Here is a 110,019-nt window from a genome sequence, read left to right as displayed (position 1 = left end):
AGATCGATCGGATCCAGCTGCCGGAGCGCGCTGCCTTTCACTCCGCCGCTGGGTTCTACGCCACCTGGGCCCAGGAGGTGATCCACTCCACGAGGCACGCCAGCTGCCTCCAGCGGGATCTGAGCGGGCGGTTTGGTTCTCGGGCCTATGCCCGAGAAGAACTGGTGGCGGAACTCGGTTCAGTCCTGCTGGGGGACCGGTTGGAGATCGGCAGTGCCCTTGAAAACCACGCGGCATACCTGGGGCACTGGCTGGACCTGCTCCGGGAAACTCCACAGGTGTTGTTCCAGGTGCTGGGTGAGGCCAGGCGAGCTGTGGAGCTGGTACTACCAGAGGCTGTAGAAAACGACCCTGGCTGATCGAGCAGGCAGCTTGGTCCGCGCTTGCATAAATGATCCACCAGCCGCTTCACTGGTAGTGGTGAGGAATAAAAAAGCTCTTCCATCCACAGTTGAAACCCCCATGATTAAATACTTTGACCACATCACAGTTGTGATCAGTGATGTTGAAGCGGCCAAGCACTTTTTCGGGCTCCTGGGCTTCAAGGAGAACAAGTCAGTAGTGATCAAGGGTCCCGTATTCTCCAGTTACATGGGGGTGGATGGCATTGAAGCAGAACACATCACACTTGCTTTGGAGAACATCTCACCGCGCATCGAAGTACAACTGCTGAAGTACCGTCAGCCTGTTCCACTGCCCGCTCCAACGACTGACAGCCTCACCAACCTGGGGTTCAACCATATCTGCTTTACGGTAGATAACCTGGATGCTGAAGTGGAGAGGCTGAAAGCTGCGGGCATCAAGCTACGGAACGAGGTCATGACCTTCCATAGCCGAAAGCTCGTTTTGCTCTGCGGACCAGATGGAATCACCGTGGAGCTGGCTGAATGGGTTTAATTCGGTGCGTCGTGCGGGGGGACAAGCGACTGTGAAACACCGAGTGACTGCCGCTTGCTCTGTTGCTAGGAGCTGGAATATTCATGGCATACTTCCAAATGATTACTACCAGCTGAACGATCAATCTCCTCCTAAGTCTCCAAGCACCTGATCACCTCAGGCTTCACTTTCTGGCCCTGCCTGCCGATGAAGTCGGGGGATGCTGCCGCAACTTAGAAACAATGAGGTCATACTGCAGCATCCTTTTGTTCAATGGTATCCATTCCACAATCCCAAGCCCCACGGCGACGACCGATAGCTCGCCCTACAACGGGCTCACGACTGGCTGATGCCATTGCCCAAGGTCTCACTGAGCTGCGTTCTTACCAACACGCAAAGAGGACGGCTTGGAAAACCAGTCAATGATGTTCACGTAGTTCCTCCACGCAGTGGGTGACACACTCTCCGTCGTCGAGGGAGCAGGTGGTGATGCATTCAAAATACGCTTCCACAGAATCCCATTTCTTCTCCTGGGAACTATCCATTTCTGGTACCTGCAGCCCATGAGCCATGCCGTTCCCGGCGGGGAGCTGATCAGCCGAATGGGAAACTGGGTAGGTCGAGCGAGCCATGGTCCTTTCTTCTGCGGATATCTCCACCATACGAACATGGTGTTTCAAACACCCATGAAATGAGTCTTCCTGCCTACTCAAGTGTTAAGTTGTTTGTGCTGTTTCCCTGCCAAGTACTCTTGCTTGGCTGATGCAGCTGAACTCAGCTCGCTTGGTGTGATGGTTCAACCCTGCAGCGATCGATCCCACCACCGACAGTGGCGCGGCATTCATGGACCAGCTGTTGTCGTACCAAGCCCTTTTGCTCTGGCTGGTGACTGGCAAAAAGTTAAATGATTCTGTTGTTTAAATTGCCCAAGGTCAATGTCTCGGCGGGGGTTCGGTGGTGGAACTTCTGTTACAGAGCAATCAGCCGGTGACCACCACCGACCAGATGCCTGCTCCAGGGCAGGACGCGATAGCGGTATCGCTCAGGTCATGCCATTCGGCTCGTCAACTAACGCCAATCCTTTGGCCAGGCAGCAGGTGTCCGTCTGGTGATCCCCTCCACCCGAACGTCTAACCCTGCTCCGATTGTTCACCAGCACCCCACCGGCCCGGTTGGGACCGGGGTGGCGGCGGCAACCGGCAAGGGCTGCGCGTTGGACCTGACGCTCCCCCTGCCTGAGTTGCAGCAGACGCTGGCTGGGGACGGTGTTCTACGCCGTTCCTTCCATTGAGCCGACTCCACTCCAACCTGCAACCACCGACCCTCAGACGGCCGCCACGATCGACGCCTGGCAGGTCGCTTGCGCTCAAGGCTGGCAGGAGCCTGAGCCGGAGTGCCTGCAGGCTGAGCTTTCACTACCGGCTACCGACCAGGGGCTGCTGGGTTCGGCCTGGGATAGCTGGTCGTCCAATCCCTATCTGGACCGCCAGCAGGTGGAGGAGCAGCCGGGCTTCTATCCCTTCGAGGAGCCCTGACGCGGCAGTTTCATGGCCGCTTCGCCAGACACCGCAGACCGTAACCCGGTGGGCAGGGTGTTCTTTGGCTGCGCCTCTGGGTCTGCGGCCTGGTCCGTCAAGGGCGTTGCAAGGGCCTGCGGCCCCCTTGACGAACCCGGCCCCGGGTTGCGGGAGCGGTGTTCTTTGGCGCCTCAGCCATGAAAAGCCGCTCGTTCAAGATCACCTGCTGGAAGTGGCTCTACCGCCACACGCGACAACTGCGCTGGTTGGCTGGACTGATCTGGCCCCTGCAGACCTTTCCTCGCCGGCTCGCGATCGAGCTGGAGCTAAGGCGCTGTGAACGCAGCTGGGAGCTGCACTAACGCCTGAGGGGCTGCGGCCCCTCTAACCCCCCTCAGGCGTGACGTGCTGCTCGTCAAGCAGCGCCTGGATGGGTAGTCACAACAGGTTGTTCAGCGGACAAGGGGGAGTGAGCTTGACGGGGTTGTGGTGATCTGCGGGGTCAGCCTTCGCAACTCACTGCCATTGCCCCGACCTGGCAGGGCATGGCCATTGACTCAGAGGGCGTAGCGCAGGATCGCGGCGACGCCAGCGTCATCGGGTAGATCCTCCTGCCGAACCGCCAGCACTTCACCACCCGAGAGCAGCACCCGCCGGGCGATCTCGTCGTACACGCCGTAGCTGTCTGCGCCGGCGATCTCCGCCTCGTCAATGCGGCCGTCGATTTCGTCGATCCGCCCGTTCATCACCCGGTCCATGTCCACCATCAGGCTCTGGACCGCTTCGAAGGTGGCGGCACGGGCGACTTGAGCCACATCGCTGCTGGCACGACCCTCGCTCCCGCGCACAGCGAACTGATCCCGCCAATCGGCGATCCACTGGCGGTTCATGTCGTCGAGCACGGCGCGGGAGGCCTCGGCGAGCTCCGCATCGGAAAGGCGCTCGGGGCTGCCCTCGATGCCGATGGGCGCCAGGTGGGGATAGGTGTTCACCGAGCGGTAGATCGCCCCGAGGCTGTCGACAGCGGCGAGGACCAGCGGGATCATCTGGCCGGCCAAACGCTCACGGAGCGCCTGATCCACCAGGCGGGCGTACTGGCGCAGCCGCACCTTCTTGCCTTCCGAGCCCGTGAGCCGGCCGCTGGGGGAACGGTCGTTGATGCTGGCCTTACCTGCCGCCGAGGCGGCATCGGTGGGCAGATCAGCCAGCCTCACGTTCGCGGCCGGCAGATCGGCGGAGACTTCGATCAGCCGGACCCCGCCCTCCGCTAGCGCCAGCACGTAGCAGGTGTTGCCGAAGGTGGTTGCGCGGAGAAGGGGTTTGAGGTGGAACCGGTCAGAGACCGCCACCAGCGGTTCGACGGTCGTCGGTAGGCGGTAGCTGATCAGATTCTCCGGCGTGGCGTAGACCACCACAGCGTGGGCCTGGAAGCGCCAGAACTCGTCGTCATCGATCAAATCATCGAAGGATTCGCTCAGGGCTTCCAATGCGGCCCGATCGGTGCCCGCGGCTTCCAGCTGGAGGATCGCCTCACCGGCCAGGGCGCGGAACTCAAGCCGGTCCACGTCCGTGTTCGGGGTGATCGGTGTGGTGGGCAGCACGATCGACACGCTGGGATCGTGGCGTCGCTTGGCCAGCGCAGCGAGATCGTCGCGTGTAGGGAGATCAAGATGAAGCATGCCGCGCCAGGGAAACTCCAGCTCCAATTGTGGCCTGAGATCGGTTTGCTGGCCGCTTGAATGCCGGCCACTTCGGTCGTGCGTGATGCGGATCCAAAACAGCTATGGGAGCCAAAAGACCCTGGGTGGTCTCATCCCCCAGCAGCGGCTCGCCCAGTTGGAAGCATGAACAACCTGGTGGGAAACCACACCTTGAGGTTCCCCAGCGCCTGCGGGCTCCGCTCCACCCGCTCGCTCCTGCTCGGGGTCAGGACATCACCGCCCGTGGCGCCGATGTCTTGACCACAGAACGGATGTTCCACAACTTCAGCATCTCCTTTTCCCAGTGGCTCAGCCTGATCGTCATACCGGGTAGTCGGCAGCAAGCCGAAAAAGGTCTTTGCGTCCATCAATGACCAACATGGTCAAACAGGCCTTGAACTCAGGGCAGCGAATTCTGCGGCTGAACATCGGCGAGAGACCGCGGGCCTGGCTACTGTCGAGGCTCAACTGATAACAATCGTCCCTGCTTGCAAATCTCGTCAAGATGACACCATTTTGGGCCCAACTTCTGGGCCTGCAAACCCTGTCCAGAGCCACACTCAGATATCCATCAAGCAAGTAGCGACTCCTACAACCTGCAGTTCCTGGATATAGCCGTGGCTGGGTCAAGCATGACAACTTTGGGCAAGCAGCTTCGTTGCCTTCAGATCTACTTGTCATCAGTCTTTAGAGCTTGGTGCCCGAGCCAGCTTTTGAGTTCCACATAGAACACAGGCACCACGAACAGTGACAACACAGTGGCGACGGCGAGGCCACCGAAAACAACCGTACCGAGGGAAATCTGGCTACGGGCACCAGCTCCGCTGGAGAAAACCAGGGGTAGGAATCCCAGCAGCGATGCGATGGCGGTCATCAGGATGGGACGCAGTCTCGATCGGGCCGACTCCCGGGCGGCTTCCAGCACAACAACGCCCCCAGCGAGTCGCTGATTCGCCAGATCGACGATCAGAATCCCGTTCTTGGCGGCCAGGCCAATCAGCATCACCAGACCCACCTGGGCATAGACATTCAGGACCTCACCCCGCAAGCTCAGAAACAGCATGGCCCCTAGCATGGCGGTAGGCACGGTCATCAGCACGATCAGCGGATCGCTGACGCTTTCATACTGGGCTGCCAGGACCAGGTAGACCACCAGGATGCCTAGAGCAAAGATCGCGAGTGCCAGAGAACCGGCTTTGATCTCCTCTCGGGAAATGCCAGTCCAGTCGTATCCGAGTCCGTTGATCTGCAAGCCGCGGAACAAGTTTTCCATCCTGTTGATGGCCTCACCTGAACTGCGGCCCGGCGCCGCCTTTCCTTCAATCTTGATGGCACGGTAGAGGTTGAAGTGGGGAATCACTGAAGGGCCGGTGGTGGGTTCCACACGGAAGAACTCCGAGAGGACAATCGATTTGCCAGCGCTGTTGTTCACGTACAGCGAGTTCAGCCGTTCTGGGGTGGCGCGGAAGCCTTGGTCGGCTTGCACGTAGACACGGCGAACCTTGCCGGACTGGAACGTATCGTTCACATAACTCCCACCCATGGTCACGCTGAAGGCCTGCATCGCCTTGCCGAAATCCACATCCAGAGCCGCCATGCGATCACGATCCACCTGAACCCGCAGCTTCGGTGAGACGGCCGAGAACTGGGTAAAAGCAACTTCAAAGGCGTCATTGGCATTGGCCTTTCCGATCAGCTCGTCAGCAGCTCCGGCAAACTTGGACAGATCCAGGGCGCCGGCGGTCTTATCCAGCAACTGGAATTCAAAGCCGCCCGAGTTGCCATAGCCGCGAATTGGCGGAGGCTCGATGACGATCATACGGGCGTCCTCTATCACCGACAGTTTTCCATTCAGGCGCCCCACAACCGCCGCAGCACTCTGATCGGCTCTACGGCGCTCCTCCCATGGTTTCAACCCGAAAAAGAAGAATCCTCGGTTGGGGGTGTTGCCTTCAAAGCCAGCTCCACTGAACAACGCCGCAGTGGCGATCTCCGGTTCTCCGCGCAGGATCTCAGCCACCCGTTGGTTGATGCGCTCGGTATTTGGAAGCGAGGTCCCTTCCGGAGCCTGCAGAATGCCAAGGGCATAGCCTTGATCCTCCACAGGCACGAAACCTGTGGGGATCGCCGTGAAGGCCACCCCAGTGAAAATAATGCCCCCCAGCAACAGGCCCATTACCAGATGCCGACGGTGGAGCACCCAGTCCAGGCCGATGTGATAACAACGCTCCATCAAGGCATAGATCAGGTTGAAGCGGTTGAAGATCTGGGGTGTGAACCAGCTCACCAGCAGGCCCAGTGCGGTGCAGAGCACCACGCTGAGAGGACGGTCCACCCCGCCGATCAGCATGCCGGTAAGGGCACCGGCTACGGCCAGTGGCAGCATCAGCGGCCACCCGGTGAGCTTGCTCAGGCCGTAGCCCAGGAGTGTTCCGATTACGAGGGCCCCCAGAATCGTGAGGACGCCGCCGCCGCTGAGCAACACCCCGAAGATGAAGGCCAGGGTGGTTCCGCCGATGGCGTAATTGGAACGGCCTGGAGCAGCGTCAAAGCGGTCTAGCAGCACGGCCGAGAGCATCGGTGAGAATGTAAGGGCGTTGAAGGTGGAGATGGTAATCGCTGCCATAATCGTGACCCCAAACTGTTTGTAGATCGTTCCAGTCGCACCAGGGAAAAACAGCACCGGCACGAATACGGCGATCAACACCAGCGAGGTGGCGAGGATTGCGCCGAAGAGCTCGCTCATAGCGGCCTGCGCAGCTGCGAGGGCGTTCAGGCCAGAACGCTCTTTACTCACGGTGTCTTCGATTACCACGATGGCGTCATCAACCACCAGCCCGGTCGCCAAAACCAGTCCGAACAGGGTCAGTTGGTTGAGTGACAAGCCGACCAGTTTGGCCACAGCGAAGGTGCCGATCAGCGATACAGGAATGGCGATTGTTGGCACCAACGTCGCCCTCCAATCCTGCAGGAACAGAAACAGGATCAGCACCACCAGCACGATGGCGTCCCGCAGGGCCGCCACCACGCCTTCAATGGACGCGTTGATGAAATCGCTGTTGTCATAGACTTTCTCCATCTTCACCCCTACGGGCAGGGTGCTGGCGAAACTCTCGAGTACCCTCTTGACGCCGGTGGAAACCTCAAGGGCGTTGCTGCCACTGAGCTGATAGACAGCCATACCCACCGACGGAACGCCTTGTAGATCGGTGCTGCTGACGTCATAGCTCTCGCCTCCCAAGGAGACCCGGCCAACATCTTTGAGGCGAACAAGACCGCCGCTTGGAGTCTTGCGAACGATCATGTTCTCGAACTCCGTTACAGAGGTGAGCCGTCCCTGCAGTTCCACGCTGAAGGTATATTCCTGCTCGGCAGCAGCTGGAGAGCTGCCGATCTGGCCAGCCGGCACCAGCCGGTTCTGGCTTGTCAAAGCATCCACCACGTCGTTGGCTGTCAAGCCATTCACAGCCAGGCTTACTGGGTTGAGCCAGAGGCGGATGGCGAGCTTGCGGGAGCCGAAGTAAGTCACATCACCGACTCCCGTCACCCGTTTGATCTCGTCGGTGAGGCCCTGGTCCAGTAAACCACTGATCGTCTCGACGCTATAGGGCTGCTTGGTATCGGTACTGCCGAAGATGTAGACGAGCAGAATTGAGGTGGAAGCCTTGTTAACCGTGACACCAGACTGGCGTACCTCATCAGGCAGCTGTGGCTCTGCCAAACCCACCCGGTTCTGCACGTTCACCTGGTTGATGTTCCTGTCGCTGCCGTTTTTGAAGGCAACAGTGATCGCGCTGCTTCCATCCGACGCGCTGCTGGAGGTGATGTACTCCATGCCCTCTACGCCGTTGATCTGCTGTTCCAGCACGGAGGTAACACCCTGCTCGACACTGATCGCATCGCCACCTGCATAGCTGGCGGACACGCGCACAGTGGGCGGTGCGATGTCTGGCAGGTTCTCTACGGGCAAGAGCGGAATCGAGATCAGCCCAGCAATCACAATCAACAAGCTGCAGACCGCCGTAAGCACCGGTCTCCGGATGAATTGGTTCGAGAGCGACATGCGGCAGGTGGCGGTTTAGGACCTGGGCTTGATCGGTACGCCGTGGCGGAGGTTGATGAGGTTTGAAGTGATCACGGCCTCTCCGGGGCTGATGCCGCTGAGCACAGGAAAGCGGTTGTTCTGGAGTGGCCCGAGCACCACAGGACGCTGCAGGGCTACAAGGGTGGTAGCCGGTAGCTTGGCGAGTGAGGCCAGATCGGCCCTGTCAGGGTTCGCGCGGAGCTGGGCAAGGGTTCCTGTGATGAACACAAAGTTCTGGCCGGGGAGCTGCTGCACCGCCTTGAAGGGAACCGAGAGTTGCTGGTTCTGCTCCAGTACCAATTTCGTACGTACCTTGACGCCGCTGCGTAAGCGGCCGCCACGATTGTCGAACTCGGCTTTCGCTAGCAGCGTCTGACTGCCATCGCCGACCACTGGATCGATCGATTGCACAAGGCCGTTGGCCAAGGGCTGGTCGGTGGCCGGATCGCTGAGGAGCACGGTCTGGCCGAGCCGCACCCGTTCGGCGTAGACCGTTGGCACCTCAATCCTGACCATCAACCGATCGTTGCTCACCAACTTGGTGAAGGGGTCACCGCTCGTGATCACATCACCCTGCTTCACTTGCAGGTCGGCAACGGTACCGCTGATCGGTGCACGCAGATTGCGGAATCGGCGGTCAGCTTCCCTGGCGATCAGGGCCTCCCGAGAGGCGATTGACTCCTGTCGAAACTGGTCCCGCTGGATCGGGCTGGCGGCCCCTTGGCGTACCAGCGACTCATAACGTTCATAGTTGAGCTGGTCACTGGCGGCCTTGGCCCGCAGGTTGATCACGTCGGCCTTCTGCTGCTCCTGATCCAGCACCAGCAGCAAATCACCCTTTTGAACCTGGCTACCCTGGCGCACCAAGATCCTCTCGATCCTGCCGTCCGCCTGGGCGGAAAGCTGCACCAGATCTGGCGCCTCCAGGCTGCTCACCGTTTCGACGCTGGTGCTGAAGGTTGCCAGCTGGGCAGGTTCTGTCTGCACCGGCAACGCGCCGCCTCTCGGCGGTCCTGACGGTTCAGAGCAGCTGGTGAGAGAAAGCGCTATGAGCCCCATCGCCAGGGGAAGACAAAACTGGCGCGGTGCCGGAACGCGCAAGAAAAATGCGCCCAGCGGCATAAAACAAGGGATATTTCTTCGCCACATCTTGGCGGAAAAGAGCCCACCCTGTTGAGAACCATTCTCAGGAGGCGGGAAGGCTTGTGATCCGCTCCTCTCCTTTCTCCACCCTTTTACCTACAGCTTGGAAGCGCGCCACTCTGAACACAGCTAGTGAAGCGGTAGTGCCTATGGGGCTGATGCCGCTTCTTCTGGCCAACCTTGCTGCTGCTCGCTCTGCTGTTGGTGGTTTCCAGCGACTGTGGGCTCCGCTCCACCTTCTCGCGCCTGCTCGGGGTTTCGCTGCGCCCGCTCGTGGCGCGGGTGGGGGATGCTGCTGGAGGTGTGCTGGAGCTGGTTGAAGCGTCGAGCAGGCCGTAGCTGCTGCGCACAGCGGTCGGGTCTTTGTCACTCCCCGGTGGGGTTCAGCGCCTTGGTTGCGCGGTAGCTGGGGCGGTGGTCGTTCAGGAGCACCTGTCGGGGTCTTGCTGGCACAGCACGCGGGTTGAGTGGGCGTCGTGGTGCTGGCTTGGTCTTCCCCCGATGGTCCCAACGCGGTGCTGCGGATGGGGGGGCGCGTCCTGCGCAAACTCACGATGCGCCCTCTCTCTCAACGCGATCGCCTTGTGCACCAATACCTTTCCCTGGCCGGTGCCCTGGCCCAATGGCTGCGGGATCGGGCTTTGATGGTGCCCCTGCTGATGAACGCTTGCGCGGAAACCCCCTGGACCCACCAGAGCCTGGATCAGGGCCGCCCTGAAGGCGGCGGCAGCTGGCTCGGTGGCCTGGCCGCCCCAGACTCCAGGTCTCCAGAAACGGAAAAAGCGCGGGACGTAGGGCTGGAGGCCATGGTCGATCAACTGCCCACCGAGAGGTGGACTGGTTTTTCTGGACAGCCCCCAACGTTAACCTCTGAGGTGGGGCATCGCCCCTGAAAGGGGGCTCACAGTGTTGAGCAAGCGCCGTACCTACAGCCCCGAGGTCAAGGCCAGGGTCGCCATGGTGGCGTTCAGTGGCCGCAAGACGATCCAGGAGATCGCCGCCCACCACGCTGTACACCCGATCCAGGTCAGCCAATGGAAGCGGCAGCTGCTCGACGGTGCCACGGAACGTTTCACCAGAAGCAAGAAGTCCAATGGCAAGGACGAGGAGCAGACCAAAGAGGCTGAGCTGGTCCAGCTGCACAGCCTTGCAGAAGCCTGACGGCTACGCGCAGCTGCAGATGGAGCTGGAGTTGCTCTGATGTTCGTGAACCACGCAAGCTGGTCGATCCGCTCTCTAAGGCAGTCGCTGCTCCCCAGATCGGCTGCGATGGCCGGGTCCTCTCGGTCGACGACATCACAGGCCACCACTTTATAGCTGCAGACGTCGATCACCAGGTAGAGAACCAGCCACACACCGCACACGGTGGTGATTAAGAGATTTGCCTGTAACTTTGATTAGTCCCATTCTTCGTCTTCTTCGTTCTCGGGGGTTGGCACCGGCTGACGGCTCTGGATTGCCGGTGCTCTGAGTGAGCGAGATTCGAATCCAGCTCGATCGATAGCTGCTGCCGTTTGACCGATGGAGTCAAGTAACGCCCCGCTGATTGGAGCTAGCTCCCGACAGAAGGTGGCAATCGTGGTCCAGATGTTGTGTTCGTAGGAAGTCATAGGGATGGTGCGCACCTCTGGGTGCTGATGTTCATGGGTTGGGCCGATTGGGGCTTGTCTCTGTTGTGGAGGGTCTCCTCCTGGGGGATTCAACGCTCACACGCGGTGGATGCCCAGGAACGCCCGCAGGCCTCCTCTGCTGACGTGCTCGGGGCAAAGGCCGCCGCCACCGCACCTCAGGTGGTTCACAGCTTCGTGAGCGCCAGGATCTACGGGCTCGGGGGAAAGCTCCAGCGCCTCCCGACGCAGCCAAAGTCCCCGCAAGCCATGGCAGCATCAAGCCACACCGGTGGTCGTCACAGCGCCGCTGGTGTGGACACCACCGGCAAGGAGGTCAGAGCCCTTGCCCTTTCCTCTTCTGGCTTTGCCCCGCCTCAGGCGGTAAGAACCTCCTCTTGACCGCAGGCCCTCAGCTGCGGGTCGCCGCCAGCGCCAGTTCATGGGCCTGGGTCAGGGTGGAGGCAGCTTTGCCGAACCACAGCCCCTCCAGCCGCTGGCGGGCGGCTTCGATTGGATCTCTCGAGCGGCCAGCGTCATGGGAGAGGTATTCGGTCACCGCCTGGTAGGCGCCCCACATCGATCCCTGCACGCCCGGGATGTCACTGCCGATGGCCTGGCCTTCGAACTTGGCGGACAGTCCCTCCCAGGCGGGGAGATCCTCCAGCCGCCTGGGCCGGCTGGTCGCCGCATCGCCCCGGCGGTCATTGATCGAGCCCCGCAGCTGATCGGCGAACAGGGTCTCGACATAGCTGCGGAACTGCGCAGCCGTGCAGGGGGCGGCGGCCATCGCCCGCAGTTCGGTCAGCCCTCCAGTGAATTGCTGCCTCTGCAGGTCGATCAGCTCAGGGAGCCGGCTGATCAAGGCATTGGCATTGCGGGTGTGGCGGATGCGGCAGCCCTGCTGGCGCCGGCTACTTGCTGAGGCAAGTCCCAGGGCAGCAGAGAGCGTGTTCTTGCAGACCACCCGGATGGGGGAGAAGAACACAGAGAAAGCGATCGTGCCGTCATGGCTCGTGCAGCCGACCAGGTACTGATTCACCGGATCACCGGGGAGCACCTCCCCTTCTGATTGGCGCACCCTTGCTGTAAAGGTCACCTTGCGGCCGCCGGCCAGGACGCAGACCGCATCCATGACCGCATCGCTATGGAGGGCCTCGGCGACCCGGATCAACTGCTCGTTTTGCACCACCTCATAGGTGGCGTTCATCACCGAGAGGGTGGTGCCGGTATCGGTCCTTGTAATTGCCTGGTAGCCATCGATGGGCTGCATGTCGGCGTCGTAGACGGGGCGGCCGGCGAGATGGAAGTCGGCGCCACCGAGGCGGAAGGCTTCCCGCGCCGGCAGGGTGCCGTCGAGCACAAGGCCCAGGCGGTGCCAGGCGGGCTGGCTGTTGAGGAAGACACCGGAGTGGAAATCGTGGGACATGGGGTTCACAGCTGCGGCTCGGAGGCCGCCAGAGAGGACAAAAAAGCCGGCCTCGGGGGAGAGACCGGCAACAGCTGGGGCGGGGCTCACACCCGCCTGCCCGTTTGAACGGATCAGCGACAGGAGGGGGATGTGTTGAGCATCTGGAGGCGATCGACCACCAGCCGCAGGCCGCAGTGGTTCCCGCATAGCCGTCCGGAGGCGGCCAGCCGCATGCCGGGGGTGGCGTTGTCACTGAGTTCCTGTGCCTGCTTCCCCCAGACCTCGATCAGCACTGAGAAGCCACCGGCGGACTCTTCGTGCCAGCGGGGGGTGACGCCGGGGACCAGCAGGAGCAGCTCGGCGCGGATGGCGCCGCAGTCAAAGCAGGTCAGCTGTACCGGCAGGGGGGCGGTGCCCGTCAGCACGGTGATATTCATGGCCGCTTGGCTCCATTGGGGCAGCAGGCAGGGGAATCGAGGAAGGAGAAGGCGTCATCCAGCTCCTTGTGGCTCGGTGGGGACAAACTGGCGGCTTCCCGGCTGCCGGTTCGGGCGCTTTCAGGCTGAGGGGCAGGGGTGACCTGGAGCTGGAGGCCGCTGAGCTCGCCATTGCGATGCCACGCCATCTGGCGGCCCATGCTCTGCAGGAACAGGATTCCGGAGAGGACGTCATCGTCTTCATGGAGTAGGCCGATCGGAGGGAAGAGGGAACCATCGGGGCGGCGGATGGTGATCTGGCTGTGGAAATGCATGAAAAAAGCCTGCGCAGCAGGCGGTGGAGGGAATTGAGAGGGAGGCAGGGGGTTAGCCAGCTCGAGGCGGTGGAGCGGCAGGAGGAAACCAGAGCGCTCACTGGTGTGCACACGCGTCAGCGCCCTGGCCCGTTCTCGGGGAAACAGAACCGCACGGCGTCAGCGGCCTCATCGAAGGGTGGTGAGACATCCAGCCAGGGAGAGCGAATGCGGGCAAAGGCACCGGCCGGGAAATAGCGCGAGAGGCTGGAGTAAGTGGCGCCTCGCAGGCGATCCACTGGCAAGACCAGTCCGGCGGTGGCGTTGCCGCTGCGGGCACAGCGGAAGCGGACCTTGCAGTAACCGCTCATGGCCTTGCAGCCAACGGGGGCGGCCCAGCAGTCGCCGGGGCCCCAACGGGGGAAGCCACAGCCGGCGCAGCCGGCACCGCTGCCGATAGGAGGAAGCGGTAGATGGTGCAGTCGGTGGCCAGGCAGTAGCCGGCAGCGTCGTGGAACGCCGTAAAGCCGTACTCCTCATCGGCATTGACGCAGTTGGCGAATCGAGAGCAAAAGGTTTCCTGCCACCAGGCATCGGCAGCAGCGATCTGGTCATCCTCCAGACCGGTGGGGTCAGCGTTGATGAAGTAGCAGGCCCAGTGGGTGGGTAGCAGATAGCTGACCAGGGAGGGTTGGCGCGTATCCCGTTCGCTTCTGCTGAGGAGGACGGGCTCAGGGGGGCACAGGGGTGGACCTGGCAGGTAGAGGCGGGAGGCAGGCATGAAAGTCACAGCGTCAGAGGGACACAAAAAAGCCCCGCACGCGGCGGGGCGAACCAATCCAGGCGGACTTGAACCGCCAAACAGCAAGACGCCCCCTGGCAGGGACACAGGGGGGCGCTCGCTGCGCCTTGCCTGCTACGCAGTGACCTCCAAAAGGTCTGGAAGGCATGCAGGTGGATTGGGGATGTGGATGGTGTTCGTCGGGTGTTCTTGCCCTTCTTTTCAGTCCCATCCGGAGACTGGAAGCCGGTTTTGCACCGCATCCCTGCTCAACCACCTTTGGGGAGATGGGAAGAGGGATGGAGATCGTGCTCGATCTCGCTGCGACGGCACCACCGGGCCCCAGTGGGCATAAGAAGGGCGTAGCGCGTCAGGGCCGCAAGGCCCCGCAGGAGGAAGACTTAGCGTCTATTGATACTGTCCTGCGCATGTATGGGCGCCTGTTGTGTGTTGGCGCAACGCTGGAGAGACTTAGTCACGGGAAGCCTGTTGACCCGCACAACGGTGCGCACCGGCTCGATCCGTCCTCGGGCATCTGCTGCCCTCGTCCTCCCGCTAAACCCCTCCGTCGTTTGGCCGAACGAGTGTCTCTACGGGGCCGCATGCCCTGCGCTGAACGGATTGGATACCGTCAGGCGTCTCGTTTGCACCTACCGGTTGACGGCACCACAACCAGTAAAGGTTGGATTTCGTACGACCTCGGGGGAGCGTTTCTATGTTGTAGCCGCAGCAAAGAATGCCGCTAGCAATGATACATAGGCTTGGTGCGCAAGTTGCGCTGTTGTTGAAAGAAGGATTAGACACTTTGGCTCCAAGCATCAAGGCTGTGAGCCTGACCGGCGAGAGTGAGCGACTGCGGCGCAGTCCTGTCTCATCGGTTGAAAGCAACATAAGGGCAAAGCGAGCAGATCGTCAAGCAATCCAGGAGAACTAGATGACTGCCGACTGGGCGGTAGTTGAGACCCTGAATGATGTCTAGAGGAGCAGACAAGACATATAATTACTTGCAAATGTATATGAGTAAAAGAGAGGAACTAGGGAGATAAGCGAGGGGAACTTCTTGATTACACAGCTGAATGAAGACTGACACGGATTGCACGAGCCCGTTTCGCCACTCCAGAATCAGCCATGCAAACGCTCAGACACGGAAGACTGGATCCAGCCATCCTGTGGATCAACAAGATCAGAAGGAAACTGAGCTAGTCATTGGCATGATGTCCTTAGGAACGTCATGTCTGCAATCTGAAGACCACTCAAAGGGGTAGTGTCCTGGCCATTCTCACGATCAGTTCCCGCAGATCGATACGATTGGGAATGTGGCCGCAAGCAGCTCTGCGCAATTTGCTTCTAACCCCGGTTGGCAATGCTGCGCGTTTGGATCGCCCGTTCGCCCAGGTCCACGTCGTGCGCCGAGGCCATGACCTCGCTGTGTGACAGACGCTTCTCTAAGGACTCAATCTGCTCCGATAGCTCTGCCCAGCGAGTAGCAGACTCACGACGCTCAACCACATGGTTCATGGTGTTAATAATCAGCTTTGCAGCCCCTAAAGCAATCGATTCGGATTGTGACTGCAGCAGCTCTCTGGCTTTCTGAACTGCATCTCCGTAGCCCTGCTGCAACTCCTTCGTTGCCTCGGATTCAATGTGCTGCAAGGCCTCATCAACCGCTCGTACATACGCAGGGTTCCGCCCCCATGACAGAAGGGTCGTGTAGCCAACGCCCAGCTGCTGCGCGATGTGACGCAGCTGCATCCCCTCCGCCGTCATCAAAACGGCCTTCCGTTGTCTGGGTTTCAGGGTGGCTGAGGCCATTGCAGCTTCTGTTCGAGTTGAATTTCGTCAGTTTTAGCGGGCCATCCAGCAGTGGCGACATCCCCTTCGGCCATCTCGTGCCTGCTGCGTCTGCTCACAGCTCCAGCTTTAGCCCACTGGTCTTCCTGGTTGATGGGCGGGTTGGAGGGTCAGATGCGGAATACGTGCCTTGGCTCCAGGCACTTACAGGCCAAAATGGAACACATAATCTGATACTCAAAGTTACCCCCTACCTGGCCTGTCGGAAAGGCTCTTCCTCGCGGGGAGTGGGCGGGAGTCAGGGTCTGTCGTTCTGTGGCTTGCTCTCCGCGTCGCTCTCGGGGGAGCGATCACACTGATAGTGCTGGGGCAGTTGGCAGCTGTAGTAGAGCAACGCTTGAAGCAGTGTTGATCAGGCCAATGTCATCAGTAGTCGAGTAGAGCAACACGGCTGAAGGGTTGAAGCAAAATGACCTCATCTGAATGGCGTTGTTGACGCTTTCGAGTTGTGTCTCAGTTAGTAGATTCTAACACGTATGAGTCTTGCGATCAACGTAGTTCATCACTCCTCATGGACTACACGAGCAAGGCAATGGCTAGGCAAGGGGAATACAGGATGTAGAAAGCAGTGTCATCTGAGCTACACCCCAAAGACTCCTTGATGTTATGGGGGTAGAGACTAGCTTGTAGTTGATGGATTTTCTGCCGGGGCTAGGTTTACCTGAGCAGTGATTCACCCGCCATGATTCCCGCCCAAAGACTACTCACCCACTCGATCGATGCGCGTTCTTCCTACTCCACTCCCTGTGGCCGTCGTCCGGTTCTCGGAGTCCGCCTAGGCAGAACTGAAATGCAGACACTGGAACGGCTTTGCGCCGATCTGGGCTGCAGCAAATCGCTTCTGGCCAGGAACCTGATCTGCTTCGGGTTGAAGCACATAGATGTCTTGATTCATCACCAAGATGTAGTCCAAGACTGATCACCGACTAAGTCCACTTCCGTCGTTCACCTACATCTCTGATCATGACGACTAGATCGCCGATCGACCCTTCACAAGATCCCCCCGAGGTCCCCATCATGCAGACGCCCCCCGCAGCAAGCGATATAGCCGCAGCTGCGTCTGATGTTGTAGCTGCAGCGGCTGAAGAGGACGTGCCGACATCCCAATGGGAGTCAGCCGTGAATGCGTCCCACGAGACGCAGGTAGAGACCAATGCCGAAGGTAAGCCGCTGCCGCATAACTGGCGGGGGCTGTTGGCTGTGCAGATGGCGAGGCTGGGTGTGTTCCCGAAGGAGTGGAACCTGATGGGGGTGCGGGGAAAGGATGCATTCAAGAAGGCGTGGAGCACGGAGCCGAAGAGGCAGGTCGATGCCATTGCCGATGTGCTGACGTACTACAAGGCCACCGGGATGGGGGTGGTTACGGGATCGTTCTCGGGGGGATTGGTGGCCATTGATATTGATGGTTTTCATGCGGATGATGCATTTAAGACGGCTGCGGGGGATGCGTATGAGCCGTATGGGGAGGAGAAGACGATGGCCTGGACGTCGGGTAAGCCAGGGAGGAGGCAGTTGCTGTATAGGGTTCCAGATCATCTGCTGCCGTTGTTTGCGCGGATTACTACGCTGACAGCAACTTGGAATGGAAAGTTCTTCAATGATACTAACTCCAAACAAGATCGAAGAAATGAGGGGAGACTGGGGGAGGACTTTGTTATCCGGTACAACAAGTGTATGAGCGTGCTGCCGGGGAGTATCCATCCGGATACAAGGAAGCGGTACAAGTTTTTGAGCTACAACGGAGGAATGCCTGCGGTAGCTCCGCAGTGGTTGATCAACGTGATGAAGTCGAAGGCGACTGGGGGGTCGAAGTTCCTAGATGAGGAGGATCTCAAAGCCATCAAGCATGATACGGGGAAGACGCAGGTTCCGCCCAAGCAGATCAGGGGCTGGTTCTTCAGCAATCAGGATGTGAGAGCAGCTCTCATCCCACGGCTGCAGGAGTTGGTTTTCAACCACAAGGAGTTTGAAAACTACAACTGGGTGGAGGGAAGTGGGGAGAATCCCCAGATGCAGAACGGATGCCCCTGGCATAAGAGCAGTTCAGGGACGTCGTTTCAGTATGCGAAAAACACCGGGGTGTGGGACTGCAAGGCTTGCAAAGTCTCGGGTGATGAACTGGACTTTATCCATAAGATCCGGACGGGGGACATGTATGCAGGTAGGCCGGATCCGGAGGCTCTTGAGACTTATGTGAGTGAGATAGCGGAGAAGCTGGGGTTCATGTATCCGGAGGCTCTGCGGGAGACGCAGAGGACGATGGAGGTGCCGAGGGATGAGATCAACTCTAGGGAGTTCCTCGATCGATGCAGAAAGATCATTAAAGAAGTGACGAACCCTGCTGAACAGTCGATTGAATTGATCGATCTTGCTGAACGATGTGGGAGGTACAAGTACAAGGCTTCGGAGATCAGGGCTCTGGTTGCTCGCGACAATGAGTTCCAGAGGAACAAGGGCAACACGCTGCTACGGCCGAAGAACTGGCAAACGACGGTGTCTGAGGAGGAGTACATCATCCCTGGATTCCTTAGGAAGCCTTCTCAGATCTTGATCCACTCCAGAGGGGGGGTGGGGAAGACGGAGTCGGTGATGGCTTTGGCGAAAGCCGTAGGCCGGGGGGAGGTGATGAACATCCGGGGGATCCCGGTGCAGTGCGTGAAGGGGAATGTGCTTTGGATCTCAGGGGACCAGAGTGAAATCCGCCTCAATGCTCAGTTGATGCGGATGGGGATTGAGTCTCATGGGTCAGACCCCTGGTTCCACCTTGTCAGCGACTGGCGCATCGATCTCCCGGATGAGTTCAACAAGATCGTCAAGGCAGTCCAGCCTTCTCTGATCGTGGTGGACTCTCTAGGGTCGGTTTCAGACCTCGGGGATCCGTCTGAGAATGAGGGGGCCTATGCGGCACCGCTCTACGACATCTCCAGGCGGAACGGGGCGGTGGACATGGAGGACGGCTTCCCCTCAGCAGCGATCATCTGGATCCACCACAACAAGAAGGATGGGACGGACTTCCGGGGGACGGACCGGCTGCTGAATGCGGTTGATGAGACCTGGGGGCTCAAGGAGCTCACGGAGGACGAGGAGGCTGAGCACGGGGTCAACAGCCGGATCCTGACCATTGGGAAGAGCCGGTTTGATCGCTCTCGGGACAGGCTGCTGGTTACCAGGGACCACAACCTGAACTACGAGATCAAGGACCTGACCCCGACGCTGTACCGGATGGGGGTGAACAGGAATGGGGACCTCGATCCGGCGGGGGTGGTGCTGGAGGTGCTGAGGGCGTCTCTGGAGCCGATGAGCAAGGAAGCTGTTCAAGCCGGGGTGAAGGAGTACCTCCAGGCCGAGGGGCACGACCGGATCCCGAAGGAGAAGGCCATCCGGAAGTACCTAGACGGGTGGGTCGTGGACGGGATGGTCCAGGTGCAGGAGATCAAGCTCTCGGGGAAGAAGGGGGGTCGGCCTACGAAGCACTTCAGCCTCGCGTGTGCGAGGGGAGGGGGAAGTACGACAGAAACTGACCTGGACGACCGAGACTCATGGCCCCCACTGGTTTCTAAGTTTCTGTCCGTAGGCGTGAGAATCGGCCAGAAACCTCCTACAGGACCCAATGGACAGAAACCTCCAGGTGAGTCCCCCGAGGGCGTTGAGAGTTTCTGTCCCGGCGAGGGGGGGGGAGGTTTCTGTCCGACGGAGACAGAAACTTGCGACCTGGATGCACCAATGGATCCCGCGGACGTTGAAGGTTTCTGTCCCGACTCCGCCGCACCCCACGCGAGGGAGGAGGGAGGCCCGGCGAGGAGGGGCAGAGCCGGGTTGGCCCCGAGAGCTAGGAGATGCTCACGGTCCAGGTCGACGGGATGATGCAGGGACCGCCCCTACCCCCCGAGGGCGTGAGACTCATGAGCGAGACGGATGAGGACCCATGGGCGAGGTTCGGCTGAGCCGGCGTGACATGTTCATGAATGGGTGGGTGCTCCAGCGGGGCAATCCACACCCTGCGCAGACTTCTGCCTCCTTTACCCCCCCTGCTCAACCGGTGCGGATCTGCCGGAGCAGCCGGGTCCCTGTCGTGTCAGCCATCCGCCAGGCCACATCGATAAACGCCGCCGCCGCAAATCAGACGCGCCGCTCACTGCTGGGAGTTGAATTGACTCCAGGCAGGGAACGCACGCCTTCTGGGGAGCTTGGGGTGATGGCGCGGGCAAACCGTCCACATCACCTGACGGCCTTGGTGGTGTCACTCGAAGCGAAAGCCGTAAGCCTCATGTCCGCTCCGCTAGAATGTCTTCCTTTGGCCCAGGAGGGCGGCCAGATCGGTGGTGTTGAGCACCAGCGTGTTATCGGCAGCCTCCGCCACCCCCCGAGCCCGGAGGAGGGATCTGATGCTGGTGCTGAGGCCGCCTCCCGGATCGCCGCCACCACAGCTGCCAGGTCGCTGCCAGGGAGCTTCACGATCGCCGAGGCGCCAAATGGTGTCACAGACTTCGCACTGCCATCACCCGCCGCCGGCCTTAGGCCAGGGAAGGTGCCTATGGGCTGTCCTGACTGGAGGTGGTCGTGGAGCCTCCCCCGAGCTCGATGAACGCTCCTGGCCAGGTGGTGAAGATTGAGGAGACGCGGATCAGCCCAACCCCGAGAGCACGGGCTCGGGACTTGAGGCCGTTGCGGCTGATTCCCCATCGCTTCTCCAGATCTCGGGTGGAGAGATCGGTGGGCACCACGTCAGAGAGTGTTGTCAAGGTGTCGCGGTGCCATCACGACAGCAGGAGAGGAGAAGGAGAAGATGGAGCGAATGAAGAGGGCTCGCGGGATGCGCCCAGCAAGAGGGTGCAATGCGATGAGCGATGGATGGGGAGCGGTTCTGAACTCAGCGCGGCCGCCCCGGATTTACGAAGGAGACCAGAAGGGCCTCTCCCGTCGTACAACCGTCGTACTCAGTTGTTGGCGAATCCCGGAAAAGTCAATCGGGGCGACAGGATTCGAACCTGCGACCTAGTGCTCCCAAACCTCTGTGGAACCGATCTGGGAGGTCGTTGTCGCTGACTGGGATCTTGGCTGAAAAGCCCTGTGCTCACTGTGTTTAGGGGTGCCGCCGGGTGCCTCATGTTGCCTCGCTGTGCCACGGCTTGAGCTAGTTTCTCTTGCACTTTCTCTTGCAAGGGGGGTCTTTTGCCCCGTGAGCACTGGGTCGCTGCCCTGCGTGCGGCTCTCCAATGTGACCTCGGCTCGCGGAGCGGCTGGAGCCTGTCGGAAATGCGCGGCCGTGCCCTGCTCAATCTCTCGGAGCGGGTGACGGGCGGCAAGCGTCTCCAGCGAGTCCTCCCTTTCCCCTGGGAAGCGGCTGCTCGGCAGGACATCCACACGGCGGTGCTGGCGATCCACGCCTCCTTCACGCGCGGGATTCCTCTGGATCAATGCATCGCTCTGGCCACAGGATCGGCCTCTCCAGCGGAGGACGACAGCACGCCAGAGGAGGTGGTTGAACCCACTCAGGCCACCGACTGGCAGGGGTTGGTTGCGCAGTACCGGGACCACAAGATCAGCAGCGGTCTGATCAAGCAGACGACCTGGGAGAGGACCTACGCCGCCCGCATGCAGCGGTTGGTGGAGGCCACCAAAGGGAAGACCAAGCCCGCCACACCGCGCCAACTGCTTGAGCTGCTGACCCAGCGACTCAAGGATCAGCCCGGATCCCGTGGGCGCCAAGTGGTGGTGCAGCAGGCTGCTGCCTTGCTGCGCTGGGCTGTTGACAATGAGCGGCTGCCGCAGGAGTGGGCGCCCCCGCTGGTGCTCTCCAGCTACACCGGCCGGCGCCGGGAGCCGAAATCGGTCACCACGCCGATAGGCGTCGACGACATCCTCCTGCTGGTGGAATCGATTCCCGATTCGCGCTGGCGCTATGCCGTCCAGCTGCTGGCCAGCTTTGGACTGAGGCCAGAAGAGCTGCAGCACCTGGAGCTGCGGGAAGGTCGCCTGTGGTGCAACTACGCCAAGGTGTCTTCCCGCGGCAGCACCAAACCCCGGCCGCTGCGGGTTCTTCCGTGCGATGCATGGGCCCAGAATTGGCGGCTGGAGGAGTCATTCAGCTCCACCCGGATGCCACCGATGCGGCCCGGCTTCGGGTCGCAGGACCTCAAGAACTACCTCCGTCGTCGCCCCCTCTGGGATCAGCTCCGCCATCGCTATGCGCTGGACGGGGAGAAATTGGTGCTCTACTCCTGCCGGCATGGCTATGCGCACCGCGCCCATGTGATCTGCGATCTACCACCCAAGGTGGTTGCTGCCGCCATGGGCCACACCGTGGAAACCCACCTGGCGGCCTACAGCAAGTGGTGCGGAGATGAAGTGGTGGATGACGCCTTCGACAAGGCGGCCCGTCTTCTGAATGATCGTCAGGCCTAGGCCCAAGGGCCTGCTACTTGATCGCTTCGAGGCGATCGAGGTATACATTCACCAATTTGTTGCGAGGCAGCAGCGCCTCAATTCGCGTCAATATCCTGGCAATAAACGTGTGAAACTCGCTGCGGTGCATGTTCCCTAAGCGCAGGCTCCGAAGAAGCGTGTCACGCTTCTCTCGTAACGCCCAAGGTTAGCGACGCCGAAGCTTGAGATGGCGAAGAGTGCCGACAAGGGTCTTGAAAATGCCTAAAGCATGGTTTTTATGTGCGTCCGCTTTGCCGACCAGTTAGGCGCTTTTCGGGGCACGTAACTTCTTCTCAAACAGTTGAGAGACCTTTCGCTCGTAGGTCCATTTGGCCAACTCAGCTTGTTTCTGTTCGAACTGAGTGAGGTGAAGCCAATAATCTCGGTGATGCGCTTTATTTGGTGACTCAATAATGTCTTCTACGATTGCTGCAAGCTTTTCTAGTGCGCTCTTTCTTCGATACAGCTCAATTACGGTGTGCTCTTCTATTTCTTGAGATATGTCCAGATTAACCGCTGAATTTTCTCTGTTTAGCGCAACACACCATTGTCCATGCGCAAGCTTATTCCTTAAGAGGCTAGGATCGTAGATATATTTTTCGATCATCGCGCGCAGCCTCTTTAAAACGTTTGGATGATGGTTGCTTTTACCGCCATCAACCCGCTTTACCGCAAGTTCTACGCATTTAATCCATCCATTTTTAATTCCTTGTGAGTTCGCTACAGCTTTCACCTGCACTATTTCCTGGAGTTCCAGGCCATGGGGCGTGTGAATCAGCTTGGAGAACAGCGCTTCAGCCAAGGCGCAGTAGATCATCGCCAGCACTTTGGTGTTGATGCCGACTGCAGTGTCGTTCTTTAGGAGGATGAGCGAATTGATTTGGCGGTTTATCTGAGACCAAGCCCGCTCTAGTTCTCTGACGTTTTGCGTTTGAGCTTGAAAAACTGTTGTGCGTTGATGTTCATCCATCATGGATTGTGGGTGGGGAAAGCGAACTGGCTCAAAGTGCGCTTTGCCCACCCGGAATCGAACCGGGATCTCCTCGCGGAGGTCTTGCCAAATTAGACGACAGGCCCAGTTTAGAATACCATGCTTACGCTTAGCTGCCAACCGTCAAGCGCCTTAGGCGTGGCGGAAGGTATGGCAACCAGCAGCTTTCGTCCCTCCAGTCTCGGAAAAGGACCGCTTCAAGGCTTGCTGTACCAGACTCGGTTCGAGGGGGCGAAGGTGCACCACCCACGGCAGTGGCGTGTTGAGCATGATGCGATTCGAGAAGTCAGCGTCTTTCGTCACGATCACCAGCTCCTGCAACCTGGCGTACTCCCAGATCTCACCATCACTCATGCCTCGGCCGAGTTCACCCACATGGGTGAAAGGAAGCGACGGCTGGAAGCGCAGCTGCCGTGGCACATTCTCGTCAAAGACGAAGCCCTTCAAGCGACGCTTTGCAGCGAGAACTGATGGCCCATCAGATCGGAGGAGAACCGGATGCACGCCAGGATGTCGTCTCGGGTCAGGGTCGGATACTCCTCAAGGACATCCTCGATGGCATCGCCAGCCGCAAGAAACTCCAGCACCGTCCGGGCCGTTACACGGGTGCCCTTGATGGTCGGCTGGCCATTGCAGATGTCTGGCTCAACGACGATTCGCTCCATGCTCCTGGCCTCCTGAAACGATGCTAGGTGCCACGGAGGGCCCAGACCACGGCGTCCATGCTGAGCGCTGAGGGCTCGGTGCATCCAGCTCAGAGCCGCAGGTTGCGGCGACTCCAGCTGGTGAGCGCGGTTTCGATGTTGCCGGCATGCCACTGAAGGGGACCCTTGCTGTCGGTGCAGCCCCAGCGGCGGAAGTCACGCCCCGGCTTGAGGATTCCCCGGAGCCGCAGACGGCGCAACGATTCACGGCTGACACCCAGCAGCTCACAGGCTTGTGCGGTGGTGATCCAGACCCGCCCTGGTGTGGCCTGGGTCATGGCATCAGAGGGCCAGAACTGTGGTTGGCGGTGCTGCCCGGCTGGCTTGGCAGGGGCCTGGGCGGCACCGGCCCGGCGATCACCAGCAGCACCGTGGTGAGCTGAAACAGCAGCAGCAGCCAGATCAGCCGGTGCAGATAGCGGAGGTTGGTGATCGTCACCAGGGTGTGACGCGGCTCTCGCTGGCAGAAGCGCGGCAGCTGGGGCCGGCGTGGCTCAGAGGTGCGGGCCATCAGAACGGCACCTCGTCGTCGTCGCCAAACTCATCGTCGAAGTCATCCCCATCGCCGAGGGGAATGGCGCGCTGCTGGCGTTCGCTGGCCTGATCGTCGCGGTAGGCCTGCTCGGCCGCCTCGATCCAGGCCGGGTCGCTGCCCTCGCTCAGGCTGATAGGCCCGTAGAACCCGATGGTGACGTTGCGCGGCACCGCATCGGCTTCCGCCTGGGTCTCGATCTTGTTGCCCTTGGGATTGCCGTCCTGGTCGTACTGCTGGGCCCAGCGGGTGGCCAGCGTCAGCAGGTCGCCGACGTTGAGCTTGCCCTTGCGGTGTCCCTTGCGCGCCTCGATCCAGTCCCCGAAGCCCTTGGCCTTGAGGATCACCCGCACCCGATCGCCCGGTGCCGGCACCGCGGCCTCGTCGCCGAGCTTGGCCTCCATTGAGGTGCCGGGCAGGGCGACGCAGTGGATGACGATCTCCTGCTTGACCTTGGCGTTCCCCTGGCGGTCCTTGCCGTTGGGGATCGGCTCCATCTCGCCGGTGGCGAGGTTCTTGCGCAGCCGGTCGCGCTGCTCAGTGCGCACGATCGCCAACGTCGCCACTTCCCCGAAGCGCTGCTGACGGATCACAGGGGCGCCGATGCGGGCGCCGTCGTTCAGTTCAATCGCCATGGCTCTGATGGGGGCTGGTGTTCAGGGGGGGTAGGGGTTCAAGGCCGGCGCCGAGCCGCATCAGGTGATGGGCGGCGCCGCTGATCGAGAGGCCGTGCTGCTGGCGCAGTTGCTGCAGTGCCTGCCAGACATCGCTGCGGACCTTGGACTGCAGGTAGTGGCCCCCATCCGGAGCCCTGGGCTGCTCGTGCTGGCGGTGGCCGTAGGCGATGCGGCGGGGACGTTGTTCAGCCATCGCCGCCCCAGCCATAGGAACCGCTGGCCTGGCAGCCGCAGCCTGGAACCTGCACCAGCTGCAGCTCGTCGATACCGGCCTGCAGCGCCGGGCACGACTGGACGAGGGCGGCGGCGCGGGGAGCCCAGAGGCAGGACCAGGCCCGCTCAGGCACCGGGGTCCAGATCGGCACCTGCTGGCGGATGGTCTTCAGCAGCAGGCCAGTGCTGCGGTGGCGAAGCCTCCAGCGCGGGCTCGCAGCAACTCTCGACGGCCCGCGCCAGCCAGCGCAGCAGGTGAATCTCGCTGGCCCGTCGCATGAGCGCGTGAATGCGGCCGTCCGGGACATCGCGGTAGTAGCGAAGGGCCAGCTCCCGCTGCCGCTGATCGGCCACGGCGGAGAGCAGGTGAGCGGCATGGCGCAGCTGCAGAGTCTGCTCATGACGGCACCCCCGCGAGTTCCCGCTCGAAGCGGTCGATGAAGTCGGCATGGCGGCGCTGGGTGACGCGGTCGGTGATGGTGCGGGCGGTGCTGGGCACCTGGAACTGGGAGCGGAAGGCGATGGTGAAGCGCTTCCAGATCTCCTTGTCGCTGCGGGCCATGGCCTTGAGCATCGCGGTGAGGGTGGCGATCTCCTGGGGCTCGAGGGGCTCAAGGCCCAGCGGGTCGTGCTCCGCCTCCTCAGCAGGGGAGGCGACCTGCTGGGGAGCGGGATCGCTGGGCCTGGGCTGTGGCTCACCTGCTTCTGCTGCCGCAGAGGACGGCGTAGCCGTTCCCTCCCCGGCCTTGCTGGGCTGAGCCTGTGGCAGCACAGGAATACCGAGCAGGCCCGCCAACAGGCGTGCGCTCAAGGCGAAGTCAGCGTCGTAGGCGCTGGTTTCAGCGCTCAACTGGGCGCCGTCCTTGTGCATCAGCACGACCACGGTGCCCTCCCCAGTGCTCTGCACCGAGAAGCTGAAGCCCATGGAGAAGGCCGGCTTGGCGGCGGTGACCACAGCGGCCAGCGACAACTCCGTGGCGGGCTGGAGATTGGCCTGGAAGGCAGAGAGCGCTTCTGCCAGAACGCATTCGGCCTGCCACTGGCGCTCGTGGGGACTGGTGTGCTCGCCGAGCAGCGGCGGACCGGTGGAGGGGGTGGTGTCCATGGAGCGTGGGGCGGGACCGTCGCCCGCATGGCCCGGATCTTAGGGGCTCGCTAATGCGGGGCGCAAGTCCTCCTCAGGATTCCGGGCCTGACGTGGGTTTGACCTTGCTCCTGCTCCCCGTGCTCTTGGTCTTGGCCTTGGTCTTGATCGCTTCAGGCTGGCCGCTCACCGGTTCGGCGGCGCCGGCTGGTGGTGACAGGGTTTCGAGCCAGGTCTGGATCCAGCGCTCGGGCAGCCATTCGCCATCCCACAGCTCCTTGAGCTGCTCGGGTTCGTAGTCGCCAAAGGAGGTGAGCACCGTGCGCAGCTGCTTGCGCAGGGGCAAGGGGGCCTGGCGCGCGATCTCCTGCACCGCCTCGAAGGCATCGAGGTCGCGCTCGTCCACGGCGCTGCTCACCAGCTCGCGCCAGGTCTGGCTCAGGGCCCTGGCATCCTGTAGCGCCACGGGCGGCGCCTCGGGCCTGGGCTTGGGCTGGAAGGCCGTCGGCACTGGCCGCAGGCCGACATAGCAACTCCACAGCTCGATCGGCCCCCACAGGCTGCCGTCGTCATCGACGATCGCCGTGGCGCCCTTGAGCTTGTCCTTGAGGGCCTGCGTTTTGAGCCGACCCCAGCTCTGCTCGGCGATGCGGCGGTTCACCTCGGCGAGCTGGAAGAACGCAGGCCGTCGCAATTCACCGGCCTTGCCCTGCTCGATCGCGCTGAGGTTGCCGTAGCTGATCGCGGAGAAGCCGGCTTCCTTGCCCCAGTCAGCGACGGTGTACTGGGTCCAGCCGTTGCGCTCCCGCCACAACCGCAGCATGCGCCCGAAGGCCAGGCGAGCCTCGGCCTGGCGCGCCTCGATCTGGGCGAAGGATTCGGCCATGCCTCACAAGGCTGAGGTTCGTTAGCGGCACGGTAAGACATGCCGTTGCAGCTGCCCAGCGTTTACAAGCCTTTGTTGCGCAAAAGCCCCTATTGGCCTTTTCTGTATCTTCCTCAGCCTTGCAAGGACGGGCCGAACGGGATACGGTTCGACTCCCCGCGCTCCCAAGCCGTGCGTCCCCTTGCCGTGCGTCTGCCCCCTGAGCTGATCCACTGGCTCGACGCGCATCGCGGCGGCGAGGCCCGCACCACCTTCCTGCGGGCGATCCTGCGCGATCACATTCGCCGCCAGAGCAGGAGCAAGACAAAGACCCATGCACGCCCTGCGCTGAGGGACAAAACCAGGGAGAACGTCATCGCCCCACAGCGGCAGCCACCGCTGCTCTGAGCCCTCACCTTCAGGCCCTGCGCTGATGCCCCTGCCTGCCCAGCTGATCGAGAGCCTGCAGGCGATCGATTCCGACTGGGCGCTGCTGCCGATCGATGGCCGCAAACGACCGGTCGACCCGCTCAGCGGTGAGCCACTGCTGGCCTGGGGCAACAGCGGCCTCGACCTCGAAGCGATCACCGCCCTTGCAGGTAACCCCTACGTTCATGCCGTTGGGGTGCTGCTTGGACCTGCTTCTGGTGTGCTGGCCCTCGATTTCGATGGACGCGGCGCCGCCGCCTGCTTTCGCCGCATCTACGGCCGCTCGCACCGTGACCTGCCACCCACCGTCGGCTGGTCATCGGGGCTGCCCCATCGCGGCCAGCTTGCCTTCCGGGTGCCGCGCGAGAGCTGGGACCTGCTGCGGGGCCGGCGCCGCTGGACCGGTGCTGCCCAGGGCGGCAAGGCCCGGACGGTCTTTGAGCTGCGCTGGGCGGGCCACCAATCGGTGATCGCCGGCGTCCACCCCGAAACGGGCCACTACCGCTGGATGCAGGGCCGCTCTCCCGATCAGGTGTCAGTGGCCGATGCACCGGAATGGCTGCTGGAGCCGCTCTACAAGCAGCCCGATGAACCGGTCTGCGGTGACTACGCCCCCAGAGCGGCGGATGTGCCCCGCGCCCTTGACCTGCTCCAGCACATCCCTCCGGTGGAGGACTACGAGGGCTGGCTCACGGTCGGCATGGCCCTCCACTCGGTCGATCCCGGCCTGCTGGCTGCCTGGGTGGAGTGGTCACGCGGCTGCGCCGGCTTCGATGAGGCCGAGTGCCTGGCGAAGTGGCGCTCCTTCAAGGGCCGTGGTGTCACCATCGGCAGCCTCCACCACCACGCCGCCGCGGCCGGCTACCACTACCCGTGGCCGGCCGGCGACGGGCCGCGGGGTGAAGCGCTGGCACGCGAGGCCCCTGCCGCTGGACCCCAGCCGCTTCCCGAACCCGCCCGCGATGCGGTGATCGCCGGGCTGCTTGAGCAACTGCTGGATCTACTGCTCGAAACCCGCGACACCTGGGCGCAGGAGCAGGCGATTCGCTCCGACCTCTGGAGCCTTGGGGTGACGGGCCAGGCGATCGACGAGCGCATCTACTACGCCCTGGCCCACCGCTGGGAGCTGCCACTGCAGAACTCCCACAACGGCGGCAGCCGAAACCGCCGCCTCAGCGATCCGATCACCTCGCCGGCTGAGGACCTGCTGCCGGGCTTTCTGCTTTGGCGCCGCGATCACCTCCTCTTTGGCGCCGGCGGCAGCGGCAAGACGATGGCAGCGGCCGCAATGGCGGTCTGCTGCATCAAGGGCCTCCCCTTCCTCGATCAGGAGATCCCGCCGTCGCGCCGCGGGCGGGTGCTGTGGATCGGCACCGATGGCGGCGAGGGCGCCCGGGCGATGGTGCGCGAATACCTGGAGGATCTCGGCTGCGCCGAGGACCCTTGCGTGGATGAGCAGCTGACGATCTGGGCCGCCGAGCCGGCCGATGGCCTGCCTTCCTGGTGCTGCAGCCCCTCCGGCCTGCAGGAGCTGCGCCTGGAGCTGGCCGGCGGCGACTACGCCCTGGTGGTGATTGATTCGCTCAAGGCGGTGCTGGAGCTCGCCGGCATCAACTTCGGCATCGGCCCGGTCGGCACCCTGCTGCGCCTGCTGCAAGCGCTGGTGTGTCGCCACTGCTCCCTGCTCTGGCTGCACCACCCGGCTGGGGGCAAGAGTGCCGGCAAAGGGCTGCAGGCCGCCGCCGGCAGCCAGAACATCAATCAGATCCCCTCGGCGGTGCACCAACTCACCCGCAAGCTCGAGGACCGGGGCCCTTGCAACGTCTGGAGCGTCCACAAGCTGCGCGGCAGCCCGCCGCGGGAGTTCAGCTATCGCCTCACAGAAGACGGCTTTGCGATCAGCGAGGGCCTGATCACACGCAACTGCCGCGTCGCGGTGCTCGATGCGATTGAGCTGCGGCAGGCGGGCGGTCTGCCGACCAGCACCGCCTACCTGTGCACCGATCTCGGAGGGTTCCAGGAGGGCTCGGTGCGCAACAACCTCACCTGGCTGCGGAAGCGGGGGCTGGTGCGCAAGGCGGGCCTGGCCTGGCGGCTGAGCCCGCAGGGGCAGAAGCTGCTGGAGCTGACGCGGCAGGGCGGCGCTGAACAGCAGGTCTGGATGACTTGAACAGGACTGCTCGCCGGTATGCCTTTCGTGGCCGCTGACGGGTGACTCAGTGGCTCCAATCCTTGAGACCTTTTGCTGGGCAGTGGATCTCAAGGAATCTTTCACGGCCTTGAGCGCATCGCTGGCTTTTCCCCTTCCCACGGGGCCATCGCCTGCATGGTCGCTCCAGCGACATCACCCGATCCAATCCTTGAAACCTGTTGCAGGGCAAGCGATCTCGCCGAATCCTCCACAACCTTGATCCCATCACCCGGTGTGTGTCCCCCTTCTATAAAATGAAAAAGTGATTTTTTCTCTCTAAAGCACTGCAGTGCAGTCGTTCTCAGCGATCAAAATGGATGAAAAAGCCGTGAAAAGCTGTGAAAACGTCGTGAAAACAGATCCGCAGCAGCTTTTTCACGGCCATTCCCGCTGTTTTCATCGATTTCATTCCTTGTAACCGCTTGCACGGCAATCGATCTGCCGGAATTTTTCACGACTTCACTCCCTGACGTGTACCCCCCCCCCTCCCCCCGCCGGCATGACGACCACCCGCTGGCTTGAACCGATCGCCGGCTTGCAACGCCTCGACCCACAGCACACCTACTGGCTGGACGATCACCTCTTCCCGGTCTCGATCACAGGCGTGCTGCAGGTGGCCAAGTCCAGCTATGCCCTGGGCCGCATCGAGGCCAGCCGCGCCGTGTGGGAGCCGCGCGGCAACACCTGCCACCAGGCCCTGGAGCTCTTCCTCAACGGCCGCTTCCGGCCCGCCGATCACTCCTGCGACGGACAGCAGGGCGAGTCGCCGAGCGGGGCGGAGGTTGACTTCGAGGCCTACCGGGAGTGGATCGAGCCGCTGATCGGCCACGAGCGCTGGCAGGCGGTGGAGGTGATCGCATCGGAGCGCCCCACCTGCTGCCTGGTGCGCAACGTGGCCGGCACCTACGACACCGCCTACATCGACCCACACCTCCCCGCCGCGGCTGAGCGCCCAGCTGGGGTGAGCGGCCCGGCGCGGGTGATGGCCGATCTCAAGAGCCTCACTGCCAGCGGCAGCACCTACTGCACCCGCGCCCAGATCGGCGGCTACCTGGCTCTGGAGTGGAGCCAGGGCAACTGGTTCGACTACGGCCAGACGATCTGGAGCCGGCCGGGCCGGACCCAGTTCTCGCCCCCCTACCCCCGGCGGGAATGCCTGGCGGCCTGGGCTGCGGTCTGGGCCCAGTACGTGGCGACCCACCGCCCCTTCTGAGCCCATTGGGCTCGCCATTACGAGGCGTCCACTTGCGGCTTGCGTTATCGGGCCGCTACGGTGGCTCGCAAGCCAGGGCGCGCCTGGTGTCGTTGTTCGCCATGCGAGCGCCATGGTCTCCCGCCCCGTTCTCGAGCCCACCGCCGCCACCGAGGCCGTCGCTCAGGCGGAGCCCCTTGATCTGGACGCCCTGCTTGATCGCGTCACCCAGCTCAAGGCTGCTCAGAAGGCGATCGAGAGCGAACTGACCCCGCTGCTGGATCAGCTCCATGCCGCCTTCGATGGCGGCGAGCTGGACGCCTCCTTCTCCCACAACGACTTCAGCTTCTGCTGGTCGCCCGGCCGCCTCTCCTACGCCTACCCCGAGACGCTGCGGTTGCAGGAGCAGAGCCTCAAGCAGGCCCAGAAGTCTGCGGTGGAATCAGGCACCGCCACCATCCAGCACGGCAACCCCTTCTGGACCATCAAGGCACCCAGGGCCGTCTGAGCCGGCCCCGATGGCAAACGCACAGAAGCGCAAGGGGGATGCAGCCGAGCGGGAGGCGGCCCAGCTGATCGCCGCCTTGCTGGCCCTGCCGGCACGGCGCAAGCTCGGGGCCGGCCGCACCAACGGCGCCGGCGGCGATACCGGTGACATCGAGGGCGTTCCCGGCCATGTGATTCAGGTCGCCAGCTGGGCGAACGTGGCCGCCGCCGCCCGGCTCAAACCGGCTGAGGCGCAGCTGCAGGCGTGCAATGCGGCCCTGCCGTTCGCGGCGAGCTGGGTGCGCTTCCGCGGCGGCACCTGGCGGATTGTGCTCACCCCGGAGCAGTGGGCGGCCTACGTCCGCTGCGCCCTGCTGGGCGGCCACGATGACGCCTGATACGGCCTGCGCCCGCACGGGGACACGAGCGCTGTGGGGGCAGAGCGAACCTGCTGCTGAGGGGGTTGAAGCCCTACGCGACGCGGCGCCCCACCAGGACGAGGACGGCAACCCCTGCTTTCTTTCGGATCGGCTCTCCCGGCGTGGTGTGGCCACCCGCTTTCCCCATCAGAAGCTGCCGCCGCGCGCCTCGGTGGCGGAGGTGGAGCGCCGCATCGCTGAGGCCCAGCTCTGGATCGCCCAGCGCCTGCCGCTGAGCCTGATGCGGGCAAATGCGGCCGACTCCTGGGGGGTGAGCAACACCCGCACGATCAACCGCTACCTCGATCTGGCCCGCAAGCGGATGGTGGCCGAGCTGATCAGCAACCGCCTGGAGCACCAGGCGCAGCACATCTACGCCCTCTACGACTGCGCGCGACGGGCAATGGATGCCGAGCAGTTCTCCGCTGCTGTCGGTGCCCTGCGGGTGATCGCCGAGATCGGCGGCCTGCTGCGGGCTCCGATCAAGCCCCCGGAGCCGAAGTAGGCCATGACTTCAATGTCCTCTGTGGTGGCGACGCGATCTCCCAGGCCTCCCAAGGCTGAGCTGCATGTGGATGCGCTGCCCAGTGGCGGCCTGCTGCACTCCCCGCAGCACGGCGACCCCTGGGGTGACCTCGGCCTCCTCGGTGTTCCTGATCCCACGCTCGCCCTGGCCAGCACGGCGCCGCTGAGCTTCCGGGCCTTCATTTCTGAGGCCTACCCCCGCTACGGCTTCCACCGCTGGGCGCTGGTGTTGATCGCGTTGCTGCAGGCGATCGCCGATGGCCAGCTCTCGCGCCTGATCGTCACCTGCCCGCCGCGGCTGGGCAAATCACTGCTGGTCTCCAAGCTCTTTCCCGCCTACTTCATCTACCGCCACCCGCATCTGTTCGCCGCCATCGCCAGCTACTCCGGTGAGCTGGCCTATGCCCACTCCCGTGAGGCGCGGCACTTCTACCGCGTCACCGGCAACCAGCTCTCCAAGGATTCAGCGGCAGTCGGCAACTGGCTCACCACCCAGCGCGGCGGCTGCATCGCCGCTGGTGTGGACGGACCGTTCACCGGTAAGGGCTACAGCCTCGGTGTGATCGATGACCCCTACAAGGGCCCTGCCGAAGCCGGCTCCGCCCGGGTGCGCTCACGGATTGAGGACTGGCTCAAGGCCGTCTGGTTCACCCGCGCCGAACCCCAGTTCACCTGTGCCGGTGATGGCGCCCTGCAGCACAACCTCTCGGCCCAGGTGATCGTGCTCACCCGCTGGGACCACGAGGACGTGGTCGGGTGGCTGATGGCCCAGGAAACGGGCGATGCCCCGCAGGAGTGGCACATCCTCAACCTGCCGGCGATCGCCGAGCACCCGGTGGACCGGCAGAGCTTCCCGGCCTCCTGCACGCTGGAGCCCGACTGGCGCGCGCCCGGCGAGGCGCTCTGCCCGGAGCGGTTCCCGCTGAGCGAGCTGCTCAAGATCCGCTCCCGCGTGGGCTCGTTCTGGTGGAACGCGCTCTACCAGCAGCGGCCCTCACCGGCCCAGGGGGCGATCTTCCAGCGGGCCTGGATCAAGGCGCCCTTCCCCCGCGAGCAGCCGCGCCGCTTTGCCCCGCTGGTGCTCTCGTGCGATCTGTCCTTCAAGGGGGAGGAGCAGAACGATCACTGTGGCTTTGTGCTGATGGGTCTGCTGCTGCCGGATGCGGCAGGGCCGCAACAGCTGGAGCTGGAGGTGATCTGGGCGGCGCGGCATCACTTCGATCTGCCCCAGACGATCCGCTTCCTGCTCTCCACCCTCGCGGCCCTCGACGCGCAGGGGCTCCGCCCCCAGGCGGTGCTGATCGAGGACGCGGCCAACGGCCCGGCCGTGCAGCAGACCCTCAAGCGCAAGGTGCCCGGCCTGCTGCCGATCCCCGCACGGGGCAGCAAGGAGTCGCGGGCCCATGCCGTCGCCCCCCTGCTGGAGGCGGGCCAGGTGCGCTTCCACCACCGCGCCGCACCGCTGGTGGAGGAACTGCCGCGCTTCCCCATGGGCACCAAGGATCTGGTGGATGCCTTTGGCCATGGGGCCCTGTGGTTGGAAACCCGCTACTGGCGGGGGCTGGGCATCAAGCGCGATCCGCTGCCGATGCTGCTGACGCGGTGAGCCGTGAGCCAGCTCTGCCTGCCGTTGCCGCTGGAGGAGCCCCGCTCGGATGTGGAGCGCTCGTTGCGAAAGCGCCCACGCCGGGAGCCGCCTACCCCGCGACACCAGCAGCTGGTCTTTGCCTTCCCCTACAGCCCCGAGCCACAGCGGCCCCGGATGCAGCACCGCCGTCAACGGCCCGTGCATCCCCATGCCGCCGCCCATGCCTTGGCGTTGGCGCACATGGATCTGGCGGAGAAGATCGCCGGTAACTTCGCCCGGCGCACCAACCATTCCTTCGATGATCTGCGCCAGCTCGCGGTGATCGGCCTGCTCAAGGCGGCGGCTCGCTTCGATGGGACGGGCGGGCGATCGTTTCGCCCCTATGCCCGCACCTACGCCAACGGCGAGATCACCCACTACCTGCGGGACCACGGCTTTGCGATCAAGGTGCCGCCCTCCTGGCGGGACCTCTACGCCAGTGGGCAGAAGTTGCTGCGCCAGGGTTGCCCACCTGCTGAGCTGGCAGAGCGGATCGGGGTCACGTCGGAGCGGTGGGCGGAGATCAGCGCCGCTTGCAGCGTGCGGGTCGTGGCGCTTCCGATGGAAACCTGAGTTATTTTTTAGCAACGCTCAAGATCAGCGGCGAGCCCAACCTGTTTGCATTTTTCAGGACTGAGTAAACCCTCCCGCTGCATCTTGATGTAATGCGGCCGTACCAATGCAATTGCTGGAGCAGTCATGTGGACTGGACCAACAATGCATTGAAAGCACTGAACACTTGTTCGAAGCGATCGAGTGTCGCTTCGACCTCTGGTGTATCTGCATCCAGAGCCGACGGGTTCTCCAAGAGCCAACGCGCCGCACCGAAGTGGTCGAACTCGGCAACTGCGGCGGGCATCAGCCTGAATAGGGCTTCCGCCTTCTTGATGATGCGTGGCGTGGGTGCCGCTGACATCAATGCGTCCCTAGTCACCACATTGGCTGCTGGGGGCTTGTAGGCACCGTTGAGCATCTCTACGAACAAGTCCGCATCGAACAAGTCCTCGACATCTGACTCGGCTTGGCTTGTGAAGTCTGCGCATGTGAAGAAATGCCCAGCCTTGAGGATGTCGGCCTTCTTTAAATTTTCGATCTTGGCCTTGTCGCCATTGGCGATGTCGGAGAGAACCGCCACATTGATCCTGTTGCCGCCGAACAGCCTCACGAACGGAGCGATCTTGTCGATGCCGCCTGAGGGGCACAGCGTCCACTTCAGATCAAGCCCAATGCGTCCGCGCTTGGTCAACGCCTGCGACAAAACCTGTAGGTAGATGATGTCCGATGGGCCTTCGACCAGCCACGTGTTGGCGCCGATGAATAACGACTGGGTTACTTCGTAGCCCAACGCTCCTTGGAGCGGGAAGAGCGTGTCGTCGTTGACTTCCAGCACGTCGGACTGAACCTTCGTGCCCTTGACCTCGGGCCGCTTGCCGGGCTTCTCGATTACCACATCCTCCACGATGCGCACATCGGCGAGGCGATCCATCGGAACCATGAAGGGCGAGTGGGTGGTGAAGATGACCTGGTGGTCCGGCAGCAGCCGCTCAACGATGTAGCCCAGCAAATCGCCTTGCGCCTTGCCATGCAGGGTCAGGCCCGGCTCATCTAACAAGATGACCGCATTGCCGTTGCCTGGAGTCTTTTTGAGTTGCTTGAACTGGGCGAGGAATGAGAAGAACCAGACAAAGCCCGCGCTGCGCTCGGACAAGGGCAGTGTCGCTTTGTGGTTGGTGTTCTTGATTCGGACCTCGGCGACCATGCCCGTGTTGAACGGAGCCGGGTCCTTGGGCTTGGCGTTGTCGATCTCGATGATGACTTCCAGCGACTTGTTCTGACTCCAGAACTGAAAAATTTCCTCCGTGATATCGTAGCTGGCAGCCTCGCACTTGGCCTTTAACTCCTCGCGGCGATCGACATTCTTCAAATCCTCCAGAGTGGTTCCCGCGTACTCGAGGAAGTCGAGAAAGATCTTGTCACCGACAGATACCATGTTGTTCTGCATGTCCTGTTGGAGCTTTTCAATCGAAACCATGCCCGACATGCGCTCGAAGTGAGAGGTGAAGAAGAATTTCGGTTGACGAGCGGCTAGCACCCCAATCACGCCCTTGGTGAAACTTGATCCCTTGTTCTTCTTGATGTCCTGCAGGAGCGCCTCTTGGTTGGGAGTCCTTTCCACAAGTCCCGTTAGCGCCTTGTCTGCCGATGGACCATCATGAATTCCGTGCAGGACGTTGCGCTCCGTGGCATCGAGGGCATGCCTGCTGACGAGATTTTCCAGAGCCTTGGATTCAGCGACTTCGATTGTCCAGAGGCGCACATTATCCTCATACCGGAATCCGAACTCTGACTGGAACACGTCTCCATTCAACACTCCAGCTCCGAAGCGTTCCTCGACAGCGGCTTTGTCTGCGTCTTCTAGGCGCCACCATGTCCGAATCACTTCGGCTTTCCCGTCCGGATGCCGCTCATCGAAGCGTGTTGAAAACCGTCGCGGGTAATCGATGACTTCGTCGAACTCGAACTGCTGCGAGGGCTTGAGGCCGCGCATGGCATTTAGCAACGCCGTCTTGCCCGCCTCGTTCTTGCCGACAAGGCAAGTCAGGTCGCCAATCTCGAACTCCCCGCTGTCTTCGATGGACCGATAGTTCTGGACGCGGACTCTTGTTAGCTTCATTTACCTTCCATTCCTTGGCTAAACGCTTTCGAAGGCGGTTGTTGTCTGCTGCCCGTCGATAAGGCTCCTGGACCTGTTCTTTGCGGTGCGGTCATGACCAGAGATTGCACCAACGCCGCATAATTTGTTCTTCGACAGTTCAGCAAACCACATTTGATCAGCCTTTTCTTTTCGCTGAACACGGTTTGTATCCCAGCCGGACACCCAAATATTAGCTCCCGCAGTAACTCAGACGTTCCAGCCCTGGCAGGCCCGCATGTCTGCGGGTCTGCAAACCACTGTTCGGCATGAACCGTTCCGCCTGCAGACCGGCTGACACCCAGGTTGCTTCAGATGAGCAGCCCCCACACCTCATGGTGTTGCTCATCTCCCAGTGACTCAAGATTTCCTTGTCCATGCCGTTGTCCTGTCTGCTCTGCAGAAGGTGGCTGCATGGCGGGTGGCGCCGTTGGATGCCGTCGGTCGCCATCCATAGGGCACCCCCCTCGTGTGGCAATAGCCCACAGCAGCACCAGGCGCTTGACCTCCAGGAGTCGCAACCGATCCCGCAACGAGTGGCTGCCGCTTTCTCCGCCTGAGGAGCGGGCCCTGGCGGCGGAAGGCACCGCCCTGTCGCTGCAGCCTTGGCGGGAGCACGCCACCCTCCGCTCCCTGCGGGAGCAGCTGCAGCTCTGCTTCGACTGCTGGAACCTGCTCGATGCGCCCGGCGGCGTCAGCCGCCGCTGCGTCTACCTGCCTCCTGGCGCCAAGGAGCCTGACGCCAACTACCGCAACCGGGTGGAGAACGCCCGCCCAAGCGGCTTCTTCCGCGATGCGCTGCGCACCTACGCCGGGATGCTGTCTTTCCTGGAGTACCTGGCCCTGCCGGCCTCGCTGCAGCGGGTGATCTCCGATGTCGACGGGCGCGGCACCGACCTGGGTGTGTTCCTGTTCATCGCCGATCTGCTGGTGCTGCGCGATGGCGGCTGCTTGATCCTGGTGCTGCCACCCCTGCGAGGTTGGCCATCAGAAGGTCACCGGCTCGATGCGATCCGCCGTGGTGATCGCCTTTCGCTGCCGCGTCTCTCTCTGGTGCCGCGCGGTGATCTGCTGGATTGGCACCTGCCCAGCCCCGACAGCCCGCCGCACCGGCTGAACTGGCGGCAGGACCGCAGGGCTCCCCGGCAGCCGCTCTATGACAGCGCCATCCCAGTGCATCATTTGTCGCCCGATGGGGCCGAGGCGCCGCGGCTCGAGGACTGGCTGTACCACCAGGCCACCCTCGGTGATGACGGCCTGGCAGTCGAAACCTTTGCCGCTGTGCCGAATGGCGCGGTCGCCAGCAGCAGTGCCGCCAGTGGATACGAGGCCCAGCGGCTTGGCCCACCGTTGCTGCTGCCCCGTCAGCACACCATGCCGGTGGTCTGGTACGCCGCTGATGGGGCGGCCTTCGGGGAAGGGGATCTGCCCCACCTGGGCCTGGCCAACCAGTACCTCACCCACTACCGGCTGAAGAGCGAATACGAGGACCTGCTCAGCCGCTGCGCCCTGCCGGTGGGTGTGCGCAGCGGCCTGGTGGATCAATACGGCTTCCAGCGCAGCGAGGACGGCGAAGCCCGCGCCCCCGAGCAGCTGGTGCTCTCCACCTCCACCTTCATGGACCTGCCGGAAGGGGCGGACTTCAACTGGAAGGAGATCCGCGCCCGCTCGCTTGCCGAACACCGCGCCTACCTGACCCTGCTGGATGAAACCATGCGCCGTGATGCGCTGGTGCCGACCCAGAACCGTGGCGCTGGCCGCAGTGAAACCGAGATTTCGCTCACCGCCGGCCAGGCCTACGCCCTGCTCCAGTCGCTGGCCACCCAGAAAACGTCGGTCTTCGCGACGGTGCTGGAGCACTGGTGCTCCCTGACTGGCGACAGCCTGGTGGCTGGTGCCGGCCTGGCGCTCACCGTGACGCCGCTCACCCCGCCGCTGCGGCCCCAGCCGAGCGTGGGCGAGTGGCTCACGCTGCATGAGCGTGGTGTGATCAGCACCGCTGAGCTGCGTCACCAGCTGTCGCTGGCTGCTGCCCCGGGTGTGGTGAACCCGATCAGCGGCTCGGCCACCGAATCGTTCGCTGTGCCCACTCCGGAGCTGAGCTGATGAGCGGCCCACCTGCTCATCCCAACGCCTGGCGCCCCTCGGATCTGGAAGCGATCCGGCGCGCCCTGCTGATCCCCGTCACCGCCCCTGCTCTGCGCGCCATCAATGACGCCATGGCCCAGCTGGAGCACAGCTACCCCGAGGCGATCCCTGGCGCCAAGGCATCTCTCGACGCGATCGCCGTGATTGACGCGGGTCTGGCATCTGGTGGCACGCCCGCCGAGCCGTTCGTGATCAAGACCACCCGCAAGGCTGCCGCTGGGCCGGTGCCAGCTGAGCTGCCCAAGAAGAAGCTCGATGTGATCGAGTACGCCACCGAGCTGCTGATGGAGGAGGTGTCGACGGAATACGCCGAACCCACCGCCAACAGCTACGGCCTCAGCTCCGGCGCCCAGCGGCGCGGCCATGTGGCCAACCTGCTGCTGATCCTGCCTGGCCTGGCCTCCTGGTGCCCCCCGGCGCCGACACCGTTCTCCGGCACCTTGATCCGCTCCTGATGGGCACCACACCGGCCACGGCGCTGCAGGAGGTCGCCAATGTGCGCCTGATGCTCCAGCAGCAGCAGCACCCGGGCGCCAAGAACCCGGTGACGGTCTGCCGTCAGGTGATCGACTGCTCGATCCAGCAAACCAAGCTGATCTCCAGCCGCGACAACGGCCCCGGCATCGACACCGGCGACATCCTCTGCGAGGGCTACCTCACCCGCGCCGCCCTGCTGCCGCCAGCGACCCCCCAGTCCAATCCCTGGGATTGGCTGGCGGCCGAGCAGGACTGGCAGACCCCGGGCCTACGGGCCACCTTCCAGCCGCTTCCGGTGCCGCCAGCCACCGAGCCACCGCGGCCGACCACCGTGCAGGTGCCCGCCGAGGGGGTGTGCTGGCTGGGTGATCTGGCCCTGCTGCAAACGCCTGGCGTGCTGCCGCTCAGCCCCCGGGCGGTGTTGGCTGGCGCCAGCCTGCTGATGATCGGCCAGGCCTATGGGCCCGGCGGGATCGGTCTGCAGGTGCAGCCGGAGCTGGGGGAGGCGATCAGCTTTGCCCTCAAGCCCAACCGCGTGCTGGTGATCGAGACCGGCGACAGCTTGAACCTGATCGCCGAGCGCTACGGCACCACGGTGCAGACCCTGCGGGTGGTCAACCCGGATCTGGCTCAGCAGGGGCCGATCACCACCGCCACCGGCGACACGCTGAACGTGTTGGCTGCCCGCTACGGCACCACCGTGGATTTCTTGCGCAAGCTCAGCCCTTCGCTGCTGCGCGCCGATGGCCACACCACCGTGAGCGGCGACACGCTCAAGCAGCTGGCGATCGACTACGACACGACTGTGGATTGGCTGCGGCTCTACAACCCGGACTACGACCGCTGGCCTCGCAGTGATCCGCTTCCGGTTGGTGTGCTGCTCGAGGTGCCGGCGATCCGGCCCTCTGATGAGCTGGACCCGGGCCAGGTGCTGCAGGTGCCGTTGATCAGGCCGGGCACCCTGCTGAGTGCCGGCGGCTGGATCTACCTGCCGCCCCTGCGGGGCGTTTCCGCTGCCGATGACCTCTGGGATCTGGACCTGCCGCCGGATCCACCGCCCGTCACTCCGTGATGGGGCAGTGGCAATAGGAAGCGTGAGCACAGCCCGGATGGGGCGCTCGCTTCAACCACAGCCGTGATGGGTGGACCGATGACCAAACGCCTTTCTCAGGACCTGCAACAGCAGGTCGTCAGCTACGCGCAACCGCAGCACTGGCCCAACCAGGAGCCGCCTGCTCAGCCGGAACCGGAAGACGACGACCTTGAGGACGACGACCTCGACCCGGATGAGCCCCTGGACGAGCCCGGCGAGGAGGTCGAGGCTTCCCGCTCCGAGCCGTCCGATGCGCTCAAGGCGGAGCGGCGCAAGACCAACCAGCTGGAGCGGGAGCTGCGCACGATCAAGCGCCAGCTCGCCCAGTTCTCCAAGATCAACCCCGACGAGTACGAGCGCCTCCAAGAGGCCGAACGGCAGAAGGAGCAGCTGGAGCGCGAGATCGCCAGCCGTGAACTCCAGCTCGAGGCCGCCGCCGCCCGCAAGGTGAAAGCGGCCGCCAAGGAACGGGACGAGGCGCTCCAGGACGTGCAGAACCTGCGCAAGGAGCGGCTGCTGGAGCGGTTGTTCGTCGACGCCGATGGCCGCGCCGGTGGGGACAACCGCGGCTCGTTCTTTGAGATCTTCAAGCACCAGGTCGGCGCCGAGTTCCGCCTCACCAAGGACGCTGCCGGCCGTGACCTACTGGAGCCGATCGATTCCAAGGGCAACGTGCTGCTCGGCGATCACGGCAACCTCGACGCCGCCGATCACATCGAGTCGCTCCGCACCCATCCGGTGCTGAGCTTCCTGTTCAACCAGCGTGGCGGCCTTGGCCCCGCCACGGTGATCGCTGAGTTCGATGGCAACGGCCAGCCGACCAACTTGCAGAGCATGAGCGCCAGCGAGCTCTACCTGGCCAGCTACGCCAAGAAGCCAGCCGGCGCCAGACGTTGATCCAACCGCGCTCCGTCAGTGGTGGCGGGGCGCACCATCCAAGCGCCTCGTGTCCGCAGCCAACTCGACCGAGCGGAGCGAGGGAGTTCCTCAACCAACCAAAGCGCGATTGTCAACCGCAATGACAACCAAGCACGCGACAGGGATCCAAACTCACGATCAATCAAATCAAGTGAAGTGCAAAAAAGGGGGATATACCCCCGAATACGAGAAACGCGCGCGTACTGCCTTGGAAATGTCGCAAAATCTGGAAATTCGTTGTTCCGATCACCTCAACGTCGTCTGACTTTCCTCCTGCATCGACTGGCCTGCTTGAGGCGGCCACGGGGCGCAGCGCAACACCCGAGCGGGAACGAGCGGTTGGAGCCGCCTGGCCGCCGTCTGGTGCTGCGCCGAGGCTGGCGCGGGAACCCCGAGCAGGCGCGAGCGGGTGGAGCGGTGGGCCGATGGAGCAGCGTGTGACCGTTAGCCTTGCTGACCTTTTCGCCGGCATTGCATTGCTGCCCTGCTTGCTGGCCTTCACCGGCGCCGGCCAGGAGGTAGGAAAGGGCCGCCAGCTGACGCCAGCCGCCCCGGTGGGCCGTTATCAGGCCCGGACGCCGAACTCCCGGCGATAGAGATGAGGGTGGTGGGCTTCGATCAGCTCCATTGCCAGGAAGGCCGGGAAGGGGACCAGGCCCGACAGAGTGACCTCCTGGGAGGACAGCCCACGCCAGGGACGCCCCGCAGGAACCGCCACAGGGCCAGGCTTCTGAAGCGGCTCGATCTGGCGCAGCTTCTGCTCCAGCAGTGACCAGAGATACTTCGGGATGCCGGAGGGCCGAGGGCAGCGCCACACCTTGCAGGTGGCATCCCAGGGCCGGGATTCTTCCAGCAGCAGCCCGTGCTTGCCGGCCTTGCTGATCTCGATCATCAGCAGGTGCTGGCTCACCGCTTGGCCGGTGACGGCCCTCCAGGTGATGCCGCTCATCGTGGACGCATAGATCGTGATGGGTGCCATGGCCGAACCAGGCGAAGGACCCCGAAGCGCTGTGCGGCGTGGGCAAGGGGCGCGTCAGCGCCTCGCGCAGCCCTTGCCCCGCCGCGCATGCTGAGGAGGGCCGCCGCCTCCCCCGCTGGTGTCCCCTAAAGCCGTCGGGACAATGGGGGCCGCAAGGCCCCCTGGGGCTGGCCCCTGTGGGGATCAGATCACCGAGACGGTGCAGCCCCGGGTGCCCTGCAGCTTGCGGGCGATCGCGAAGGCCTTTTCGGCCGGCACGAAGCGGATCTTCTTGACCGGCTTGCCGCGCTTTCCGAAGAACCGCTGCTCGCAGGGGTGTGCGCCGCCCTTGATCCCATCGGGATAGAAGTGGACGATGACGCGGCGGATTTCGCAGCTGGGGGCAGTGGGTGTGGCCATGGCCTTGAGGTGAGGGACCCGATCTGACAGCGCGGCCCGCGCAGGGAAGGCAGGGGGCGCGAAGCGCCTCGCGTCAGCCCTTGCCGAACCGAGCAGGCCAGCGCAGCCTTCGGGTGGTACTCACCGGGGCCGTGGCTGAACACCCCCCAGAGGTGCTGACCTATCCGCGTTCGACCTCGGCTGCCGCCGATCCGGGGTGGCGGTGATCGTGTCCTGCGGCCGGCGTCAAGGTGTGGTGCTTGCTTGGCCAAGGGCGCCGGGCCAACAAGCCTGCTCTCGCCGCGCCTTTGTCACCTGGGGCTCCACCCGAGGTCGCGCCTGTGCCGGCCAGGACCAGGCGGCTTCTGCTAGTACAGGTGTTCTCTGTGATGGTGTTGCTGTGGCTGCTTCCCCGCCTCGCTCCCGCGGCGCCCGGCCTTCGCCCAGCTCAGCGGCAGACGATGGCGGCTACGAGCAGTGGCCATATCTCGATGAGGAGGTGCTGGTGGCCAGCCGGAGCCACAAGGTATGCCTCACCTGCCACTTTTTCCGCCACCACGCGGGCGCGAACTGCATCCCGCTGCTCACGTGTCAGTTGCACCAGGGGCTGCTGGCCCATGGGGAGCACCTCACCCGCCGCTGCCAGGGTTGGACCGAGGACATGACGCGCCAGCGGGGCTGGGCGCCGGAAGGGGTATGACAATGACAGCTGCTGCCAGCCAGCGGCCGCCACCTTGATCGAAAGTGGGCAAGCTGATGGTGATTTTAAATCAGTGCAATGTCCACATGGCATTAGATACTGAAGTGAACATCCGGCACCACAGTGATGGCAGAATAATAGTGATTATCCTATAAGTTATAATGCGATCTTGGTTTGACTTTGCTGCCACATCATCCAGCCAGCCAATCGGTTCAGACCGCTACAAAAGCGAAGTGGCTTTGAGGTTAATATCTAATCGGCGATTATGTCGGCCGCTGACGAAGTAGGGATGCAAGTTCAGCTTCGAAGCGTATGAGCTCTGATTGCTGAGCAGCGAGAGCTTGCTTGGCTGGTAGGTGGATCTTTTCTTGCTGGTCGAGCCATTCACTAAAGGTCCCCGTCATCTCTCCCATGCCGGTCTTCGCCTCGTCCTCAACTTCGGCGGCAGCGCCGCGGAGTGCATCGCGGAGCTTCTGCCTCTGATGAGCCTTCTTCTCTGCCTCTATAGCCGAAAGTACGTCACTACCTATGTCATAGAGTAGTGGACCAAGTTGCTCCATGATTGGACCAACGCTGTCTAATGCCTCAGCCCACTTGACATATTTGCTGGCTTTTTTTGCCACTTCTTCAGTCGGAAAGTTCTTGACATTGTGTGCCTTCCGAAACTCATCCCATCCAAGACCCGACTGTTTCCATTCTCTAACGAACTTTGCTGCTTCATCAAGGGACATGCTTAGGTCCACACGGGCATATGCCTTGAAGCCATCTCGGAAGGCCCGAGAGAACTGGCTGGCGCGCTTCTTGGCCTTCCCTTCTCCACTGGTCTTTGTCGAATCGGATTCGGCCGCGCCCATCTCGAGTATCAGTTCTCTAAGCCGCCTCATAGCAGGACTTCGACCACGCTCGCTGGCCTCCTGGTCTGCTGACGCAGCAAGGTTCTCGAATTCTGCATAGGCTTGTTCGCTCCATTGATCCAACGCTTCAACCAGTCGAGTCTGTAACGCCTCTGCTGCAGATACCGTTCCTATTCTGATTGCGCTCAATAGCTCATCCTCCATGAGACGGTGGAGGTCTGCCTCGCACTTGCGCCGTAGCGCGTCGAGACTGGTGCGCAAAAGAGCAACGCGCTCGAGCTCGTTCTCGCACGTTGCTATGGCCTCCTCGCGCAATGCTTGCTCGACTTTCACCATCCGAGTGAAGCTGGTGATCGCATGAGATGCAAAGCGGTACCCGGACAGTGTCCGCAACTCGGGGACACTTAGCTGAGCTTGTGTAAGCGCTTCTCGAAGCTCCCCCACCCCGTCCCAGCCAGACCCCATTTCGTAGAGGCTGGCATCCGGCTGCTCGTTCCCAACACTCTGGTAGGGGTCAGCGCTAATAGGGTGAACACCCCATCGGGGGCTTGTTGAACCGATCGCGTCCAAGAGAGACTTGAACTCAGCCTGTTTGCGTGAGCAGAGACTCCGGAACCCCTCTGGGTTTTCAGAGGGGTCGATACCTGCTTCGTCGATGCGTGAGATGACGGCGAGGAGCGAGTCTGTGACGTGATCTCCCGTAACACCAAATCTTTCACCAGTCACGATCGCGTCGAAGGTTTCTTTGTTACTCGTGACGAGCTGTGGTGGAAGAACCCAAATAAGCAGGTCCGCGAGATCAAGGCTTTCAAGTGCCTTTATGTCGTGCTCATCATTGCCGCCTGCAAAGCCTGGACTGTCGCGGAATGTCCATGTGGATCCTGTGATCTCGTCAACTGAGAACGTTTCACGGCGACCGGACACCGTGATCTCAGATGGAACAGCTACTCCATCCTCAAACAGCAGGCGCTTGAGAAGAGAGGATTTACCAGCATCATAAGCGCCATAAATTGCGGCTACCGGTTTTTCCCTGGACTGATGGTCTCGCCAAGCAGACTCAAGCTTCTCAACTACATCGCCTGTGGGAATATCGCGAAGAGAAGTCCATACCAAATCGATCCATCCATCTCTGTCTAGATTCATCGTTCCTCCCATAGGTGTCCGCCGAGCGATTGCTCGGCGCTATCGCCGAGTACCGCATAGAGTTCTCTTTGCTTCTCAATCGAAGCAATCTCCTGCATTTTGGCAATCTTCTCTGTCTCAAGCTCTATCGAGTAGGAGTTGAGCAGCCCGATGTATTTACCAGCCGCCATGATCAGACCGCACTCTTCGGCGTCGCCATCAGCAATAGCTGCTACGACGCGGGGTACCGTCTGAGCTAGCCATTCCGCGAGCTTTTTCCGATCTTCTTCGCGCCTCTCATGGAGATGCTCCTCCCAGAAAATAAATGCGATATCTAATACTACTCCTACGACTGACATCACGGCTCCAAGTTTTCCGAGAGATCGAGCGACTTTTACTGCTCCCCACGGCTTGAACTTGAATCCAAGTCCTTTTCCAATGCCAAATACCACGTCTCTCGATGCTCCACCTGCGAAACGGCTCGTCTTGTCAAAGGCGTCGTGAAACCACGCCTTACCCTTCGAATCGCTGGGCGATGCTGGACCATCTCCGACTGTGGGATCAGGAAAGGCATGGGCAAACTCTGCTGAGGCGAAGCGTCGGTTAATGACTTCCTCTGTCTGGGTTCGCCAAGTTTCGAGTTCCTTCTGTGCGACTTTTCCCCACTGCTCCAATTCGACCGCTAGAGCCTTGTCCTCCCACCACTTTTGTAAGTTCGAGGCCTTCAGCTTGAGCCGCACTGGATCGGTCTCAGAGAGCACTTCATCCCGGAGAGACGCAGCCTGCTCTTCGACCCGCCGTTGCAACCTTGCGCGAAGGTCGTCTGCGAGGCGCTTTCCTTCTCCCTTCTGTTCTGTGACGAGGCTAAGGAGCCTCCCTATGGCATCAGCCTGAGCAACAAGCTGATTCATTACTGCGCCTTGTCGTGCGTCGAGACGAGCTAGTCGGGCCAACCCTCCTTCTAGCAGCGATCTGTCAACACCAGTTTGTAGTAACTCGGCCTCGATCTCTCGGTAGGCCCGCGTGAACTGATCGAAGCCATCCCATGAGCGGTTGGAGTCATATGACTCTGATGTTGCATCCCTTCGATCTCCGACTAGACCAAACGGATCGCTCGCCATGCAAAGAATCCGTTTAGGGGACATCGAGATGCCACGGCTCCCAAGCGCCTCGGACAACTCCCGTTGCTTACGCACTGCAAGCTCCCTGTAGCGTGTTGGGTTGTCCACAGGATCGACGCCAAGTTCATCTGAACGGTTCACGATGAAAAATGTTCTTGAAGCTTTCGGGACAAGAAGTTCATCTCGGCTTCCCTTCAAGACGAGTTGCATAGATGCATCGTCACCAGTCAGTAGATTAGGTTGGAAGAGGTAAAGGATCGCCGAGGCGTCAGGGAATGAGCGACGAGCCGCCTCTGTATGGCTCTCGTGCGAGCTCTGGAAACCTGGAGTGTCTACGAGATCGAGACTTCCCCACTCATAGATTATCTCTTTGTCCGTCGTGGGATTTGCACGGATGTGAAGGTCGCCTGGGACAGGCTGCCCGACGTCCAAGAGCAGCCGCTTAATGAAGCTTGACTTACCTGTGTTGTAGTCACCGACTAAGTGTAATCGTGGACGACCACGAACTGCGATGGCATTGAGTTCCGCGAATGCGGTCTTTGCCAAATCATCACCGATCAGAGCTTGATTAGCCTGGTCAAGCCACCTTCTACCTGAACCTGGCTTGACGTCGCTCGTCACGTGTGCCCAGACATCTCTGAAGGTGGAGAACAAGCTTTCAAGGACTCCTGGATCGCTGAATGTGCTTCGCTTATGCTCTCCAAGGTGAAAAGCCTGTTGGAGACCCTCGGGGTCATCGATCCACGAGTCACCGAGCCAGTACTTTGAAGGGACGTTGGGATCACCATCCTCCACCGACCGTTCACTGGCTTCCTTCGCTTCCCACAACAGACGTTGCGGATTTGTCTTCTCCGGCAACTCAGCTTTTATTGAATGCGCACGGAATGCGATCTTTTCGCCTGCAGATCCAAGACTTCGGAGATCAAGCGCTTGGTTGACAGCTGGTAGGACGACCCTTCCGGCAGAAGAGGAAGCAATTTTCTCCGCTTCTTGCGAGACACTATCTTTGAACTCGTCGTAGACGGTGTAAACGCTTTGGCGGACGTTCGCGAGTGCCTCCCGGCGGGCTTTGAGCTTCTGCGCCTCGGCACGCTTTCTGGACTCTCCTCCTAGCCATCCCAGTAACCATGCGGCTCCACTTCCCACTACGGCCACACCAGCCGCTGCTCCTGCAGCCCAACCGAGCGGATTCCAGAAGTTCGTGACCGCCATAGTCCCCAACGATGCCGCGATGCCCCCTAGGACGCCTGCTGCCTTCAGACTCCAGGACCCGTATTTCCATCCCGCACCGGCGTCCCCAGTCACATCTTTCGCATCAAGTAACCGTGCCTTCAGGTCTGCAATGCTGTCTTGGTACGCCAACCGCGTGCGGCGACTGATGAATTCATGGGCCTCAGCCAAGACACACTTAGCTGCCGTCTCCATCTCTGAGGTTGATAGGCATTTCTTCCGCACCTGCTCTCCGGTGATTCGTTCACCTCGATCGAAGGCACTTGCAACAGTTTCCTCGGCGGCGTCTAGAGACTTCGACCTCAGTGCTCCTAGCTCTGCTGTCAGGCGCTGTTGGACGAACACCTTGAACTCCCCGACGCTCGGCGCTTGGAATCGTCCTCGAAGTCTTTCCAGAGCATCGAGACGATCCACCCCTTCGCAGAAGTAAGCCATTCGGGCAGCATCTGTCACGGGGTAGCCCAGGAGACATAGCAGCGGTTCTATGGTCTGGGCCTCCAGGACACTGGACTCAGCGATGGCTTCTTTAGATGTCGCATCCATGTCTTCGCAAAGTGCGTTGAGAACACCGCGAAGTTGATCATGGAGTGCGCCCATGCGGAGCGCAACAGCGTTTTCTTCGATGCAACGAACGAGTAGCCCTTCGAGGGTGGGTAAGTTTGACCACAACTCAAGCTTCTTGGCACCATACTTCTGACGGTGCAATTCCAGTGTTTCGCGATCTGGCCCGTGATAGGGCAAAGTGGCCCGTGCAAAAAGTGCACGTTTTGATGCGACCGCCACCACTGGAACTCCAAGCATAGATACACTTGCCAGTTCGTCCTGAATATTGCCAGCGTGCTGAGCTACGGTTCTTGAAAGGCTTGCTCTGGCGCTACCGATTGGCACTCGTGGCGGTAGCCGCCATACCGAGTTGCGATTGTTCAAGACAGCGATTACAGGTTTGTTGAACTGATTTACCCACTCAGCTACTTTTGTGAACTCCGAAGCTTGTTGGCTTTGACTGTCAAAGCAAACAAGTACAAAGTCTGCCACCTCTACTGCGTAACGGGCACGCTGTTCAAGGTCGACTCGTTTGTTCATCCGACCCCATCCATTGACCCCCGGTGTGTCGTACACCTTGCACGATTCCCAGTCCTTAGGCTCCACATTGGTTGTCCAGTCGCTCTCACCATGCGAAACGGGTAGTCCGTTTCCTCTTGTGAGTGCTTCGATCAATGTGCTTTTGCCAGTACCTGTCCGTCCGAACAGAACGATGTTGAAGCTTTCGGCCACACCCGCCTGCTTGGCAAACAGCCGCTCAATCTCTGCTGTTCGCTCTTGAATATGACTTATAAATCGACCAGAAGCCTTATCAGGTGTTGAGGAGCTGAGCCGAACGATCTCTTCGTTCATGCTGCTGATCAACGACTGGGCCTCTTGCTGTGTTGACGCAAGTGCCTCCCGACTAGCTTTGACGGCCTCCCGAGTCGATTGTTCCAGGCTCTTCATCTTCATCTTACTCATGCACAATTCTGATGTGCAAATGCACTGGGGAAGATTTCTGCAGTTAGTTGTGGCAGGCATTCATAAATGGCCATCAGGATACTAACCCATCATTTTTAGGGTGAGGTGCCCATTGGCCACGGTGTTCCTCCCGTGTATTGCTTTTGGTGCGTATTGACTCACGGCAGAGTTGCTTGCGGCTCAAGTTGGAGTTGCTCTTGAGGGGCAGCTGGCCCGTATGCTGCCAGCAGTTGCGATTGTGGTTCACATGGTTGGCAACGTCACCGAAACACCAGACGAGCTGCCTGATGGGATTATCGTTGCGATCCAGACTGAGAATCTTATCGAGTACGAGGACCTGTGCGATCTTAGACTGGCCCTCATTAAACAGTAAGTATTGATAGTGACTGTCTGTAAGCAGATTGTGCGCCCGATGCAAGGAGTCGATTTTGGCCAGCCGAACAACACGGCAGCTCTCTTGATGGCTCACTGGTCTGCTCCTTCAGTTGGTTCATAAGGATTTTCAAGCGGCAGCGCCGTCAGGATTCCGCTCTCATACGCCCCGGTGTCGATCCCGATGCGGTGCGGCAGGTGGGTCACCTGGTAGTCGTTGCTGAAGGTATGCCCGTGCACCACGATGTAGGGCAATCCGTGGGGCTTGGAGAGAAAGGGCTGGCGGATCCAGATCAGATCCATGAAGTCCTGCTCCTCCAGCGGAACCCCGGGCCGCACCCCCGCATGCACGAACAGGTAGTTGCCGCGAATCGCGGTGACCGGCAGCTGCTCGAACCAGACCCTGCGCTCGGCCGCAAAGCAGACGAGCTCCCGATCGCCTCCACTCCATTCCCACAGATCCAAGCCCTCCTCGGGTGCGGGATGATCCATGGCGTCCAGCAGCATCTGCTCGTGGTTGCCCATCAGCACGGTTACCCCTGAAAGGCCATAGGCCGCCGGGTTGTCCTGCAGCTGCCACACCCGTTCCAGCACCTTGCGATCGCCATCGGGCTCAGGGGCCCGATCGATCAGATCCCCGAGGAAGATCAGCTCCGCGCCCGAATCCAGGTGCGGGGTGAGTTCCTGCTCCAGCAGTGAGGCGCAGCCGTGCACATCTCCGATCGCTACTACCTCAGTCCTGCTCATCGTTTTCCTCATAGACGTTGGCGCTGGAACGCATCGACTCACGGCTGAGGCGCTTGCGGCTGCGGTTGGGATCGCTTTCCAGCAACTCCAGCTTTTCGCTGAGCAGCTTTCGTTCGCGGCTCACGCTGGGGCTGCCAGGCATGGCCATGAAGCGGGCGTGCAGGGAGCGCAGGCTGGCACCAGCTGCCATGACATCGCCCCGATCGAGTTCCTCGATCACTCGCCTGCGTTCGCGGTTGGAGCGCAGCAGCTCCAGCTGCTCGGCCACGGCCGCATCGGGGTCCAGTGCCCTGAGCTCCTCGCTTTCCATCACGGGCAATTGAAGATGCTCGATCAGGGTCTGGCGTTCGCTGCTGCCGGGGGCATCCCAGGCCAGGCGCACGCTGAGGATCTCCTGATTGGGGATCCAGGCGGGCAGCTTGAGCTGCACACCCACATTGAGCTCTTGGCCGGCGCGCAGGTTGGGGAGCTGGTGATTGCCGGCGCCGGTGGGCTTGAGGTCGTTGAGCAGATCGACCACCTCGGCGCCGTGCTTGCCCCGTAGACCGATGCTGACTCGCCGCCCGATGGTGGTGGCCAGCCCCTGAAGCTCGGAGGCGTAGAGATCCGCCAGCTGGCTGGGGGTTTCGATGTGGGCCAGGGTGCCATCACCTGCAGCGGCCATGGCGCCCATCAGGTCCTCGTCAAAGTCATTCCCCAGGCCAAAGGCACTGGTGCTGATGCCCCGCTGGGTCAGGCCCGCCACCTTGTCGGCAATCTCCCCTTGATTGGTGAGGCCCTCGTTGGCCTGGCCATCGGAGAGCAGCAGCACCCGGTTGAGCTGGGTGGGATCGAGGTGCTCGGCCACCTGGGTGGCTCCGGCCAGCCAGCCATCGAAGAGGGCCGTGCAACCACCGCTGTGGATTGTGTTGATCGCGGCGATGAAGGGCTGGGGATCGGTGACGGGGGTGGAGGGCACGACCACCTTCACCTCGCCGTCGAAGGTGACGATGGCGAGGCGATCACGGCTGGTGAGCTCTCCTGCCAGGAAGCGGGCGGCCTTGCGGGCAAAGCTGAGCTTGGTTCCGCTCATCGAGCCGGAGCGGTCGATCACCAGGGCCAGGTTCAGGGGCGGTCGCTGCTGTCGCTGGGGTTCTGCTTCCGAGGCAGGGGGGGTGATGGTGATCAGCAGGTCGAGGGTGGAGGCGCCATCGGCCGCCACCGCCGGGCGAAGGGGCCGGAATCGCAGGGTGGGATTGGACATGGGGGTTCGTTGGCGGTTGGGTGCTTGGGAAAAGAATTCAGGGGGAGAGTTCGTCGAGCTGGTCGCTGAGGCGTTCGAGCAGGCGTTGCATCCAGATCCGGCGACGGGAGCCGGCGGGGGGGATGGAGACGGACTCGCGCAGGTGCAGTTCGATGCCGGGGGCGAGGGACAGGCGGTGCCAGCGGCTATTGGTATCGCTGGAGCGAGAGGAAGATCCCGAGCGGGAGCGGGAGGAGCGGGTGAGGGAAGAAAGGGGTGTACTGAGCATCCCGAGAACGGGGCTCATGGAGCTGTTTTTTCGTGCGAACAACGGGGGCTCGCTGGCTTGAACGTCGGCGTCGCCGGCTGGAGACGACAGATCCCTCAAGTAGTCGAGGGCCTCGTTGCCTGCTGGAGCGGAGGGGACGATGGCCGTCGCTCCCTCCCCGTCCAGCTGCTCCAGCTGCTGCTCCAACTCCGCATCGGCCAGAACGCAGAGGGGAGCAATCGCCGAGAGGCTCAGACCGCGCCGGGCCAGGGCGCGCACCAGCATCAGTTGCAGAAGATGGCGGTGGCTATAGACCGCACTGCGTCCCTCCTTGCCGGGGCGATCGATCAACCCCTGGGTGGCATAGAGACGCACGGTGCGGGGTGAGATCTCTTCCCCCAGCAGGTCGCCCGCGGCCGTGAGGAGATCCTCGAGGCCATAGCGGGCGTCAGCGGTAGCGGAGACCTTCACCATGATCCAAGTATGCACACTTGCAGTGCAGGTGTCAAGTAACTGTGCAAGTGTCTTTATCGCGTCACTGCTTTGCAAAAGTGCCTGGCCATGGAAGCGGGACGGCCCGCGGCCTCTGTGAAGAGGGGCCTCAGGGTGAAGCCCAGCCAGACTTTTGCGATGAATCGCTTTCCTCTGCTGCTCTTGGGTCTGACGCTGGCGACTTGGCTTAGTTGTGCTGCCAGCAGGGCACAATCCATCCGCGCCACGGTGCTCTCGATCGGCGATGGCGACACGATCCGGGTGCAGCAGGGCCAGCAGCGGATCACGGTGCGGCTGGCCTGTATCGATGCCCCCGAGATGGCCCAGGCACCCTATGGCGCCCAGTCCCGCGCCTATCTGCAAACGCGGCTGCGGATCGGCACTCCGGTGACGCTGCTTCCCCAGACGTTCGACCGCTATGGCCGCACCGTGGCGGAAGTGATCGGGGAGGTGAATCTGAACCTGGCGATGGTGGAGGACGGCCAGGCGTTTGCCTACCGCCAGTACCTGAGCCAGTGCAACGCCAGGGAGTATCTGGATGCCGAGTTCCGCGCTTCCCGCAGCCGCTACGGGGTGTGGAGGACGCCGGGCGGCATCACGAGGCCTTGGGAGTTTCGGCGGGCTCGGCGTACGGGTGGAAGCAGTCGTGCGGTCAGTTCAGGTGTGGCCCCTGCTGGGACAGCCCCAGCTGCGATTGCAGGCCAGCGTTACCGCTGCAAGCAGATCGGCAGTTTTGCAAAGGCCCAGGAGTTGCTGCGCCAGGGCCACACCTACCTCGATGGCAATGGTGATGAGGTGGCCTGCGAGAGCCTGCGTTGAGAGGACGGACAACCGCACCTTTTGGCTCTGGTCGTCATCGGCTTGCTCGTTACATTCAAGCTTTGAACGCCACGCCCATGGCCCTAACCGGAACTGACCTGCTCGCCAAAGTCAAGGAGCTGGGTGATGTCTCCAAGTCCGATCTGGTGCGAGCCGCCGGCTATGTGAGCACCAAGAAGGACGGCAACGAACGCCTGAACTTCACGGCGTTCTATGAGGCCCTGCTGGAAGCCAAGGGCGTCAGCCTGGGTGATGGAAACGGCAAAACCAAAGGGAAGGCTGGTCGTAGCTTGAGCTACGTGGCCACCGTCCAGGGCAACGGCAACCTCCTGATCGGTAAGGCCTACTCCGCGCTGTTGGATCTCAAGCCCGGCGATGAGTTTGAGATCAAGCTGGGTCGCAAGCAGATCCGCCTGGTGCCAGCTGGCTCAACGGAAGAGGAGGAGTGAGCCTTCCAGCAGCTGGCTCTTTGAGCTGACTCCAGCTCAGCTGCTCACACGACAGCAGAAAGCCGGTGACGTTGTCCGGCCACTTGGCCAGCACCAGCAGTTCCCTGGGGTCACGGGCAAAGCCTTTCTGGGAGAGAGCCGCGAATTCGGCCAGGTTGTCGTGGCTGACCAGCGCCCCACTGGCTTTGCTGGCCTCGATCGCAGCGGGGAACTCCTGACCTTGTTCCGCAAGGCAGCGTTGGTAGGCCTCCTCGAAGCTCACCCCCTGCTCCTGCAGCCTCACGAAGGCATCCAGCTCCGGTGGGAGGTGATCCAGCCATAGGGGAAGGCTCCTCACCGGACCAATCGTGATGCCCTGGGTCTGGGTGTGGATCAACGCCACCGTGGCCTCCAACGACCAGCTGGGTTGGGCGAGCAGCTTGCCGGCGGCGATCTGCAAATGCCAGCGGTAGTCCTCAGCGAGGGCCTGGTGGGTCCGGGCGAGGTCAGCCATGGAACAGGGGATCACGACAAAGCCCGGTGACGAGGCCACCGGGCTCTGAAGGAGTTTGGTTGATGGGGGCGGAGTGGCTGACGCTGGCACCTGGGGCCAGGGTTCCAGTGGGACTTCCCGATGGGTCCGGGGCACCTGGGCGAGGCCGTTAACGGTGCAGTGGACGGCGACGGCGTGACACGCCAGGGAAGCCAGAGATCCGATGAGAGTGTTGGAGCAGGGGCCGGATCGTCAGCGCGCTCCTGACGCCTGACCCGGGGGAGTGTCATCCATCGAAGGGCCTCCGAATCCGATTCAGGAACGATCGGACGACCTGCCTGCAGGCGCAATAGGCGTTAATGCCTGAGCGGGTGGGGCGGAAGTGCCGTGGTGCAGCTGGAGCTCCTCGGCACGAGCAACCAGGCCCGTCAGGCGAGAGACGCACAGGCCAGCGCCAAACCGTGAAGCGATCCAAGATCTGTTGATGACGAACAAGCCCCCCACCCACAGCGAGCGGTATGACGAGGCCCTGCTCTGGACCGCCCAGCTGCACCGCACCCAGATCCGCAAGGGCAAGCCGGTGCCCTACATCTCCCACCTGATCGCCGTGAGCGGCCTGGTGTGGGAAGACGGCGGCACGGAGGTTCAGGCGATCGCCGCCCTGCTACACGACTCCATCGAGGATGCGGGCCAGAGCCACGGCTCGATTGCCGAGCGCTTCGGGGAGGAGGTGGCCGCCATCGTGGTGGATTGCACCGACACCGCCGAGGGCCTGACCGGCCCAGGCAAAGAACCTTGGCTGGTGCGCAAGACCCGCTATGTGGCCTCGCTGGACCACAAGAGCGAGACCTCCCTGCTGGTGACGGCGGCCGACAAGGCCCACAACGCCCGGGATCAGGTGCTCGATGCCCGCCGTGACCCGCACGGCTGGGATCGTTTCACCGCCGGCATTGATGGCACCGCCTGGTACCTGCTGCGCATCCACCAGACCCTCAGCCACCGTCTGCCGGACAGCCGCTCCAATGTACTACTTGGGGAGTCGGTTAAGGAGATCCTGGCCAGTGAGCCCTACCGGCGGATCGTGCCCCACGGGATAGCACCGGCGGTGTGGGCGGCGGGGTACCTGGAGCGACCGGAAACGCACCGGAGCCGATCTGCTCATGACGGCTGAAGTTCTCGCCTCCGCTCCGCGGTTGATCGATGGTCCCGACGCCGCGCCGGCCACCGTGCTGCTGGCCCATGGGGCCGGTGCACCGATGGACAGCCCGTTCATGGCGGCCATCGCCAGTGGAATGGCCGAATTGGGCTGGCGGGTGGTGCGTTTTGAGTTTGCCTACATGGCCAGGATGCGCGAGACGGGTCGCCGCCAGGGACCTGACCGGATGCCGGTGTTGCAGGAGGCGTTCCGCCAGCAGGCACGGCTGGAGCAGACGGAGCAGCCGGGCCGGCCGGTGTTCATCGGTGGCAAGTCGATGGGCGGCCGGGTGGCCAGCCTGCTGATCGATGAGCTGGCCGCCAGCGACGGGGTGACCGGTTGCCTTTGCCTCGGCTACCCCTTCCACCCGCCCGGCAAGCTGCTGCAGCTGCGCACCGAGCACCTGGCTACCTTGAGCACTCCCACCCTGATCCTGCAGGGGGAGCGGGACAGCTTCGGGCGGCGGGAGGAGGTGGAGACCTACAGCCTTTCGCCGCAGGTACAGCTGCGCTGGATCGCCAGAGGTGACCACAGCTTCAAGCCCACCCGCAGCTCGGGACTGAGCGAGCCGGACAACTGGGCCACAGCGGTGGCCTTGAGCGATATGTTCCTGCGGGAGCTGCTCAGGGGCTGAGCCTCTCAGCTCCCCACAGAGACACCTTCATCTCGACAGTAAGTCCTGCGAACGCCTGAGGTTCACGCATGCCGTTAGTCAGGCGGGCAAGCTGCCAGCACAGGCGAATGGGAGTGGGATGCTTGCCTCGGCTACTGACAGGACCTCCTGGAAGCGATTTAGTGGAACGTCCTGGCCTCGTGACTGGGCTCAGGTGAGTGCCGAGTCTCCTATAAAGAAATCCTCCTCCTTCCCGTTCAATGTGGCCCCATCAGCCCAAGTCAAACCAATGCAGTGACCTGTGGCTCTGGATCGGATGAGATAAAAAGGATTCATTGAAGAACGGATAACCTCATACTCCCGGTTTTGCCAGTGCACCGTCAGCCCTTCATCGACCGCCCTGCGGATCTCGGCAAGCTTCATGGCGGGACAGGCCCCAGCACAGTAAACACGAAGTGCAGCCACCATCCCTGAGCATTGGTCATCCCGAAAGTGGCATGGGAGCAACCCAGCGGCAACATGCACGATCAGACCAGCCTACATCAGGACCTGATACGCTTGTACCAGCGACTGAGATTGCCTCATGACTGCGGTCACGCTGAGCCAGTTTCGGGCGACGCTCAGGCTCACCTGGGTCGATGCCGAGGGTCGCGGAGAGAGGGTCTTCAGCTACTGGAACAACGAATCCGTGACGCACGACCTGTGCAACAGGGAGGAGGTTCTGCACATTGTAAGACGTTCTGACGGCTCCTTCTATCTTCAGATCGCGAACCAGCTCCAGGAGGGAGGACTCGAGGAACTGGAAGCTGCCTTGTTCGAGTGGGCACTAGACGAAGGCTGGTTTGACTGATACTCAGCTGCTCAAGAGATCCCGTAGAGCAAACATGGAGAGACTGAGCAAGATTTAGGGCACCCCAGAGACGCTGCTCGGCGGCAGTGCTGCTCCCGAACCAATGGAAGAGTCGTTGCCGTCGGTGCGCTCAGGGATGGCGGTGAGGCCGAGGAGCCGGTTGGACTGCAGATTGGCCAGCCAGTGCACGTAGCTCGGGGCGGCGGCATGGTGGTACTCATCGATGATCACCACGGCGAAGATGACGGTTACAAGACCCGCCTGATCAAGCCCAGCGAAGGACTGCGCCGAGGCGAACATATGCCGCCACTAGCTGGGGCTCTGGCCATCCACCAGCAGCTCGCTAAAGGAGCCATCGCACGGCAGCTGCGGAAGGTGGCGAGGTTCTCCTGCAGGTTTTCGCGACGGTGGGCCATCAGCAGCAAAGGCGACGGATCCTGCGGGGGGAACCGCTGAGGAAAGTCGGCTTGGAGGCGGGCCACCTCGAAGCCGGATGGACCAGGCCTCAAGCCCGAAGAAGGCGGATGGTAACGGCACCCGCCCCTAGCGAACCCAACCAAACCCAACCGAACCGCGTTGACATCGAGCGGCGGACGATGGTAGAAGGGGGTCATTCCGCAAGCTAGGGCGTAGTTCGTCCTGCATCCTTCGATCACCTCGTCTAGTAAAACTCTGGATGGCCGAACGATGGCAGTCAGTCGAAGAGATCTCGGAGTACCTCGGGGTCAGCAAGGACACTGTGTACACGTGGGTCTCATCCAAGCGCATGCCAGGACATCGCGTCGGGCGCTTCTGGAAGTTCAAGAAGGAGGAGGTCGACGAGTGGGTGCGGGATGGTGGCGCTGCCACCCCAGGGGTCTAGGAGGCTGACAAGTGAGCCTGGTGATGACACAGGCCTGGGCTCGGCTAGACCCGCTGACGCCCACAGAGCGGAGCGAACGCATGTCGCGCGTGAAGTCGAGAGACTCGAAGGCAGAGATGGTGGTTCGTCGCGCGCTCTTCAGCCTCGGCTTTCGCTACCGTTTACACCGGAAAGACATAATAGGCACGCCGGATATTGCTTTCATCGGCCGCCGTAAGCTGGTTTTCGTGCACGGCTGCTTTTGGCATCGTCATCCAGGGTGCAAGAACGCGCGGACGCCGAAATCGAGGCTTGAGTTCTGGCAGACCAAGCTCGACAAGAACCGAGAAAGGGATTTGAGCGTGCAGAAGCAACTCTATGACGAGGGCTGGTCCTTTCTCGTGGTATGGGAATGCGAGACCAACAAAGTGCCTGCTCTGCTCGCACGACTCAGGGACTTCATGGAGCAACCGCTGTGAACTCAATCGAGCTCTTTGCAGGTGCCGGTGGGCTTGCGATGGGAATTGCACAGGCCGGCTTTCACCACATGGCCATCATCGAGCGCGACCGTTGGGCGTGCGACTCGGTACGTGAGAACAAAGCAAGATCGATCGCTTCTGCAGTCAAAAGTGACTTGTCATTTCTGCCTCACTGGCCCGAACCTTTCCAAGGTGATGTAAGGGAGTTTCGGTATAACCGCATCGGCGCGCCAATCCATCTCGTTTCTGGTGGCCCACCGTGCCAACCGTTTTCGGTGGGCGGCAAGCACAGGGGACATCAAGACTCCCGCGACATGTTTCCGGAGGCGGCTCGCGCCGTGCGGGAACTTCAACCCAAGGTGTTCATGTTCGAGAACGTTCGTGGGCTTCTTCGTGAGAAGTTCGCTGAGTACTTCGAGTACGTGTTTCTTCGCCTGACATACCCGGAGCTGGTCATGAAGGACGATGAGTTGTGGAACGAGCACCTAGCTCGCCTCGAACGGCACCATTCGAGCGGCTCGCAGAAGGGGCTTGTGTACAACGTGACCTTCAGGGCCCTCAATGCGGCCGACTATGGTGTGCCTCAGACGCGTGCGAGAGTGATCCTCGTTGGCTTTCGTAGTGACCTTGGGATCGACTGGAGCTTCCCAAAGCCGACCCACTCGAAAGAGCGCCTGTACTGGGAGCAATGGGTAACAGAGCAGTACTGGGACGAGCATCAGATCGCCAGGCCAAAGCGACCAAAGCTCAGCACCCAGGAGAAGCGCAAGCGTGATCGCCTTCGGGAATTGGCCACAGCGCCATCAGGTGCGCGCTGGCTGACCGTGCGCGACGCGCTGCAAGGCCTTCCCGACCCAGAGCAACAACCCCTCTTGGCTGCCACATATCACAACCACAAGTTCCAGCCTGGTGCCCGCTCCTACAGCGGGCACACGGGCAGCCTGCTGGACCTTCCCTCCAAGACGCTGAAGGCAGGTGTTCATGGCGTACCAGGGGGAGAGAACATGCTCGCCCGCCACGATGGATCCGTTCGGTACTTCAGCATCAGAGAAGCAGCGAGGCTTCAGACGTTTCCGGATGACTACGCACTCGAGGGCGCGTGGTCCGAAGCCATGCGGCAGCTAGGGAACGCCGTCCCAGTCCGCCTAGCGAAAGTCATTGCCGGCTCGATCGCGTCTCGTCTCGATGTTGGAGCCCATGAGAGGCAGCCGTGAGCGAAAACTCAGCAGCCGCACTTCTCACCCACCTAGATGAACTAACGACCAAACTCTCGGTTAGCTCTTCGGCGCTTTCGGCTAAGCATCGAAAACAACTGCGAACGCGCCTCATCAAGGCGATTGATGGACTTAGGGAGATGGAGGCTCGGCTTGACCCGATTCACGCGCCGCTGAACTTCTTTGATCCCTCTGATCCTAGAATCGTCGGAAAGTTTATTGGCGTTGCACTCGTTGCCCAGCCAAAGGTCCCTCTAGCGGACGTCGTCAGATTCTATGGCAGCGGGGTGTATGCCCTCTACTACGAGGGGGACTTTCCCCAATACGAACCTATCCGGGCAAGTGAAACACCAGTTTATGTCGGGAAGGCCGACCCTCAGGACGGCGCGGCGACCACACCGAAACAGCAGGGCACGCGACTTCATGCTCGGCTGCAGGATCACGCGCGTCGTAGTATCGGGAAGGCCAGCAACCTAAAGATCGAAGACTTTGCCTGCAGGTATCTGGTCGTCCAGAGCGGTTGGCAGACAGCCACTGAGAAGTATCTGATAGACGTATTTCGGCCGGTGTGGAACAACGAGGTCAAGCTCATCTTTGGCATCGGCAAGCACGGGGACGCAGCCACCACGCGGGCAAACAAACGTTCTCCCTGGGACACCATGCATCCCGGGCGAGCATGGGCCTACAGCGACTCCGATATGATGGACCAGGTTCCCTTATCTGATCTGAACGACATGCTCAAGGCGCATTTTACAAAGGTGCCGCCATTCGACGACATTGCCGGTATCCTTGAACACTTTTTCAAGAGTCTTCGGCAGGCTAACACGCAGGAGTAGCGCCAATGGACTCGCGCCCTTCGATTATAAACATCCGACCCTCTGCCCGGATCCTTCGAATCTTAGGAGACATCGAGTTTGAGCCCTGGCAGTGTCTAGCTGAACTCATTGACAACAGCTTCGACGATTTTCTCGAGCTTCAGCGAGGCGACGAGCATTGGCCAGACGGGTACAGGGTCAGCGTCAGTCTTCCCCGGGCAAATACTCTGTTCCGCGAAGCTGAGGTTGTGATCCAAGACAGCGGACGTGGCATGGATCTTGCGACCCTCAACAATGCTGTACGTGCTGGCTGGTCGAGTAACGATCGCTTCAGCAAGCTCGGCTTATTCGGAATGGGCTTCAACATCGCGACCGCCCGTCTTGGCCGGCGCGCTCGCGTCTTGACCACGCGCGCTGGCGACCCTGACTGGGTGGGCGTCGAGATCGATCTCGATGCCATCGGCGATGACTTTGAGGCACCAGTCATAACTCGCCCGAAGGCCACGCCGAACGAACATGGGTCGATAGTTGAGGTTGATCGACTGGATCCAGACCGTTCTGGGTGGCTGGGGCGCAACAACACAAAGATTCGCGCGACCCTTGGTGATGTCTATGCGTACCTGCTCGACAAGACCGCTTTTGAGCTTTTCGTGAACGGCGTGAAGGTCAATCCAAGGCGCCCTTGCATTTGGTCTAACCAACGAAGCGTCACTTATGGACGCGGCTCGACGGCTGAACAGATCCCCGCCATTATCCATATTGACGAAAAGCTGCCTGATGCCGATGCATGCCTTTCCTGCGGAAACTGGCAGCCACCCGGTGGAACCGAATGCACTGACTGCGGGTCCGTCAACATTGCGTTCCGCGAGCGTCGAATCTGGGGGTGGCTGGGAGTTCAGCGTTACCTACACAAGACTGAGTTCGGCATCGACTTTCTTCGAAACGGACGTAAGATACTCAGGTACGATAAAAGGATCTTCGAATGGGTTGACCATAACGACCCTCTGAGTACGCCAGAGTTGGAATACCCCATCGAGTTGGGGCAGGGCGGAAGACTCGTGGGTGAGATCCATCTCGACCACGTACCGGTTAACTACCAGAAGAACGCCTTCGAATGGAGCGACCGGAGCTGGATTTCTGCTGTTCGCTACCTTCGTGGCGAGGGGCCGCTATTGCCACAGCGAGCAAGGCAGCTCGGCTACCCGCCTAACGGGAGTTCTCTAGCACAGCTGCATCGTGGCTATCGTCGAAACGATCCTGGATACCGATGTCTTGTACCGGGAAACGGACAGGGCCCGATACACTCGACCACGCTTGAGTGGCGCGACAAGTTTCACCGGGGGGACTCCGAATTCCAGACAGACGAAAAGTGGTGGGAGGCCGTGGTGCTCCACGAGACCTCCCTCTCAGGAGAAAGCACCACCACCCCTGACACTGGTGATGTTCTCGTCCAGCTAGGACTCGCCGGACCGTCGATGACAACGGCTAACAGTCCGCCCTCCGAGTCTGGTGGGAGTGCTTCGACGATGCCCCGTCGCGAGACGGAGAGGGATCGTCTTGAGCGTTTGAAGGATGGCGCCGTTCCAATTCCCGAACTTTCTCGAGAGTACGGACTAGTCGAATTTGGAGCCACGATTGATGTTCAGACGTTGCTGGTGAACTCCCAAGAAGTGCGCGATTCGCGCGGCTTCAGGACTCCAGTTCTCTTCGTCCAGGATCGTGGTAGGCAGTTCTTCGCGTTTGTCGACGCTCTGCATCCCGTCTTTAGAGACTTTGCTGATGACCCTGCTGATTACCTGGCCTTAGAGCTCGTTCACCATCTACGCACACGAGCCGACCACGATATGCCGCTCGCCCAAGGGGTGGCGTTGCTGAAGGACCGCCAGCTAAGTGATTTGAAAGTGGATCCAGCGCTCCTCGCCGCGCAGGCTCGTGAGTTGCTTGGAGTTGTAAGAGAGGGCATGGTTAGTGCGGTTACCTCCGATCCGGAACGCGCTTGGCAGTTCCTCACATCTGATGAGAGAGCGGCCACGGAGACGAATTTAGTGTTGGAAACAACGGGAGTCACGCTCGACGTAGTGCAGCAATCGGGAGAGTTCATTATTTACACCCCAGCGATGTTCCTACCAAGGCTCGTAGAGGAGTGGCCGGAAGGGTTCATGGACGGAATTGTGTTCCGTGGCGGTTACACAACTGTCTCATCGGGTGTTGGCCGTCGCGTCACCGTCGGCCGCATTGTCAGCTACTTGTACGATGCTGCTTTGGCCGCCGAGGCCAAGGCCTCCGGCACGAACCAACTTGCGAGGTGCCGGCTGAGTCTTCAGCTGCTCCGTGGCGAGTTGGCTCGGGCCGGCGACGATTCAATCGGGGATTGACGATGGACGCCGCGCCTTTTCTAGACGTCCGAAGACTCCTAGCTGGTGGGCCCAGCCGGTTCAATTTGTCCGTTCAGCGCTTGTTGCTTCATTTAGGGTTCTCGGACGTTCGTGTGATTGATGGGAGCGGCGACGGCGGTGGAGACATTCTCGCGAGCCGTGAGGACCAGCTTTTCGTGTTCCAAAACAAGTGGACGACTGGCGCAAAAATTGGCCGAGACGCCGTTGACGAGGTCGAGAACGCTATCGCTCGATACGAAGCCGATCGGGCTGTTGTCGTAACTAACGCATTCCCAGATGAGGTCGCGACAAAACGTGCAAAGTCTCTGCAGGCTGTTGGGTTAAAGATCGACATCTGGACTAGGAGTCATCTCGAGAAACTCTATGAGGCAATCCCGGTCCAGGTGCCAGCGAAGATTGAACTTCGAGACTACCAGCGGCGCGCCGTGGAAGCAATCGAGAGAGATCTATCGCAGCGAAGTCGCGCCTTGGTCGTCTTGGCGACCGGGCTCGGCAAGACTGTTGTTGGAGGTGAGGTAATTGCCCGGCATCTTGGCAGAAGGCGGGACGACAACGTGCTTGTCCTGGCCCACATGAAGGACTTGGTTCAGCAACTGGAAACAGCGCTGTGGGCACATCTGCCGAAGGATATACCTACCCAAGTTCTTACAGGTGATTCGAAGCCACCAAGCCTGACTGGCGTCACCTGTGCGACAGTGGAATCCGCCTTGGGCGCCGTCTACGAAGGCTACCGTCCAGCCATTGTGATGGTTGACGAGACTCATCACCTCAGCGAAGACGGGCGTATGTCGCAACTCCTCGCATTACTTGACGAGATCCCTCAGTTTGGGGTCACGGCAACGCCTTGGCGTGGCGACCAGTTCGACATCACAACTCACTTTGGCGAACCGTCGTTCAAGATGGGGATAGCCGAGGGGATGTCCCAAGGATATTTGGCTCAGGTGAATTACCAGGTCTTCGTCGATGACCTCGACTGGGAGGTGGTTCGGCGCGCTTCGGAGGAGGGCTACTCGGTTAAACAGTTGAACACGAAGTTGTTTCTCCCCCAGCGAGACGAAGCTGTAGCGGAGCAACTACTTGATGCATGGAACAGCACGGTGAATCCACGATGTATCGTGTTCTGCCGCACGATAGAGCATGCTCAGCGAATGGCTGATTTGCTTTGCGGCTATTGCCCGGCGTGGCGATCGGCAACATGTCTGCACAGTAGACACTCAAGGCGCGATCGACAACATCTACTGCTCCAGTTTCGTCTAGGCCAAGTGCCGCTCCTGACTGCAGTTGATATTCTGAATGAAGGCGTAGATGTGCCTGACGTGAACATCATCTGCTTCCTGCGAGTCACCCATTCGCGACGGATCTTCATTCAGCAACTCGGCCGTGGGCTTCGGCTACGTGAGGGGAAAGAAGCCGTGAATGTTCTCGACTTCGTTACAGACATTCGACGCATCGCGGCGATCCTGGATCTCCGACGAGGAATGGAGGAGTCCGAGGGGAGGACGGAGACCTTGAAGCTCCGCCAAAAGTCATCGATCAAGTTCTCTAATCAAGATGTCGGTTCATTGATGGAAGCGTGGATTCGTGATGCCGCGAGCCTTGAGACCGCCATGGACGAGGCACAGCTGCAGTTTCCAGCCATTGGAGGAGACTAGATGGCCCGCAAGGTGAGCAACGATCGCCACGTGGCAGAAGTTGTCAGGAAGCTGTATGCGGATGCAGGGACGCTCGATTGGGAACAGCTCTCCGGCAATGACAAGACAGCTCAATATGCGACCTGGCTAGAGGACCGCGAGGTCGGCGGCTTGCTTGGTCAATGGATGAGCCCGGAAGAGGCGAGGGTCTGGCTCAAAGACGGCCCAATGAAAGAGTACGCCCGAGCACTTGCGGGTATCGGCCCGTTCGCCGAGTACCTAGAGGACCACCCTCATGGACCTCGAGCCTTGGTTTCGGCGGCTCTAGGAGAGAAGTGGTTAGTTGTTGCTGGGTCGACAGGAGTGAAGCCGCTTCACTGCGATGCGGAGAGCGATGGGGCGCTTGTCCGGCTAATTTGGGGACCAGAACGTGACTTCAAGCATCTGTTGTGGGCCGGGCTTGAGGCTAGTGACCGTCGCCGTAACGTCAAGGTTCGCATCGCGGTTTTCGATACGCTTGCTCACCCTGTCTCACGGGGAGCGAAGGCGAAGCAGCAGCGTTTTTGCGAACAGTGTGGGCTTGAGGTCTGCCACGTGCGTTTGTCGTCGTAGGCGCTTCGCTCCTGGCCTCGTCGAGGCCCTCGCCTCCAGAAGAGCAGGCAGGATATGGGCGCTCGCAAGCTCAGAGTTCCCTTCGCTCAGATTGAATCATCGCCCCTGTACTGCCCATGGATAGACAGAATCCAGCCAGAGCAGGTGCCATTCGATCACTTCTGCGACAGTAAGGAAATCAGTTCAGCCCCTTGATGAAAACAGGGATGTGGCTCCTGGCTGTTTTCTGGATCAGAATCTTCGGAGCCTAATCGAGACAGGGCAGGTAGCGCTTATGGCTGATACCGATGTCAGCGGTGCAGTTGTGCAGGTAAGCGTAGAGACGTAGGGCGAAAGCGTGTTCAAACACATAGGACTTGAACCAATCAGCAGTGCCTCACAGGTCATTTCAATTCACACTTCTGGATAGTGAGTTCCGGACAGATCAGATCCGCCGCCTGCCGGGCCTCGCTGAGCACCTGAAACAGCACCTTGGGCGATTCCTTGAGCAGCTCGATCCAATGACCCAGATAGGCGGCATGGCTCTCGATCTCGCTGCCGATCTCCAACCGATCACCCAGCAGCACCGCCCCCAGCTCGGCGACCAGCTCCTCACGGGCATAACGCGCCTTCCCGAAGGCACCACCCAGATCGCGCTTCAGGCGCGACTCGTGGCCGGTGGAGTGGATCTGCTCATGGGCCCAGGTGGCACAGAACGCCGCTGGTGAATGGAAGTTGGCGCGATCGGGCAGCTGGATCCGATCGATGCCCGGCAGATAACAAGCGCGATCCCCGCCAAAGCTGACAGGCACCGGCCAGGCAGCCAGCACGGCCTCGGCGGCTTCCAGGCGCTCCGGCTCCGGCCTGGGCTCGATGCCTTCTGCTGCTTGGCGGGCTTCCACCAGGCCGGCGAGCGCCGGGCCCTCGAGATCGGCGGCATTGAAGACCGCCACCGGCCGATAGCTGGCCCAGCTGCGCAGGGTGACTTCACCGCCCTCTCCGGGCTCCTCCCGGCTGTGCAGCTGGGGCCGCAGGATGTGAACCGCCTTGCTGCCCTTACGGGGGAAGATGCCGAGCTTCCTGGCCTCGGCGAAGCCACACCAGAACGGCAGGCTTGATCCCCGAATGTGCATGCCAAGGGTGAGCAAGATCGGATTGGCACCGCGGTAGCGATGACCCGAGAGCAGGTTCACGTGGTGGCCACCGCCGGTGCCATCCCAGGGCCTCCGCCAGGGGGCGGAGCCGGCCTCCATCAACTCGATCAACGAGGCGACGATCTTTTCTTCTGCTGTGGGGCCATCGAAGGATTTGCGTGAGCGGGACTTGGACGCGGCCATGAAAGGCAAAGCGCGGGACGCCCGAGTGGTGCCCCGCGACGGCAAGGGCGGCGACGGCGCCTGTCGCCGAGCCGCTTGCGTCAGCCCTTGCCCGTGGGGCGACCATGAGGCATCCCGCGCGACCCATCCCCATAGGGGTCAGTCCCGCAGCAGATCACCGCTGCTCCAACCACCAGTACGCCGTGCCCGTGACGGCCGCGACTGGGTGGTCTTGGTCATCTGCCGATCGAAGCTGCCCCGCGAGGGGGTCATGGCGACGGAGAAGGCAACACCCGGTGCGCCGACGACCTGCTGGGGCCAGACGCCGGTGCGGGGCTTGCCGTGAACCCGGGCGATCTGAGTCGGGGCCTTCATCGACCTGGCGCTGATCATGGTGGCGGGCATGGCTTGGCTCCTTGCGTTCAGGCTCCATTGCCAGGGCACGGTTGCCGCTGGCAAGGGGTGTTGACGTCCTGCTGCTGCGCTGATGCCTCCTGCCACTCGTGGCTCTGCCACTGGCGCTGCCGCCGGTGATCTGCTTGGGCCTGTAGTGCGTGAGAAGTCGATGCCGTCAGGCCCAGCAGGCCCTTGGCGCGTGACGGCCAGGATCAGTGGCGGCCTGCTGCAGATCAGCAACCACCACGAGTCGCGGGTGATCCGCAAAGCGGAAGTGGAGACGTACCTGCGCAAGGTCAAGCCCTGGTGACAGGCGGGGCCTGAGGGGGCCAAGCCCCGAGGGGCAGAGCCCCAAAGGGGCCGGTGCTGACTGGCCCCATGCGACCTCAGGCCGCAACCAGTGGCTCTGCTGCCTTGCCGGCCTGGACCCGCTCGATCTCTGCCTCATAGGCGGCCTCCAGCGCCGCATCGATCTCTTGGATGCGGGCCAGGAACTGCTCCATCGCGGGGATCAGCTCTTCCTCCAGCAGGGTGATCTCTTCCTCGCCATAGGGGTGATCGATCCAAAGGCGCCGGATTGGCTTGCCCCGGTGGGTGCGTAGCAGCTGGGTGAGCGCCATGTGGCTGGAGTGGACGAGGGCGACGGGATCCTCGCGGGAGAGGGAATCGAGCCAGAGGGACATGGGACCTGGCGCCGGAGCGCAGCGATGGGACGCCAGCAGCACCGCCGGAAAGGCAAGGGTCGGCCGCCAGGCCGACTCGCGCTGCCCTTGCCCCGGCGGATGATGTGCGATCCCACCGCCAGCCCCCATGGGCAGGCCCCCCAGGCCCTGAGCTCCCCGAACTGCTCCCCGAATTTGGCCTGGTGCTCCCTGAATTTGGGCCGCGACTCCCCGAATTTGACCCCTCTGGGGGCTTTGGGGCCGGCCTGAACCGGCCCGCTGGCCTCGGCCCTCTGGGCCTTCAGGCCAGCTCTGCCTTCAGGGCGGCCAGGCCCGCCTGCCGGCGCCGCTGCACCGACATCGCGCTGATGCCGAGCTTTGCGCCGATCTGGCGGAGGCTCTGGCCTTCCAGGACCGAGAGCCGGATGATCGCGGCCTGGGCAGCAGGGAGCCGATCCAGCAGGGCTTCCACGCTGGCGCCTTCCGGAGGCTGCTCCTGCTCGGGCGCCTCCAGCTGATCGATCCAGGTGGCGCCGCTGGGAAGGGGGGCATGCAGGCTCTGGTGGCTCCAGGGGTGGCCGCCCTTCTCGTGCTGACGCCGCGGGACGCGCACCAGGCGGCCGTGATCGCGGAGGTGGTGGAGCAGGGCGCCCCTGATGCAGCGCCTGAGATAGCCGGCGGCAGAGGCTGGATCGCTGACCTGCCTGCAGGAGAGCCAGAGCTGCATCTGCGCCACCTGGCGGGCATCCTCAAGCTCGATGACGCGGCTGCTGGAGGCCAGGCCGCGAGCGATGGATTCAGCAAGGGGCAGGAACTGCTGGAAGAGGGCATCGGCCTGGGATGGGGTGCGGGCCATGGCCTGATCGCGTAGAACGCGCGACCCCAGGCCTCGACGGAGGAGAAGGCCAAGCTGAGCAAGGCCAAGCAGCAGGCCAGCCGCCCACCGATCCGGCCGATGCTGGTCTCTGGTGGCAACAGGAAGCAGGGGCATCGCCTGCCCTTCCTGCCGCCCCGCTGATGGCTCCCGCTCCCGCCAGCAACACAGCGCCGATACTTGCCCTGGTCGGTGCCGAGATCCTGGCCTTGGGCGCCTTCGTCGCCGCCTGCGAGGTTCGGACTTCTGACGTTCAGCTCTGCGAGCACCGCTGGGCGCTGGCCTTGCCCGCCATCGCGCTGGCCGGCCAGTCGGCAGCGACCTACTTCATGGAGAGCCGTGCTGGAAGCCCTGCACCGGGCCGCTTGCCGATGCCAACTGCACGGAACAGCCGTGGGCAGTTCACCCGGCCACACCAGGAGGGAGACGATGCGCTGGTGGATTGATCGGCCGGCCGGACTGGGGGCCCTGCTCAGCGTCCGTTTTGGGTCAGCGCTGCCCCGCCCAGCAGGGCGATGAGCAGTTTCAAGGTGGCATCAAAGGCTGAGGTCACCTGATCGAGCACGCGGGGGCAAACCTCGACCACCTTCTGGCGCTGGGAGTAGGCCACATTTCCGCAGACTCCGGTCGCCACGGTGTACAAGCTGAGCTGGGTGATGATCACGACCGCCAGCAACTTGAAGATGAATCGCTCCCGATCGAAGGGTGGTTTCGAACCGCGCTTCCTCGCAGAGGCTGGCCGCTGACCCGAACCACCGCCAGCACCGCTCGGGTCGTTGCCTGCCACGGCTCACGAGAACAACCAGGCCCAGCCCGAGGCGGGGCCTTCCGGCAGCCAGCGGGGGTTGGTGTTCTTGAAGGAGTAGTGCAGGCCTTTCCCAGCCCCGCCGCCTTCTTTGGCCCAGGTGCCGCGGATCAGATCCAGATCCCCGTAGGGGTCATGCACCAGCCAGCCGTTGCTGTCGTAGCCCCGCAGCGCGATGTAATGGCCGCCGCCGCTGGGTGCTGAAACTGGACCCTTGTGCAGGATTCCGATCGCCAGGCCGTAGCCCTTGTCGATCTCGGCCTTGGCCCGCTCCACTGTGCAGTTGGTGAGGAACCGACCGGGTGCGTTCAGCTCGGCGAGGGCCTTGGCGTGTGCCGCCTGGCTGGTGGTGTCGCCGTAGCGCTCCACCACCCGCAGGTAGTCGAGGTCGTCGCGGATGCCGGGAACCTTCAAGAAGGCGAGGTTCATGGCGATGCTGGAGCTCTGGCAATGGCGCCAGCCCTCGGGCCCATCGTTGGTCTGATCGAAGAACGGCAAGGCCAGAGGATTGCCCCTCGCCGGCACAGGCGGGGTGGGTGGCTTCTCGCTGAACTTGAGTGCCCAGCTCGCGTGCTCATCGAGGATGTCGCCGCTGCCTTCCAGCTCGGCGATCGAGCGATAGAGGCCCCAGATGCCGGACACCTGCTGGGGTTCACCCTTGAACGCTTCCCAGCGGTCCTGGAACCGCTCTGGGGTCATCGGCGTGGCCATGGCGGCAAGGGGGTCTTGGATCCAACCCATTGCCAGGACCGCCAGCGGTACGCTTTGACGTACGTGCCTGACGCACTGCTCTGGTGGCCAGCATTTCCGCGACAGAAGCCCGCAAGCGGCTCTATGCCCTGATCGACGAGGTCGGCGACTCCCACGAGCCGGTGCAGATCACGGGCAAGCGCGGCAATGCCGTGCTGCTTTCCGAGGCCGACTGGAACGCCATCCAGGAGACCCTGCACCTGGTTTCGATCCCCGGGATGCGCGAGTCGATCCTCGAAGGCCTCGCCACACCGGCAGAAGAGCTCAGTGAGCAGCCCGGCTGGTGAGCTGGAGCGTTCGCTTCACCAAGCAGGCGCAGAAGGACGCCCGCAAGCTCGCCGCCGCCTCACCGGCCCTCAAGGCCAAGGCCGAGCAGCTGCTGCAACTCCTGGCAGAGGATCCCTTCCGGCAGCCGCCGCCCTATGAGGCGCTGGTGGGTGATCTACGCGGAGCCTTCTCCCGTCGGCTCAACATCCAGCACCGGCTCGTCTACCAGGTGCTCCACGAGGAAAGGATCGTGAAGGTGCTGAGGCTGTGGACGCACTACGAATGAGCCCGGCCGCAGCCGGGCGGGAGCTGCGCTCAATAGGGCAGCAGCGCCAGGATCTCTGGATCGAGTGCCCGCTCCGGCAGCGCCGCTTGGCGCTCCGTGAGGATCTGATCGGCCAGCTCTGCGAGCCGTGAGAGCGGCACCCAGGCCGAGTGGCAGATGGTGCTGATGCGATCGAGGGATTCGGAGCTGTGGCGCTCCAGTGCAGCGCGGCGGAAGGCGGAAGCCATGGGGAGCTGGAGAAGGACCCCAAAGCCGGGCGGGGTGGGGTCAAGGGCGGCTCCGCCGCTTGCGTCAGCCCTTGAGGCCACCCCGCACCATGACGGGGCCTGACCAGCGCCCAACCCTTTCGGTCGATGGCAATAGCTGGGTGACGTTGCTGGGTACACCCGGAGCAAGCATGGGCCTCTCCCTGATCGAGGCTGCCAAACACGAGACGCGGGTGGAGCGCCTGGCCGTGATCAAGACCTTCACCGAGGGTCAACTGATCAGCCGCCTCCCCTTCCGCAACCTGCTTGGTGGTGCTCTCAAGTTCGCCGTCGAGAAGAAAATGCCCCGCGTCGGCTTCCGGGCCGTCAACGAGGGCTACCGGCGTGATTACGGCGCCGTCGAGAACGACACCGAGTTCGTCCACCTGTTCGGGGGCGATCTCGATGTGGACCGCTCGATCGTGGACCTCAACGGCCCCGAGGCCAGGGCCAGCCAGACCGAGCAGAAGGTGCGCTCGATGCGGCTCACCCTGGAAGCAGCCGTGATCAATGGCGATGCCGCCTTTGACCCGCGCGCTTTCAACGGGCTCAGCAAGCGGCTCACCCCCGGCGGCCCCCAGACCGTCGACAACACCTCAGGCAGCGTCAAGCTGACCCGGCTGGAGGCCCTGGTGGACTCCGTCAATGCCTACGGCAGTGTGAAGGTGTTGCTGACCAGCAAGGCGGGCCGCCGCCAGATCAGCTCCGCCTGCCGCGCCGCTGGTGGTGATCTTTATCAGGTGATGGACGGCCGCCACTGGTTCGAGGACACCGAGATCCTCTGCCTGGAGGAGGACGCCAACGGCAACGAGGTGCTCGGTTTCGGCGAGGCGGGCGGCACCACCTCGATCTACTGCTGCGCCTTTGGCGATGAGCAGATGACCGGCCTTCAGGGCCCCTTCGAGGGGCGCTACGGCATCTCGGTGCGGGACTTCGGCGAAGTGCAGGACGCACCGGTGTTCCGCACCCGTGTCGATTGGTACGTGGGCTTTGCCGTCTGCGATCAGAAGGCGATCGGGCGGCTGTTCAACATCGGGCCCGCTCTGACCTGAGGCCCAGAAGGCCGCATCTCCCGATCTGTTTCCCCTGAGGACACGACCATGACCGCTTCCGGCAACAAGCTCATCGATGCCGTCACCACGCTGGTGGGCTCGATCAACTACAGCGCCACCGACCCGTTCGAGCGCACCCGGGTGAGCGCTGAGATCGTGCGCCTGAGCGTTCCGCTTGACACCGTCGAGCACTTCACCCTGCTGTTCTCCCACCCCGGTGCGGCGGCGGCGGTGACGGCCGTGCTGCAGGTGGCGCCGCTGCTCAGGGACGGCACCACCGGCACCTGGGTGACAGCCGCCACCGTGGCGATTCCTGCCGCTGGCGGGCAGATCGAGGCGACGATCAGCGGCGGTTCTCTGGTGCCTGCGGCTGGTGATCTGGCCAACGTGGTGGACCCGTGCTTCTTCTTTGCGCGGGCGACCCTGACGCCATCGACGCCAGCTGGTGCTCACGTCAGCCTCACCCACGGTTGAGCCGATGAGCGACTCCGTCCCCGGGGACCTCAATGGCTCCGTGATCGAGGCGACGGCACTCGCCAATCCCGTCGTGCGCCCCACGGTGCCCGGCTCCCCCTGGGCGCCGCCTCAACCCCTGACGCAGGGCTCGGATCCGACGGTGCCGACGGCGCCGCCGCTCGATCCGTTGCCCGATGAACCTTCTGATCGCGTCCGCCCCTCTGATCCGACGATGTCGATGGCACTCACCGATGCGATGCCGAGGCTGGATGTCCCCCCCGAGGGGATGATCCGGATCACCCTTGGCAGTGAGACCCGCTACTGCTTCCCCTGTCACATGGACGGTTGGCAGGCCCTGGGCTGGCAGGCGCACGCTCCCAGCCTTCCAGGTGCTGATGGGGAGGACGGTGGATCGCCGGTTGAACCACCGATCGATCCACCGGTTGATCCCAGCGAGGGGCTGGGTGTAATCACGGCGGTGAAAGGTGGTCCCTACACGATCGGAGTGGAGGCACCGGGTCAGGAGGTGCAACTTGTTGGCTCGAACTTTGAGCCCGGGAGCACGGTGGTGGTTCAGCCTCCCTCGCTCGCCACGGCTTCTGCTGTCAAGGTGTCCAGCCTCACGGAGCTGGTGTTCTCCCTGACCACCGGCAAGGTCGTGGCCGCTGAGGACTGCTTGATCGCCGTGGCCAACTCGGTGGGGACAGGACCCTGGTTCCCGATCACGCTCCACGAGAGGCCTGCGCCGTCCAGTCCTGAGTCGGCCCTGGCGGCGACGGCTGAGGACCTGCCCGATTACGCCGCGATGACCAAGGCGCAGATCATCGCTGAGGTGGAGCGCCGCTACGGCGTGGCGCTGGATCCGGGCATGACCAAGGGCGAGCTGGTGGCCGAGGCTGAGCTGCTGGCCACCAAGGGGCTGGCGACCAGCGGCCCTGCGAGCGCGGCCCCAAACGCCGGGCTCGATGAGCCTCTGGCCGATGACCAGGAGCCTGCCCTGCCGCTGGATCTGCTGGGCTGATCCCGCCGGAGCGCCATGCCGTACCCGCTGCCCAATGGCTCTGATCCCACCAACGGGCGGGTGCGGATCCTCCCGCCGGTGGGCTGCCCGGGCGGCGAGGAATGGGTGCTGGTGCATGAGGCGCCTCGCTGGCTGGAGCTGAGCTTCCGGCTGGGGCCGGTGCCGGCGCTGCCACTGGAGCTGTTCTGGATGCCGGCACCCAGCCGCTGGAACGATCCGCTCGGTTCCGCGCCGATCGAGCTGGCGGTGAACCCGCTGGGGCTGCCGGCCCAGGACTTTCAGGTGGATTGGGGTGACGGCTCCAGCGAAACCGTGCCCTGGACGCCCTACCGGCCGGATGTGCCCAAGGTGCGGCACGTCTATGGCCAGCGGCTGGACCTGAGCGTGACGGTGACGATGGGGGTGAACATCGCCACGTTGCCGGTGGCGCTGCTGGGCTGCCCGCTGCCGCCGAACATGATCCCGAGCTCCCCAACTGGTGGAGCGAGCAGCCTGGCCGGGGTGGAGCCTCTGGTGCCGAGCGACGGTCTCGACGGGCTCGCCTACAACGGCAGTCGCGCCGAGGTGTGGCGGCTGCGCCTGCACCCCCAGGGCGGCCTCGCCCTGCTGCCTTCCCCGGTGGATGGCAAACCGTCGCTGGTGGTGATGAACGGCTCCGGCGCTGCCAGCCGCGGCACCCGTTGGTATGCGGGCGATGGGCCACCACCGAGCGAGGGGCTTAACCCGCCGCCGGCGCCGGGGGATCTGTACCTCAACCGAACGAACGGCCAGGTCTTCGAGCTGATCGTCTGAGTTCGTCGCTTTGAGGTGCCGCTCTGCGGTTCGCCGCTTTGGGTCTCTGGCAATAGAAGGCGTGACCTGCTGGGGGAGTGGATGACGTCTTGGGGCGCCCTCGGGTTGTCGCTGCGGGGGCCGGAAGGTCCAGCGGGAGCTGCTGGCCCGGCGGGTAGCCAGGGCCCAGCCGGCGCCCAGGGCCCCCAAGGTGTGCCCGGCACCGCCGGCAGTACCGGACCCGCTGGCCCCACCGGAGCAACGGGTCCGACGGGGGCGACAGGTCCAGCTGGAGCCACCGGCAGCCAGGGGCCAACGGGCCCAGCCGGGCCGAGCCTCTGGGGTGGCATCACCGGCAGCTTGAGCGCGCAAGCCGACCTGCAGGAGGCGCTGAACCTCAAGCTCAACGCCTCAAGGCTGACGGTGGGACCAACGGCACCGGCCAGCCCCCAGGTCAACGACCTCTGGGTGGACACGAACTGATGGCGATCACGAGCCGCGACCAGCTGATTGCAGCCCTGACGCTCTCGCGCAATGCCTTGATCGACAAGGCGAGCCTCACCAACGCTGTGGCCGGGCGCTTCTATTCGCTCTGGCGAGCGACGGGTCAGCCAGGGCAGGGCGCCATCCCGACCACGGCGGCGGTCTGCACCAGGGCCACGACCGGAGCGTTGCCGCTGACCAACCAGACGCCGCCGGCAGCGAACTACCTGGCCTGGCTGGATCTGGTGACGGCCAACAGCGCCACCAACCTCAGCGTCCATGACCGCCTCGCTCACCAGGGCGGCCTCTCGGGCACCGTTGCTTCTCCCACGGTGCAGACCACCAACCTGCCCCTCACCCTCACCGGCGTTTCCGCCGATCGGATCGGCGCGGTGGATCTCTCTGAGCTTTGCTGGTGGCTGGAGTGGTACACGGACACCGGCGCCACCGGCGTCAACGCCACGGTGAACGTGACCTATGCCGATGACACCACAGGAGATGTGGTGATCGCCTTGGCGGCCACCAGCCGCGCCTCCGGCCTCTATCCGATCCTCCCCGCCGCGGGCAAGACGGGGATTAAGCAGGTCAACAGTGTTCTGCTGAGCGCCACCACCGGCACGGCTGGGGCCTTTGGGGTGACGGCCACTCGCTTTTTGACCGGCACCACGACGATGGTGGCCAACAAGAGCGAGATCCGTGATTGGGCCGGCCTGGGTCTGCCGGTGGTGCCCAATGACGCTTGCCTGGCGCTGCTGATGTTCTGCTCAACCACCACCACCGGCGCGGTGCGGGGCCTGCTCAAGCTGGCGGTGGGTTGAGCGATGCGCAGGCGCCAGGACCCGCTCCAGCCGTTCGACGGCGGCCAGGACAACTGGGACCAGGGACCGGCGGGGCGGATCGTCACCGAGGAGTTCTTCGGGGTGCGGACGGCCAGCCCTGGTGCTGCGATGACCTACCTCGGTATCGATCGGGGCTTCCAGCCGATCACCGCCAAGATCTGGACCGGCAGCGCCTGGATCCTGAGGCCGATTCGCTTCTGGAGTGGCGCTGCCTGGGTGCTGGCCTGAGGGGCCTGCTCGCATCAGTGGCAATAGATCGTGAGAACGGCCTGCTGAGCTGATGACCTCCTGGGCGAACACCGGCTCGATCCGCGGACCCCAGGGGGTGCCTGGACCCACAGGTCCTGCAGGCGGCACCGGACCGACCGGCCCACAAGGCAACAGCGGGCCGCAGGGCCCAGCCGGCCCCGCCGGCAGCCAGGGGCCAGCGGGAACCACAGGCCCAGCCGGCAGCACGGGCGCCGCAGGACCCCAGGGGCCGGCTGGACCCCAGGGCACCGCCGGCACCGGCATCAACCTCAAGGGCAGTGTCGCCACCTTCTCGGCGTTGCCGACGACCAACCGCCAGCAGGGGGACGCCTACATCGTTCAGGACGAGAACGACAGCCTCTACAGCTGGAACGCCGCCGGCAGCAACTGGGTGAACGCCGGGCCGATCTCAGGCCCCGCTGGCCCAGCTGGACCGACCGGCGCTGTGGGCCCAGCTGGCCCCACCGGACCCACCGGACCGGCAGGCAGCACCGGCGCCGCTGGACCACAGGGCATCCAGGGACCGATCGGCGCCACCGGCGGTGCTGGAGCCCAGGGTGTGCGTGGCACGGGCTGGTTCGTGGGCAGCGGTCCGCCGCCGGCCTCGATCCCCGGCCAGATCACCGGTGACCTCTACCTCGATCAGAGCAACGGCGACGTCTACAAGCTCAACGTCGCCGCCAGTGGCACGCCGGTGGCCAGCCTGCCGGCGATCGGTGCGGCGTATGAGGGCGGCTACTACGGCGGGCTGATCTCCCAGAGCATGAATGGCGTGGCCACCCACGCCCTGATCATTTCGCCCAAGGCCACAGGCCAGAGCATCCGGGCCTGCAAGACCAGCAATACGGCAACGACCGGGGCATCGAGCACCTTCGATGGCTGGGCGAACAGCAACGCCGCCAACGATGCCGCTCACCCGGCCACCCAGTGGGCGCGGGGGCTCTCGATCGCGACCTTCTCGGATTGGTACATCCCGGCGCTGTTCGAACTGGAGATCCTCTACCGGCGCTTCAAGCCGGATGGGAGTGAGGGCAACGTGACCACTCACGGCGCCAATCCCTATGCGGTGCCGGCCAGTGCCAACTACACCTTTTCGTCTCCGGCTCAGACCGCCTTTCCGCTGTTTGCGATCGGCGGCGCCCAGGAGTTCCTGGCGGGGGGGATGGGCACCTCCACCCAGGACTCGGCCACCACCCACCAGGTGCAGGACTGGTTCTATGGCAACTGGGAACCGCTGGGCAAGACGTTTCCCCAGACCGTGCGGGCGATCCGCAAGATCCCGGTGATCCCCTGATGGCCAGTTGGGTTCCGAGGATCGACACGCCCCGCCGGGCCCTTGAGCAGCAGACCAGTGGACCACTGAGCGGTCCGTCGGTGGTGGATCTGAGCTTTGCGGACTTCGGTGTCGATGGGATCTTCCTGGAGGTGAGCTGCTCGGTGGCGGCCTGGGTGAGCTTCTACGACTCCCCGGCGGCACGAACGGCCGATGCGGCCAGGCCGATCGAGGAGGACCCACCGCTCTCGGCCGGTGTGTTGCTCGATCTGCGCTTCTCGGCTGAAACTCCGCTGCTCAAACTCGCGCCGGGCAGCAGCTACAGCAATGGCGAAAGCCCCCTGCAGCAACGGCTCTGGGCACGGCTGCGCACCGAGGCGGCTGGCACCCACACGGCCACGTTGGGCGTGCTGGCGCTTGTGCTCAACGATTCGGTGGGGGGCTGATGGCGGCGACGATCTCTGATCTCAGCCGCCGCGGAGACCAGGGCTTTGCGCTGCCGGGCCTGTTTGGTGAGGCCCATGCCCTGCTGCTGGCCTGGCTCACCGCCGCCAACGGCCAGAACCCGAGCCAGCTGCTGAGCGTGCTCACCGGCCCCGCCGCTGCGCCGGGCTTCTGCGGCTGGACGATCAAGGCACGGCTCGCGGCGCTCAGCGGCGGCCAGCCGGTGGAGCTGATCAGCCAGTGGGTGGCAAATCTGACCACGGGCACGGTGACGACCCACGCCGGCCTGGCCTCGGGGTTCACCGCTGGCTCGGCTCTCGGCGGCCACGGCAGCCTCACCGGCGGGGTGGGGACCACCAGCTCCCTGATCACCCTGGCCAATCAACCGCTGCCGCTGGGGGCGGTGGTGGCCTCCTCCCTGGCGGCAGGCCAGGAGTTCTTCTGCTTTGCCTTCTCTCAGCACTCCTTCTCCAACCGCCAGGCGGTGGCCTTGCTGATCGCCAAGGACGTGGTCTCAGGCCAGTGGCACCTCTCGCTCACCGACATGGCCGGCGTGATCGCCACGGTGGCCTGGAACCTGGCGCGGCCCCAGGTGCAGCTCTCCACCGCCTTCCGCGCTGACTTCTTCTCATCAGCGACGCCACTGATGCTGGTGCGCCCGGCCCAGTGGCTGCCGATCACACCGACGGTCTTCTACCAGCAGCCACTGCCGCCGGTGCAGTGGTGGGACCCGGTGGCGTTGCCGGTGGACCTGGCGATCTACAACCGCACTTTCACGAGCCTTGGCTACATCAAGCCGGCCGATGGCAGCGAGTGGTTGCAGCTCGGCCCCTCACGCCTGGTGGTGCGGCTCAAGGACCCGGTGAGCTGACGCGATGACCCTCACCTGCTCCGCCCTGCAATGGCCGCTGTGGAACTGGACCAGCAAGCTGCCAACGGATCCGGGCCTCAAGCTCTCAGAAGCCTTCAGTGCCTTCTCGGCGGAGGTGAATGCGACGCCAGCCAATGCCCTGGTGCCGCTGTCGCTCATCAAGGATCACAGCGCCGCAACCGGGGCCATCACCTACGGCTACGTCTGGCGGCTGGGCCATCCGCAGACGCCGGTGCTCTTGAGCTTCTCCAACAGCTCCAAGGTTCAGGGCTACAACTCCAGCAGCAGCTCCGCGCGCCTGCAGCTGGGCCTCGAGAGCGCCTACACCAACGACAGCAGCAATGGCGGCTACGGCAGCTTCTCGACGACCCTCTTCAGCGTCAATGCCGGCCTATCGCACTACGCCTCGGATGGCACACCATCATGGGATCTGGCCGGCTTTCTGCTGATTCAGGCCGATACGACACCGGGCCGTGAGTTCTTCTGCTACACGATCGCGCCGATCGGCACTGACATCAACACGCAGAATCACACCCTGCTGTTGTTCCGCTCGCCGGCGGTGAGCGGCTGGAGTGTGGTGCTCAACCGCTCCAACTCCTACACCGGCATGTTCTATTCGCAGAACAGCTACACCTGGAGCAACAACGCCCTGGTGGCGGCCTCGATCATTCCGCTGCCGCCCACTGGCAGCGAGCAGCAGCTGATCCGCGGTTGCGGGTTGTATGCCAACACCAGCAGCGGTCTGTTTGCGCCGGGGATCCTCCAGCCACGCATCACGCTGCCGGACTGCTTCTGGCTGGGCAGCAACCAGCTCTCGGACCCGCGCCGCCTGGGCCGGGTCAGCAATCCCAGCGGAGCCGGCACCTTCTATCAGCTGGCCGCGGCCTACAGCGGCGCCACCGACCTCTGGTATCTGCACCCTCCCGGCACACAACCAAGGGCGGGCTGGGACACGGTCGGTTCCTTGCCCTGGAGCACGATCCCGGATCGGCTGAGCTTCTGCCCGCTGCTCACCCCAGGTCCGGTGGCGATGGGACCAGCCACCGGCCCGGATTTCCTGATCGACTGGTCAACGGCAGCCCTCGGTGCCCCGGGCGTGCGGCAGCACCCCTTCTATGCCAAGCAGCTCCAGGGGGGCGGAGGCAGTGGTGGCGGCAGCGGCCGGCCGAGCACCGGCGTGCTGTGGCCGCGGGGGGTGTGAGGGGCGGCCCTGCCCTCAAGACTCAGCCACCTCCAGCACCGATCCACGTCGGCCCGTCGCCCCTGCGGTCTGCCGCAGCCGCTTCGGCACCCGCTCTTTCTTGATTTCCCTTCTCCTGGGGTACGCCGCCAGGGCGGACTGGAGCCAGTGCCGGTGCTCTCGCTGCAGAGACAGCGGCGACTCGATCCGCACTCCGGCGCCCAGGGCATACAGCCAGCGACGCAGGTCCGAGTCACGCTCGAGGGTCCAGAGCGGCAGGTCGATCTCTACTGGATAGGGGTGGCTGGAGCGGCTACACGGCAGCAGCTCTGCCTGCTCGCCCAGCGAGCTGAGCACTCCATCACCAGGCAGGGGGCGCGACAGGCGCACCGCCGCCGCCGGGAAGCGCCGCACCTCCTCACGCAGCAGGGCAAAGGCGGCGGCATCACAGCTCAGCTGCAAGGTGCCCATGGCCTTGCTGCGCTGCTCCGATGGCGTCCCGCAGACCGCTTGCTGCGCCTGGAGGGCATCACCGAACTCAAGGCTGCCGCAGCAGTGCTGCAAGGTTTCGCCTCGCAGCAGCGCCGCCGCATGGGACGGCTGGCTGCGGCAGCTGCCGATTTCGATCCGGCGCAGCCCCAGCAGATCGATTCGCCGGCAGGCCAGCAACCCCTCCGTCTGGCCGATGTGGTCGTGCTCGAACAGCAGATACCAGGCGCTGGTGTGGAAGATCAACTGCAAGGGCCACCCCCGGATCTCCTCCAGTCCTGCATGGGAGGCGGCGATGGTGGTGAACACCACCCGCTGGTGCTGCTGAATGGCGCCGCGCAGCTGCTCGGCCTGCTCGGTGTTGAGCAGGGTGCCGTTTCTGCGCTGATCCCCCGCCAGCAGGGAGCGATTGAAGAACGTCCGCACCGGGGGGACGGTCTCGATGGCGATGCCGCTGCGTTGCAACCGCCTGCCCAGCTCCCGCGCAATCGCCTGCCCGCTCGGATCACCGAGGCGATCGGCATTGGCCTGCAGCAGCCCATGGATCTCTACCTGCAGCGGCAGGGGCAGCAGCGAGGCCCCGAGGGCATAGCCGTGGCGACCACTACCTGCCGCATCACGAAAGCCATAAGGCGTGAGGATCGCGGTGATGCTCTGGTGCAACTGGCGGGGAGTCCAGCAGTGACGGCCGCCGCTGAGCGTCTTGAGCCGAGCGGCGAGGTGATGGTCGATCGCCACTCCTTCCTGCCGATCAAAGGGGTGATGAAGGATGTGGCGCAGCAGGGTGAGCGCACGGCAAAAGGCCTCGCGATCGCCCAGCGCGGACCAGCCGCCCGCGCTGAGCGGTTGCGACGCCGGCCAGGGCGGCGGCTCGACCGCCCGCATCAGCGCGGGTTTCCCCTGCTCAGAGCTGACGCGCCAGGTGGCGGTGAATCCCTGTTGCCGCAACCAGTCCAGGTCGGCCGCGATCGCGTTCACGTCCGCATAGCAAGGCCCATGGGTCCGGGCGAGCAGGGCCGCCGCCCGCTCGGCCAGGCCTGCGGGCGCGTCCGCCGCCGGCTGGGTGTTGGTGGCGGTCAGTTCCGGCTCGCGGCTGAGCAGCTGGATCAGGTGGAGCAGCCGCTCGCACTCCAGCAGGCGCGAGTAGCCATGGGGGATCAGCCGGGCGTCCCGGTTGCGGGCGGCGCTGATCCGCCGCTCCAACTTCCCCAGCACCACCTGCAGGTGAGGCTCCAGTTGCTCATGGTGATGGGGTTCAACGCAGACCACCGCTGCGAAACCTTCCGAGCGGCTGGGCGAGAAGGGGGTCTGGCCCAGCAGGGAGACATGGTTGTCGATTACCTGCTCGGGGACGCTGTGATCACGGCCCTGGTTCCATTGCTGGCAGAGCTCGCGGGGGGTGCGCAGCCACCAGCCGATCCACTCCACCGGCACCGGCAACTCCAGCCTTTGCGTAATCGCCAGCCGCCAGGCCCGGCGTGAGAAGGTGGCTTCCACGATCACCGGAGCGCCTGAGCCGACAGCCTCCTGGATGCGTTGGTGCATCACTGCGGCGATGTCATCCCAGGGGCCGAAAACACCACGATCGCCAAAGATTTCGGCGCGAATGTCGCGGCTGCTGATGTAACAGGGTGGTGGCTCCTCGGGCCTGCTAAGCAGCGTGGCCAGGTGGCGGGCGAGGGTGGACTTACCGCTGGCCGGCGGGCCGATCAGCAGGTGGCAGCGCAGTGGACGTTCCGGCGTCGCCGAGCTGCTGCTGCGTTGCTCGGCCGTCGTCGATGAAGTGGATGAAGACATGGGTGTTGGAGCGAGGGGCATATCCCCAGCTCCATTGGGCAGCAATTGGCGGTGCCATTCCTGCTGCATTCATCACGATTCGGTAGCGCTGCTTGCCGTGCTGGTGGCGGTCAGTACCAAAGGCCGATTACGGCCGTGGTGGCAGGAGCATTCCGCCACCCGCCGACCAGCGCCAAATCCGCTGCCTGCTCCGATTCCTCCTCCTCTGCGCCATGCCACCGGCCTGCATGTGGTCACCGACCTGTTCCATCAGCACCTGCTCGATGGACTCGCCCATCTGCGCTCGACGCCTCTGCAGTGGCGGAGCCTGACCCAGTGGAGTGAGCTGCTGCGTGCAGGCGAACTGGAGGCGGTGCTGCTGGCGAGCGTCTGCCCGGCTCCGGTGGAGGGGATGGCCTGGCTGCCCCTGGGCCGCTGGAGGCTGCTCCTCGCCAGCCGGTTGAACGGCACCGATTCCTCCGCCGCGCCACCGTCCCGAACCTTCCGGTTCCTGGCACCGCCGGTGGCGGCTGCACCGGCGCTCCATCACGCCCTGGAGGAGCAGCAGCTGGCGGCCATCACCCCGCTCGAAGCTGTTGCCGCCATCGACTGGCTGGCGGCGTTGCAACGGGGTGATGCGCTGCTGCCGGTGCCGGCGTCCCTGCTGCAGACCAGCCCTTGGCGGCAGGCAGCGCTGACGGCGGTGCGGCCATGGGAGCCGCTCGTGGAGCGCCTCTGGCTGCTGGTGCCCCAGGAGCTCGCCAGCCATGCGGCTGTGCTGGCTGTGGCCGTCAGGCTGCGGGAGCGGATCGCGGCGGCCCCGGGTCCGGAAGGATCCAGGACGGGCACCAGTGGGCCGCCGTGAGTGGGCTGATCGTGATCAGCTCAGGCCGCCACCTGCTGGTGTTGCACCAGGAAAGCCTCGATCCAGTCGTGGTGTCGCTTCTGGCAAATCCGATCAGCGATGGAGGTGGCCTCCGCTGGCACCTGAAACCGCTTGCGGAAGGCCTTGGTGAACCCCTCCAGCTGGGGCTGGGGAAGGCTGCGGATGGTGGCGTGAATCCGCCGGATCGTGGTGCCATCGAGAGGCAGCAGGGCCGCGTCCTCGGGGGCTGCGTCGACGCCATCAGCCGCTGCAGCGTCGGAGTGCTGGCCTGCGGGTGGGTGGCTGCTGGGACGGTGACCGTTGCCAGCCGGTGAGCGCCGCAGCGAGCCTTTTCCGGCAGCGGCATTGGATGCGATCCCGTTGGGGGAGTGGGGCGGCATGTCGCCCCGAGAGGGGCGCTCGGTGATCTCCCCCCGTGAGGGGGCCCCGGTGACGCTTGAGGTGACCTCCCGTTGCTGCTTGTCGTACAACGCCAGCCCGAACGGGTTCCCGAAGGTCATCAGCGCCCGTTTCATGGCATCGGTTTCCGCCTCCTTGAGGGCGGATTCATGGGCCTGGCCCAGGTCGACATCGATGCCGTGGCCGGCACCGCTGCCCTCGCGCACGATCGCGCCGACGACCACCCGCACCCGGGCGATGTAGGTGACGCCCCAGCCGTCGCGTTGCGGTGCATCGGAGGGCTTGCTCGGCTCACGGCCGATGCGCCGTTCCGCCTGGGAGACGCACCGCAGCGCAACCGTCTCCCGCTGCCAGCCATCGAACCCGAAGATCCTGTTGGCTTCTGCGATCACTTGCCAGCCCTCGAGGTAACTGACCTTGCCGCGGCCCTGTTCGCGCTGGCGCACCTTGGCGCGATCGAGGGGGGCACAGAGGCAGGCGATCTGCTCGGCGGTGAACGTGCAGGTCATGGCATCAAGGGGATGGGTGGGAACAGGGTTCGGGATCAGTGGGCAGAGATGTTCGGCGGCAGCGGTTCGATCAGCACCCAGCAGGGCGGCTCGCTGCAGTGGATGTGATCGGGCGAGGGCCGGCGTCCTGGTTTGCGGGTGATCGGCACCACCCAGCTGGCCAGCCGTGTGGACCAGATGTGGCCGCTGGGCCGGGGCGTGGTCGGGATGGCGCCTGTGGTGAGGCTGCTGCTGTACGGGGTGAGCTCCATGGCTTCTGAGGATGTGGGACGTAATGGGGTGGGCCCGCCCCTGCAGCGGACCCCTATCGAGGGGGGCTCTGCACCCCTCAGGTGATCCGCCAGCTCCGGTGGGAGAGGAGCTGGGCTCCAGGGATCTGCTGGCCGGCCTTGAGGGCCTGCTTGATGGCGGCCTTGTCGGGCTGGGTGGTGGTCTTGACCGTCAGCCACTCGGGAGCCAGAGCCTGCTCGTCATCGATCTCAACGGCCTGGGATCTGCGGCTAGTGAGCTCGTGATTCGGGAAGGAGAAGCGGGTGGCCCCTGGCTGCAGCCTGGTGAGCACCAGCACAAGGGAGTCCTCCAGGGCAGCGGCCCGACCTGCATCGGAGCGGGCAAGGTCGGTGAGCCGCTTGGCCTGCTGTTGGCGGTAGGCGGCCTGGCCGCGTAGGTGCTCGATCACCCAGCAGGTGGCATCGGCCTTGGCCGCCAGGGCCGCCTTGTTGCCCTCCTCGGCCAGTAGGGCGGCCTCCAACTCAGCAAGGGCCTGACTGCGGGAGTCGTCGTCATCGGCCTCCAGCTGCTCGGCCAACTGGCCGATGGCGGTGGTGAGCTCCTGGGCCTCGATGCCCAGCTGCCACAGGGAGTCGGAGCGCTGCAAGGAACAGGCCGGACCAGAGGACTCTGGAGCAGCCGCTGCTGGGGTGGGGGTGAGAACAGGCATGACGGTGAAACGGGAATGGGGAATAGACGCGCCACCAGGCGCGGAAGGCTTCAGGGGCAAGGAGCAGCAGCGGGATCGGCCCAGCGAGCGGCGGATGGGCTGACCTCCACCACGGCGATCGGCACCGGGGAGCGGGAGGCCATGCGGCGGGCTTCTCTCACCAGCGAGGCCGTGCCGGACCCACCGGGGAAGGCCACCACCAGCACGGAGGTGGAGACACCAGGGGAGGCGTGGGCTTCGGCCCGGGCCACGGCCAGCTCGAGCAGCTCCCGGTTGCGGATCGGCCCGGCGGCCCGGCCATGGCGCCGCCATTCGGCGGGCATGACGAGAGCCGACCAGCCCAGCTGATGCGCCGCGCGGGCAATGGCGGCATCGGCTCCTCGGGCTCCGCCGTGGAGCAGCAGGTGGACCAGCCGACTGCCGCTGCGGGCCAGCAGCTCAGTGGCAATGCGCTGATGGGGCCAGGCCAGATCACGGCCGCCGCCGGCCGCAATCACAAGGGAGCGAGCGGGGCCCATTGCGGGCCTCGATGAGATACAAAGAGCCATGGAATCAGTTGCCGTGGGTGACAACTGATCGGGGCATCATTCCGCTGGCGAGAGTGCGGCGGTGATGGCGAGATCAGGGGATGACGTTGCCGCAGGCGATGGGCTCGGGGCCTTTGGCGCGACCCTTATTCTACCAGTACAAATGCACTTTAGGCACTGCAGAGCCACTGCTATTACTTGAATCTGAGGGGTTCTGGCACATGCTCACCGACCTCGACTGGGTGACAGCCAGCTGGCCATCTTTGCGGCCGGCCTAGGGCTCCAGGTCTGATGGACAGCCGCGCAGTCGCGCGAGGCAACCCCTGGCCCTCGGCGCCCTTCATCCATCACCTGCCGGCCGCGTAAGTGGCGGCACCGCAGCCGCGGAAGAGCCGCCCGGCAGCCGTGACCAGAGCACACCCATCCCGGCGGCGGCGAAGGGAGATCAGATTCACGCGAGCGCAAGGGTCGGCGAAGCCGACTTGCCCGCCCTTGCGCCGCGTGACACCCTGCATCCCCGCCGCCGGGTGGTCTCCGTCCTTCTGCGCTTGAGGCGCCTTCTTCTTGAGCGACGAACTGCAAGAGATGCAAGAGAAAGTCCTGGGCTGCCTCAGGAAGATCAGTGACCGGCTTCCGTGCCCAGCGACCACCCACAGGCTCCGCTGTCCAGCTCAAAACCCTTGAAAGGCCAGCAACAGGCGAGTTTCTCTTGCACTTTCTCTTGCAAGTCAAAAAACAAGGGTTCCCGGTTTCGCCGAGAACCCTTGCAGTGACTAGTCGGGGCGACAGGATTCGAACCTGCGACCTAGTGCTCCCAAAGCACCCGCGCTACCAAGCTGCGCCACGCCCCGTCGAGCCAACCCTACCGCACGCACCACCGGAAGCCTGCAACCCCTAAATCCCTGTGAGAGCAGCAGGTTTCAGCGCCCATTGATCACGCCACGCCCTTGCCTCAGTGCTTGCCAGCACGGCAAGCGAGAGCCTGGAAGGCTCAGCTGTGATCAGCACCAATCTGTTGGATCAACCTGGGATCCAAGGGAAGCGCGCTGGACTGCCCGAACGCAGCCAACGCATAGACCTCGCCCCATACCGAGGCGGCCGACCGGTTGGGGTGGGGAGATGTCTGCTGCCGCGCTCGGGTCCCCATTGCGGCACCTCAACCGAGCCGCGTGGGGATCCGCATCCACGATCAGGCTGTTCCCAGAGCCTGCACTCGCCGAAATGACGCAGAAGTAGTACGACCCGCTCAGAACTGCAACGCCTGCGTGGTCATGAATCAGGAGGAATGATGTCACAGCCGCCTTCTCGGCTTCTGGTGAATGGACACCCCATCGTGGTGTTGATGGACTCAGCCCATCCCTTCTGGCGGCAACCGATTTCCCTCCTCGCTCCGGGTAAGGCTCCGCGCCTGCAGCCGGGCCAACGGAGGCAGATGGTCCCAGCAAAGGGGAGAACGACACCGTCCCATCGCCCTGCTACGTCGCCGCACTCCATGTCCAGCTGCACCGACTCCCCCAGCTTCGACGTCTCCGCCTCTCGCACGTCGCTGCTGACCGTCACCCGCAGCCTCTCGGTGGTGTCCAAGGTGCTGTTCCTGGTGTTCACCACCGCCACCTTTGGCGCGCCAGGCCGTGAGTGGCGCGGGCAGCTCCGCCGAGCTCAACCAGCAGAGCCGGCAGAGGGGCTGAACCCTGCGCAAGAAGCGGCACCCACGCCTGAGGCGGCACCGCCACCTCAGGCCCTGCATCGCAGAGCACCCTTGGTGGTTGGCAATCCCCTCCGGCGGCATCAGCATCGCCAGGGAGCGCCTTTCTGCCACCGCGCCCGGTATCCATGGGATTCGCTTCACCTCGCACCTACACCCTGGTTTCGGTAGGGGCGGCCGTGGCCACGATCGTGCTCAAAACCGCCGCCTGGAAGCTCACCGGGTCGGTGGGGCTGCTCTCCGATGCGATCGAATCGGGGGTGAACCTGGTGGCGGCGCTCGGCGCCTTCTGGGCGCTCACGCTCGCCGCCAAGCCAGCCGACCGTTCTCACCCCTACGGCCACTTCAAGGCCGAGTACTTCTCCAGCGGGCTGGAGAGTGTGCTGATCGTGGTGGCGGCTTTGGCGATCATCACGGCGGCCGTGGGACGACTTCAGCACCCGGAGCCCCTGGAGCAACTCGGCATCGGCCTGGCGCTCTCCCTGGTGGCCACGGCCCTGAACGGCCTGGTGGCCTGGTTGCTGCTGCGGGCGGCGCGTCGCTTCCACTCGATCACGCTGCGGGCCGATGCCCACCACCTGCTCACCGACGTCTGGACCTCGTTCGGTGTGGTGCTGGGAATCGGACTGGTCAAGCTCACCGGTCTGACGATCCTCGACCCGCTGATCGCCATTGCTGTGGCGCTCAACATCCTGGTCACCGGCTGGAAGCTGCTGCACGAAACCGCCTCCGGACTGCTCGATCGGGCCTTGCCCGAGCCCGACCAGAAACAACTGGAAGACCTGCTCGCTGCCTACGCCACGCCGGAGCTGCATTTCCACGCCTTGCGCACACGCGTGGCTGGTTCACGCCGCTTCGTGGCCTTCCACGTGCTCGTGCCAGGCCACTGGACCGTGCAGGCCGGCCACGATCTCTGCGACCGGCTGGAGAGGGAGATCGCCCAGGCGCTGCCACGCACCCACGTGCTCACCCACCTGGAACCGCTCGAAGATCCGAAAGCCTGGGACGATCAGGGCTTCGGTTGGGACGAGGGGTGAGGATCGGACGTGATGCCTCTTAGGACACGCTCAGGAGGCTGCTGGAAATGGGGGAAGAGATACGGGAGTTCGCCTGTTGTGTGACCGTCGTTGGTGCCCAACAATCTGGTTGAGTGAGCGGTACGCAGGGGCTGGCCAGCGGCTTGACCAGGCCGAAATGAATGGTTCGGAACCTTCCTTCTGGTCTTCCTGGTTCCCTGTTGGCCTCACTCGTGCCATGTCAGTTAAAAGGTTCGCAAAGACCGATCAGCACCTGCCAGGCGGCACCTTCATCCTCTCCGCCATGACCTTTTGACGCTTGGAGCGCTGCCTGATCGTGCACGTGCTGGTAGGTACCAACCCAAGCCGCAGGACCCCCATGAATCCAGCCCTGCCCTGCGATAGCAGGGTCATGGCTCAGTTAATGCGATGCCCTTTGCTGAGTTTCCCTGGGAGGCTTCAGAAGGGCTTGATCATTTGTTTCGAAGCTTGCTTTGGATCTTAAGAATGGCAAGGGAAGCCTCTATCATCATCGAACTGCAACACGAAATAATCGTTCGACGATGATCATTAGGCACGATCTCAGATTGGTCTTTCTTCATATCCCGAAGTGCGCAGGCAAAGAGTTGCGTGCAGTTTTTTCTGCAGGCTCAAAACCTGAGGATATGGAAAGTTACTTCAACTTTGCCTACAGTCAAAAACTTAAACGGCACGTTGACTTGGCCCACCTGCCCATTGATGATTTATTCCATTTCCCTGCTTACCACTCTTTAAGAAACTACACCGTCATTGCTGCAGTGCGCAATCCCTATCAACGACTACGCTCTGCGATCAAGGAGTATTGCCGTCAATACTCCAAAGAAGACGAACGAATTGCAAATCAAAGTGGACCCACAATGTTATCCAGATCAAGTTACATGCGAGAAGTCCCGATCAGGCACGGTCTACGCGATCCTCGGTTCGTTCACTCAATGCCAATGCACTGGTTCTCTCACTATGGCCAAGAACCGTGGGTTGACCATATTGTACGCTGCGAAAGCCTACGAAACGACGTGTGCAATCTTGCGCAAAAACTGAATTTGCCGCCAGAAATCGAGGATCTGGCGAGCAAGACTCTTGCAGACCAAGATCCTGCCGGCAACACCGAGGAGGCCGTCACTCCGGAGGAAGTAAATCTCGCGAATACTCTGTATGCTGTGGACTTTGATGTTTTTGGCTACTCTCGGCTCCAGGCAGAAGGAACGAACCATGGCCTGATTGCCGAAACCATCTCTGCCCTAACTCCTGGTGAAAGGCATTCCCATAGCATTGGGCTTCTCGAGAGGGCACAAAGAGTGGAGTGGCACTGGGGGCCTGTGAGTGAAATCCCGAGCCATTCTAAAATGGCGCCAACAAGATAAGTCTTGAGTAGGGCCTCCTGAGATAGTGACGCATGGACTCACTCCACACAAAGGGAGCAGCAGCAACGGCGTGATAGCAAATTCTCTGGTTGCAGCAGTTCGATCACAGAAGAGCGTCCATGGGGAGCCTTTGGCCACCTCATTCCCCATGAGAAGCTGCAGCCAGTAGGTACAAGCACATAGAGGCTCCCAGAGCTATTCGGATCCATTACCAGCACATTCAGTGCATTGACTGAACTCTGGGTAACTGTGAATGTGTCGCGAATCAGACCCATCTCATCCTAATCGACCGATGATCGCTATAGAGTTTGCCGCCACGGGGACGGAAGAACTGTCTAACGCGAACTGATGACGATACTCGCGCTGTTACGTGCGGAGATCATAGGCCGGCTATTCGGCTTAGTGGAGCTGATCTGCGATCATTATCTGTGAGCGGTTCGTGCTTCTATCGCAAGCAAGAATGATGAAAACAGCGCCAAACTGTTATCCGAGTATGCTAGCCTACTTCGTAGAAAACTAAACTCTGATCATCTCGAGACGACTGTACTTGCTGAAAGACAGGAAGCTCATCATCAATGTATCCAGGAGTTTCCACCCTTACGTTTCCTGATTGCTCAACTTCATCCTGGCTGAGCCTGGCCACAACACTCCATGTCACACCACCATCAGAGCTGGAGCTGACCTCGGCTACTGTATTAAGACCTATTCTAGCGTTATAAGTAATATAGAGTGTGCCGTCATCTGCTATGCTCATTTGCATGTAGTCGCCGCTTCGGTAGTTAACAATCTCCTCTGGCTCGCTCCAAGTGTTAGCAGTAGAATCATAGCGAAGATAGACAACCTGTCCCTCTCCATTGTTGGTAGCAACATGGATGTTTCCTTCGGGATCAGTTACAGAGCTGAAATGGGTCGCATTTGGATCGCGCTGGTCGTTGCCAAGCTCAATCAATACTTGATTCGTAATCCGAGATCCAGTGCTGTCTGGATAGGCGAATTCAGCCCACTTCAATGTCAGCCCATCTTTATAGAGCAAGCCAACTCCCCTGTCAGTAACAATGACTTCCCCCGAAATTGGGCCATCACCAGTTGAGCTTGGGATGGTGCGGGGGGCCTGAACCCAACTTGCCCCACCATCCATGCTGTAGGAAACCATTAAGCTAACGTCACCGGTCAATCGGTTAGTTGCCGTATAGGAAACGAATAGAGTTCCATCATCAGATTTTGCAACGGACGGTCTCTCGTAGATCATTGTTCGATCTCGAGCAACATCGACGGTAGCTTCTATCTCCCAGGAAGCATCACTATCAGAGTAAGCAAGCTGAGAGAAGGCAATGGATCCAAAGTCAGTAGAAAATGCAACGTACAACTCGTCCCCAATCAACACACCATCGGACGTTGAGGAGGCATCTGAGCCTGGCAGGACTACCGAAGAATCCCAAGTCTCCCCTCCATTCACAGCTGTGTATAGTGTAAGCTCGCCAGTGTTGGGCAGAATATGAATGATGCCATCATCTATGATCCAAGAATGCTCCTGGAATCGAGCTGAAATCATACCTTCACCACCTTATATCGAGGTTGGCGTGCCCGTGATGGCGTCAATTTCGTCCTGAGTGAATGCAGCTTTAATAGAATAATAAGCCTCAAGAACCTGATCTTCTAGATTCGATCCAGCAACCTTCACTCCCGAGATAGATTGAAGAGTTGGGAGTGGGTCATTGGAGATCCTCGTAGTGTCGAGTAACCAATCTGTTCTTGCTGAATCAGTGTGATTCAAGAGTGCGCGATCGACCTCGCTGAAGAAGGGAGCCACTCCTGCTTCAAGGCTAATGGAGGCGGAAGGCCACCAAGGCTGGTTCCTAGTGAAGCTTTCAGAAAAATCCACGACGCTACACTTGAATCAAAACTTAACCATAGGGGTGTTGCATGGTTTTGCAATAGTCCTGTAACAATTAACTTCTAGTTAAGAATCCGGAACGCCTTGGTTTGAACACAGGCTTCGTTGCGGGAAAGGCAGTATGGTAATAAAATGCGTAAAGTAAAAATGATTTGAGTTAGTTGAAATGAGCATTAATCTCGCATTGTTAAGCTTCAATGAAAATTCGAACTTGTATGAATTTACTGAGGAAGAGCTTTTCATCCCTCTAGGAGAAGCCGTCACTACTCTGGCTGGAGACGATGTCATCAGAGTAACGGATTCGCTTGGAACGGGCCTGACGGTTGAAGGGTCGCTGGAAGCTGGAACAGGTAATGACAGATTTGCAGCAAGCGCGTCCGAAAACGGTATTTTCAATCTAGGTATCGTCAATACAGGTGATGGAAATGATGTGTTGGCTGGGCGAGGCGGCTCTGGCTTCGGTGTAACCAACTCTGGCTCCATTATCTTTGGAGGAGGGGAAGATGTATTGCTGGCCGAAGGCGTTACATCTGGTTTATTCAATGACTCCCTCATTAATATGGCCTCTGGGGCCGATGCGATCAGGGCGATCGGTCGAGATGGTGATGGAATCATCAACTCATCGGTGATCTTTCTAGGTGACAGTGATGACATCGTTAATGCAAGCAGCGAGGGTGATGATGGAATTGATAATCGTGGGTTGCTGGATGGTGGTACTGGTGATGACACAGTTAGAGGATCAAGTACTTCTGATGCTGGCATTGAAAACAACGGTGGAAATCTTTTCTTGGCAAGGGGTGATGACGCCATCATTGGCAAGGGCGGCCAATATGGAATCTTTAACTTGAATAGTGGGTTGATTGGCTCTGGCCCGGGTAACGACCTTGTTAAAGGTGAGGGCGCTGGCTATGGAATCTTTAACCAAGGTGGAATCAATACTGACGAAGGGTCTGATCAAGTTGTTGGAATAGGGGGGCTTGCGGCATCCAGAACGAATCACTGATTCAGACATCAGAAGGAAATGACTCTGTGGTTGGCAGTGGTGATAGCCTTGGTATCTCAATTGGTGAATCGGGCCGCATCTTCACTGGCTCCGAGGATGACACAATCGCGGGAGAAGCTGATAATGGAGATGGCGTTTCTAACGCCGGAATTATATTCACTGATGTAGGCGATGATCTCCTTATTGGCAATAGTGAGAATGGGATTGGGGTTGTTAATTCTAACCTGATTAACTTTGCTAATGGGTCCGATCGATTGATTGCACGTTCACTTGATGGAGACTCCTCGGGCTTGCTCAATGATGGCGGCTCAGTCTTTATGGGTCGAGACGGCGACGCTGTGGAGGGCGAGAGTCTTGGTGGGTATGGAATCTCTAACATCAACAATGGCATTCTAAACGCTGGGTCTGGTGCTGATCAGATTGTCGGCATAGGCGGCTCAGCTGGTGTTTTTAATCAGGGAACCATTGATGCTGGTGCAGATGATGATTCTCTTGTGGGTCGAGTGAGAGGAGCAGAAGGGGCGGCCATCTGGAACGAAGGGTTTATCAGTATGGGAGAAGGCAATGACACGGTTGACGCCATCTTGGGAGGTTTTACAGGTGGTGGCATCGTTGATTTAGGGAATGGAAACGATGCCATCTTGGGTTTTGGCGATGTCAACGTGAATGGCGGAGCAGGCACTGATCGACTGCTGCTTGACGCTGGGACTTACCAGATTTCGGAAGGCGTACTTACGCGCTCTGGCTCTAGTGCTGTATTGACGTTTCAAGGAATTGAACGGATCGGCAGTGCCACTTCTGGGGACAGCGTGAATCTTCTTAATCGCACTCTCGTCATTGGAGTGGATGGAGCTATTGCTTTTACCTAGATCCATTCTGCATGAATAGAACACAGCAATACTGGGTAGCCCCTTGGGCTATCTAGTGGTCGCTGAAGGCGGGCCATCAAGCTGACAATTCTCCTGCTGCTTCAGCAGCAGCGCACCCAATGGGCGGCTGCAGCGATCAGGGCTTTGGTGCCAGCAGCTCGGCCAGGAAGCTGGAGAGGCGGAATCCAGCCGGACTGGAATAGACGATGTCGGTGATCTTCCAGGTGCCTGCAGGCCCCGGCACCAGCTGATAGCGCAGCTGCTGCGGCATCTCAGAGGGGCGGTTGCGCAGGCCAGCCTGCACCGCCACCCGGGCTTCCAGCCCTCCGCCGGGGGCGGCGGTGCAGCCGAGCACCTTCGCGCCAAAGGTTGACACCTGGGTGCCGCTGAACAGATCGAAGTCAACGAATCGACCGCTGGCTGGATCGAGCGCGTAGGCACGCCGCAACTTCTGATACAGCCCGTCGGTGAATCGGCTTTGCTGGCTCGTGATCTCGATCGGCCCGCGCCGCTCCTGCCGAGCCACCTGCCAGCGGTAGAGGCCATCAAGCTGGGCCTTCGCGGAAGCAGGGCACGGGGTGATCGCCACAGCCAGAAACGCTTGCAACAGCAGGGGTAGTGGCATAACGTCGTGCTGGCGTTTGTTTCGATCCTGGCAGCCAGGACACGCTGCAGGGCGAGGCCATCCCAATTGCAACAGCATTCTGTGAATTGGCGATGCCCAGGCCGCTTCATGGTGCGGGGTGGCTTCCTTCTCGAGATCCCCCTCTGCCAGGAAAGATGACGTCTCGTGTTCCAGCCATTGAAGCTCTTGCCTCTCCGCACCTCTTGTTCGAGCAGTTCCCCAGGCCTAGCTGGCTGCGTGGTCACCCCCACCACAATGGCCATCTGCATCTGATCTGGGGCAGATTGGAGCGCTTGCGGAGGTAGCTGTGCTGATGGATGGTCGTGCACTTGCCCTGGCTTGTGGGCTGGGGCTGCTGGCGCAGGCGTCGCCTGCTCGTACGGACGAGGTGATCGGCCGTCCTGGCGACGGCGGGGTGATCACGGTGCGGCCGGCCACGCAGCTGGACAGCCGCCAGGGTCTGGGGCGCTTCGTGGGCATCTCCGGTGCCAACAGCGGGGCGCGCACGCTCTCGCTCAACCGCGTCGTGATCCCGCCCGGTGCCAAGGCCCGAGCCCATCTCCACCGCAACTACGAGACGGCGATCTACCTGCTGCAGGGAACGGTGGAAACCCGCTATGGCGCCGGCCTGCGCCAGCGGGTGGTGAACCGCGCCGGCGATTTCATCTTCATTCCCGCCGATCTTCCCCATCAACCGGTGAATCTCAGCGCCACCGAGCCAGCAATCGCCATCGTCACCCGCTCCGACCCCAATGAGCAGGAAAGCGTGGTTCTGCTCGACGATCAGGGTCAGCCCCTGCCGGCTCACCTCCAGCATGGTCACGCCCATCCCTGAGCGGGCGATCAACGCGAGCAAAGGGCAGCGGTTCTGCACGATCCGGACGAGGAGGCTATTGGCTCTTTAACCCATCGCTTTGATGGCACCAATCCAGGCCTTCAGGTCACTGCATGGGTTTGACTTGGGCTGATGGGGTCACGGTGAATTGAAAGGGGAAGGATGACTTCATCGGAGACTCGACACCCTCCTGAGCCCAGTCACGAGACGATCAATCGTGTTTGTGTGGGCAGCAGAGGAAAACCGCCGCTGGAGCAGCTCCCGCAGGCACTGATCGCTCAACGCCACCATCGTCAGTGTCGTTTAAACCGGCGGCCTCCAGTGCCTCTGCTTCTATCGGAGAGGGAACAACAACTGGTTTGCACCAGGGGCAACTCAGAAGGGCTGGAACGTGTGTGTGGTGACCTCAGCGAGGAGCAGCTCGCCTCAACCATCCCAGCTGGGAACCCACACGGCCGCCGAGGCTCCAGATGAAAAAGATCAGCAGGGCCGCCAGCAGGCCGAGGGAGGCATGGATGGCGATGTCTGACAGCCAGAGCAACTCTGGAGGAGGGGCAGCTGGCTGGTGGTGAGGCCGCTGGAGCCGCTGAAGGAGTTTTTCCGTGGGCCTGGGGCGGGTGGAGGCCGCCAGGCCACTGATTGTGAGGCCAGAGCCAACGATGGTGAGGGTTTTTCGGATGGTCTGCTCGCGTGCTTTCTCCGCTTCCTCCAGAGCGAGTTGCTGTTTCTGGGAATCCAGCGTCACGATTGTGCGGATCGCGCTGATCGCCTGGTCTGCGTAGCGACGTCCGGGGGAGAGAACCTTGAGGTCGTGTTCGATCTGCCTCTGATGGATGGGGCAGTCTTGATCGAGAAATCCGCCCATGAACGTGTCACCCTCCAGCAGCAGAAAGGGAATGCTGTTGCGGGCATTGGCCACGTTGTCGATCAGGGTGAGCAGATGGATGCCCATGTCCCGCTCAGAACGGGAGAGTTGATGCGCATGGTCTGGCAAAGCAGCCAGATGAGCTTCAAGAATCTGAATCCGTTCCTGCCGTGCCTGGTGAGTAGTCTCCCTGATCTTCAGCTCGGAGATCTGGGATAAGTGGCTTTCGATTGCTTCGTAGTGCCGTTTTCCCTCGGAAAAGCAGATGGCTGCTTGCTGAACCACAAACTCAATCTTGGCACGGCAAGAGAGCATGTTCAGGATGTGCTGAACCTCACGTCCATCGCTATCCTGCTTGTTCCTGATCCAGATGTAATGCGTCGTGTTTCTTTCGTCAACCTCCCGGATCGGTGAACCGCGCAGGATTTCAGTTTTGCTCAGATCAAGGTCGGTGATACCCAGGATCTCAGCGATCATGGCCGCGGCAAACGCCTCAGAGGGATCGTCAGAGATGATCGTGAGCAGAGTGCATTGCCCGAGCGAAGACTCCAGAGGATAACGGCACCCCCTGAGCAAAGAGGCGGGCTTGTTGGCAACGGTGGAAGAAAGATCAAGAATGAACGTGTCGTGCAGGAGGAATGGCTCCACCTTCTGCAAAACCTCAGCATGGCAATGCCCAGTAGTTTCTAAGGCGTAGAAACCATCGCCGGGGGCCAATGGTGTGAGGCCTGGGTGAAAGCGACTCGACGAATCGGAGGTACGGATTAACTCGCGGATGATGTCCTTGCGGTGCTGATCTGACAGCCCTGGCACAGCCGCCAAAAGCCTATCAATGCCATCATGGTCAACCGGTTTGCCCAGCCCATGGTGCAGCTGAAAGACAAGTTGATCGAGGCAGGCAAACTCAACGGGTTGGTTTGGGTTCACCATTCTTGTCAGATGCTCGCTGGGAATCCAATACGATGTTGCGAATGGAAGTCTTGAAGTCTTGGGGGTTGAGCTGGGGCCTCACTCCACCAAGACGTGTGTCCGTGTGCATTTCTGGCGAGGATGAAAGCGGAAAGAGCGTTGTGTTGATCGCTGCGTGTTGTGTCAGGAATTCGCTCAGCTTGCTTGTCAGCTCTTCGCTGCTGATGTCTGGATCCAGTTTGGAGGAAAAGTCAAGGATGGCGTTGCGATCTTCAGGCGTGAGGATCGAGTGATTGGCTTGGAAGGCGGCTTGAAACTTGCGGGCATCCGCTGGCATGTGAGAAGCCATGCAACGTCTTGACAACGATAGCGAGGTTTGCTGGGCGGCCTATTGCCCGACCGCGCAGAAGGCCGCCCAGTAAAACGGGCTGCTGTAGAGGCAATCGGTTGGCTGATGCCGCCGCTTCAGCTCCTGGATGTCGTAGGCGTAGTTGGGGCGCACCGCTTCAGGGAGGCTGGGCAGTGCATGCTCAATCCGTGCCACGGCCTGCTCACAGGTGAGGTGGCGCAGCCAGTGCTGGGCTTGCTTGAGGGCAACGGCCACATCGGTTTGCCTCTGGGTGTGCTCCTGCTGCTTGAGCAGGCGGTAGAACTCAGCCATCAGCAGGCCGGTGCTGATGTCGCTCACGGTCCAGAGAGTACCGATGACGCTGTTGCAGCCGGCAAAGAGAAAACCACTGCTGAGGCCCACAAACTCATCGCTCAGGCTGTTGATCTCGCTCAGGCCGGTTTCGCAGGCAGAGAGGGTGACAAGGCGTGCCTGGCGCAGGTCCAGCTGGAAGAGATCGAGCAGGGTGAGGCACCTGGAGAGGTCGAGGGCGCTGCCGTCCAGTTGCGGCAGGTAGCGGTCGGGATCGGCATCGTCTGGCTGAGACTCCACGTGGCTGTCCGCCAGGATGAGGGCCGAGAGCTGGGGTTGCGCGAAGTTGAACGTGCCGTGGCAGGAGAAGTGGAGGCAGGTGCTGCTGGCCAGGGTGGAGCTGCTCCTCTCCAGTGCGGCTTTGGTGGCTGCCTGTTGCCTGAGCACCGTGGGCTGGGGGCCAAACAGGGGATGGATGGCCTCGACTTCAAGATCGGTGTAGGGGAGATCCCGGGTGGGATTCTCGATGGCAAACAGAGAATCCAGGCCAGTCTGCGGCCGTTGCTGAACCAGCTGAAGCACCTGCAGGCTGGGGGAAAAGCGCACACCGCGGGAGAAGCGATCCAACAATGTGCCGTGGGATTCGTTCAGCGACAGGCAGTGGAGCGGCAGCAGGTGTAGAAAGCGGTGGGGTACAAGGATCAACTGATCCGCATCAGGGGCCATCTCTGAGATCTTCCTGGCCAGGGAATCAATCTCCAGCATCCCGGCGAATTCCACCAGCGCCTTTGGCAGGGATCTTGCCCATTCCTCTTTCTCCTGGAGGTAGGTTTGGACGTAACTGCTCAGGGCCTGGGTCAGATTCTTGAGAGTGTCTTCTGGGTACTCATGACAGGTTGGATGTGAGGTCTGTGCTGACACAAGAAAAGCCACCAGCCTGTCTCCTGCCATATACCAACTCACTAGGGCTGTGCGCCCATCAGGGAGGGCGGCTTGGAACTGCTCAAAGGTGAGGGGCTGCACCTTCTGGCTCAAGGAGAAGGTAGGGTCAATGGGTTGGATGTCTGCCTGGATCAGGTGTTCGAGTTCTTGTTTTTCCCGTAGTAGCCGATCAGTGGAGACCTGATAGGCCTGTTGTTTCGGCGGCCCTAAATTCAGCGTGCGAGTATTGCCTCTCGCAATCGATCCACCATCTGCGATGGGGCCTTGTGCTGCGTCTGTCTTGTTGAGCTGCCGTTCTGCCCGGGCTATGGAGCCGCGCAGGGCATCCAGGCGGCGAATCAATTCTGGCGGGATGTCTCCCTTGGGATAAAGGTCTTTGGTGGCTAACAGCTCGACGAGATTGCGGGCTTTGGAACGATCAGCCACCTCAAGTGCTTTGTCGTATTGCTCAGTATCCAAATACACTTGGACGAGGTTGGCGTACACCTCGATGGCCTGGGCCACAATCTCGGCCTTGCGGGCAGGGTCGATAGCTGTAGTGCGCAGGTTCTCCACAGCAGAAATGGCGAGCGTGTAGCCCGTGATAGCAATATCGAGCAGATTGTTCTTAAAGCCCAGATTACCAAGGTTCCTGGCTGTCGACAGGCAATCCGCGGAGCGGGTCACCGAATCCCGAATCCGCAAGGCATTGGTATAGGCCTCAATGGCTTTCTCGATCTGTTGTTTTGGATTCTCTGAGAACGGGGCAAGATCACCGTAGGCGGCGCCGAGATTGTTGTTTGTGGCGGCCCAGGAGTGAGGAAGCTCGGCTTCTGTCGAGACCCGCAAGGCATTGGTATAGGCCTCAATGGCTTTCTCGATCTGTTGTTTTGGATTCTCTGAGAACGGGGCAAGATCACCGTAGGCGGCGCCGAGATTGTTGTTTGTGGCGGCCCAGGAGTGAGGAAGCTCGGCTTCTGTCGAGACCCGCAAGGCATTGGTATAGGCCTCAATGGCTTTCTCGATCTGTTGTTTTGGATTCTCTGAGAACGGGGCAAGATTGCTGTAGGCGTTGCCGAGATTATTGTTTGTGTCGGCCCAGGAGTGAGGAAGCTCGGCTTCTGTTCTGACCCGCAAGGCATTGGTATAGGCCTCGATTGCTTTCTCGATCTGTTGCTTCGGATTCTTTGAGAACGGGGCAAAATCGCCGTAGGCGGCGCCGAGATTATTGCTTGTGTCGGCCCAGGCATGAGGAAGCTCGGCTTCTGTTCTGACCCGCAAGGCATTGGTATAGGCCTCGATGGCTTTCTCGATCTGTTGCTTCGGATTCTCCGAGAACGGGGAAAGATTGCCGAAGGAGACGCCGAGATTATTGTTTATGGTGGCCCAGTCTTGCGGTAGCTCGGCTTCTGTGTATACCCGCAAGGCATGGGTGTAGGCCTCGATGGCTTTCTCGATCTGTTGCTTCGGATTCTCTGAGTACGGGGCAAGATTGCCGTAGGCGATGCCGAGATTATTGTTTGTACCGGCCCAGGCTTGCGGTAGCTCGGCTTCTGTGTATACCCGCAAGGCATTGGTATAGGCCTCGATGGCTTTCTCGACCTGTTGCTTCGGATTCTCTGAGTAGGGGGCAAGATTGCGGTAGGCGAGGCCGATATCATTGTTTGTGGCGGCCCAGGCTTGCGGTAGCTCGGCTTCTGTGTTAACCCGCAAGGCATTGGTATGTGCCTCGATGGCTTTCTCGACCTGTTGTTTCGGATTCTCTGAGTAGGGGGCAAGATTGCAGTAGGCGAGGCCTAGATAATTGTTTGTGGCGGCCCAGTCTTGCGGCAACTCGGCTTCAGTGTAGACCCGCAAGGCATTGGTATGTGCCTCGATAGCTTTCTCGATCTGTTGTTTTGGATTCTCTGAAAACGGGGCTAGAGCACCGTAGCCGAGGCCGAGATTATTGTTTGTCATTGCATAGTCTTGCGGAAGCTCGGCTTTAATGTAGACCCGCAAGGACATAGTATAGGCCTCGATGGCTTTCTCGATCTGTTGTTTCGGATTCTCTGATAACGGGGCAAGATCGCCATAGGCGACGCCGAGATTATTGTTTGTCATCGCGTAGTCTTGAGGAAGCTCGGCTTCTGTGTAGACCCGCAAGGCATTGGTATAGGCCTCGATGGCTTTCTCGATCTGTTTTTTCGGATTCTCTGAGAACGGGGCAAGATTCCTGTAGGCGTTGCCGAGATTATTGTTTGTTGCGGCCCAGGCATGAGGAAGCTCGGCTTCTGTGGAGACCCGCAAGGCATTGGTATAGGCCTCGATGGCTTTCTTGATCTGTTGTTTCGGATTCTCTGAGAACGGGGCAAGAGCGCCGTAAGCGTTGCCGAGATTACTGTTTATGGCAGCCCAGTCTTGTGGAAGGTCGGCTTCTGTGTAGACCCGCAAGGCACTGGTAAAGGCCTCGATGGCGTTCTCGATCTGTTGTTTCGGATTCTCAGTCAAGTGGGCAAGACTTATAAAGGCGTTGCCGAGATTATTCTTAGTCCTCGCCCAGGCGTGCGGCAGCTCGGCTTCTGTCCTGACGCGCAAGGCATTGGTATAGGCATTAATGGCAATCAGCTGATTTGTTCGCTGCTCCCCAAGTGGAAACTCCTGTATGACTGTTCCAAGGTTGCTAAGCATGGTTGCCAGATCCTCTCGCATGTCTTGATCTATCCGTTCGACTGCGCCTGTAAACCAGTTATTTAGCAGGGTTATTAGCCCAGTGTTCAGTAGCGGTAAATGAGCGCTGAGCAGTGCGTACGCTGGATCGCCATTACTCTCCCCAACCGTCTGCAATAGCTGCATCAAAAATGCTTCTTGCTCATTCGAGTGGCTAACTTTTGCGGTGGATACACCATTCGCCAGTTGGGCGGCAAAGCTGCGCAGCCAGGCAGCATCTTGCTGGTTGTGCTGTTCCACCAGCCCCAGGGCCACCTGCTCACACATGCGCAAAAAACCCTGGTCCAGGAGTTCGCTGTGAGCCTCCAGGATCCGTTGCTCTTCTCCGACTTGGCACTCCAGCAACTGCTGGATCAGATCCGTATGGGCCTGCTGCCTCTCCGCTGATGGGGGCTCCTGCGGCGAATCGCCCTTCCGGATGAACTCCGCAATCTGTTGGCCAAGATTCTCAAGAAACGCGGCTGAATTGGAATTCCCCTGCTGCCTCAGAAGTTCCGAGTAGTGCTGCATCGCCGCTACCAATCCATCATCCAGCAGCTCTGGGTGGGCGTTGAGGATCGTGTTCTCCTCCCCGCTGGGGCACTCCAGCAGCTTGCTGATCAGTTCTGCGTAGACGCTCAGGCGTTGGTCGTCCATGGAACGGTTAGCGACGTGATCTTGGCGATCGGGCTTGCCGGGCACGGTCTTGAGGGTAATGGAGCTTTCTCAGTGCCCATCGATCTACCCCAACTCATGTCAGCCGGAATCCCAAACGAAGATCTCTTGCTGTTGTAGCCAGGGAACCATGGGGCTGGGCTTCAATCTCCCGCCGCAGCTTCCCACGACCCGGCGATCAGCAGCAGGTTGCCCAGGTTGAACAGGGAAATGCTGCTGCCCGACAGCCCCCAGTCCCAAGGCAATGGGGAGGGCGTTTTACCTCCTGCTAAAAGCGCAGGGCCGTGTACTTCTTAAGCTCCGCCTTAGACGAGAACACATTGCTGGGCAGGAGGTGGGCGTTGCCTCACTCGCTCTGGTTAACGAACAGCACATAGGGCTGATGCTCATCCGTCCCCGACGGGTCGTCCAAGGTGGTGATGCGGATCTCAGCCGTGGCAATGCTCAACTCAGCTCTCCACCCCAACTCCCTGCCCCCACTCGCACACCACCTCTTTTGTGACGCTGCGCATTGAGTCACCCACCAGCCTGACGCCGGATTGTCGGTTCAATCCCGCAGATCGGTCTCTGGTCGCACGAATTAGGTATTGGGCAATTCGGCTGTGAAGCTCAGCGGAACAACAGCTCCCGCAGGAACTGGTCGACCAACGCCACCGCCGTGGCCCAGTTCTCCGCTTCGCTGAGGCCCGAACTGCGGGTGGGCTTGAAGCTGTGGTCACCTCTGGGGATCCAGCGCACTTGCACCTGCGGCGAGAAGCTGTAGGTCTCGACCTCCTCCCGTCGCCCAAAGCTGTCCCGCTCCCCCTGCAGGATCAGGGTGGGAGTGCTCAAGGTAGCCAGGTGCTCGGTGCGCAGCTGCAGCAGCTTGCCGGGCGGGTGGAAGGGGTAGCCGAGGCAAAGGCAACCGGTCACCCCGTCGCTGGCGGCCAGCTCATCGATCAGCAGGCTGGCCACCCGGCCGCCCATCGACTTGCCACCGATGAACACCGGCCGGCCCGGCTGCTCCGTCTGCTCCAGCCGTGCCTGCTGGCGGAACGCCTCCTGCAACACCGGCATCCGGTCAGGTCCCTGGCGGCGACCCGTCTCGCGCATCCTGGCCATGTAGGCAAACTCAAAACGCACCACCCGCCAGCCCAATTCGGCCATTCCACTGGCGATGGCCGCCATGAACGGGCTGTCCATCGGGGCTCCGGCCCCGTGGGCTAGCAGCACGGTGGCCGGCGCAGCATCGGGACCACCGATCAACCGTGGCGCGGAGGTGGGGGCCTCGTTCTTCATCCGCAGATCTTGGATCGGTTCAGGGTGATGCGTGAGCCGGGCCACCATGGGCGGACCAATCCTGAGGGCTACGCCATGGATCCAGCCACGGCCCTCGCCTGGGCGCTGCTGTCCATGGGCGCCGCTGCCGCGCTTGGCCTGGTGATCCTGATCGCCGGCCTGGCGCGAGTGTTTGTGCGGGCGCCCAGGCTGGCGGCACGGCCGGATCCGGGATCGGACGCATCAGCGACCCTGGCCAACACCTCGCTCACGGTGGTGGTGCCGGCCTACAACGAAGCGACCAACATCGCTGCCTGCCTCACCAGCCTGCTGAGCAGCGAGGACCCCTGTGGTGACTGGAAGGTGCTGGTGGTGGACGATCGCTCCAGCGATGCCACGGTGGCGATCGCCCTGGAGGCGGCAGGGGCCTGCGGCGCCACGGAGCCGCGCTTCTCGCTGCTCGATGCCGGGGCCCGGCCGGTGGGCGAGCGCTGGGTGGGCAAGAACTGGGCCTGCAGCCGCGCCATGAAGCACGTTGTGAGCGAATGGGTGCTGTTCGTCGATGCCGATGTGCGCCTGCAGCCGGCCACCCTGCGGCGCGCACTGGCCCAGGCAATCGCAGACGGGGCCGACCTGTTCAGCCTGGCGCCGCGGCTGAGCTGCGGCTGCCTGGCGGAGTGGATGGTGCAGCCGATAATGGCCAGCCTGCTGGGGCTCGGCTTTCCGATCGAAGCCGCCAATGATCCCGCCAGTCCGGTGGCCTTCGCCGCCGGGCCGTTCATGCTGTTCCGCCGCAGCACCTACCTGGCGATCGGCGGCCACCGGGCCCTGGCGGCGGAGGTGGTGGAAGACCTGGCCCTGGCGTGGCAGATCAAGCAAGGCGGCCATCGCCTGCGCTACCTGCTGGGGCTGGATGCGCTGGAGCTGCGCATGTACAGCGATTTCGCCTCCCTCTGGGAGGGCTGGACGAAGAACTGGCTGCTGGGCCTCGATGGCGATGTGGCCAGGGCCCTGGCGGCCTCGTCGGTGGTGCTGCTGATGTTCAGCGGCCCCTGGTTGCTGACACCGGCCGCTGCGATTGCGGCCGCGCTGCTGCCCGGCCAGCGGCTGGTATCGCTGAGCGCCCTGGCCTTCGCCCTGGTGGGCATCGGCCTGCAACTGGTCCTGCGCCTGTGGACCCGCCGCCAGTTCCAGGTGCCGCTCACCCTCTGGTGGCTAATGGGAGCCGGTGGCCTGGTGGTGGCCGCGATCGGTCCGGTGTCGGTGTGGCGCACCCTCAGCGGCCGCGGTTGGACCTGGAAGGGGCGGCCGTTGGCGTGAACAGCGACCGGTTCATGAAGAGCCGTTGCCGGAGATCACAAGCGGTGTCCTCTTGACAGGAAAGTCTTGCCGCCTGCGGCCGGCGGATCGATGGTGAATGCATCACGAACCGGGAGGCTCCAGACCATGGATGACACCCCACCCGAGCAGGTGTGAGGAGCGCGCTTACGATCCGGCCCCTGCTCCAACACTCTCATCGGATCTCTGGCTTCCCTGGCGTGTTACGCCGTCGCCGTCCATTGCACCGCTATAGGTGCCCCGGACCAAATGGGAAGTCCCTCTAGTCACCTGGCCCCAGGTGCCAGCGTCAGCCACTCCGCCCGATTAACCAAACTCCTTCAGAGCCCGGTGACCTCGTCACCGGGCTTTGTCGTGCTCAGCCTTCCCATGCCTGACCCGGCCCAGCCAGGTGGTGCCGTCACCATCGAGCCGAGACCGGAATGACGTCTAACGTTGAAGCATCAGGCCATGAGGTTGGCGAAAGCCGCTGCCGTCATGACCCCTGCCGATCAAGCCAACCAAAAGCTCGACGCTCCCTTTTCCGTACGCCGCCGGCAACGTGGGGGGAGAAGCGTCCTGCAGGTGAGCAGTTCGCTGAGCGCCATGGAGGCTCTGCGAGCACGGATTCGGGCCCAGAGCAAAACCGTGGCCGAGCACATCGCGGCCGATCCGGACGCCAAGTCTTTCATCGGCAACTGGACCACACCTGAGCCCTTCGGCCGCTGAGCACAAGCGTGGAGCTGAAGGCGGGGCAAATCGTCACGGTCGATTGGCGCAAAGATCCAGGCGACCCCGATCGAGACCCACACCCCCCGGAGCCCAACAAGCTCAGACCGGCAGTGGTCGTGCAGGACTGCGCACTGTTTGACCTTGTCTATCCAACAGTCTTAGTCGTGCCGATGACGAGCGACGCCGAGCTGGCCATTCCAGACCTGACTGTGGTGCTGCAGCCCGGGGCGACCAACGGCTGCAAGAAGGTGAGCTATCTGCTCCCGCAGAATCTCACCTGCGTGGCCAAGACACGCATCACCACAGCCACCGACTCCTGCGTCACCTCCGCCGAGCTTCAGCAACTGCTAGCGGCTGTGGGGACGGCCAGTTTCCTGGCCTTGCAGGGCAGCGCGAAAGGCCGCCGAATTGAGGATCGGCGTGTTGTGGTCAAGGTCGGGAACCAGAATCAGCTCTGCCACGCCGGGCTGGAAGGCGCGGTGCAGGGCGACGGCGTGGCGAGTGGGCACCACCCGATCGACGGCCGCCGCCACGATCGTGGTGGGGGCGCGCACCAGGGGCGCCTCGGCGGCCGCATCCCAGCGATCGAGCAGCAGCAGATCCACCGGCAGCCACGGCATGGTGCCGCGGGCCACCGCCAGCAGGCTGTCGAAAGGCACCAGCAGCACCAGCCGCTGCACCGGGCGGGTGGCAGCCAGATGCACCGCGGGCCCGGTGCCAAGGCTGCGTCCCACCACCGTCACCGCGCTGTGGCGCTCGGCCACGTGGGCATAGAGGGCCCGGGCGTCGGCGCGCAGGGCCGCTTCGCTGGGTCTGCCCTCGCTGCCGCCGTAGCCGCGGTAATGAAGCAGGTAGAGGGCTGTGTCGGGCAGCAGAGCGGCCAGCTCGGCGCGGGTGAGGGACACATCCTCGGCGTTGCCCCCGAAGTAAATCAGCGCCCGAGGACCCGGATGGGGGCGATGGGCCACCAGCACGCGCTTGCCCTCCACCTGCAGCTTCAGCCGGCCGGATGGATCGGCGGCGGGCTGGGGGAAATAGATCAACGAGCGCTGGGACAGGAACACCAGCAGGGAGACACCGCCGTAGCCCAGCGCCAGCAAGCCGGCCCAGCCCAGCCACCTACCCACAGTCATCGGTGCTTTGCCCAGCGCCCTTCAACAGCCCAGGATGAACGGCGCCGCAGGCCGATCGACGATCACCGTCATGGTCAGACAGCCCGAACGGGCTCCATCGTGCAAGCAGCCGAGTCCTCGTTGAGACGGCTGTGTTCCCGCTGCTGGTGATTGTGCATGCCCTGGCCGCCACGGTCTGGACCGGCGGCCATCTGGTGCTGGATCTGGGCGTGCTGCCCCGCGCCCTGCGCGAGGGTCGGGCGGCGCCGATCCGCGCCTTCGAGGAGACGTTCGAGCCGCTGGGCCTCACCGCTCTCGCCATCCAGGTGGTCACCGGCCTGTGAATGGGCTGGATCTACCTTCCCCACTTCCAGGGGCTCTTCAACCCACAGAACCCGATCGGCCTGCAGGTGGGCACCAAGTTGCTGCTGCTGGTCGGTACCGCGGCACTGGCCGTGCATGCCCGCCTGCGGCTGATCCCCAACCTCAGAGACGACAACCTCAGTGGCTTGGCCTGGCACATCCGTGGCACCACTGCCCTGGCGATCGCCTTTGTGGTGGTGGGAGCGCTGATCCGCCTGGGCGGGCTGGGTTGAGAGGCTCGCTCCCCATCGGCCAGGCCTTCAAGCCGCCACTCCGATGGTCCAGATCTCCGCCTTGCTGACGCCGCAACGACGGGTGAGCTTGTAGCCGTTATCAGCGCAGGGGATCCAGCCCAGCGACCTTCACTCCTCGTCGTCAGCCCCACCAGCAGGAACCAGGCGGATCTGCTTGCGGCCCAGCTTGATTTCAAACTCATCGCCAGGCTTGAGGTCCAGCAGGGCGGAGTACGCCTTGCCGATCAGCAGGTTGCCGTTGCCCTACACAGTGGCGACATAGCTGAAGGTCCAGCCACCCTTGCCTTTGCTCTTGCTGTTGCCATCACCCAGGCTCACGCCCTTGGCTTCCAGCAACGCCTCAGAGAACGCCGTGAAGTTCAGGCGTTCACCCCCATCCTTCTTGGTGCTGACAGTACCCGCCTCCCGCAGCAGATCTGATTTGGAGACTTCAGCCAGTTCCTTGACCTTGGCGAGCAGTTCAGATCCGGTGGGCCATGGTGATGGAGCATCAATCGGCTGGACCACAACCATCAGGCTGTTGGTGGCCAGAGCAAGAAGGTGCGGGTCTCCGTCCCCTCAGCGGAGGCTTTCGCAGGCCACACCATCACCATTTCCATCCAGGTAGGTGTGGCCTTGGCGCAGCAATTCCTGTGCGCGTGCAAAGGACACGATTTCACTGCAGCGATACCTCCGGCCACCAGGAATCGACTCGGTGCCGCTGCCTGCTCGGCCCGACGTTCTGCCGCGCCGGAAATCCCAGGGACGGGTGATGCCGCCCGGCACCCTCCACACCCCGAAGCGGCTGCGGGACGCCCGGAACTCGGCATCCAGATACTCCTTGGCGTTGCATTGGGCCAGGTATGGGCGGTAAGCAAACGCCATGCCGTCTTCCACCAGCGCGAGGTTGAGGTTCACATCCCCGATCACCTCCGCCACCGTGCGGCCAAAGCGATCCACCGTCTGGGGCCTGAGGGTCACGCTGGAGCCCAGCCGCAGCCGGCTCTGCAGGTAACGGCGGGCGTTGACGCCATGGGGAGCCTGCGTCATCTCGGGGGCATCGATGCAGGCCAGCCGAATTGTGAGCCGCTGCTGGCCCTGCTGCACCCGGATCGTGTCACCGTCACCGATCGAGAGCACCGTGGCGCGAACCTCGGGTGCGGCCATGGTGGCCGGGGCCACCTGCACCGCCAGGAACAGACCCGAGAGCATGAGCTGAAGAAGGTTCATCGGGCTACTCAGGATCAACTGCGGCTTCCTGCAGAATCACCCGACAGTCATGCTGGATGCAGAGAATCGACGATCAAGTTCAACCGGGCTGATCATCTGAGCAGAACGAAGGGCCCAAGACGCGGAAGCTTGGGTTGATTGGAGCAGAATCCGCTCACCTCTTTCCCATGCACAACGTCTTGAAAGAAGCTCCAGGTCGTCAAACCAGGTTGTTTTCGTCATCTGGCCCCCATGCAACCGAATATGATAAACATGGGCATCAATCACCACCCCGGGTGCCATGCAGGTCACGGCCATCATCATGCCAAGATCTTCTCCTTGAGGTAAGCCCATCCAGCCACCAGCCCGCTTCAGAAGGTTGGCTTCCACGAGCAGCGTTGTTGGCCCCAAGGGGATACTGGCCTTCGGTGTTGGCCAGGCACGCCAGATGTCTCCGGGGGAGCTGGGGCCTGCTGGCACGATTCCTGGGTCGATCTTGGAATCATCCGTGCAGTATCCCGCAGACCAAAGTGCACCTTGATGACTGCGGATTGCATCCAGTCGTTTGTCAATCGACTGCGGATGAAGCCAGTCATCGTCATCGGCGCTGGTAATCCATTCGCCTTTTGCAACCACCAAGCCCAAATTGCGAGCGGCGGCTTGGCCGATGGACCGCCCTGTTGCAATGACAGTAGCCCATTCGCAGAGTTCAGGCGGAAGGTCTTCCCGGCTGGCACCATCAACAACAACAACGTGTTCGACCAAGCAATCGTTATTCCTCAGGCTCTCATTCAACTCCACCAACATGCTGAGCCGATCTGGCAGAAGCCTGGTTGGAGTGATAACGCTGACAGTCATCAAGTTTGCAAGCGCTATGCCGTTGTCTCTTCACTGTAGACACCGTGAATCTGGGAGCCCGGCCAGGCGCCAGGGTCCAAGCTCACTACGGAGCGGCCTGTGGGCCCAGGCTGGGGTCATCAGCTCAGTCTGAGGGGGGGGCCGGACGCCCTTCCATCTTCCCCACGCTCAGGGGCGCGGCTCCAGCCTCTCCAGCGCCGCCCCGAGCTCACCGATGAACTCCTCCGCCCACCGGGCCCCGGATCAGGGGGTGGGGGCGCTCCGGCTTGAGTCAGCCGCATTTCGTACGTGCCAAAGACCGATCACGATGATCCGATCCTGAACATCAGTTGCAGCATGGCGAATCCCGACAGACAGGTGGCGGCCAGCAGCGGGATGGTATGCAACACAATTGGGCTTCCTTGGCCTCCGGTCTACCCACGCTGACTCCCCAATTCCTGCAGATGAAGGGCAGAGTGTGGAGACCAACAGACAGATTCGCTGATGACGTTGTGTTGCTGATGGCCTGATCGCTTTCTCCAGTTGCTTTCAGAACACGACCCTCTGCTACAGTCAGCGCACCAAGCCACCCACCGCCGGCACCGGCGCGACGGTGTGGCCGACGCAATCGAATCAGTTGCGAAGGTCCACGAACGTTCCCTCACCATTGATGCGAGGCCGGCAGGTGCCGGAAGCGACCCAGCAGCCCAGCCGATGGCGGCCCAAGATGAATGTGATGCCTTTGCCGTTGGGCAGGCTCCACAGAGCCTCAGTGGACGAACCACAGTGGCCAGCAGCTCGTTGCTTGATTGGCAAAGAACTCCTGGAGCCTGGGCCTAAGCTTGCCGGCATACCCTTCAGGAGTGGTGGTTGTGGAAACTTGCCATTCCGATCTGGGAGTTCGTGCTTCGCGGAGCCGTCGTTTACATCTTTCTGCTCGTTCTGCTACGAGTAACGGGCAAACGACAGATCGATCAACGATGTGCACGTGGCCATTCTGGAGAACAACGGATCGATCACCGTGCTGCCGACCCATTCCAGACGATGAGGCCTGCATCAACCGTTAAGTCAACAAGAGACAAGCAGCCCGAGTGGCGGCACCCATGGCACTCAGCGAGTTCCTGTCTTGCACGCAGATCGGACCCAGCGATATCGAGCAGGCCGCAGCCAGGACATGCGCTTCAACCACCAATTCACCCGATCGGACGCCATCCCGAGCCGAACAGCCGAGTGCCTTGCAGATGCCAAGGGCCAGGCCCGGTTGCAGGGCCTCGGCTTAACGTGGTGATCAGCGATGCGTTGGATCCGAACAGCTCGGCGGCATGCAGGCCCACCGGAACTGGGAGATCATTCGAAGCGATCCTGGCGCTGCAGATGTTGCTCCCCCCAGGCACAGAGTGACTGAATCAATGGGATCAGGCTGCGGCCGTAAGCACTGAAGCGATAACTCACTTGCGGCGGTTTGGCAGGCATCACCTCCCGCTCCACCAACCCGCCGCGTTCCAGGTCGCGCAGGTGCTGGGTCAGCACCTTGTCGCTGATCTCTGGAATCGCGCGGCGCAGATCTCCGTAGCGCTGAGGGGTCTCCCGCAGCTGCCAGAGGATCGGCAAGGTCCACTTGCCCTGCAACACCTTGAGGGCAGCTCTCACGAAGGTGGTGCCTTCGATGGGATCAGTCCCCGTCGGCAGGGTTGCGCTCATTGGAGATGGCGAGCCTGGCCCGGCAACGCACCTGAAGGTAAGCCCTTCCTTTCCATGGCGGGCCGCCATAGGTTGCCGATCGATCCCCACCGTCCTCGAGCCACCACAACGACGATGACGCGATTGCAAGGCAAGGTGGCCCTGGTCACGGGCGAATCCCGCGGCATCGGCCGGGCCATCGCTGAGCGGCTGGGGCGTGATGGAGCCGATGTGGTGCTCACCTACGCCGGCAATCGCGAGAAGGCAGAGGCCGTGGCGGATGCGATTCGAGCAGGTGGGGTGCGGGCCCTGGCACACCAATCCGACCTCAGCCAGGTGAGCCAGACCCGGGCCCTGTTCGCTGCCGTGCTCGAGCAATTCGGTCATCTGGACATCGTCGTCAACAACGTCGGGGTATCCGTGTTCAAACCCACGACTGACATCGAGGAAGAGGACTATGACCACGTGATGGGCACCAATGCCCGCGGCACGTTCTTCGCCCTGCAGGAGGCGGCCCGCCACGTGGCCGACGGTGGCCGGATCATCAATCTGGCCAGCGGTGCCACCCGCCAGGCCCTGCCCGCCGCAGGTCTCTACGCCGCCAGCAAGGCGGCGGTGGAGCAGTTCGGCATGGCCCTCTCCAAGGAGCTCGGCCCCCGTGGCATCACCGTCAACCAGATCGGCCCCGGGGTCACCGACACCGACGGCCTGGTGATGCCAGCC

At 62.2% G+C, this 110,019-nt stretch carries 113 protein-coding genes, 1 tRNA gene and 2 pseudogenes (2 of these 116 running past the window's edge); 59 read left to right on the top strand and 57 right to left on the bottom strand.

From position 1 onward, the window contains the following. A protein-coding gene (locus ACWJI3_RS03400) for an ArdC family protein (protein ID WP_480202891.1) crosses the window boundary here: on the top strand, window positions 1-359 show its 3' portion. The gene continues 646 nt to the left of window position 1, outside the view; the window shows 359 of its 1,005 coding nt (coding positions 647-1,005); its start codon lies off the left edge, out of view; the stop codon is at window positions 357-359. A 103-nt stretch (window positions 360-462) separates the two neighbouring features. Beyond that, the gene (locus ACWJI3_RS03395; RefSeq protein WP_480202890.1) at window positions 463-897 is read left to right on the top strand and encodes a VOC family protein; all 435 of its coding nucleotides are present in this window, start codon (window positions 463-465) and stop codon (window positions 895-897) included. Between the two features lie 398 nt (window positions 898-1,295). Here the strand turns inward: ACWJI3_RS03395 and ACWJI3_RS03390 are convergent, their stop codons facing one another. After that, window positions 1,296-1,538: a hypothetical protein gene (locus ACWJI3_RS03390; protein ID WP_480202999.1), complete on the bottom strand. Its 243-nt coding sequence runs from the start codon at window positions 1,536-1,538 to the stop codon at window positions 1,296-1,298. A gap of 603 nt (window positions 1,539-2,141) precedes the next feature. Here ACWJI3_RS03390 and ACWJI3_RS03385 point away from each other — a divergent pair. Together ACWJI3_RS03385 and ACWJI3_RS03380 are read left to right on the top strand one after the other, a co-directional pair. Further along, complete coding sequence (locus ACWJI3_RS03385; RefSeq protein ID WP_480202889.1) at window positions 2,142-2,411, top strand: hypothetical protein; 270 nt, start codon at window positions 2,142-2,144, stop codon at window positions 2,409-2,411. Between the two features lie 179 nt (window positions 2,412-2,590). Further along, the gene (locus tag ACWJI3_RS03380; protein ID WP_255100957.1) at window positions 2,591-2,755 is read left to right on the top strand and encodes a hypothetical protein; all 165 of its coding nucleotides are present in this window, start codon (window positions 2,591-2,593) and stop codon (window positions 2,753-2,755) included. 195 nt (window positions 2,756-2,950) lie between these two features. On the opposite strand, the gene ACWJI3_RS03375 is transcribed toward ACWJI3_RS03380, so the two are convergent. The 3 genes from ACWJI3_RS03375 to ACWJI3_RS03365 form a co-directional block, all read right to left on the bottom strand. After that, window positions 2,951-4,099 (bottom strand): baeRF11 domain-containing protein, encoded by a 1,149-nt coding sequence (locus tag ACWJI3_RS03375; RefSeq protein ID WP_480202888.1) that lies wholly within the window; start codon window positions 4,097-4,099, stop codon window positions 2,951-2,953. A gap of 664 nt (window positions 4,100-4,763) precedes the next feature. After that, on the bottom strand, window positions 4,764-8,156 hold the full coding sequence (locus tag ACWJI3_RS03370; protein WP_480202887.1) for an efflux RND transporter permease subunit: 3,393 nt from the start codon (window positions 8,154-8,156) through the stop codon (window positions 4,764-4,766). A gap of 15 nt (window positions 8,157-8,171) precedes the next feature. After that, window positions 8,172-9,164, bottom strand: a complete 993-nt coding sequence (locus tag ACWJI3_RS03365) for an efflux RND transporter periplasmic adaptor subunit (RefSeq protein WP_255100960.1) — start codon at window positions 9,162-9,164, stop codon at window positions 8,172-8,174. Between the two features lie 336 nt (window positions 9,165-9,500). Here ACWJI3_RS03365 and ACWJI3_RS03360 point away from each other — a divergent pair, with 336 nt between their 5' ends. Next, a complete protein-coding gene (locus ACWJI3_RS03360; protein WP_255100961.1) occupies window positions 9,501-9,659 on the top strand; it encodes a hypothetical protein in 159 nt (52 codons plus the stop codon). 570 nt (window positions 9,660-10,229) lie between these two features. Next, window positions 10,230-10,481 carry a transposase gene (locus tag ACWJI3_RS03355; protein ID WP_480202886.1) on the top strand — a complete coding sequence of 84 codons (252 nt, stop codon included), beginning with the start codon at window positions 10,230-10,232 and terminating at the stop codon, window positions 10,479-10,481. An 858-nt stretch (window positions 10,482-11,339) separates the two neighbouring features. On the opposite strand, the gene ACWJI3_RS03350 is transcribed toward ACWJI3_RS03355, so the two are convergent. The 6 genes from ACWJI3_RS03350 to ACWJI3_RS03325 form a co-directional block, all read right to left on the bottom strand. Next, window positions 11,340-12,356 carry a DUF932 domain-containing protein gene (locus ACWJI3_RS03350; protein WP_480202885.1) on the bottom strand — a complete coding sequence of 339 codons (1,017 nt, stop codon included), beginning with the start codon at window positions 12,354-12,356 and terminating at the stop codon, window positions 11,340-11,342. A 113-nt stretch (window positions 12,357-12,469) separates the two neighbouring features. Continuing rightward, window positions 12,470-12,775 carry a single stranded DNA-binding domain-containing protein gene (locus ACWJI3_RS03345; RefSeq protein WP_480202884.1) on the bottom strand — a complete coding sequence of 102 codons (306 nt, stop codon included), beginning with the start codon at window positions 12,773-12,775 and terminating at the stop codon, window positions 12,470-12,472. After that, entirely contained in the window at window positions 12,772-13,089 is a 318-nt protein-coding gene (locus ACWJI3_RS03340; RefSeq protein WP_480202883.1) for a hypothetical protein, read from the bottom strand. The genes ACWJI3_RS03345 and ACWJI3_RS03340 overlap by 4 nt, the downstream gene beginning before the upstream one ends. Window positions 13,090-13,205: 116 nt before the next feature. Beyond that, window positions 13,206-13,439, bottom strand: a complete 234-nt coding sequence (locus ACWJI3_RS03335; protein WP_480202882.1) for a hypothetical protein — start codon at window positions 13,437-13,439, stop codon at window positions 13,206-13,208. Next, the gene (locus ACWJI3_RS03330) at window positions 13,436-13,849 is read right to left on the bottom strand and encodes a DUF6926 domain-containing protein (RefSeq protein WP_480202881.1); all 414 of its coding nucleotides are present in this window, start codon (window positions 13,847-13,849) and stop codon (window positions 13,436-13,438) included. The genes ACWJI3_RS03335 and ACWJI3_RS03330 overlap by 4 nt, the downstream gene beginning before the upstream one ends. A gap of 1,347 nt (window positions 13,850-15,196) precedes the next feature. Next, window positions 15,197-15,601: an RNA polymerase subunit sigma-70 gene (locus tag ACWJI3_RS03325; protein WP_480202880.1), complete on the bottom strand. Its 405-nt coding sequence runs from the start codon at window positions 15,599-15,601 to the stop codon at window positions 15,197-15,199. A gap of 1,116 nt (window positions 15,602-16,717) precedes the next feature. On the opposite strand from ACWJI3_RS03325, the gene ACWJI3_RS03320 reads away from it, so the two are divergent. Together ACWJI3_RS03320 and ACWJI3_RS03315 are read left to right on the top strand one after the other, a co-directional pair. Beyond that, entirely contained in the window at window positions 16,718-19,564 is a 2,847-nt protein-coding gene (locus tag ACWJI3_RS03320) for a bifunctional DNA primase/polymerase (RefSeq protein ID WP_480202879.1), read from the top strand. 1,392 nt (window positions 19,565-20,956) lie between these two features. Then, window positions 20,957-22,105 (top strand): site-specific integrase, encoded by a 1,149-nt coding sequence (locus ACWJI3_RS03315; protein ID WP_480202878.1) that lies wholly within the window; start codon window positions 20,957-20,959, stop codon window positions 22,103-22,105. 283 nt (window positions 22,106-22,388) lie between these two features. Here ACWJI3_RS03315 and ACWJI3_RS03310 read toward each other — a convergent pair whose 3' ends face one another. The 11 genes from ACWJI3_RS03310 to ACWJI3_RS03260 all read right to left on the bottom strand — a co-directional run bounded on the left by ACWJI3_RS03310 (window position 22,389) and on the right by ACWJI3_RS03260 (window position 27,213). Next, entirely contained in the window at window positions 22,389-23,237 is an 849-nt protein-coding gene (locus ACWJI3_RS03310; protein WP_480202877.1) for a hypothetical protein, read from the bottom strand. A 12-nt stretch (window positions 23,238-23,249) separates the two neighbouring features. Beyond that, window positions 23,250-23,564, bottom strand: coding sequence for a DUF5615 family PIN-like protein (locus ACWJI3_RS03305; protein ID WP_480202876.1), 315 nt, complete (start codon window positions 23,562-23,564; stop codon window positions 23,250-23,252). Further along, complete coding sequence (locus tag ACWJI3_RS03300) at window positions 23,561-23,782, bottom strand: DUF433 domain-containing protein (protein ID WP_255105109.1); 222 nt, start codon at window positions 23,780-23,782, stop codon at window positions 23,561-23,563. Before ACWJI3_RS03300 ends, ACWJI3_RS03305 begins: the two co-directional genes overlap by 4 nt. An 89-nt stretch (window positions 23,783-23,871) precedes the next feature. Continuing rightward, window positions 23,872-24,099: a helix-turn-helix domain-containing protein gene (locus ACWJI3_RS03295; protein ID WP_255105106.1), complete on the bottom strand. Its 228-nt coding sequence runs from the start codon at window positions 24,097-24,099 to the stop codon at window positions 23,872-23,874. Continuing rightward, the gene (locus tag ACWJI3_RS03290) at window positions 24,096-24,332 is read right to left on the bottom strand and encodes a hypothetical protein (protein WP_457766762.1); all 237 of its coding nucleotides are present in this window, start codon (window positions 24,330-24,332) and stop codon (window positions 24,096-24,098) included. Before ACWJI3_RS03290 ends, ACWJI3_RS03295 begins: the two co-directional genes overlap by 4 nt. Next, complete coding sequence (locus ACWJI3_RS03285) at window positions 24,332-24,988, bottom strand: hypothetical protein (RefSeq protein WP_480202875.1); 657 nt, start codon at window positions 24,986-24,988, stop codon at window positions 24,332-24,334. The genes ACWJI3_RS03290 and ACWJI3_RS03285 overlap by 1 nt, the downstream gene beginning before the upstream one ends. After that, window positions 24,978-25,223 carry a hypothetical protein gene (locus ACWJI3_RS03280; RefSeq protein ID WP_480202874.1) on the bottom strand — a complete coding sequence of 82 codons (246 nt, stop codon included), beginning with the start codon at window positions 25,221-25,223 and terminating at the stop codon, window positions 24,978-24,980. Before ACWJI3_RS03280 ends, ACWJI3_RS03285 begins: the two co-directional genes overlap by 11 nt. Then, window positions 25,216-25,395, bottom strand: a complete 180-nt coding sequence (locus ACWJI3_RS03275) for a hypothetical protein (protein ID WP_480202873.1) — start codon at window positions 25,393-25,395, stop codon at window positions 25,216-25,218. Before ACWJI3_RS03275 ends, ACWJI3_RS03280 begins: the two co-directional genes overlap by 8 nt. Continuing rightward, window positions 25,370-25,597, bottom strand: coding sequence for a hypothetical protein (locus tag ACWJI3_RS03270; RefSeq protein WP_480202872.1), 228 nt, complete (start codon window positions 25,595-25,597; stop codon window positions 25,370-25,372). Before ACWJI3_RS03270 ends, ACWJI3_RS03275 begins: the two co-directional genes overlap by 26 nt. A gap of 43 nt (window positions 25,598-25,640) precedes the next feature. Then, window positions 25,641-26,348: a hypothetical protein gene (locus ACWJI3_RS03265; protein WP_480202871.1), complete on the bottom strand. Its 708-nt coding sequence runs from the start codon at window positions 26,346-26,348 to the stop codon at window positions 25,641-25,643. A 73-nt stretch (window positions 26,349-26,421) separates the two neighbouring features. Then, window positions 26,422-27,213 (bottom strand): helix-turn-helix domain-containing protein, encoded by a 792-nt coding sequence (locus ACWJI3_RS03260; protein ID WP_480202870.1) that lies wholly within the window; start codon window positions 27,211-27,213, stop codon window positions 26,422-26,424. Window positions 27,214-27,252: 39 nt separating this feature from the next. Here ACWJI3_RS03260 and ACWJI3_RS03255 point away from each other — a divergent pair, with 39 nt between their 5' ends. Both ACWJI3_RS03255 and ACWJI3_RS03250 read left to right on the top strand, forming a co-directional pair. After that, window positions 27,253-27,600 carry a ribbon-helix-helix domain-containing protein gene (locus tag ACWJI3_RS03255; protein WP_480202869.1) on the top strand — a complete coding sequence of 116 codons (348 nt, stop codon included), beginning with the start codon at window positions 27,253-27,255 and terminating at the stop codon, window positions 27,598-27,600. 25 nt (window positions 27,601-27,625) lie between these two features. Continuing rightward, window positions 27,626-29,791, top strand: a complete 2,166-nt coding sequence (locus tag ACWJI3_RS03250) for a PriCT-2 domain-containing protein (RefSeq protein ID WP_480202868.1) — start codon at window positions 27,626-27,628, stop codon at window positions 29,789-29,791. Between the two features lie 329 nt (window positions 29,792-30,120). On the opposite strand, the gene ACWJI3_RS03245 is transcribed toward ACWJI3_RS03250, so the two are convergent. Next, complete coding sequence (locus tag ACWJI3_RS03245) at window positions 30,121-30,267, bottom strand: hypothetical protein (RefSeq protein ID WP_480202867.1); 147 nt, start codon at window positions 30,265-30,267, stop codon at window positions 30,121-30,123. Between the two features lie 44 nt (window positions 30,268-30,311). Here ACWJI3_RS03245 and ACWJI3_RS03240 point away from each other — a divergent pair, with 44 nt between their 5' ends. The 6 genes from ACWJI3_RS03240 to ACWJI3_RS03215 all read left to right on the top strand — a co-directional run bounded on the left by ACWJI3_RS03240 (window position 30,312) and on the right by ACWJI3_RS03215 (window position 34,634). After that, window positions 30,312-31,025, top strand: a complete 714-nt coding sequence (locus ACWJI3_RS03240; protein ID WP_480202866.1) for a hypothetical protein — start codon at window positions 30,312-30,314, stop codon at window positions 31,023-31,025. A 112-nt stretch (window positions 31,026-31,137) separates the two neighbouring features. After that, a complete protein-coding gene (locus ACWJI3_RS03235) occupies window positions 31,138-31,512 on the top strand; it encodes a hypothetical protein (RefSeq protein ID WP_480202865.1) in 375 nt (124 codons plus the stop codon). Between the two features lie 10 nt (window positions 31,513-31,522). Continuing rightward, the gene (locus ACWJI3_RS03230) at window positions 31,523-31,888 is read left to right on the top strand and encodes a hypothetical protein (RefSeq protein WP_480202864.1); all 366 of its coding nucleotides are present in this window, start codon (window positions 31,523-31,525) and stop codon (window positions 31,886-31,888) included. Next, window positions 31,878-32,414, top strand: coding sequence for a hypothetical protein (locus ACWJI3_RS03225; protein ID WP_480202863.1), 537 nt, complete (start codon window positions 31,878-31,880; stop codon window positions 32,412-32,414). Before ACWJI3_RS03230 ends, ACWJI3_RS03225 begins: the two co-directional genes overlap by 11 nt. A 66-nt stretch (window positions 32,415-32,480) precedes the next feature. Then, entirely contained in the window at window positions 32,481-34,040 is a 1,560-nt protein-coding gene (locus ACWJI3_RS03220; protein ID WP_480202862.1) for a phage terminase large subunit family protein, read from the top strand. 3 nt (window positions 34,041-34,043) lie between these two features. Continuing rightward, a complete protein-coding gene (locus ACWJI3_RS03215; RefSeq protein ID WP_480202861.1) occupies window positions 34,044-34,634 on the top strand; it encodes a sigma factor in 591 nt (196 codons plus the stop codon). A gap of 124 nt (window positions 34,635-34,758) precedes the next feature. On the opposite strand, the gene ACWJI3_RS03210 is transcribed toward ACWJI3_RS03215, so the two are convergent. Then, window positions 34,759-36,735 (bottom strand): ATP-dependent nuclease, encoded by a 1,977-nt coding sequence (locus ACWJI3_RS03210; protein ID WP_480202860.1) that lies wholly within the window; start codon window positions 36,733-36,735, stop codon window positions 34,759-34,761. Window positions 36,736-37,254: 519 nt separating this feature from the next. On the opposite strand from ACWJI3_RS03210, the gene ACWJI3_RS03205 reads away from it, so the two are divergent. The 4 genes from ACWJI3_RS03205 (at window position 37,255) to ACWJI3_RS03190 (ending at window position 41,368) form a co-directional block, all read left to right on the top strand. Next, window positions 37,255-38,859, top strand: coding sequence for a DUF4055 domain-containing protein (locus ACWJI3_RS03205; RefSeq protein WP_480202859.1), 1,605 nt, complete (start codon window positions 37,255-37,257; stop codon window positions 38,857-38,859). Further along, the gene (locus tag ACWJI3_RS03200) at window positions 38,859-39,356 is read left to right on the top strand and encodes a hypothetical protein (protein WP_480202858.1); all 498 of its coding nucleotides are present in this window, start codon (window positions 38,859-38,861) and stop codon (window positions 39,354-39,356) included. Before ACWJI3_RS03205 ends, ACWJI3_RS03200 begins: the two co-directional genes overlap by 1 nt. Continuing rightward, a complete protein-coding gene (locus tag ACWJI3_RS03195; RefSeq protein WP_480202857.1) occupies window positions 39,356-40,450 on the top strand; it encodes a LysM peptidoglycan-binding domain-containing protein in 1,095 nt (364 codons plus the stop codon). The genes ACWJI3_RS03200 and ACWJI3_RS03195 overlap by 1 nt, the downstream gene beginning before the upstream one ends. Before the next feature lie 78 nt (window positions 40,451-40,528). Beyond that, window positions 40,529-41,368, top strand: a complete 840-nt coding sequence (locus tag ACWJI3_RS03190) for a hypothetical protein (RefSeq protein ID WP_480202856.1) — start codon at window positions 40,529-40,531, stop codon at window positions 41,366-41,368. A gap of 586 nt (window positions 41,369-41,954) precedes the next feature. Here the strand turns inward: ACWJI3_RS03190 and ACWJI3_RS03185 are convergent. Both ACWJI3_RS03185 and ACWJI3_RS03180 read right to left on the bottom strand, forming a co-directional pair. After that, window positions 41,955-42,368 carry a hypothetical protein gene (locus ACWJI3_RS03185; protein WP_480202855.1) on the bottom strand — a complete coding sequence of 138 codons (414 nt, stop codon included), beginning with the start codon at window positions 42,366-42,368 and terminating at the stop codon, window positions 41,955-41,957. Between the two features lie 183 nt (window positions 42,369-42,551). Beyond that, window positions 42,552-42,767, bottom strand: a complete 216-nt coding sequence (locus tag ACWJI3_RS03180) for a hypothetical protein (RefSeq protein WP_480202854.1) — start codon at window positions 42,765-42,767, stop codon at window positions 42,552-42,554. Between the two features lie 379 nt (window positions 42,768-43,146). On the opposite strand from ACWJI3_RS03180, the gene ACWJI3_RS03175 reads away from it, so the two are divergent. Next, the gene (locus ACWJI3_RS03175; protein ID WP_480202853.1) at window positions 43,147-43,446 is read left to right on the top strand and encodes a galactose oxidase; all 300 of its coding nucleotides are present in this window, start codon (window positions 43,147-43,149) and stop codon (window positions 43,444-43,446) included. A gap of 263 nt (window positions 43,447-43,709) precedes the next feature. Here ACWJI3_RS03175 and ACWJI3_RS03170 read toward each other — a convergent pair whose 3' ends face one another. The 5 genes from ACWJI3_RS03170 to ACWJI3_RS03150 form a co-directional block, all read right to left on the bottom strand. Then, window positions 43,710-45,443 (bottom strand): GTPase, encoded by a 1,734-nt coding sequence (locus ACWJI3_RS03170; RefSeq protein ID WP_480202852.1) that lies wholly within the window; start codon window positions 45,441-45,443, stop codon window positions 43,710-43,712. Further along, a complete protein-coding gene (locus tag ACWJI3_RS03165; RefSeq protein ID WP_480202851.1) occupies window positions 45,440-49,264 on the bottom strand; it encodes a GTPase in 3,825 nt (1,274 codons plus the stop codon). Before ACWJI3_RS03165 ends, ACWJI3_RS03170 begins: the two co-directional genes overlap by 4 nt. A 480-nt stretch (window positions 49,265-49,744) precedes the next feature. Then, the gene (locus ACWJI3_RS03160; RefSeq protein WP_480202850.1) at window positions 49,745-50,398 is read right to left on the bottom strand and encodes a metallophosphoesterase family protein; all 654 of its coding nucleotides are present in this window, start codon (window positions 50,396-50,398) and stop codon (window positions 49,745-49,747) included. After that, on the bottom strand, window positions 50,385-51,641 hold the full coding sequence (locus ACWJI3_RS03155; RefSeq protein ID WP_480202849.1) for a vWA domain-containing protein: 1,257 nt from the start codon (window positions 51,639-51,641) through the stop codon (window positions 50,385-50,387). Before ACWJI3_RS03155 ends, ACWJI3_RS03160 begins: the two co-directional genes overlap by 14 nt. Before the next feature lie 37 nt (window positions 51,642-51,678). Then, entirely contained in the window at window positions 51,679-52,362 is a 684-nt protein-coding gene (locus tag ACWJI3_RS03150; protein WP_480202848.1) for a MerR family transcriptional regulator, read from the bottom strand. 156 nt (window positions 52,363-52,518) lie between these two features. On the opposite strand from ACWJI3_RS03150, the gene ACWJI3_RS03145 reads away from it, so the two are divergent. Both ACWJI3_RS03145 and ACWJI3_RS03140 read left to right on the top strand, forming a co-directional pair. Then, window positions 52,519-53,199, top strand: coding sequence for a thermonuclease family protein (locus ACWJI3_RS03145; protein WP_480202847.1), 681 nt, complete (start codon window positions 52,519-52,521; stop codon window positions 53,197-53,199). Window positions 53,200-53,276: 77 nt separating this feature from the next. Beyond that, on the top strand, window positions 53,277-53,648 hold the full coding sequence (locus tag ACWJI3_RS03140) for an AbrB family transcriptional regulator (protein ID WP_480202846.1): 372 nt from the start codon (window positions 53,277-53,279) through the stop codon (window positions 53,646-53,648). On the opposite strand, the gene ACWJI3_RS03135 is transcribed toward ACWJI3_RS03140, so the two are convergent. After that, the gene (locus ACWJI3_RS03135; RefSeq protein ID WP_480202845.1) at window positions 53,587-54,141 is read right to left on the bottom strand and encodes a hypothetical protein; all 555 of its coding nucleotides are present in this window, start codon (window positions 54,139-54,141) and stop codon (window positions 53,587-53,589) included. The genes ACWJI3_RS03140 and ACWJI3_RS03135 overlap by 62 nt on opposite strands. Window positions 54,142-54,604: 463 nt before the next feature. On the opposite strand from ACWJI3_RS03135, the gene ACWJI3_RS03130 reads away from it, so the two are divergent. Further along, window positions 54,605-55,291, top strand: coding sequence for an HD domain-containing protein (locus ACWJI3_RS03130; RefSeq protein WP_480202844.1), 687 nt, complete (start codon window positions 54,605-54,607; stop codon window positions 55,289-55,291). Beyond that, window positions 55,281-55,949: an alpha/beta family hydrolase gene (locus ACWJI3_RS03125; RefSeq protein WP_480202843.1), complete on the top strand. Its 669-nt coding sequence runs from the start codon at window positions 55,281-55,283 to the stop codon at window positions 55,947-55,949. Before ACWJI3_RS03130 ends, ACWJI3_RS03125 begins: the two co-directional genes overlap by 11 nt. 189 nt (window positions 55,950-56,138) lie before the next feature. Here ACWJI3_RS03125 and ACWJI3_RS03120 read toward each other — a convergent pair whose 3' ends face one another. Then, on the bottom strand, window positions 56,139-56,351 hold the full coding sequence (locus tag ACWJI3_RS03120; RefSeq protein WP_480202842.1) for a hypothetical protein: 213 nt from the start codon (window positions 56,349-56,351) through the stop codon (window positions 56,139-56,141). 160 nt (window positions 56,352-56,511) lie between these two features. Here ACWJI3_RS03120 and ACWJI3_RS03115 point away from each other — a divergent pair, with 160 nt between their 5' ends. Next, window positions 56,512-56,778, top strand: coding sequence for a hypothetical protein (locus ACWJI3_RS03115; RefSeq protein WP_480202841.1), 267 nt, complete (start codon window positions 56,512-56,514; stop codon window positions 56,776-56,778). Window positions 56,779-56,832: 54 nt separating this feature from the next. On the opposite strand, the gene ACWJI3_RS03110 is transcribed toward ACWJI3_RS03115, so the two are convergent. After that, window positions 56,833-57,078: a DEAD/DEAH box helicase family protein gene (locus tag ACWJI3_RS03110; protein ID WP_480202840.1), complete on the bottom strand. Its 246-nt coding sequence runs from the start codon at window positions 57,076-57,078 to the stop codon at window positions 56,833-56,835. Window positions 57,079-57,454: 376 nt separating this feature from the next. On the opposite strand from ACWJI3_RS03110, the gene mads1 reads away from it, so the two are divergent. The 7 genes from mads1 to ACWJI3_RS03075 are packed head-to-tail and all read left to right on the top strand — an operon-like array spanning window position 57,455 to window position 64,766. Continuing rightward, window positions 57,455-57,640, top strand: coding sequence for a methylation-associated defense system helix-turn-helix domain-containing protein MAD1 (gene mads1, locus ACWJI3_RS03105; RefSeq protein WP_480202839.1), 186 nt, complete (start codon window positions 57,455-57,457; stop codon window positions 57,638-57,640). A gap of 23 nt (window positions 57,641-57,663) precedes the next feature. Further along, the gene (locus ACWJI3_RS03100) at window positions 57,664-58,098 is read left to right on the top strand and encodes a very short patch repair endonuclease (protein WP_480202838.1); all 435 of its coding nucleotides are present in this window, start codon (window positions 57,664-57,666) and stop codon (window positions 58,096-58,098) included. Continuing rightward, window positions 58,095-59,312 (top strand): DNA cytosine methyltransferase, encoded by a 1,218-nt coding sequence (locus ACWJI3_RS03095; protein ID WP_480202837.1) that lies wholly within the window; start codon window positions 58,095-58,097, stop codon window positions 59,310-59,312. Before ACWJI3_RS03100 ends, ACWJI3_RS03095 begins: the two co-directional genes overlap by 4 nt. Further along, a complete protein-coding gene (locus ACWJI3_RS03090) occupies window positions 59,309-60,148 on the top strand; it encodes an Eco29kI family restriction endonuclease (RefSeq protein WP_480202836.1) in 840 nt (279 codons plus the stop codon). Before ACWJI3_RS03095 ends, ACWJI3_RS03090 begins: the two co-directional genes overlap by 4 nt. A gap of 5 nt (window positions 60,149-60,153) precedes the next feature. Beyond that, a complete protein-coding gene (locus ACWJI3_RS03085) occupies window positions 60,154-62,502 on the top strand; it encodes an ATP-binding protein (RefSeq protein WP_480202835.1) in 2,349 nt (782 codons plus the stop codon). 2 nt (window positions 62,503-62,504) lie between these two features. Continuing rightward, a complete protein-coding gene (locus ACWJI3_RS03080) occupies window positions 62,505-64,175 on the top strand; it encodes a DEAD/DEAH box helicase family protein (protein WP_480202834.1) in 1,671 nt (556 codons plus the stop codon). Then, window positions 64,176-64,766 carry a hypothetical protein gene (locus tag ACWJI3_RS03075; protein ID WP_480202833.1) on the top strand — a complete coding sequence of 197 codons (591 nt, stop codon included), beginning with the start codon at window positions 64,176-64,178 and terminating at the stop codon, window positions 64,764-64,766. It begins immediately after the preceding gene. 383 nt (window positions 64,767-65,149) lie between these two features. Here ACWJI3_RS03075 and ACWJI3_RS03070 read toward each other — a convergent pair whose 3' ends face one another. The 4 genes from ACWJI3_RS03070 to ACWJI3_RS03055 form a co-directional block, all read right to left on the bottom strand. After that, on the bottom strand, window positions 65,150-66,082 hold the full coding sequence (locus ACWJI3_RS03070; protein WP_480202832.1) for an ArdC family protein: 933 nt from the start codon (window positions 66,080-66,082) through the stop codon (window positions 65,150-65,152). 138 nt (window positions 66,083-66,220) lie between these two features. Further along, a complete protein-coding gene (locus ACWJI3_RS03065; RefSeq protein ID WP_480202831.1) occupies window positions 66,221-66,436 on the bottom strand; it encodes a hypothetical protein in 216 nt (71 codons plus the stop codon). A gap of 407 nt (window positions 66,437-66,843) precedes the next feature. Continuing rightward, window positions 66,844-67,140 (bottom strand): hypothetical protein, encoded by a 297-nt coding sequence (locus tag ACWJI3_RS03060; RefSeq protein ID WP_480202830.1) that lies wholly within the window; start codon window positions 67,138-67,140, stop codon window positions 66,844-66,846. 280 nt (window positions 67,141-67,420) lie between these two features. Beyond that, window positions 67,421-67,975: a sigma-70 family RNA polymerase sigma factor gene (locus ACWJI3_RS03055; RefSeq protein WP_480202829.1), complete on the bottom strand. Its 555-nt coding sequence runs from the start codon at window positions 67,973-67,975 to the stop codon at window positions 67,421-67,423. A gap of 161 nt (window positions 67,976-68,136) precedes the next feature. Here ACWJI3_RS03055 and ACWJI3_RS03050 point away from each other — a divergent pair, with 161 nt between their 5' ends. Continuing rightward, the gene (locus ACWJI3_RS03050; RefSeq protein WP_480202828.1) at window positions 68,137-68,439 is read left to right on the top strand and encodes a hypothetical protein; all 303 of its coding nucleotides are present in this window, start codon (window positions 68,137-68,139) and stop codon (window positions 68,437-68,439) included. A 26-nt stretch (window positions 68,440-68,465) separates the two neighbouring features. Here ACWJI3_RS03050 and ACWJI3_RS03045 read toward each other — a convergent pair whose 3' ends face one another. Beyond that, window positions 68,466-68,669 (bottom strand): hypothetical protein, encoded by a 204-nt coding sequence (locus ACWJI3_RS03045; RefSeq protein WP_457766804.1) that lies wholly within the window; start codon window positions 68,667-68,669, stop codon window positions 68,466-68,468. Window positions 68,670-68,783: 114 nt separating this feature from the next. Further along, on the bottom strand, window positions 68,784-69,509 hold the full coding sequence (locus ACWJI3_RS03040) for a C39 family peptidase (protein ID WP_480202827.1): 726 nt from the start codon (window positions 69,507-69,509) through the stop codon (window positions 68,784-68,786). 83 nt (window positions 69,510-69,592) lie between these two features. Between ACWJI3_RS03040 and ACWJI3_RS03035 the strand changes: the two genes are divergently transcribed. Beyond that, complete coding sequence (locus ACWJI3_RS03035; RefSeq protein WP_480202826.1) at window positions 69,593-69,835, top strand: type II toxin-antitoxin system Phd/YefM family antitoxin; 243 nt, start codon at window positions 69,593-69,595, stop codon at window positions 69,833-69,835. Beyond that, on the top strand, window positions 69,832-70,101 hold the full coding sequence (locus ACWJI3_RS03030; protein ID WP_255093371.1) for a Txe/YoeB family addiction module toxin: 270 nt from the start codon (window positions 69,832-69,834) through the stop codon (window positions 70,099-70,101). The genes ACWJI3_RS03035 and ACWJI3_RS03030 overlap by 4 nt, the downstream gene beginning before the upstream one ends. 29 nt (window positions 70,102-70,130) lie before the next feature. Here ACWJI3_RS03030 and ACWJI3_RS03025 read toward each other — a convergent pair whose 3' ends face one another. Continuing rightward, window positions 70,131-70,328, bottom strand: a complete 198-nt coding sequence (locus ACWJI3_RS03025) for a hypothetical protein (RefSeq protein WP_480202825.1) — start codon at window positions 70,326-70,328, stop codon at window positions 70,131-70,133. Between the two features lie 170 nt (window positions 70,329-70,498). Between ACWJI3_RS03025 and ACWJI3_RS03020 the strand changes: the two genes are divergently transcribed. The 11 genes from ACWJI3_RS03020 to ACWJI3_RS02970 all read left to right on the top strand — a co-directional run bounded on the left by ACWJI3_RS03020 (window position 70,499) and on the right by ACWJI3_RS02970 (window position 79,006). Further along, the gene (locus ACWJI3_RS03020) at window positions 70,499-71,398 is read left to right on the top strand and encodes a major capsid protein (protein WP_480202824.1); all 900 of its coding nucleotides are present in this window, start codon (window positions 70,499-70,501) and stop codon (window positions 71,396-71,398) included. 48 nt (window positions 71,399-71,446) lie between these two features. Next, on the top strand, window positions 71,447-71,872 hold the full coding sequence (locus ACWJI3_RS03015; RefSeq protein WP_480202823.1) for a hypothetical protein: 426 nt from the start codon (window positions 71,447-71,449) through the stop codon (window positions 71,870-71,872). Window positions 71,873-71,876: 4 nt separating this feature from the next. Next, entirely contained in the window at window positions 71,877-72,875 is a 999-nt protein-coding gene (locus ACWJI3_RS03010; RefSeq protein WP_480202822.1) for a hypothetical protein, read from the top strand. Between the two features lie 15 nt (window positions 72,876-72,890). Continuing rightward, entirely contained in the window at window positions 72,891-73,667 is a 777-nt protein-coding gene (locus ACWJI3_RS03005; protein ID WP_480202821.1) for a hypothetical protein, read from the top strand. A 339-nt stretch (window positions 73,668-74,006) separates the two neighbouring features. Then, complete coding sequence (locus ACWJI3_RS03000; protein ID WP_480202820.1) at window positions 74,007-74,129, top strand: hypothetical protein; 123 nt, start codon at window positions 74,007-74,009, stop codon at window positions 74,127-74,129. Then, window positions 74,129-74,947 (top strand): hypothetical protein, encoded by an 819-nt coding sequence (locus tag ACWJI3_RS02995; protein WP_480202819.1) that lies wholly within the window; start codon window positions 74,129-74,131, stop codon window positions 74,945-74,947. The genes ACWJI3_RS03000 and ACWJI3_RS02995 overlap by 1 nt, the downstream gene beginning before the upstream one ends. A gap of 3 nt (window positions 74,948-74,950) precedes the next feature. After that, a complete protein-coding gene (locus ACWJI3_RS02990) occupies window positions 74,951-75,196 on the top strand; it encodes a hypothetical protein (protein ID WP_480202818.1) in 246 nt (81 codons plus the stop codon). A gap of 52 nt (window positions 75,197-75,248) precedes the next feature. Continuing rightward, entirely contained in the window at window positions 75,249-76,511 is a 1,263-nt protein-coding gene (locus tag ACWJI3_RS02985; RefSeq protein ID WP_480202817.1) for a hypothetical protein, read from the top strand. Continuing rightward, window positions 76,511-76,936: a hypothetical protein gene (locus ACWJI3_RS02980; RefSeq protein ID WP_480202816.1), complete on the top strand. Its 426-nt coding sequence runs from the start codon at window positions 76,511-76,513 to the stop codon at window positions 76,934-76,936. The genes ACWJI3_RS02985 and ACWJI3_RS02980 overlap by 1 nt, the downstream gene beginning before the upstream one ends. Continuing rightward, window positions 76,936-77,805, top strand: a complete 870-nt coding sequence (locus ACWJI3_RS02975; protein ID WP_480202815.1) for a hypothetical protein — start codon at window positions 76,936-76,938, stop codon at window positions 77,803-77,805. Before ACWJI3_RS02980 ends, ACWJI3_RS02975 begins: the two co-directional genes overlap by 1 nt. Before the next feature lie 4 nt (window positions 77,806-77,809). Continuing rightward, window positions 77,810-79,006: a hypothetical protein gene (locus tag ACWJI3_RS02970; protein ID WP_480202814.1), complete on the top strand. Its 1,197-nt coding sequence runs from the start codon at window positions 77,810-77,812 to the stop codon at window positions 79,004-79,006. A gap of 15 nt (window positions 79,007-79,021) precedes the next feature. Here ACWJI3_RS02970 and ACWJI3_RS02965 read toward each other — a convergent pair whose 3' ends face one another. Then, window positions 79,022-81,271, bottom strand: coding sequence for an AAA family ATPase (locus ACWJI3_RS02965; RefSeq protein ID WP_480202813.1), 2,250 nt, complete (start codon window positions 81,269-81,271; stop codon window positions 79,022-79,024). 103 nt (window positions 81,272-81,374) lie between these two features. On the opposite strand from ACWJI3_RS02965, the gene ACWJI3_RS02960 reads away from it, so the two are divergent. Continuing rightward, window positions 81,375-82,115, top strand: coding sequence for a hypothetical protein (locus ACWJI3_RS02960; RefSeq protein ID WP_480202812.1), 741 nt, complete (start codon window positions 81,375-81,377; stop codon window positions 82,113-82,115). 20 nt (window positions 82,116-82,135) lie between these two features. Here ACWJI3_RS02960 and ACWJI3_RS02955 read toward each other — a convergent pair whose 3' ends face one another. The 5 genes from ACWJI3_RS02955 to ACWJI3_RS02935 form a co-directional block, all read right to left on the bottom strand. Next, entirely contained in the window at window positions 82,136-83,044 is a 909-nt protein-coding gene (locus ACWJI3_RS02955) for an RAD52 family DNA repair protein (RefSeq protein ID WP_480202811.1), read from the bottom strand. Between the two features lie 35 nt (window positions 83,045-83,079). After that, on the bottom strand, window positions 83,080-83,295 hold the full coding sequence (locus ACWJI3_RS02950) for a hypothetical protein (RefSeq protein ID WP_480202810.1): 216 nt from the start codon (window positions 83,293-83,295) through the stop codon (window positions 83,080-83,082). 77 nt (window positions 83,296-83,372) lie between these two features. Continuing rightward, window positions 83,373-83,921 (bottom strand): siphovirus Gp157 family protein, encoded by a 549-nt coding sequence (locus ACWJI3_RS02945; RefSeq protein ID WP_480202809.1) that lies wholly within the window; start codon window positions 83,919-83,921, stop codon window positions 83,373-83,375. A 113-nt stretch (window positions 83,922-84,034) separates the two neighbouring features. Then, window positions 84,035-84,502, bottom strand: coding sequence for an SLOG family protein (locus ACWJI3_RS02940; RefSeq protein WP_480202808.1), 468 nt, complete (start codon window positions 84,500-84,502; stop codon window positions 84,035-84,037). 786 nt (window positions 84,503-85,288) lie between these two features. After that, window positions 85,289-85,362, bottom strand: a tRNA-Pro gene (locus ACWJI3_RS02935). Window positions 85,363-86,344: 982 nt separating this feature from the next. Between ACWJI3_RS02935 and ACWJI3_RS02930 the strand changes: the two genes are divergently transcribed. Then, the gene (locus tag ACWJI3_RS02930) at window positions 86,345-87,253 is read left to right on the top strand and encodes a cation diffusion facilitator family transporter (RefSeq protein ID WP_094510563.1); all 909 of its coding nucleotides are present in this window, start codon (window positions 86,345-86,347) and stop codon (window positions 87,251-87,253) included. A gap of 542 nt (window positions 87,254-87,795) precedes the next feature. Beyond that, on the top strand, window positions 87,796-88,632 hold the full coding sequence (locus ACWJI3_RS02925) for a sulfotransferase family 2 domain-containing protein (RefSeq protein ID WP_480202993.1): 837 nt from the start codon (window positions 87,796-87,798) through the stop codon (window positions 88,630-88,632). 496 nt (window positions 88,633-89,128) lie between these two features. On the opposite strand, the gene ACWJI3_RS02920 is transcribed toward ACWJI3_RS02925, so the two are convergent. Next, the gene (locus ACWJI3_RS02920) at window positions 89,129-90,184 is read right to left on the bottom strand and encodes an exo-alpha-sialidase (RefSeq protein WP_480202807.1); all 1,056 of its coding nucleotides are present in this window, start codon (window positions 90,182-90,184) and stop codon (window positions 89,129-89,131) included. A gap of 508 nt (window positions 90,185-90,692) precedes the next feature. Here ACWJI3_RS02920 and ACWJI3_RS02915 point away from each other — a divergent pair. Beyond that, window positions 90,693-91,529: a hypothetical protein gene (locus ACWJI3_RS02915; RefSeq protein WP_480202806.1), complete on the top strand. Its 837-nt coding sequence runs from the start codon at window positions 90,693-90,695 to the stop codon at window positions 91,527-91,529. A 26-nt stretch (window positions 91,530-91,555) separates the two neighbouring features. Then, a complete protein-coding gene (locus ACWJI3_RS02910) occupies window positions 91,556-92,398 on the top strand; it encodes a hypothetical protein (protein ID WP_480202805.1) in 843 nt (280 codons plus the stop codon). Window positions 92,399-92,534: 136 nt separating this feature from the next. Here the strand turns inward: ACWJI3_RS02910 and ACWJI3_RS02905 are convergent, their stop codons facing one another. After that, window positions 92,535-93,023 (bottom strand): hypothetical protein, encoded by a 489-nt coding sequence (locus tag ACWJI3_RS02905; RefSeq protein ID WP_480202804.1) that lies wholly within the window; start codon window positions 93,021-93,023, stop codon window positions 92,535-92,537. Between the two features lie 313 nt (window positions 93,024-93,336). Here ACWJI3_RS02905 and ACWJI3_RS02900 point away from each other — a divergent pair, with 313 nt between their 5' ends. After that, window positions 93,337-93,858, top strand: coding sequence for a cupin domain-containing protein (locus ACWJI3_RS02900; RefSeq protein WP_480202803.1), 522 nt, complete (start codon window positions 93,337-93,339; stop codon window positions 93,856-93,858). 406 nt (window positions 93,859-94,264) lie between these two features. Here the strand turns inward: ACWJI3_RS02900 and ACWJI3_RS02895 are convergent, their stop codons facing one another. From ACWJI3_RS02895 to ACWJI3_RS02880, 4 genes are all read right to left on the bottom strand, one after another. Continuing rightward, window positions 94,265-95,653 carry a hypothetical protein gene (locus ACWJI3_RS02895; RefSeq protein WP_480202802.1) on the bottom strand — a complete coding sequence of 463 codons (1,389 nt, stop codon included), beginning with the start codon at window positions 95,651-95,653 and terminating at the stop codon, window positions 94,265-94,267. Continuing rightward, window positions 95,628-95,981 carry a hypothetical protein gene (locus tag ACWJI3_RS02890; protein ID WP_480202801.1) on the bottom strand — a complete coding sequence of 118 codons (354 nt, stop codon included), beginning with the start codon at window positions 95,979-95,981 and terminating at the stop codon, window positions 95,628-95,630. The genes ACWJI3_RS02895 and ACWJI3_RS02890 overlap by 26 nt, the downstream gene beginning before the upstream one ends. Window positions 95,982-96,020: 39 nt before the next feature. Further along, window positions 96,021-100,583 (bottom strand): CHAT domain-containing protein, encoded by a 4,563-nt coding sequence (locus tag ACWJI3_RS02885; RefSeq protein ID WP_480202800.1) that lies wholly within the window; start codon window positions 100,581-100,583, stop codon window positions 96,021-96,023. A gap of 582 nt (window positions 100,584-101,165) precedes the next feature. Further along, the gene (locus ACWJI3_RS02880; RefSeq protein ID WP_480202799.1) at window positions 101,166-101,834 is read right to left on the bottom strand and encodes an alpha/beta family hydrolase; all 669 of its coding nucleotides are present in this window, start codon (window positions 101,832-101,834) and stop codon (window positions 101,166-101,168) included. 75 nt (window positions 101,835-101,909) lie between these two features. Here ACWJI3_RS02880 and ACWJI3_RS02875 point away from each other — a divergent pair, with 75 nt between their 5' ends. The 3 genes and pseudogenes from ACWJI3_RS02875 to ACWJI3_RS02865 form a co-directional block, all read left to right on the top strand. Next, window positions 101,910-103,133, top strand: coding sequence for a glycosyltransferase family 2 protein (locus ACWJI3_RS02875; RefSeq protein ID WP_480202798.1), 1,224 nt, complete (start codon window positions 101,910-101,912; stop codon window positions 103,131-103,133). A gap of 495 nt (window positions 103,134-103,628) precedes the next feature. Next, the gene (locus ACWJI3_RS02870) at window positions 103,629-103,859 is read left to right on the top strand and encodes a hypothetical protein (RefSeq protein ID WP_480202797.1); all 231 of its coding nucleotides are present in this window, start codon (window positions 103,629-103,631) and stop codon (window positions 103,857-103,859) included. A gap of 8 nt (window positions 103,860-103,867) precedes the next feature. Beyond that, window positions 103,868-104,161, top strand: a pseudogene (locus ACWJI3_RS02865) (type II toxin-antitoxin system PemK/MazF family toxin); the annotation flags it as partial. A gap of 48 nt (window positions 104,162-104,209) precedes the next feature. Here the strand turns inward: ACWJI3_RS02865 and ACWJI3_RS02860 are convergent. Then, the gene (locus tag ACWJI3_RS02860) at window positions 104,210-104,995 is read right to left on the bottom strand and encodes an alpha/beta hydrolase (protein WP_480202998.1); all 786 of its coding nucleotides are present in this window, start codon (window positions 104,993-104,995) and stop codon (window positions 104,210-104,212) included. Window positions 104,996-105,126: 131 nt separating this feature from the next. Here ACWJI3_RS02860 and ACWJI3_RS02855 point away from each other — a divergent pair, with 131 nt between their 5' ends. Both ACWJI3_RS02855 and ACWJI3_RS02850 read left to right on the top strand, forming a co-directional pair. Next, complete coding sequence (locus ACWJI3_RS02855) at window positions 105,127-105,318, top strand: hypothetical protein (RefSeq protein WP_480202796.1); 192 nt, start codon at window positions 105,127-105,129, stop codon at window positions 105,316-105,318. Beyond that, complete coding sequence (locus ACWJI3_RS02850) at window positions 105,319-105,570, top strand: hypothetical protein (protein ID WP_480202795.1); 252 nt, start codon at window positions 105,319-105,321, stop codon at window positions 105,568-105,570. A gap of 129 nt (window positions 105,571-105,699) precedes the next feature. Here the strand turns inward: ACWJI3_RS02850 and ACWJI3_RS02845 are convergent. The 4 genes and pseudogenes from ACWJI3_RS02845 to ACWJI3_RS02830 all read right to left on the bottom strand — a co-directional run bounded on the left by ACWJI3_RS02845 (window position 105,700) and on the right by ACWJI3_RS02830 (window position 109,266). Further along, window positions 105,700-106,104, bottom strand: a pseudogene (locus ACWJI3_RS02845) (AbrB family transcriptional regulator). A 45-nt stretch (window positions 106,105-106,149) separates the two neighbouring features. After that, window positions 106,150-106,800 (bottom strand): thermonuclease family protein, encoded by a 651-nt coding sequence (locus tag ACWJI3_RS02840; RefSeq protein ID WP_480202794.1) that lies wholly within the window; start codon window positions 106,798-106,800, stop codon window positions 106,150-106,152. Between the two features lie 36 nt (window positions 106,801-106,836). Continuing rightward, window positions 106,837-107,637 carry a glycosyltransferase family 2 protein gene (locus ACWJI3_RS02835; RefSeq protein WP_480202793.1) on the bottom strand — a complete coding sequence of 267 codons (801 nt, stop codon included), beginning with the start codon at window positions 107,635-107,637 and terminating at the stop codon, window positions 106,837-106,839. A 1,326-nt stretch (window positions 107,638-108,963) separates the two neighbouring features. Continuing rightward, window positions 108,964-109,266, bottom strand: coding sequence for a winged helix-turn-helix transcriptional regulator (locus tag ACWJI3_RS02830; protein WP_480202792.1), 303 nt, complete (start codon window positions 109,264-109,266; stop codon window positions 108,964-108,966). Between the two features lie 165 nt (window positions 109,267-109,431). On the opposite strand from ACWJI3_RS02830, the gene ACWJI3_RS02825 reads away from it, so the two are divergent. Further along, window positions 109,432-110,019 carry the 5' portion of a glucose 1-dehydrogenase gene (locus tag ACWJI3_RS02825; RefSeq protein ID WP_480202791.1) on the top strand. Its footprint extends 147 nt past the window's final position, so 588 of the gene's 735 nt are visible here — the first part of the coding sequence; its start codon is at window positions 109,432-109,434; its stop codon lies beyond the right edge, outside the window.

The organism is Marcopretia estuarina LEGE 06307 (genome assembly GCF_056633115.1).
Note: the sequence above shows the minus strand (reverse complement) of the source record. Positions and strands in the feature narration are given on the sequence as shown.

Coding starts and splice junctions, on each gene's coding strand:
- ACWJI3_RS03395 (WP_480202890.1), top strand. CDS start 463: ATGATTAAATACTTTGACCACATCACAGTTGTGATCAGTGATGTTGAA.
- ACWJI3_RS03390 (WP_480202999.1), bottom strand. CDS start 1,538: ATGGTGGAGATATCCGCAGAAGAAAGGACCATGGCTCGCTCGACCTAC.
- ACWJI3_RS03380 (WP_255100957.1), top strand. CDS start 2,591: ATGAAAAGCCGCTCGTTCAAGATCACCTGCTGGAAGTGGCTCTACCGC.
- ACWJI3_RS03370 (WP_480202887.1), bottom strand. CDS start 8,156: ATGTCGCTCTCGAACCAATTCATCCGGAGACCGGTGCTTACGGCGGTC.
- ACWJI3_RS03350 (WP_480202885.1), bottom strand. CDS start 12,356: ATGTCCCACGATTTCCACTCCGGTGTCTTCCTCAACAGCCAGCCCGCC.
- ACWJI3_RS03345 (WP_480202884.1), bottom strand. CDS start 12,775: ATGAATATCACCGTGCTGACGGGCACCGCCCCCCTGCCGGTACAGCTG.
- ACWJI3_RS03340 (WP_480202883.1), bottom strand. CDS start 13,089: ATGCATTTCCACAGCCAGATCACCATCCGCCGCCCCGATGGTTCCCTC.
- ACWJI3_RS03335 (WP_480202882.1), bottom strand. CDS start 13,439: ATGAGCGGTTACTGCAAGGTCCGCTTCCGCTGTGCCCGCAGCGGCAAC.
- ACWJI3_RS03330 (WP_480202881.1), bottom strand. CDS start 13,849: ATGCCTGCCTCCCGCCTCTACCTGCCAGGTCCACCCCTGTGCCCCCCT.
- ACWJI3_RS03325 (WP_480202880.1), bottom strand. CDS start 15,601: ATGCAGCTGCGTCACATCGCGCAGCAGCTGGGCGTTGGCTACACGACC.
- ACWJI3_RS03320 (WP_480202879.1), top strand. CDS start 16,718: ATGCAGACGCCCCCCGCAGCAAGCGATATAGCCGCAGCTGCGTCTGAT.
- ACWJI3_RS03315 (WP_480202878.1), top strand. CDS start 20,957: ATGCGCGGCCGTGCCCTGCTCAATCTCTCGGAGCGGGTGACGGGCGGC.
- ACWJI3_RS03300 (WP_255105109.1), bottom strand. CDS start 23,782: ATGGAGCGAATCGTCGTTGAGCCAGACATCTGCAATGGCCAGCCGACC.
- ACWJI3_RS03295 (WP_255105106.1), bottom strand. CDS start 24,099: ATGACCCAGGCCACACCAGGGCGGGTCTGGATCACCACCGCACAAGCC.
- ACWJI3_RS03290 (WP_457766762.1), bottom strand. CDS start 24,332: ATGGCCCGCACCTCTGAGCCACGCCGGCCCCAGCTGCCGCGCTTCTGC.
- ACWJI3_RS03285 (WP_480202875.1), bottom strand. CDS start 24,988: ATGGCGATTGAACTGAACGACGGCGCCCGCATCGGCGCCCCTGTGATC.
- ACWJI3_RS03280 (WP_480202874.1), bottom strand. CDS start 25,223: ATGGCTGAACAACGTCCCCGCCGCATCGCCTACGGCCACCGCCAGCAC.
- ACWJI3_RS03265 (WP_480202871.1), bottom strand. CDS start 26,348: ATGGACACCACCCCCTCCACCGGTCCGCCGCTGCTCGGCGAGCACACC.
- ACWJI3_RS03260 (WP_480202870.1), bottom strand. CDS start 27,213: ATGGCCGAATCCTTCGCCCAGATCGAGGCGCGCCAGGCCGAGGCTCGC.
- ACWJI3_RS03255 (WP_480202869.1), top strand. CDS start 27,253: ATGCCGTTGCAGCTGCCCAGCGTTTACAAGCCTTTGTTGCGCAAAAGC.
- ACWJI3_RS03250 (WP_480202868.1), top strand. CDS start 27,626: ATGCCCCTGCCTGCCCAGCTGATCGAGAGCCTGCAGGCGATCGATTCC.
- ACWJI3_RS03240 (WP_480202866.1), top strand. CDS start 30,312: ATGACGACCACCCGCTGGCTTGAACCGATCGCCGGCTTGCAACGCCTC.
- ACWJI3_RS03235 (WP_480202865.1), top strand. CDS start 31,138: ATGGTCTCCCGCCCCGTTCTCGAGCCCACCGCCGCCACCGAGGCCGTC.
- ACWJI3_RS03230 (WP_480202864.1), top strand. CDS start 31,523: ATGGCAAACGCACAGAAGCGCAAGGGGGATGCAGCCGAGCGGGAGGCG.
- ACWJI3_RS03225 (WP_480202863.1), top strand. CDS start 31,878: ATGACGCCTGATACGGCCTGCGCCCGCACGGGGACACGAGCGCTGTGG.
- ACWJI3_RS03210 (WP_480202860.1), bottom strand. CDS start 36,735: ATGAAGCTAACAAGAGTCCGCGTCCAGAACTATCGGTCCATCGAAGAC.
- ACWJI3_RS03200 (WP_480202858.1), top strand. CDS start 38,859: ATGAGCGGCCCACCTGCTCATCCCAACGCCTGGCGCCCCTCGGATCTG.
- ACWJI3_RS03195 (WP_480202857.1), top strand. CDS start 39,356: ATGGGCACCACACCGGCCACGGCGCTGCAGGAGGTCGCCAATGTGCGC.
- ACWJI3_RS03190 (WP_480202856.1), top strand. CDS start 40,529: ATGACCAAACGCCTTTCTCAGGACCTGCAACAGCAGGTCGTCAGCTAC.
- ACWJI3_RS03185 (WP_480202855.1), bottom strand. CDS start 42,368: ATGGCACCCATCACGATCTATGCGTCCACGATGAGCGGCATCACCTGG.
- ACWJI3_RS03180 (WP_480202854.1), bottom strand. CDS start 42,767: ATGGCCACACCCACTGCCCCCAGCTGCGAAATCCGCCGCGTCATCGTC.
- ACWJI3_RS03170 (WP_480202852.1), bottom strand. CDS start 45,443: ATGAATCTAGACAGAGATGGATGGATCGATTTGGTATGGACTTCTCTT.
- ACWJI3_RS03165 (WP_480202851.1), bottom strand. CDS start 49,264: ATGAAGAGCCTGGAACAATCGACTCGGGAGGCCGTCAAAGCTAGTCGG.
- ACWJI3_RS03160 (WP_480202850.1), bottom strand. CDS start 50,398: ATGAGCAGGACTGAGGTAGTAGCGATCGGAGATGTGCACGGCTGCGCC.
- ACWJI3_RS03155 (WP_480202849.1), bottom strand. CDS start 51,641: ATGTCCAATCCCACCCTGCGATTCCGGCCCCTTCGCCCGGCGGTGGCG.
- ACWJI3_RS03150 (WP_480202848.1), bottom strand. CDS start 52,362: ATGGTGAAGGTCTCCGCTACCGCTGACGCCCGCTATGGCCTCGAGGAT.
- ACWJI3_RS03145 (WP_480202847.1), top strand. CDS start 52,519: ATGAATCGCTTTCCTCTGCTGCTCTTGGGTCTGACGCTGGCGACTTGG.
- ACWJI3_RS03140 (WP_480202846.1), top strand. CDS start 53,277: ATGGCCCTAACCGGAACTGACCTGCTCGCCAAAGTCAAGGAGCTGGGT.
- ACWJI3_RS03135 (WP_480202845.1), bottom strand. CDS start 54,141: ATGGCTGACCTCGCCCGGACCCACCAGGCCCTCGCTGAGGACTACCGC.
- ACWJI3_RS03130 (WP_480202844.1), top strand. CDS start 54,605: ATGACGAACAAGCCCCCCACCCACAGCGAGCGGTATGACGAGGCCCTG.
- ACWJI3_RS03125 (WP_480202843.1), top strand. CDS start 55,281: ATGACGGCTGAAGTTCTCGCCTCCGCTCCGCGGTTGATCGATGGTCCC.
- ACWJI3_RS03120 (WP_480202842.1), bottom strand. CDS start 56,351: ATGAAGCTTGCCGAGATCCGCAGGGCGGTCGATGAAGGGCTGACGGTG.
- ACWJI3_RS03115 (WP_480202841.1), top strand. CDS start 56,512: ATGACTGCGGTCACGCTGAGCCAGTTTCGGGCGACGCTCAGGCTCACC.
- ACWJI3_RS03110 (WP_480202840.1), bottom strand. CDS start 57,078: ATGTTCGCCTCGGCGCAGTCCTTCGCTGGGCTTGATCAGGCGGGTCTT.
- mads1 (WP_480202839.1), top strand. CDS start 57,455: ATGGCCGAACGATGGCAGTCAGTCGAAGAGATCTCGGAGTACCTCGGG.
- ACWJI3_RS03100 (WP_480202838.1), top strand. CDS start 57,664: ATGACACAGGCCTGGGCTCGGCTAGACCCGCTGACGCCCACAGAGCGG.
- ACWJI3_RS03085 (WP_480202835.1), top strand. CDS start 60,154: ATGGACTCGCGCCCTTCGATTATAAACATCCGACCCTCTGCCCGGATC.
- ACWJI3_RS03080 (WP_480202834.1), top strand. CDS start 62,505: ATGGACGCCGCGCCTTTTCTAGACGTCCGAAGACTCCTAGCTGGTGGG.
- ACWJI3_RS03075 (WP_480202833.1), top strand. CDS start 64,176: ATGGCCCGCAAGGTGAGCAACGATCGCCACGTGGCAGAAGTTGTCAGG.
- ACWJI3_RS03070 (WP_480202832.1), bottom strand. CDS start 66,082: ATGGCCGCGTCCAAGTCCCGCTCACGCAAATCCTTCGATGGCCCCACA.
- ACWJI3_RS03065 (WP_480202831.1), bottom strand. CDS start 66,436: ATGAAGGCCCCGACTCAGATCGCCCGGGTTCACGGCAAGCCCCGCACC.
- ACWJI3_RS03060 (WP_480202830.1), bottom strand. CDS start 67,140: ATGTCCCTCTGGCTCGATTCCCTCTCCCGCGAGGATCCCGTCGCCCTC.
- ACWJI3_RS03055 (WP_480202829.1), bottom strand. CDS start 67,975: ATGGCCCGCACCCCATCCCAGGCCGATGCCCTCTTCCAGCAGTTCCTG.
- ACWJI3_RS03050 (WP_480202828.1), top strand. CDS start 68,137: ATGGCTCCCGCTCCCGCCAGCAACACAGCGCCGATACTTGCCCTGGTC.
- ACWJI3_RS03040 (WP_480202827.1), bottom strand. CDS start 69,509: ATGGCCACGCCGATGACCCCAGAGCGGTTCCAGGACCGCTGGGAAGCG.
- ACWJI3_RS03025 (WP_480202825.1), bottom strand. CDS start 70,328: ATGGCTTCCGCCTTCCGCCGCGCTGCACTGGAGCGCCACAGCTCCGAA.
- ACWJI3_RS03020 (WP_480202824.1), top strand. CDS start 70,499: ATGGGCCTCTCCCTGATCGAGGCTGCCAAACACGAGACGCGGGTGGAG.
- ACWJI3_RS03015 (WP_480202823.1), top strand. CDS start 71,447: ATGACCGCTTCCGGCAACAAGCTCATCGATGCCGTCACCACGCTGGTG.
- ACWJI3_RS03010 (WP_480202822.1), top strand. CDS start 71,877: ATGAGCGACTCCGTCCCCGGGGACCTCAATGGCTCCGTGATCGAGGCG.
- ACWJI3_RS03005 (WP_480202821.1), top strand. CDS start 72,891: ATGCCGTACCCGCTGCCCAATGGCTCTGATCCCACCAACGGGCGGGTG.
- ACWJI3_RS02995 (WP_480202819.1), top strand. CDS start 74,129: ATGGCGATCACGAGCCGCGACCAGCTGATTGCAGCCCTGACGCTCTCG.
- ACWJI3_RS02990 (WP_480202818.1), top strand. CDS start 74,951: ATGCGCAGGCGCCAGGACCCGCTCCAGCCGTTCGACGGCGGCCAGGAC.
- ACWJI3_RS02985 (WP_480202817.1), top strand. CDS start 75,249: ATGACCTCCTGGGCGAACACCGGCTCGATCCGCGGACCCCAGGGGGTG.
- ACWJI3_RS02980 (WP_480202816.1), top strand. CDS start 76,511: ATGGCCAGTTGGGTTCCGAGGATCGACACGCCCCGCCGGGCCCTTGAG.
- ACWJI3_RS02975 (WP_480202815.1), top strand. CDS start 76,936: ATGGCGGCGACGATCTCTGATCTCAGCCGCCGCGGAGACCAGGGCTTT.
- ACWJI3_RS02970 (WP_480202814.1), top strand. CDS start 77,810: ATGACCCTCACCTGCTCCGCCCTGCAATGGCCGCTGTGGAACTGGACC.
- ACWJI3_RS02965 (WP_480202813.1), bottom strand. CDS start 81,271: ATGTCTTCATCCACTTCATCGACGACGGCCGAGCAACGCAGCAGCAGC.
- ACWJI3_RS02955 (WP_480202811.1), bottom strand. CDS start 83,044: ATGACCTGCACGTTCACCGCCGAGCAGATCGCCTGCCTCTGTGCCCCC.
- ACWJI3_RS02950 (WP_480202810.1), bottom strand. CDS start 83,295: ATGGAGCTCACCCCGTACAGCAGCAGCCTCACCACAGGCGCCATCCCG.
- ACWJI3_RS02940 (WP_480202808.1), bottom strand. CDS start 84,502: ATGGGCCCCGCTCGCTCCCTTGTGATTGCGGCCGGCGGCGGCCGTGAT.
- ACWJI3_RS02930 (WP_094510563.1), top strand. CDS start 86,345: ATGGGATTCGCTTCACCTCGCACCTACACCCTGGTTTCGGTAGGGGCG.
- ACWJI3_RS02925 (WP_480202993.1), top strand. CDS start 87,796: ATGATCATTAGGCACGATCTCAGATTGGTCTTTCTTCATATCCCGAAG.
- ACWJI3_RS02920 (WP_480202807.1), bottom strand. CDS start 90,184: ATGATTTCAGCTCGATTCCAGGAGCATTCTTGGATCATAGATGATGGC.
- ACWJI3_RS02915 (WP_480202806.1), top strand. CDS start 90,693: ATGAGCATTAATCTCGCATTGTTAAGCTTCAATGAAAATTCGAACTTG.
- ACWJI3_RS02905 (WP_480202804.1), bottom strand. CDS start 93,023: ATGCCACTACCCCTGCTGTTGCAAGCGTTTCTGGCTGTGGCGATCACC.
- ACWJI3_RS02900 (WP_480202803.1), top strand. CDS start 93,337: ATGGATGGTCGTGCACTTGCCCTGGCTTGTGGGCTGGGGCTGCTGGCG.
- ACWJI3_RS02895 (WP_480202802.1), bottom strand. CDS start 95,653: ATGGTGAACCCAAACCAACCCGTTGAGTTTGCCTGCCTCGATCAACTT.
- ACWJI3_RS02890 (WP_480202801.1), bottom strand. CDS start 95,981: ATGGCTTCTCACATGCCAGCGGATGCCCGCAAGTTTCAAGCCGCCTTC.
- ACWJI3_RS02880 (WP_480202799.1), bottom strand. CDS start 101,834: ATGAAGAACGAGGCCCCCACCTCCGCGCCACGGTTGATCGGTGGTCCC.
- ACWJI3_RS02875 (WP_480202798.1), top strand. CDS start 101,910: ATGGATCCAGCCACGGCCCTCGCCTGGGCGCTGCTGTCCATGGGCGCC.
- ACWJI3_RS02870 (WP_480202797.1), top strand. CDS start 103,629: ATGACCCCTGCCGATCAAGCCAACCAAAAGCTCGACGCTCCCTTTTCC.
- ACWJI3_RS02860 (WP_480202998.1), bottom strand. CDS start 104,995: ATGACTGTGGGTAGGTGGCTGGGCTGGGCCGGCTTGCTGGCGCTGGGC.
- ACWJI3_RS02850 (WP_480202795.1), top strand. CDS start 105,319: ATGGGCTGGATCTACCTTCCCCACTTCCAGGGGCTCTTCAACCCACAG.
- ACWJI3_RS02840 (WP_480202794.1), bottom strand. CDS start 106,800: ATGAACCTTCTTCAGCTCATGCTCTCGGGTCTGTTCCTGGCGGTGCAG.
- ACWJI3_RS02835 (WP_480202793.1), bottom strand. CDS start 107,637: ATGACTGTCAGCGTTATCACTCCAACCAGGCTTCTGCCAGATCGGCTC.